103 protein-coding genes and 3 tRNA genes (1 of these 106 cut by a window edge) are annotated in these 110,126 nt (G+C 70.1%); 42 read left to right on the plus strand and 64 right to left on the minus strand.

The features are described 5' to 3' along the window. The 5 genes from ACFWRO_RS01585 to pdhA all read right to left on the minus strand — a co-directional run. On the minus strand, positions 1-154 hold the 5' end (the start) of the coding sequence (locus ACFWRO_RS01585) for a molybdopterin molybdotransferase MoeA (RefSeq protein ID WP_384503264.1). Its footprint begins 1,211 nt before the window's first position; the window shows 154 of its 1,365 coding nt (coding positions 1-154); the start codon lies at positions 152-154; its stop codon lies beyond the left edge, outside the window. After that, the gene (locus ACFWRO_RS01590; protein ID WP_384503266.1) at positions 151-1,218 is read right to left on the minus strand and encodes a DUF6457 domain-containing protein; all 1,068 of its coding nucleotides are present in this window, start codon (positions 1,216-1,218) and stop codon (positions 151-153) included. The genes ACFWRO_RS01585 and ACFWRO_RS01590 overlap by 4 nt, the downstream gene beginning before the upstream one ends. 70 nt (positions 1,219-1,288) lie before the next feature. Beyond that, the gene (locus ACFWRO_RS01595; RefSeq protein WP_384503268.1) at positions 1,289-2,680 is read right to left on the minus strand and encodes a dihydrolipoamide acetyltransferase family protein; all 1,392 of its coding nucleotides are present in this window, start codon (positions 2,678-2,680) and stop codon (positions 1,289-1,291) included. Then, the gene (locus tag ACFWRO_RS01600) at positions 2,680-3,708 is read right to left on the minus strand and encodes an alpha-ketoacid dehydrogenase subunit beta (protein WP_384503270.1); all 1,029 of its coding nucleotides are present in this window, start codon (positions 3,706-3,708) and stop codon (positions 2,680-2,682) included. Before ACFWRO_RS01600 ends, ACFWRO_RS01595 begins: the two co-directional genes overlap by 1 nt. Then, positions 3,708-4,868, minus strand: a complete 1,161-nt coding sequence (pdhA, locus tag ACFWRO_RS01605) for a pyruvate dehydrogenase (acetyl-transferring) E1 component subunit alpha (protein ID WP_384503272.1) — start codon at positions 4,866-4,868, stop codon at positions 3,708-3,710. The genes ACFWRO_RS01600 and pdhA overlap by 1 nt, the downstream gene beginning before the upstream one ends. Before the next feature lie 192 nt (positions 4,869-5,060). Here pdhA and ACFWRO_RS01610 point away from each other — a divergent pair, with 192 nt between their 5' ends. Then, entirely contained in the window at positions 5,061-5,570 is a 510-nt protein-coding gene (locus ACFWRO_RS01610; protein ID WP_362006132.1) for an Lrp/AsnC family transcriptional regulator, read from the plus strand. 59 nt (positions 5,571-5,629) lie between these two features. On the opposite strand, the gene ACFWRO_RS01615 is transcribed toward ACFWRO_RS01610, so the two are convergent. Both ACFWRO_RS01615 and ACFWRO_RS01620 read right to left on the minus strand, forming a co-directional pair. Then, complete coding sequence (locus ACFWRO_RS01615) at positions 5,630-6,223, minus strand: TetR/AcrR family transcriptional regulator (protein WP_384503273.1); 594 nt, start codon at positions 6,221-6,223, stop codon at positions 5,630-5,632. Beyond that, the gene (locus ACFWRO_RS01620; RefSeq protein ID WP_384503275.1) at positions 6,220-7,869 is read right to left on the minus strand and encodes a 3-hydroxyacyl-CoA dehydrogenase; all 1,650 of its coding nucleotides are present in this window, start codon (positions 7,867-7,869) and stop codon (positions 6,220-6,222) included. Before ACFWRO_RS01620 ends, ACFWRO_RS01615 begins: the two co-directional genes overlap by 4 nt. A 189-nt stretch (positions 7,870-8,058) precedes the next feature. Between ACFWRO_RS01620 and paaN the strand changes: the two genes are divergently transcribed. Further along, positions 8,059-9,753 carry a phenylacetic acid degradation protein PaaN gene (paaN, locus tag ACFWRO_RS01625; RefSeq protein ID WP_384503276.1) on the plus strand — a complete coding sequence of 565 codons (1,695 nt, stop codon included), beginning with the start codon at positions 8,059-8,061 and terminating at the stop codon, positions 9,751-9,753. Positions 9,754-9,807: 54 nt separating this feature from the next. Here paaN and ACFWRO_RS01630 read toward each other — a convergent pair whose 3' ends face one another. Genes ACFWRO_RS01630 through ACFWRO_RS01640 form a run of 3 tightly spaced genes read right to left on the minus strand, consistent with a single transcriptional unit; the run spans position 9,808 to position 12,502 of the window. After that, positions 9,808-10,470, minus strand: coding sequence for a TrmH family RNA methyltransferase (locus ACFWRO_RS01630; protein ID WP_384503278.1), 663 nt, complete (start codon positions 10,468-10,470; stop codon positions 9,808-9,810). Further along, on the minus strand, positions 10,467-11,720 hold the full coding sequence (locus tag ACFWRO_RS01635) for an HTTM domain-containing protein (protein WP_384503280.1): 1,254 nt from the start codon (positions 11,718-11,720) through the stop codon (positions 10,467-10,469). Before ACFWRO_RS01635 ends, ACFWRO_RS01630 begins: the two co-directional genes overlap by 4 nt. Then, on the minus strand, positions 11,717-12,502 hold the full coding sequence (locus ACFWRO_RS01640; protein ID WP_384503282.1) for a DUF5819 family protein: 786 nt from the start codon (positions 12,500-12,502) through the stop codon (positions 11,717-11,719). Before ACFWRO_RS01640 ends, ACFWRO_RS01635 begins: the two co-directional genes overlap by 4 nt. 78 nt (positions 12,503-12,580) lie before the next feature. Between ACFWRO_RS01640 and paaA the strand changes: the two genes are divergently transcribed. From paaA to ACFWRO_RS01670, 6 genes are all read left to right on the plus strand, one after another. Next, entirely contained in the window at positions 12,581-13,624 is a 1,044-nt protein-coding gene (paaA, locus tag ACFWRO_RS01645) for a 1,2-phenylacetyl-CoA epoxidase subunit PaaA (protein WP_384503284.1), read from the plus strand. Continuing rightward, positions 13,621-13,908, plus strand: a complete 288-nt coding sequence (gene paaB / locus ACFWRO_RS01650) for a 1,2-phenylacetyl-CoA epoxidase subunit PaaB (protein ID WP_362005482.1) — start codon at positions 13,621-13,623, stop codon at positions 13,906-13,908. The genes paaA and paaB overlap by 4 nt, the downstream gene beginning before the upstream one ends. Next, complete coding sequence (gene paaC / locus ACFWRO_RS01655; protein ID WP_384503286.1) at positions 13,905-14,645, plus strand: 1,2-phenylacetyl-CoA epoxidase subunit PaaC; 741 nt, start codon at positions 13,905-13,907, stop codon at positions 14,643-14,645. The genes paaB and paaC overlap by 4 nt, the downstream gene beginning before the upstream one ends. Positions 14,646-14,740: 95 nt before the next feature. Then, positions 14,741-15,229 carry a 1,2-phenylacetyl-CoA epoxidase subunit PaaD gene (paaD, locus tag ACFWRO_RS01660; protein WP_384503710.1) on the plus strand — a complete coding sequence of 163 codons (489 nt, stop codon included), beginning with the start codon at positions 14,741-14,743 and terminating at the stop codon, positions 15,227-15,229. After that, a complete protein-coding gene (locus tag ACFWRO_RS01665; RefSeq protein ID WP_384503287.1) occupies positions 15,230-16,318 on the plus strand; it encodes a 2Fe-2S iron-sulfur cluster-binding protein in 1,089 nt (362 codons plus the stop codon). A gap of 83 nt (positions 16,319-16,401) precedes the next feature. Continuing rightward, the gene (locus ACFWRO_RS01670; RefSeq protein WP_384503712.1) at positions 16,402-17,535 is read left to right on the plus strand and encodes an acyl-CoA dehydrogenase family protein; all 1,134 of its coding nucleotides are present in this window, start codon (positions 16,402-16,404) and stop codon (positions 17,533-17,535) included. Between the two features lie 40 nt (positions 17,536-17,575). Here the strand turns inward: ACFWRO_RS01670 and ACFWRO_RS01675 are convergent, their stop codons facing one another. From ACFWRO_RS01675 to ACFWRO_RS01690, 4 genes are all read right to left on the minus strand, one after another. Then, the gene (locus ACFWRO_RS01675) at positions 17,576-17,920 is read right to left on the minus strand and encodes a rhodanese-like domain-containing protein (protein WP_384503288.1); all 345 of its coding nucleotides are present in this window, start codon (positions 17,918-17,920) and stop codon (positions 17,576-17,578) included. A gap of 54 nt (positions 17,921-17,974) precedes the next feature. Next, the gene (locus ACFWRO_RS01680; RefSeq protein WP_384503714.1) at positions 17,975-18,814 is read right to left on the minus strand and encodes a hypothetical protein; all 840 of its coding nucleotides are present in this window, start codon (positions 18,812-18,814) and stop codon (positions 17,975-17,977) included. 316 nt (positions 18,815-19,130) lie between these two features. Continuing rightward, positions 19,131-20,579: a DUF2252 domain-containing protein gene (locus tag ACFWRO_RS01685; protein ID WP_384503289.1), complete on the minus strand. Its 1,449-nt coding sequence runs from the start codon at positions 20,577-20,579 to the stop codon at positions 19,131-19,133. Positions 20,580-20,747: 168 nt separating this feature from the next. Beyond that, the gene (locus ACFWRO_RS01690) at positions 20,748-21,719 is read right to left on the minus strand and encodes a hypothetical protein (RefSeq protein WP_384503715.1); all 972 of its coding nucleotides are present in this window, start codon (positions 21,717-21,719) and stop codon (positions 20,748-20,750) included. 228 nt (positions 21,720-21,947) lie between these two features. Here ACFWRO_RS01690 and ACFWRO_RS01695 point away from each other — a divergent pair, with 228 nt between their 5' ends. Next, on the plus strand, positions 21,948-22,394 hold the full coding sequence (locus ACFWRO_RS01695; RefSeq protein WP_384503291.1) for a MarR family winged helix-turn-helix transcriptional regulator: 447 nt from the start codon (positions 21,948-21,950) through the stop codon (positions 22,392-22,394). Between the two features lie 33 nt (positions 22,395-22,427). Here the strand turns inward: ACFWRO_RS01695 and ACFWRO_RS01700 are convergent, their stop codons facing one another. From ACFWRO_RS01700 to ACFWRO_RS01710, 3 genes are all read right to left on the minus strand, one after another. Then, positions 22,428-23,087: a response regulator gene (locus ACFWRO_RS01700; RefSeq protein ID WP_384503293.1), complete on the minus strand. Its 660-nt coding sequence runs from the start codon at positions 23,085-23,087 to the stop codon at positions 22,428-22,430. Positions 23,088-23,127: 40 nt separating this feature from the next. Further along, positions 23,128-24,810, minus strand: coding sequence for a sensor histidine kinase (locus tag ACFWRO_RS01705; protein WP_384503717.1), 1,683 nt, complete (start codon positions 24,808-24,810; stop codon positions 23,128-23,130). A gap of 216 nt (positions 24,811-25,026) precedes the next feature. Further along, positions 25,027-25,113 (minus strand) — tRNA-Leu (locus tag ACFWRO_RS01710). A 553-nt stretch (positions 25,114-25,666) separates the two neighbouring features. On the opposite strand from ACFWRO_RS01710, the gene ACFWRO_RS01715 reads away from it, so the two are divergent. The 6 genes from ACFWRO_RS01715 (at position 25,667) to pknB (ending at position 33,803) form a co-directional block, all read left to right on the plus strand. Then, positions 25,667-26,569, plus strand: coding sequence for an FhaA domain-containing protein (locus tag ACFWRO_RS01715; RefSeq protein ID WP_384503295.1), 903 nt, complete (start codon positions 25,667-25,669; stop codon positions 26,567-26,569). A 10-nt stretch (positions 26,570-26,579) separates the two neighbouring features. Then, entirely contained in the window at positions 26,580-27,101 is a 522-nt protein-coding gene (locus tag ACFWRO_RS01720; protein ID WP_384503296.1) for an FHA domain-containing protein, read from the plus strand. A gap of 155 nt (positions 27,102-27,256) precedes the next feature. Next, positions 27,257-28,753, plus strand: coding sequence for a Stp1/IreP family PP2C-type Ser/Thr phosphatase (locus ACFWRO_RS01725; RefSeq protein WP_384503297.1), 1,497 nt, complete (start codon positions 27,257-27,259; stop codon positions 28,751-28,753). Positions 28,754-28,779: 26 nt separating this feature from the next. Further along, positions 28,780-30,189, plus strand: coding sequence for an FtsW/RodA/SpoVE family cell cycle protein (locus tag ACFWRO_RS01730; protein ID WP_384503298.1), 1,410 nt, complete (start codon positions 28,780-28,782; stop codon positions 30,187-30,189). Beyond that, positions 30,186-31,655, plus strand: coding sequence for a peptidoglycan D,D-transpeptidase FtsI family protein (locus ACFWRO_RS01735; protein ID WP_384503300.1), 1,470 nt, complete (start codon positions 30,186-30,188; stop codon positions 31,653-31,655). Before ACFWRO_RS01730 ends, ACFWRO_RS01735 begins: the two co-directional genes overlap by 4 nt. A 153-nt stretch (positions 31,656-31,808) precedes the next feature. Then, positions 31,809-33,803: a Stk1 family PASTA domain-containing Ser/Thr kinase gene (pknB, locus tag ACFWRO_RS01740; RefSeq protein ID WP_384503301.1), complete on the plus strand. Its 1,995-nt coding sequence runs from the start codon at positions 31,809-31,811 to the stop codon at positions 33,801-33,803. 114 nt (positions 33,804-33,917) lie between these two features. Here pknB and ACFWRO_RS01745 read toward each other — a convergent pair whose 3' ends face one another. The 6 genes from ACFWRO_RS01745 to ACFWRO_RS01770 form a co-directional block, all read right to left on the minus strand. Then, entirely contained in the window at positions 33,918-34,592 is a 675-nt protein-coding gene (locus tag ACFWRO_RS01745; protein WP_384503303.1) for a class E sortase, read from the minus strand. Between the two features lie 45 nt (positions 34,593-34,637). After that, positions 34,638-35,789 (minus strand): class E sortase, encoded by a 1,152-nt coding sequence (locus ACFWRO_RS01750; RefSeq protein WP_384503305.1) that lies wholly within the window; start codon positions 35,787-35,789, stop codon positions 34,638-34,640. After that, positions 35,786-36,424 carry an aminodeoxychorismate/anthranilate synthase component II gene (locus tag ACFWRO_RS01755; protein ID WP_384503307.1) on the minus strand — a complete coding sequence of 213 codons (639 nt, stop codon included), beginning with the start codon at positions 36,422-36,424 and terminating at the stop codon, positions 35,786-35,788. The genes ACFWRO_RS01750 and ACFWRO_RS01755 overlap by 4 nt, the downstream gene beginning before the upstream one ends. Further along, positions 36,421-36,582: a hypothetical protein gene (locus tag ACFWRO_RS01760; protein WP_362005436.1), complete on the minus strand. Its 162-nt coding sequence runs from the start codon at positions 36,580-36,582 to the stop codon at positions 36,421-36,423. Before ACFWRO_RS01760 ends, ACFWRO_RS01755 begins: the two co-directional genes overlap by 4 nt. 64 nt (positions 36,583-36,646) lie before the next feature. After that, complete coding sequence (locus ACFWRO_RS01765; protein ID WP_384503309.1) at positions 36,647-37,324, minus strand: class E sortase; 678 nt, start codon at positions 37,322-37,324, stop codon at positions 36,647-36,649. A 19-nt stretch (positions 37,325-37,343) separates the two neighbouring features. Next, entirely contained in the window at positions 37,344-38,111 is a 768-nt protein-coding gene (locus ACFWRO_RS01770; protein ID WP_384503311.1) for a DUF881 domain-containing protein, read from the minus strand. A gap of 151 nt (positions 38,112-38,262) precedes the next feature. On the opposite strand from ACFWRO_RS01770, the gene crgA reads away from it, so the two are divergent. After that, positions 38,263-38,517 carry a cell division protein CrgA gene (gene crgA / locus ACFWRO_RS01775; protein WP_384503313.1) on the plus strand — a complete coding sequence of 85 codons (255 nt, stop codon included), beginning with the start codon at positions 38,263-38,265 and terminating at the stop codon, positions 38,515-38,517. Between the two features lie 283 nt (positions 38,518-38,800). Here crgA and ACFWRO_RS01780 read toward each other — a convergent pair whose 3' ends face one another. Then, positions 38,801-39,667: a rhomboid family intramembrane serine protease gene (locus ACFWRO_RS01780; protein WP_384503315.1), complete on the minus strand. Its 867-nt coding sequence runs from the start codon at positions 39,665-39,667 to the stop codon at positions 38,801-38,803. A gap of 150 nt (positions 39,668-39,817) precedes the next feature. Next, positions 39,818-40,345: a peptidylprolyl isomerase gene (locus ACFWRO_RS01785; protein ID WP_384503317.1), complete on the minus strand. Its 528-nt coding sequence runs from the start codon at positions 40,343-40,345 to the stop codon at positions 39,818-39,820. 190 nt (positions 40,346-40,535) lie between these two features. Here ACFWRO_RS01785 and ACFWRO_RS01790 point away from each other — a divergent pair, with 190 nt between their 5' ends. Continuing rightward, entirely contained in the window at positions 40,536-41,288 is a 753-nt protein-coding gene (locus ACFWRO_RS01790) for a DUF5324 family protein (RefSeq protein ID WP_384503319.1), read from the plus strand. Positions 41,289-41,417: 129 nt separating this feature from the next. Here the strand turns inward: ACFWRO_RS01790 and ACFWRO_RS01795 are convergent, their stop codons facing one another. The 4 genes from ACFWRO_RS01795 to ACFWRO_RS01810 all read right to left on the minus strand — a co-directional run bounded on the left by ACFWRO_RS01795 (position 41,418) and on the right by ACFWRO_RS01810 (position 44,010). Then, on the minus strand, positions 41,418-41,795 hold the full coding sequence (locus ACFWRO_RS01795) for a DUF6344 domain-containing protein (RefSeq protein WP_384503321.1): 378 nt from the start codon (positions 41,793-41,795) through the stop codon (positions 41,418-41,420). Between the two features lie 203 nt (positions 41,796-41,998). Beyond that, positions 41,999-42,742 (minus strand): MgtC/SapB family protein, encoded by a 744-nt coding sequence (locus tag ACFWRO_RS01800; protein WP_384503323.1) that lies wholly within the window; start codon positions 42,740-42,742, stop codon positions 41,999-42,001. A 113-nt stretch (positions 42,743-42,855) separates the two neighbouring features. Continuing rightward, positions 42,856-43,776, minus strand: coding sequence for a CorA family divalent cation transporter (locus ACFWRO_RS01805; protein WP_384503325.1), 921 nt, complete (start codon positions 43,774-43,776; stop codon positions 42,856-42,858). Positions 43,777-43,824: 48 nt separating this feature from the next. After that, positions 43,825-44,010, minus strand: a complete 186-nt coding sequence (locus ACFWRO_RS01810; protein ID WP_384503327.1) for a hypothetical protein — start codon at positions 44,008-44,010, stop codon at positions 43,825-43,827. 647 nt (positions 44,011-44,657) lie between these two features. Here ACFWRO_RS01810 and ACFWRO_RS01815 point away from each other — a divergent pair. Beyond that, on the plus strand, positions 44,658-46,412 hold the full coding sequence (locus ACFWRO_RS01815; RefSeq protein WP_384503329.1) for an ABC transporter permease: 1,755 nt from the start codon (positions 44,658-44,660) through the stop codon (positions 46,410-46,412). Between the two features lie 79 nt (positions 46,413-46,491). Then, positions 46,492-47,910, plus strand: coding sequence for a nitrate/sulfonate/bicarbonate ABC transporter ATP-binding protein (locus ACFWRO_RS01820; protein ID WP_384503331.1), 1,419 nt, complete (start codon positions 46,492-46,494; stop codon positions 47,908-47,910). A gap of 4 nt (positions 47,911-47,914) precedes the next feature. Here the strand turns inward: ACFWRO_RS01820 and ACFWRO_RS01825 are convergent, their stop codons facing one another. Together ACFWRO_RS01825 and ACFWRO_RS01830 are read right to left on the minus strand one after the other, a co-directional pair. Further along, entirely contained in the window at positions 47,915-48,334 is a 420-nt protein-coding gene (locus ACFWRO_RS01825; RefSeq protein ID WP_384503333.1) for an ArsR/SmtB family transcription factor, read from the minus strand. A 76-nt stretch (positions 48,335-48,410) separates the two neighbouring features. Next, positions 48,411-48,483 (minus strand) — tRNA-Ala (locus ACFWRO_RS01830). A gap of 128 nt (positions 48,484-48,611) precedes the next feature. On the opposite strand from ACFWRO_RS01830, the gene ACFWRO_RS01835 reads away from it, so the two are divergent. Together ACFWRO_RS01835 and ACFWRO_RS01840 are read left to right on the plus strand one after the other, a co-directional pair. Beyond that, positions 48,612-49,160 (plus strand): helix-turn-helix domain-containing protein, encoded by a 549-nt coding sequence (locus tag ACFWRO_RS01835; protein ID WP_384503335.1) that lies wholly within the window; start codon positions 48,612-48,614, stop codon positions 49,158-49,160. Between the two features lie 67 nt (positions 49,161-49,227). Beyond that, on the plus strand, positions 49,228-50,583 hold the full coding sequence (locus tag ACFWRO_RS01840) for a serine/threonine-protein kinase (RefSeq protein WP_384503337.1): 1,356 nt from the start codon (positions 49,228-49,230) through the stop codon (positions 50,581-50,583). Positions 50,584-50,597: 14 nt separating this feature from the next. On the opposite strand, the gene ACFWRO_RS01845 is transcribed toward ACFWRO_RS01840, so the two are convergent. The 12 genes from ACFWRO_RS01845 to dnaA all read right to left on the minus strand — a co-directional run bounded on the left by ACFWRO_RS01845 (position 50,598) and on the right by dnaA (position 66,979). Beyond that, positions 50,598-51,968, minus strand: coding sequence for a hypothetical protein (locus ACFWRO_RS01845; RefSeq protein WP_384503339.1), 1,371 nt, complete (start codon positions 51,966-51,968; stop codon positions 50,598-50,600). Beyond that, positions 51,965-53,896: a VWA domain-containing protein gene (locus tag ACFWRO_RS01850; protein ID WP_384503341.1), complete on the minus strand. Its 1,932-nt coding sequence runs from the start codon at positions 53,894-53,896 to the stop codon at positions 51,965-51,967. Before ACFWRO_RS01850 ends, ACFWRO_RS01845 begins: the two co-directional genes overlap by 4 nt. A gap of 187 nt (positions 53,897-54,083) precedes the next feature. Next, positions 54,084-54,218, minus strand: a complete 135-nt coding sequence (locus ACFWRO_RS01855; RefSeq protein WP_003958712.1) for a DLW-39 family protein — start codon at positions 54,216-54,218, stop codon at positions 54,084-54,086. A gap of 145 nt (positions 54,219-54,363) precedes the next feature. Next, a tRNA-Ile gene (locus ACFWRO_RS01860) sits at positions 54,364-54,437 on the minus strand. A gap of 131 nt (positions 54,438-54,568) precedes the next feature. Beyond that, positions 54,569-55,225 (minus strand): DUF3566 domain-containing protein, encoded by a 657-nt coding sequence (locus ACFWRO_RS01865; protein ID WP_384503343.1) that lies wholly within the window; start codon positions 55,223-55,225, stop codon positions 54,569-54,571. 105 nt (positions 55,226-55,330) lie between these two features. Then, positions 55,331-57,949, minus strand: coding sequence for a DNA gyrase subunit A (gene gyrA / locus ACFWRO_RS01870; protein ID WP_384503345.1), 2,619 nt, complete (start codon positions 57,947-57,949; stop codon positions 55,331-55,333). A 41-nt stretch (positions 57,950-57,990) separates the two neighbouring features. After that, on the minus strand, positions 57,991-60,036 hold the full coding sequence (gene gyrB / locus ACFWRO_RS01875) for a DNA topoisomerase (ATP-hydrolyzing) subunit B (protein ID WP_384503347.1): 2,046 nt from the start codon (positions 60,034-60,036) through the stop codon (positions 57,991-57,993). A 381-nt stretch (positions 60,037-60,417) separates the two neighbouring features. Continuing rightward, entirely contained in the window at positions 60,418-60,987 is a 570-nt protein-coding gene (locus ACFWRO_RS01880) for a DUF721 domain-containing protein (protein ID WP_384503349.1), read from the minus strand. Positions 60,988-61,008: 21 nt separating this feature from the next. Beyond that, positions 61,009-62,130, minus strand: a complete 1,122-nt coding sequence (recF, locus tag ACFWRO_RS01885; protein WP_384503351.1) for a DNA replication/repair protein RecF — start codon at positions 62,128-62,130, stop codon at positions 61,009-61,011. A 56-nt stretch (positions 62,131-62,186) separates the two neighbouring features. Further along, a complete protein-coding gene (gene gnd / locus ACFWRO_RS01890; protein WP_384503353.1) occupies positions 62,187-63,065 on the minus strand; it encodes a phosphogluconate dehydrogenase (NAD(+)-dependent, decarboxylating) in 879 nt (292 codons plus the stop codon). Between the two features lie 143 nt (positions 63,066-63,208). Then, on the minus strand, positions 63,209-64,339 hold the full coding sequence (dnaN, locus tag ACFWRO_RS01895; protein WP_362527142.1) for a DNA polymerase III subunit beta: 1,131 nt from the start codon (positions 64,337-64,339) through the stop codon (positions 63,209-63,211). Positions 64,340-65,167: 828 nt separating this feature from the next. Beyond that, positions 65,168-66,979, minus strand: coding sequence for a chromosomal replication initiator protein DnaA (dnaA, locus tag ACFWRO_RS01900; protein ID WP_384503356.1), 1,812 nt, complete (start codon positions 66,977-66,979; stop codon positions 65,168-65,170). A 381-nt stretch (positions 66,980-67,360) separates the two neighbouring features. On the opposite strand from dnaA, the gene rpmH reads away from it, so the two are divergent. The 9 genes from rpmH to ACFWRO_RS01945 all read left to right on the plus strand — a co-directional run bounded on the left by rpmH (position 67,361) and on the right by ACFWRO_RS01945 (position 74,150). Further along, positions 67,361-67,498 carry a 50S ribosomal protein L34 gene (gene rpmH, locus ACFWRO_RS01905; protein ID WP_060891143.1) on the plus strand — a complete coding sequence of 46 codons (138 nt, stop codon included), beginning with the start codon at positions 67,361-67,363 and terminating at the stop codon, positions 67,496-67,498. 21 nt (positions 67,499-67,519) lie between these two features. Further along, positions 67,520-67,891: a ribonuclease P protein component gene (gene rnpA / locus ACFWRO_RS01910; protein WP_384503358.1), complete on the plus strand. Its 372-nt coding sequence runs from the start codon at positions 67,520-67,522 to the stop codon at positions 67,889-67,891. Then, entirely contained in the window at positions 67,888-68,214 is a 327-nt protein-coding gene (gene yidD / locus ACFWRO_RS01915) for a membrane protein insertion efficiency factor YidD (RefSeq protein ID WP_315893804.1), read from the plus strand. Before rnpA ends, yidD begins: the two co-directional genes overlap by 4 nt. A gap of 3 nt (positions 68,215-68,217) precedes the next feature. Next, entirely contained in the window at positions 68,218-69,543 is a 1,326-nt protein-coding gene (gene yidC, locus ACFWRO_RS01920) for a membrane protein insertase YidC (RefSeq protein WP_384503360.1), read from the plus strand. Positions 69,544-69,556: 13 nt separating this feature from the next. Continuing rightward, entirely contained in the window at positions 69,557-70,066 is a 510-nt protein-coding gene (locus ACFWRO_RS01925) for a protein jag (RefSeq protein WP_384503362.1), read from the plus strand. Between the two features lie 115 nt (positions 70,067-70,181). Beyond that, the gene (rsmG, locus tag ACFWRO_RS01930) at positions 70,182-70,898 is read left to right on the plus strand and encodes a 16S rRNA (guanine(527)-N(7))-methyltransferase RsmG (protein WP_384503364.1); all 717 of its coding nucleotides are present in this window, start codon (positions 70,182-70,184) and stop codon (positions 70,896-70,898) included. A 289-nt stretch (positions 70,899-71,187) separates the two neighbouring features. Further along, complete coding sequence (locus ACFWRO_RS01935) at positions 71,188-72,264, plus strand: ParA family protein (protein WP_384503366.1); 1,077 nt, start codon at positions 71,188-71,190, stop codon at positions 72,262-72,264. Continuing rightward, positions 72,261-73,367 carry a ParB/RepB/Spo0J family partition protein gene (locus ACFWRO_RS01940; RefSeq protein ID WP_384503368.1) on the plus strand — a complete coding sequence of 369 codons (1,107 nt, stop codon included), beginning with the start codon at positions 72,261-72,263 and terminating at the stop codon, positions 73,365-73,367. The genes ACFWRO_RS01935 and ACFWRO_RS01940 overlap by 4 nt, the downstream gene beginning before the upstream one ends. Positions 73,368-73,532: 165 nt before the next feature. Further along, the gene (locus ACFWRO_RS01945; RefSeq protein ID WP_362005366.1) at positions 73,533-74,150 is read left to right on the plus strand and encodes a GNAT family N-acetyltransferase; all 618 of its coding nucleotides are present in this window, start codon (positions 73,533-73,535) and stop codon (positions 74,148-74,150) included. Positions 74,151-74,230: 80 nt separating this feature from the next. On the opposite strand, the gene trxA is transcribed toward ACFWRO_RS01945, so the two are convergent. The 7 genes from trxA to ACFWRO_RS01980 all read right to left on the minus strand — a co-directional run bounded on the left by trxA (position 74,231) and on the right by ACFWRO_RS01980 (position 83,710). Continuing rightward, positions 74,231-74,566, minus strand: a complete 336-nt coding sequence (gene trxA / locus ACFWRO_RS01950) for a thioredoxin (protein WP_384503370.1) — start codon at positions 74,564-74,566, stop codon at positions 74,231-74,233. 39 nt (positions 74,567-74,605) lie between these two features. Then, positions 74,606-75,571 carry a thioredoxin-disulfide reductase gene (gene trxB, locus ACFWRO_RS01955; RefSeq protein WP_384503372.1) on the minus strand — a complete coding sequence of 322 codons (966 nt, stop codon included), beginning with the start codon at positions 75,569-75,571 and terminating at the stop codon, positions 74,606-74,608. Positions 75,572-75,696: 125 nt separating this feature from the next. Further along, on the minus strand, positions 75,697-76,611 hold the full coding sequence (locus ACFWRO_RS01960; protein WP_384503374.1) for a hypothetical protein: 915 nt from the start codon (positions 76,609-76,611) through the stop codon (positions 75,697-75,699). Next, positions 76,608-77,312, minus strand: a complete 705-nt coding sequence (sigM, locus tag ACFWRO_RS01965; RefSeq protein ID WP_384503376.1) for an RNA polymerase sigma factor SigM — start codon at positions 77,310-77,312, stop codon at positions 76,608-76,610. Before sigM ends, ACFWRO_RS01960 begins: the two co-directional genes overlap by 4 nt. Before the next feature lie 25 nt (positions 77,313-77,337). Continuing rightward, positions 77,338-79,044: a protein kinase family protein gene (locus ACFWRO_RS01970; protein WP_384503378.1), complete on the minus strand. Its 1,707-nt coding sequence runs from the start codon at positions 79,042-79,044 to the stop codon at positions 77,338-77,340. 118 nt (positions 79,045-79,162) lie between these two features. Next, positions 79,163-81,376: a murein biosynthesis integral membrane protein MurJ gene (murJ, locus tag ACFWRO_RS01975; protein WP_384503380.1), complete on the minus strand. Its 2,214-nt coding sequence runs from the start codon at positions 81,374-81,376 to the stop codon at positions 79,163-79,165. Between the two features lie 45 nt (positions 81,377-81,421). Continuing rightward, on the minus strand, positions 81,422-83,710 hold the full coding sequence (locus ACFWRO_RS01980; RefSeq protein ID WP_384503382.1) for a DUF6049 family protein: 2,289 nt from the start codon (positions 83,708-83,710) through the stop codon (positions 81,422-81,424). A gap of 180 nt (positions 83,711-83,890) precedes the next feature. On the opposite strand from ACFWRO_RS01980, the gene ACFWRO_RS01985 reads away from it, so the two are divergent. Continuing rightward, positions 83,891-85,333: a CCA tRNA nucleotidyltransferase gene (locus ACFWRO_RS01985; protein ID WP_384503384.1), complete on the plus strand. Its 1,443-nt coding sequence runs from the start codon at positions 83,891-83,893 to the stop codon at positions 85,331-85,333. A 73-nt stretch (positions 85,334-85,406) separates the two neighbouring features. Here ACFWRO_RS01985 and ACFWRO_RS01990 read toward each other — a convergent pair whose 3' ends face one another. The 3 genes from ACFWRO_RS01990 to ACFWRO_RS02000 form a co-directional block, all read right to left on the minus strand. Beyond that, positions 85,407-86,666, minus strand: a complete 1,260-nt coding sequence (locus ACFWRO_RS01990; protein ID WP_384503386.1) for an MFS transporter — start codon at positions 86,664-86,666, stop codon at positions 85,407-85,409. A gap of 77 nt (positions 86,667-86,743) precedes the next feature. After that, a complete protein-coding gene (locus ACFWRO_RS01995; protein ID WP_384503388.1) occupies positions 86,744-87,826 on the minus strand; it encodes an inositol-3-phosphate synthase in 1,083 nt (360 codons plus the stop codon). A 48-nt stretch (positions 87,827-87,874) separates the two neighbouring features. Beyond that, positions 87,875-88,555 carry a helix-turn-helix transcriptional regulator gene (locus ACFWRO_RS02000; RefSeq protein ID WP_362005335.1) on the minus strand — a complete coding sequence of 227 codons (681 nt, stop codon included), beginning with the start codon at positions 88,553-88,555 and terminating at the stop codon, positions 87,875-87,877. Between the two features lie 534 nt (positions 88,556-89,089). Here ACFWRO_RS02000 and ACFWRO_RS02005 point away from each other — a divergent pair. The 3 genes from ACFWRO_RS02005 (at position 89,090) to ACFWRO_RS02015 (ending at position 93,285) form a co-directional block, all read left to right on the plus strand. After that, complete coding sequence (locus ACFWRO_RS02005; RefSeq protein WP_384503756.1) at positions 89,090-89,269, plus strand: hypothetical protein; 180 nt, start codon at positions 89,090-89,092, stop codon at positions 89,267-89,269. Further along, positions 89,266-91,638, plus strand: coding sequence for a transglycosylase domain-containing protein (locus ACFWRO_RS02010; protein WP_384503719.1), 2,373 nt, complete (start codon positions 89,266-89,268; stop codon positions 91,636-91,638). Before ACFWRO_RS02005 ends, ACFWRO_RS02010 begins: the two co-directional genes overlap by 4 nt. Before the next feature lie 123 nt (positions 91,639-91,761). Next, positions 91,762-93,285 (plus strand): glycosyltransferase family 87 protein, encoded by a 1,524-nt coding sequence (locus tag ACFWRO_RS02015; protein ID WP_384503390.1) that lies wholly within the window; start codon positions 91,762-91,764, stop codon positions 93,283-93,285. Here the strand turns inward: ACFWRO_RS02015 and ACFWRO_RS02020 are convergent. From ACFWRO_RS02020 to ACFWRO_RS02030, 3 genes are all read right to left on the minus strand, one after another. Beyond that, positions 93,282-94,313 (minus strand): alanine racemase, encoded by a 1,032-nt coding sequence (locus ACFWRO_RS02020; RefSeq protein ID WP_260228467.1) that lies wholly within the window; start codon positions 94,311-94,313, stop codon positions 93,282-93,284. The genes ACFWRO_RS02015 and ACFWRO_RS02020 overlap by 4 nt on opposite strands. A 97-nt stretch (positions 94,314-94,410) precedes the next feature. Next, entirely contained in the window at positions 94,411-95,529 is a 1,119-nt protein-coding gene (locus ACFWRO_RS02025; RefSeq protein ID WP_362005329.1) for a peptidoglycan bridge formation glycyltransferase FemA/FemB family protein, read from the minus strand. A 128-nt stretch (positions 95,530-95,657) separates the two neighbouring features. Beyond that, positions 95,658-95,957, minus strand: coding sequence for a hypothetical protein (locus tag ACFWRO_RS02030; RefSeq protein WP_362005326.1), 300 nt, complete (start codon positions 95,955-95,957; stop codon positions 95,658-95,660). 284 nt (positions 95,958-96,241) lie between these two features. On the opposite strand from ACFWRO_RS02030, the gene rpsF reads away from it, so the two are divergent. From rpsF to rplI, 4 genes are all read left to right on the plus strand, one after another. Beyond that, positions 96,242-96,532 (plus strand): 30S ribosomal protein S6, encoded by a 291-nt coding sequence (rpsF, locus tag ACFWRO_RS02035; protein WP_100108075.1) that lies wholly within the window; start codon positions 96,242-96,244, stop codon positions 96,530-96,532. Positions 96,533-96,606: 74 nt separating this feature from the next. Further along, on the plus strand, positions 96,607-97,194 hold the full coding sequence (locus ACFWRO_RS02040) for a single-stranded DNA-binding protein (RefSeq protein ID WP_384503392.1): 588 nt from the start codon (positions 96,607-96,609) through the stop codon (positions 97,192-97,194). 58 nt (positions 97,195-97,252) lie between these two features. Then, positions 97,253-97,489, plus strand: a complete 237-nt coding sequence (gene rpsR / locus ACFWRO_RS02045; protein ID WP_003956534.1) for a 30S ribosomal protein S18 — start codon at positions 97,253-97,255, stop codon at positions 97,487-97,489. Between the two features lie 18 nt (positions 97,490-97,507). Beyond that, complete coding sequence (gene rplI / locus ACFWRO_RS02050) at positions 97,508-97,954, plus strand: 50S ribosomal protein L9 (RefSeq protein WP_361960248.1); 447 nt, start codon at positions 97,508-97,510, stop codon at positions 97,952-97,954. Positions 97,955-98,077: 123 nt separating this feature from the next. Here rplI and ACFWRO_RS02055 read toward each other — a convergent pair whose 3' ends face one another. Beyond that, positions 98,078-99,415, minus strand: coding sequence for an MATE family efflux transporter (locus ACFWRO_RS02055; protein ID WP_384503394.1), 1,338 nt, complete (start codon positions 99,413-99,415; stop codon positions 98,078-98,080). A gap of 424 nt (positions 99,416-99,839) precedes the next feature. Here ACFWRO_RS02055 and dnaB point away from each other — a divergent pair, with 424 nt between their 5' ends. After that, on the plus strand, positions 99,840-101,327 hold the full coding sequence (dnaB, locus tag ACFWRO_RS02060) for a replicative DNA helicase (RefSeq protein WP_384503396.1): 1,488 nt from the start codon (positions 99,840-99,842) through the stop codon (positions 101,325-101,327). Between the two features lie 232 nt (positions 101,328-101,559). Here the strand turns inward: dnaB and ACFWRO_RS02065 are convergent, their stop codons facing one another. Then, the gene (locus tag ACFWRO_RS02065) at positions 101,560-102,225 is read right to left on the minus strand and encodes a DUF4232 domain-containing protein (RefSeq protein WP_384503397.1); all 666 of its coding nucleotides are present in this window, start codon (positions 102,223-102,225) and stop codon (positions 101,560-101,562) included. 265 nt (positions 102,226-102,490) lie between these two features. Between ACFWRO_RS02065 and ACFWRO_RS02070 the strand changes: the two genes are divergently transcribed. Beyond that, on the plus strand, positions 102,491-103,873 hold the full coding sequence (locus ACFWRO_RS02070; RefSeq protein ID WP_384503398.1) for a serine hydrolase domain-containing protein: 1,383 nt from the start codon (positions 102,491-102,493) through the stop codon (positions 103,871-103,873). A gap of 80 nt (positions 103,874-103,953) precedes the next feature. Here ACFWRO_RS02070 and ACFWRO_RS02075 read toward each other — a convergent pair whose 3' ends face one another. From ACFWRO_RS02075 to ACFWRO_RS02090, 4 genes are all read right to left on the minus strand, one after another. Continuing rightward, a complete protein-coding gene (locus ACFWRO_RS02075) occupies positions 103,954-104,406 on the minus strand; it encodes a GNAT family N-acetyltransferase (protein ID WP_384503400.1) in 453 nt (150 codons plus the stop codon). Positions 104,407-104,467: 61 nt separating this feature from the next. Next, on the minus strand, positions 104,468-104,926 hold the full coding sequence (locus ACFWRO_RS02080) for a MarR family transcriptional regulator (RefSeq protein WP_362005305.1): 459 nt from the start codon (positions 104,924-104,926) through the stop codon (positions 104,468-104,470). Between the two features lie 134 nt (positions 104,927-105,060). Further along, positions 105,061-105,924, minus strand: coding sequence for a GNAT family N-acetyltransferase (locus ACFWRO_RS02085; RefSeq protein ID WP_384503402.1), 864 nt, complete (start codon positions 105,922-105,924; stop codon positions 105,061-105,063). Between the two features lie 5 nt (positions 105,925-105,929). Then, positions 105,930-106,457: a DUF2269 domain-containing protein gene (locus tag ACFWRO_RS02090; RefSeq protein ID WP_384503403.1), complete on the minus strand. Its 528-nt coding sequence runs from the start codon at positions 106,455-106,457 to the stop codon at positions 105,930-105,932. Between the two features lie 77 nt (positions 106,458-106,534). On the opposite strand from ACFWRO_RS02090, the gene ACFWRO_RS02095 reads away from it, so the two are divergent. After that, positions 106,535-107,188, plus strand: a complete 654-nt coding sequence (locus tag ACFWRO_RS02095) for an HAD family hydrolase (protein ID WP_384503404.1) — start codon at positions 106,535-106,537, stop codon at positions 107,186-107,188. A gap of 107 nt (positions 107,189-107,295) precedes the next feature. Next, positions 107,296-108,450, plus strand: a complete 1,155-nt coding sequence (locus tag ACFWRO_RS02100; RefSeq protein ID WP_384503406.1) for a globin domain-containing protein — start codon at positions 107,296-107,298, stop codon at positions 108,448-108,450. A 26-nt stretch (positions 108,451-108,476) separates the two neighbouring features. Here the strand turns inward: ACFWRO_RS02100 and ACFWRO_RS02105 are convergent, their stop codons facing one another. Both ACFWRO_RS02105 and ACFWRO_RS02110 read right to left on the minus strand, forming a co-directional pair. Then, complete coding sequence (locus ACFWRO_RS02105) at positions 108,477-108,956, minus strand: NUDIX domain-containing protein (RefSeq protein WP_384503409.1); 480 nt, start codon at positions 108,954-108,956, stop codon at positions 108,477-108,479. Positions 108,957-108,991: 35 nt separating this feature from the next. After that, positions 108,992-109,888 (minus strand): LysR family transcriptional regulator, encoded by an 897-nt coding sequence (locus ACFWRO_RS02110; protein WP_384503411.1) that lies wholly within the window; start codon positions 109,886-109,888, stop codon positions 108,992-108,994. Positions 109,889-110,126: the final 238 nt, after the last annotated feature.

Here is a 110,126-nt window from a genome sequence, read left to right on the forward strand (position 1 = left end):
CGCGGGCGGCGACGGCGCGCGCGGCGGGCCAGGCGGTGGCGTGGTGGGGGTCGTCGGGGGCGGGGGCGGGCCGCCGCTCGGCGCCGCGCTGCGAAGCGACGAGGGCGAGGACCTCATCGACGCCGTCGTCGTCGCCTTCGTCGGGGTGCGTCATCCGGCCGTGTCCCGCTCCGCTTCGGCGTCCCGCTCCGCTTCGGCGGCCCAGCGGTTGGCGAGGGCGGCGGCCTTGCGGGACGCCTCCGCGACGGCATCCGGGCCGGCGGCGGCGCCCTCGGCGGCTGCCTTCGCCGCCGCGTACCCGACCAGGAAGGTGGTCAGCGGCGCGGCGGGGCGGGCGACCCCGTGGGCGGCGTCCCGGGCCAGATCGAGCAGGACGCCGGTGTCGACGTCGATCTCGATGCCCAGTTCGGCCTTGACTGCGGTGATCCATTCGTCCAGCACGTTCCCATGCTCCCTGATCCTGGCCCGGGCCGCGGCGATGTCCTCCCAGGTGTCGCAGTCGAAGGAGGCGAGGGGGCCCGCGGCGACCCGGACGATCCGCAGTCCCTTGGTGAGCAGACGCAGCGGGAGCCCGGAGAGGCTGCCGTGCTCGGCGGTGAGGAGAGCAAGCTCACGGCGGAGGGCGTCGGTGCGGTACGCGGCGACGAGCGGCTGGTCGCGGCCGTCGGCGTCGACGAGGAGCGCCGCGTCGGCTGCGGGCGGGCTGACCTCGGGGGCGGCGGATGCGTGCGCGGGCGCCTCGGGTGGGTCGGCTTCGGGCGCGGCGGATGCGGGCGCGGCTGCCTCAGGCATGCCGGCTTCAGGCGCGCCACCTCCAGGCGCGCCGGCCAGGGCGGCCAGGAGCCGTCGGCCGGTCCCCTCGTCGAGGAACGGCAGGTCGGCGGAGAGGACGAGCACGGCGTCGGCCTCAACCTCGCGCACCCCGGCGTCGAGCGCGGCCAGCGGTCCCCCGCCGGGCGGCTCCTCCCTGGCCCACACCACGGGCCGCACGGTCGGCCGCCGGTCTCCGACGACGACGGTGCGCCCGGCGCCCCGGCAGCCGGCGAGCACGCGGTCGAGCAGGGCCCGTCCGCCGACCCGCACACCGGGCTTGTCCACACCACCCAGCCGCTTGGCCGCCCCGCCCGCGAGCACGACGGCGTCATACAAGGTCGTCACCCCAGCAGTATGAGCCGCACCCACCCCAAGAGCCCCCGGCCGTCCCGGGGAAGAGGACATCGTGACGGCGGCCGGGGGCTCCTGGGGGCAGAGCACGGGTCAGGCGGCCCGGCAGGCGCGGGCGCCCGGGTCAGAGCGTGCGCAGCAGGACCGCGGGGTGCTCGACGCAGTCCGCGACGTAGCGGAGGAAGCCGCCCGCCGTGCCTCCGTCGCAGACCCGGTGGTCGAAGGTCAGCGACAGCTGGACGACCTGGCGGACCGCCAGCTCGCCGTCGTGGACCCACGGCTTGGGGATGATCCGGCCCACCCCGAGCATCGCCGCCTCCGGGTGGTTGATGATCGGCGTGGAGCCGTCGACCCCGAACACCCCGTAGTTGTTCAGCGTGAACGTCCCGCCGGTCAGGTCCGCCGGTGTCAGCGTCCCCTTCCGCGCCGACTCCGTCAGCCGCGCGAACTCCTCCGTCAGCGACTCCGCCGTCCGCGTGCCCGCGTCCCGGACCACCGGAACGACCAGACCGCGCTCGGTCTGCGCCGCGAACCCGAGGTGCACGGACGGCAGCCGGACGATCTCCCGCGCCGCCATGTCCACCGTGGAGTTCAGCTCCGGGTGGCGGGCGAGCGCGTGGGTGCAGATGCGGGCAAGCAGCGCGAGGAGGGAGATCTTCGGGCCACCGGCCGCGTTCATCGCGGCCCGCGCGGCCATGAGCTCGGTCGCGTCCGCGTCCACCCAGCAGGTCGCGTCCGGGATCTCCGTACGGCTGCGGGAGAGCTTGTCGGCGACGGCGCCCCGGACCCCGCGCAGCGGCACCCGCTCGCCGACGACCGCGCCGGCCGACCCGGCCACGACCGGAGCGGGACGCGCGGCTGCCGTCTCGGCGGCGGCCAGGACTGACTCCACGTCGGCCCGCAGGATCAGCCCGGCCGGGCCCGACCCCCGTACCTCCCGCAGATCGAGCCCCTTGTCCCGGGCCAGCTTCCGCACGAGCGGCGAGATCACCGGCACGGGCCCGTCGGAGACCACCGGGGCCGAAGCCGGAGCCGCGGCCGCAGCCGGAACCGACACCGGGACCCGGACCGGAGCGACGGCCGGAGCCGCGGCCGCGGGAGCCGCCGGGCTCTCGTGCCGCACCCGGCGACGCCTGGCCGCCGGTCCCGCCGTGCCGTACCCGACGAGCACGTTGCCGGAGTACTCCGAGGACTCGGCCGAGGCGGCCGCCTCCGCCGAGGGACCGCCCGCGACCGTCGCGGACGGCGCCGTCGACACCTCGCCCGGCGTTCCGCCGACCGCGACCGTCAGCAGCGGCGCGCCGACCGGCAGCTCCGTGCCCTCCTCGCCGAAGCGGGCGGTCACCACACCGCCGTACGGGCACGGCACCTCGACCATGGCCTTGGCGGTCTCGACCTCCACGACCGGCTGGTCGATGGCGACGACGTCGCCGACGTTGACCAGCCAGCGCACGATCTCCGCCTCGGTCAGCCCTTCACCGAGGTCGGGCAGCTTGAACTCGAGGACCTGGGCCATCAGTTTCCCGCCTCCCACTGCAGCCGCGCCACCGCGTCGAGGACCCGGTCCACGCCCGGCAGGTGGTGCCGCTCCAGCATCGGCGGCGGGTAGGGGATGTCGAACCCGGCGACCCGCAGGACCGGGGCCTCCAGGTGGTGGAAGCAGCGCTCGCTCACGCGCGCAGCGATCTCCCCGCCCGGTCCGCCGAATCCGGCGGACTCGTGCACGACGACCGCCCGTCCGGTGCGCCGCACCGACGCGCAGACGGTCTCCTCGTCGAACGGCACCAGCGATCGCAGATCGACCACCTCCAGGTCCCAGCCCTCGGCCTGGGCCGCCTCAGCGGCCTCCAGGCAGACCGGCACGGACGGCCCGTAGGTGATCAGCGTGGCGCTGCGGCCGGCGCGCCGCACCACGGCCTTGCCGATCGGCTCCACCGGCGTCGGCGCCTCGGGGCGCCAGTCGGACTTCGACCAGTAGAGCCGCTTGGGCTCCAGGAAGACGACCGGGTCGTCGGAGGCGATCGCCGCCCGCAGCAGCCCGTACGCGTCCTCGACCGTGGCCGGGGTGACCACATGGAGCCCGGGCGTCGCCATGTAGTACGCCTCGGAGGAGTCGCTGTGGTGCTCCACACCGCCGATCCCGCCGCCGTACGGCACCCGGATCACCAGCGGCATCGGCATCGCGCCCCGCGTGCGGTTCCGCATCCGGGAGACATGGCTGATCAGCTGCTCGAACGCCGGGTAGGCGAAGGCGTCGAACTGCATCTCGACGACCGGCCGCAGTCCGTACATCGCCATGCCGACGGCCGTGCCGAGGATGCCGGCCTCGGCCAGCGGGGTGTCCGTGCAGCGGTCCTCGCCGAACTCCTTGGCGAGCCCGTCGGTGACCCGGAAGACGCCGCCGAGCGTGCCGACGTCCTCGCCCATGACATGGACGGTCGGGTCCTCGGCCATCGCGTCGCGCATCGCCCGCTGGAGCGCCTGCGCCATGGTGGCGGGCTTGGCCGCCGCCTTCTTCTCCGGCGCCTTCTGCGCGGTGGTCATCACGCCTCGCTCTCGGCGTCGAGCTCGGCCCGCAGCTGCGCCGCCTGCTCGCGCAGTTGTTCCGTCTGCTCGGCGTAGACGTGCGCGAACAGATCCATCGGGTCCAGGACCGGCTCGGCGTTCATCCGCTCGCGCAGCGACGCCGCCATCGTCTCGGCGGCCTCGGCCGCCGCCCGTCGGCCGTCCTCGTCGAGCAGGCCCCGCTCCGTCAGCTCCCGCTCCAGGAGCAGGATCGGGTCGTGCGCCCGCCAGGCCTCGACCTCGCTGTCCCCGCGGTAGCGGGTCGCGTCGTCGGCGTTGGTGTGGGCGTCGATGCGGTACGTCACGGCCTCGACCAGCGTCGGTCCGCCGCCCCGACGCGCGCGTGTCACGGCCTCGGTCAGCACCTGGTGGACGGCGACCGCGTCGTTGCCGTCGACGAGCCGGCCCGGCATGCCGTACCCGACGGCCTTGTGGGCCAGCGAGGGGGCCGCCGTCTGCTTGGCGAGGGGCACGGAGATCGCGAAGCCGTTGTTCTGCACGAGGAAGACCACCGGGGCCTGCCAGACGGCCGCGAAGTTCAGCGCCTCGTGGAAGTCGCCCTCGCTGGTGCCGCCGTCGCCGACCATGGCGAGGGCAACCACGTCGTCGCCCTTGAGGCGGGCCGCGTGGGCAAGCCCCACCGCGTGCGGGAGCTGGGTGGCGAGCGGCGTGGACAGGGGCGCGACGCGGTGCTCACGCGGGTCGTACCCGGTGTGCCAGTCGCCGCGCAGCAGCGTCAGCGCCTGGACCGGGTCCAGGCCGCGGGCGACGGCGGCGAGGGTGTCGCGGTACGACGGGAAGAGCCAGTCCCGGTCCTCCAGGGACAGCGCGGCCGCGACCTCGGCGGCCTCCTGCCCGGTGGTCGACGGGTAGACGGCCAGTCGGCCCTGCTTGGTGAGCGCCGTGGCCTGCGTGTTGTACCGGCGGCCGCGGACCAGCTCCGCGTAGAGCCGCCGCAGCAGCTCGGGGTCGGCCTGGGCGGCCGCGTCCGTGCCGAGGACCCGGTAGGGCTCGGCGTCGGGCAGCAGCGGGGCGGGGTCGGTACGCGGCTTCCACGCCGGGGGCGGGGTGGGCCGGTAGGCGGTCGTGGCACCGGGCGGCTCTTGGACTGTCGAACTGCGCTGTTGCAACGAGTCCACCTCCTCGTGGGAGCGGGCATAAGACCCGAAGGCGGGTGGCGCGAATGTGGCGCGCCTCACCTACCGATTGTTCGGTCGTGGATCCATTTTGGCTACAGGCGCCCTCAGCCTGTGGACAATCGGTTCTCCACAGCCTGGGATGGAGACATGTCGTCCATGGATGAGAGGTGGGGGGACGTGGCGGATGAACAAATGGCCGACGGCTGGGAGCAGGCCCTGCCCCCGAGCCCGGCCGGAGTGCCGCAGGGCCCGCCGGCCCGCCCGCTCGACGCGATCGACCGGGACATCCTGCGCATCCTGCAGACGGACGGTCGCGCGTCGATACGCTCCGTGGCCGAACGGGTCCATGTGTCCCGGGCCAACGCCTACGCGCGGATCAACCGGCTGATCGACGACGGTGTGATCCGCGGCTTCAGCGCGCGGGTCAACCACGAGCGCGCGGGCCACGGCGCCTCGGCGTACATCACGCTGAGAATCGTCCAGAACTCCTGGCGCACCGTGCGCGAGCAGCTCCAGGCGCTGCCGGGTGCCGCGCACATCGCCCTGGTCAGCGGGGACTTCGACGTCCTGCTGCTCGTGCACACGCCGGACAACCGGACGCTGCGCGAGCTGGTGCTGACCAGGCTCCAGGCGATCCCGGAGGTGCTCTCCACGCGCACGCTGCTGGTCTTCGAGGAGACGGACCTCGATCCGGACCACTGAGGGCCCGGACCGGCCGGTACGGGCCGAGACCGGACCGCGAGAGTGCCCTGGGACGGGCCTCAGCGGGCCGTCCGCAGCCCGTCGAAGGCCAGGTGCACGACGGTGTCGGCGAGCTGGTCCCGCTCGGCGTGGGCGCCCGGCAGCGGCCGGTACCACTCCACCAGCGAGTTGATCATGCCGAAGAGCAGCCGGGTGGCGAGCTTGATGTCCACATCGGCCCGCAGGTCCCCGTCGGCCACCGCCGCCTTCAGCAGGTCGGCCACCTTGTGGTCGAACTCCCTGCGCCGTTCCATCGCCCAGCGCTCGGTGTCGGTGTTGCCCCTGACCCGCAGCAGCAGCGTCACGTACGGCAGCTCGGCTATCAGCACCTCGACGGTGCGCCGGGTGACGTACTCGACCCGCTCGATCGCCCGTCCGCGCCCCGAGCCCGGCTCGGCGAGGATCCCGAAGAGCCCGTCGAGCGCACGGCTGACGGCCCTGCGCAGCAGCTCCTCCTTGCCCGCGACATGGTGGTAGATCGAGGACTTGGAGATCCCCGCGGCCTTGGAGAGGTGCTCCATGGACGTGCCGTCGTAGCCGCGCTCGTTGAAGACCTGTACGGCCACGGAGAGCAGCGTCTCGGGGGTGTAGGTGTCCCGCTTCGCGGTCGTCATGCCGTGGCCTCCTCGGCGGCCGTGTCGGCCGCGCGCTCGGCGGCCGCCTGTTCGTCCGCCGCGCGGTCCGCGGCCGCCTGCTCCGCGGCGACGCGGCGGCGCAGCGCCTGTGAGGGGGCGTAGCGGCCCGTCGGGTACTCCTCGTGGAGGTTGGAGAGCGTCTCCAGGACCCAGCCCGCGCCCAGCTCCTCGGCCCAGGCGAGGGGCCCGCGCGGGTAGTTCACGCCGAGCCGCATCGCGGTGTCGATGTCGTCTGGGTCCGCCACCGCGCGCGTGGCGGCGTCGTAGGCGAAGTCGGCGAGCATCGCGACCGTACGGGCGACGATCAGGCCGGGGACGTCACCGATGACGCTGACCTTCTTGCCGGCCGCCTGGAAGAGACCGATCGCCTCCTGGAGGGAGGCGTCGTCCACGGTCGCCGCGGGCGCGAGGACGATCCGCTCGCAGGTGGCGAAGTCCAGGGCCAGGTCGATGTGGATGACCGGCACCTCGGCGTCGTCGGCGGCGGTGCCGTCGGCGAGGAAGAGCCGGGTCCCGCTGGGCAGTTCGATCCAGCCCGGGTAGCCGGGCACGGCGTCGTCGGCGCGCTCGACCGTGATCCCGGACTCCTCGAAAAGACCCACCAGCGCCCGTGCCTGGTACAGGTCCCCCTGGACCGTGACCGAGGCCGGCGGGGCGGCGGGCGGCGCGGTGTGCGGCGCGGGGGCCGTCGCGCCGTCGCCGTACGGGAACCAGCCGTGCCCGGACTTGCGGCCGAGCCGCGCCGATTCGACCAGGCGCCGCTGGGCGAGCGAGGGCGTGAACTTGGGGTCCTGGAAGAAGGAGTCCCAGACGGACCGGGTGACGGCCTCGTTGACGTCCTGGCCGATGAGGTCGGTCAGCTCGAAGGGGCCCATCCGGAAGCCACCGCTCTCGCGCAGGGCCGCGTCGATGGTGGCGGGGTCGGCCGCGCCCTCCTCGTACACCCGCAGGGCCTCGGCGTAGAAGGGCCGGGCGATCCGGTTGACGATGAAGCCGGGGGTGTCGGCGCAGCGCACCGGGGTCTTGCCCCAGCTCTTGGCGGTCTCGTACGCGCGCGTGGCGGCCGCGGCGTCGGTGGCGAAGCCGCTGACGACCTCGACGAGCGGCAACAGCGGCGCCGGGTTGAAGAAGTGCAGTCCGACGAACCGGCCGGGCAGCCGCAGCCCTCCCGCGATCGCGGTGACGGAGAGGGAGGAGGTGTTGGTGGCGAGGAGGGTGTCGTCGCCGACGATCTTCTCCAGGTCGGCGAAGAGCCGCTGCTTGACCGGGAGGTGCTCGACGATCGCCTCGACGACGAGCGCCGCGTCGGCCAGCTCCGTCAGCTCGGCCGCGGCGTGCAGCCGGGCCACGGCGGCGTCGCGTCCGGCCTTGTCCAGGTGCCCCTTCTCGACCAGCCGGTCCAGGCGGGCGGCGAGCGCGGTCACGGCCTCCTCGGCCCGGCCGGGGGCGCTGTCGTAGAGCCGTACGGGATGCCCGGCGACCAGGGCGACCTGCGCGATGCCCTGGCCCATGGTCCCCGTGCCCACGACGGCGACGGTACGGCTCCGGTCGAGGGCTACGGCAGCGGAATCCGGGGCCGTGGCCGGGGCGGCGTCCGGCGCCGAGTCGCTCACATTGGCGGTCATACGGCTGATCCTCCCCGATGGGTTGTCCACAGCTTCGACAGACCCCCTTGTCCCGACCGATCGTTCGGTTACTCTAACTCTGTCCGTTCGTCCCTGCCCACCCGTCTTCCACGACCACCCGTCGCGGAGGGCACGCGCAGGCGTCACACGCGCCGAACCGATCTAGCTCGACGAGGAGTTGGTCCCGCAATGGCCGCCGCTCAGCTGACCACCGACGCTCTGGCCCAGAAGCACCGGTCCACACTCGACCAGGCACTGGACACCATCCGCACCCGTGCCTACTGGTCACCGCACCCCGAGCACCCCAAGGCCTACGGCGAGAACGGCTCGCTGGACGCCGCCGGCGGTCTCGAGGCGTACAAGGCCCTGCTGAACACCCGCTTCGAGCTGGACCAGCCCGGCACGGACGACTGGACCGGCGCCGAGACCTCGCCGTACGGCCCGGCGCTCGGCATCGAGTACCCGCACGCCGACATCGACGTCCTGCTGCCCGCGATGCGCGCCGGCATGGCCGCCTGGCGCGAGGCCGGCGCCGAGGTCCGCGCTCTGGTCTGTGTGGAGATCCTCGCCCGGATCTCCGCCCGCACCCACGAGTTCGCGCACGCCGTCATGCACACCAGCGGCCAGGCCTTCATGATGGCGTTCCAGGCCGGCGGCCCGCACGCCCAGGACCGCGGCCTGGAGGCCGTGGCCTACGCGTACGCGGAGCAGACCCGCACCCCCGGCGACGCCGACTGGTCCAAGCCGCAGGGCAAGCGGGACCCGCTGGAGCTGAGCAAGGCGTTCACGCCCGTCGCGCGCGGCATCGCGCTCGTCATCGGCTGCAACACCTTCCCCACCTGGAACGGCTACCCGGGCCTCTTCGCCTCGCTGGCCACCGGCAACCCGGTCCTGGTCAAGCCGCACCCGCGCGCCGTCCTCCCGCTGGCGCTGACCGTCCGCGTCGCCCGCGAGGTCCTCGCCGAGGCCGGTTTCGACCCGAACCTGGTCGCGCTGGCCGTCGAGCGGCCGGGCGAGGGCATCGCCAAGACCCTGGCGGTCCGCCCCGAGATCCGGATCATCGACTACACCGGCTCCACCGCCTTCGGCGACTGGCTGGAGGCCAACGCCCGCCAGGCGCAGGTCTACACGGAGAAGGCCGGCGTCAACACGGTCGTCGTCGACTCCACCGCCGACTACAAGGGGATGCTCTCCAACCTGGCGTTCTCCCTGTCCCTGTACAGCGGCCAGATGTGCACCACCCCGCAGAACCTGCTGATCCCCCGCGACGGCATCACCACCGACGCAGGACCCAAGTCGTACGACGAGGTCGTCGCCGACCTCTCGGCGGCCGTCGGCGGTCTCCTCGGCGACGACGCCCGGGCGAACGCCCTGCTCGGCGCCCTGGTCAACCCGGACGTCAAGGCGCGTCTGGAGGCCGCCGCGGGCCTCGGCGAGGTCGCGCTGGCCTCCCGCGAGGTGGCGAACCCGGACTTCCCCGACGCCGTCGTCCGTACGCCGGTCATCGTCAAGCTGGACGGCTCGAAGCCCGACCCGGAGGCGGCCTACTTCTCCGAGTGCTTCGGCCCGGTCTCCTTCGCCGTCTCCGTCGACTCGACGGCCGACGCGCTGGAGCTGCTGCGGCGCACGGTCCGCGAGAAGGGCGCGATGACGGTCGGGGCGTACACGACGTCGCCGGAGACCGAGCGCGCGATCGAGGAGGTCTGCCTGGAGGAGGCGGCGCAGCTCTCCCTGAACCTGACGGGCGGGGTGTACGTCAACCAGACGGCGGCGTTCTCCGACTTCCACGGCTCGGGCGGAAACCCGGCGGCGAACGCGGCCCTGTGCGACGGAGCGTTCGTCGCCAACCGCTTCCGCGTGGTGGAGGTCCGCCGCCAGGCGTGACCCACAGGGGCGGGCCGGGGAGCCACGGACCCCCGGCCGGCCTCCAACGGCTGGTCAGGCGCCCGGGGTGATCTCCGCGTACCGCTGCACCCACGCGTGCATCGCGATCGCCGCGGCGGCGCCCGCGTTGATCGACCGGGTCGAACCGAACTGGGCGATCGAGCAGACCATCTCCGCGTGGTTCCGGGCCTCCTCGGTGAGGCCCGGACCCTCCTGCCCGAAGAGCAGCACACAGCGCCGCGGCAGCACGGTCCGCTCCAGCGGGACCGCGCCCGGCAGATTGTCGATGCCGATGATCGGCACGCCCTCCGCCGCCGCCCACGCCGTCAGCGACTCGGTGTCCGGGTGGTGGCGGACGTGCTGGTAGCGGTCGGTGACCATCGCCCCGCGCCGGTTCCAGCGCCGCCGGCCGACGATGTGGATCTCCTTCGCCAGGAAGGCGTTGGCGGTCCGCACCACCGACCCGATGTTGAAGTCGTGGCCCCAGTTCTCGACCGCGACGTGGAAGTCGTGCCGCCGGGTGTCCAGGTCGGCGACGATCGCCTCCCGCGTCCAGTACCGGTACCGGTCGACGACATTGCGCCGGTCCCCGCCGGCCAGCAGCTCCGGGTCGTAGCGCTCGCCGTCCGGCCAGGGCTGCGGATGCGGCCCCACGCCGACCTCGGGGGCGTACCCGTCGTCGTACTGGATCGGCTCGGACTGTTCAGCGGTGCTCACCCCACGAGGGTACGGGGGGCGGCCTCCTCGCCCGGACGGCGCTGGTCGGGCACCGCGCCGCGCGGCCGGGACAACAGCCGGTCCCTGCCGCGCCCCGCCCGCGCGCCCAGCCAGACCAGGAACGCCGTCGGCAGGAACACCGCGTCCGCCGAGATCATCGCCAGCGAGAAGAGCGGGAGCCCGAGGAGCACGGCGATGCCCGCGTGCTCCAGCATCATCGCGACCAGCAGGACGTTCTTGACCTTGCGGTTGAACAGGGCGAAGGGGAACGCGACCTGGATCAGCACGGTGCCGTAGGTCAGCACCATCACCATCACGCCGCTGGCTCCGAGCAGATCGGACAGGAGGGGCCAGGGCGAGAAGTAGTCCAACTGGAGCGGGTAGTAGAGCGCGGTGCCGTCCTGCCAGCGCGAACCCTGGATCTTGTACCAGCCGGCCGTCGCGTAGATCAGACAGACCTCGGCCATGATCACGACGAGAGCCGCGTTGTGCGTGAGGTTGGCGAGGACGTCGAGCAGGGTGCGCGGCTCGCCCGGGGCGTAGCGGCACACCACCCACCACAGCGCCTGCCCGAGCCACAGCACCCACAGCAGCACCAGCAGCCAGGCCGAGCCGTTGGTGTCGGAGTAGTAGGTGGTGGCGAGCAGAAGGCCGCCGAGCACCGTCCACAGCAGCGGCCCGACGACATCGCGCCGGGGCGCCTTGCCCGCCTCCGCCTCACGGGCCTCGCGAGCGGCCCGGCGGGCATCGAGAGACCAGACCTGGCCACAGCGGGTCAGGACGAGGTAGATCGCGGTGAGGTGGACGACGTTGTCCCCGCCGTCGCCGACGAAGACGGAGCGATTCTGCAGGGACAGCACTCCGACCATGAAGACCACCGACATGGCGCGGGTGCGCCAGCCGAGCAGCATCAGAAGGGCGGAGAGGACGGCGAGCACGTAGACGGTCTCGAACCAGAGCGTGTTGTCCGACCACATGAGCACCGTGAACGCTTCGTTCATGGAGATCAGTCGGCGGCCCATGTCCCAGGCCCAGGGGCCGTCGGGGCCGTAGAGCTCATGGCGGTGGGGCAGTTCGCGCAGCAGGAAGAGCAGCCAGGTGAGCGAGATGCCGATGCGGACGATCGCGGTCTGGTACGGGCCGAGGGCCGAGGCCGTGACCCGCTGGATGCCCCGCGCGAGACGCCGGTCGAACGGCTCGCGGGTCGCGGTGGCCTTCACGGTGTCCGGAGGTGTGGATGATCGATTCACCGGCCCGCCTCCGTACGGTCGTCCCGTGCCCCGCCCGGCAGATCGGCGGCGGTCACCTTCCACCACGGGAACTCCCTGTGGGAGGGGTCCGTGTTCGTCTTCTCGGTGCTCCACGCCGGGGCGGGCACGACGCGCGTCACGGAGCGGAGCTGGATCCGCTCCACCGTGCCGCCGAGCTTCTCCCCGTCGAGCCGGAGCATGACGATCCGGCGGACGTACTCCTCGGAGAGCCGGCCGCGCAGACCGTTGGGCCGGTGGTCGTCGCCGTGGGTGTTCGTATAGAAGTCCCACGCCCGGCGCAGCTCGTTCTGCTCGGTGTGGCTGGGGACGAGGCTGCCCCGGATCGCCTCCGCGTCCTGCGCGGTCAGATCGATCCAGCCGGTGGTGCGCGGTGCGCCGTCGGCGCCCTCGACCTCGGCACGGACCTCGACCGACACGTTCTGCTGGAGCGGATTGGGGGCGAAGAGCTTCCAGTTCTGCTCGAACTCGGGGTATATCCACTCGTCGACCGCGTCACCGTGCTGCTTGGTCAGCGTGTTCGACGGCGCGACGTGCAGGAACACCATCGCGAGGTGGACAGCGGCGAAGACCGCGACACCGGCGAGCGCGACGGCCGCGACCACCTGGTACGGGAGCGAGAGCGAGGCGATTCCGACGCCCTGGCCGCGCCCCTCCGGCGACCCCGGTCCGGACGGTGGCTGCTCCTCTTGTACGCCCGCGTCCTCCGCGTCGACCCGCGCTTCCATCCCCGCCCCGATCCCGATCCGTCCACCCTCGGTCATCCACAGGGTTGACACCATACGGGCCGCCGACCGACCATTGAAGTCATTCAACCGAACGATCGGTCGGTAGGGGGTCCGATGACCGCAGGGACGGCAGCGACCGCAGTGACCGCGGACGCACAGAAGACACGGGCGGCCGCGCAGGGCGCGCCGGACACGGCCTCGGACACGGCCGCGTCAGAGGCAGCGGCGCAGGCGGCCTACGAGGCGGTGTTCGACGCCACCGTCGCCGCCGACGAGCGCATCGAGCCGCGCGACTGGATGCCGGACGCCTATCGGGCGTCCCTCGTCCGCCAGATGGCCCAGCACGCCCACTCCGAGATCATCGGCATGCAGCCGGAGGCCAACTGGATCACCCGCGCGCCCTCGCTGCGCCGCAAGGCGATCCTCATGGCCAAGGTCCAGGACGAGGCCGGCCACGGCCTGTACCTGTACAGCGCGGCGGAGACCCTCGGCACCAGCCGCGACGAGCTCCTCGACAAGCTCCACGCCGGCCGCCAGAAGTACTCCTCGATCTTCAACTACCCGACGCTGACCTGGGCCGACGTCGGCGCCATCGGCTGGCTCGTGGACGGCGCCGCGATCACCAACCAGGTCCCGCTCTGCCGCTGCTCGTACGGCCCGTACGCCCGCGCGATGGTCCGTGTCTGCAAGGAGGAGTCCTTCCACCAGCGGCAGGGGTACGAAGCCCTCCTCGCCCTCTCCCGGGGCACCGAGGCCCAGCACGCCATGGCGCAGGACGCGGTGGACCGCTGGTGGTGGCCCTCGCTGATGATGTTCGGCCCGCCGGACGACGCATCCGCGCACTCCGCCCAGTCCATGGCCTGGAAGATCAAGCGGCACTCCAACGACGAGCTGCGCCAGCGGTTCGTGGACATCGCCGTCCCCCAGGCCGAGGCCCTCGGACTCACCCTCCCGGACCCGGAACTGCGGTGGAACGAGGAGCGCGGGCACTACGACTTCGGCCCCATCGACTGGGCCGAGTTCCAGGACGTCCTCAAGGGCAACGGCCCCTGCAACGATCAGCGGCTCGACCGGCGCCGCCGGGCCCACGAGGACGGGGCCTGGGTCAGAGAAGCAGCGGCGGCATACGCCGGAAAGCACGGGGAGGCACGGGCATGACCACCGACGGATGGCCCCTGTGGGAGGTGTTCGTGCGCTCGCGCCGCGGACTGTCCCACACCCACGCCGGCAGCCTGCACGCGCCGGACGCCGAGATGGCGCTGCGCAACGCCCGCGACCTGTACACGCGCCGCAGCGAAGGCGTATCGATCTGGGTGGTGCCCTCCACCGCGATCACCGCCTCCTCGCCCGACGAGAAGGACCCCTTCTTCGAACCGTCGGCGGACAAGCCCTACCGCCACCCGACCTTCTACGAGATCCCCGAGGGGGTGAAGCACCTGTGAGCGAGACCACCGGCACCACCGACACCGCCGCGATCGCCGAGGCCGCCCTGGCCCTCGGCGACGACGCCCTGGTGCTCTCCCACCGACTGGGGGAGTGGGCGGGCGACGCACCCGTCCTGGAGGAAGAGGTCGCCCTCGCGAACATCGCGCTCGACCTGCTCGGCCAGGCACGCGTCCTGCTCTCCCTCGTCGGGGACGAGGACGAACTCGCCTACCTCCGCGAAGAACGCGCCTTCACCAACACCCAGCTCGTCGAGCAGCCCAACGGCGACTTCGCGCACACCATCGCCCGCCAGCTGTACTTCTCCACCTACCAGCGGCTCCTCTACGGCCGGTTGGCGGCCGGCGACGGCCCCCTGAGCGGGCTCGCCGCGAAGGCCGTCAAGGAAGTCGCGTACCACCAGGACCACGCCGAGCACTGGACCCTCCGCCTCGGCGACGGCACCCCCGAGAGCCACGACCGCATGCAGCGCGCCTGCGACGCCCTCTGGCGCTACACCGGCGAACTGTTCCAGCCCGTCCCCGGCCTCGACGTGGACCACGAGGCCCTGCGGGCCGCCTGGCTGGACTCCGTCACCGCCGTCCTCACCAAGGCCACGCTCACCGTCCCGACCGGCCCCGACACCGGCGGCTGGCGCGCGGGAGCCGGCCGCCAGGGCCTGCACACCGAGCCCTTCGGCCGGATGCTCGCCGAGATGCAGCACCTGCACCGCAGCCACCCGGGGGCGACATGGTGACCACCATGACCGGCCCGGAGGCGACGGCCACGGAGACGACCGGCGCGGAAGCGACCGGGTCGGAGGCGACGGGCCCGGTCACGACCGGCCCGGAGATGACCGACCTGGAGCGGGAGCTGAGCCGGATCGCCGGCTCCGTCCTCGACCCCGAACTGCCCGTCCTCACCCTCGGAGAGCTCGGCGTCCTGCGCGGCGTCCAGATCCTCGGCCCCGGCCGCGTCGAGGTCGAGCTGACCCCGACGTACACCGGCTGCCCCGCCATCGAGGCGATGTCCTCCGACATCGAGCACGCCCTGCACGAGCACGGCATCCCCGAAGTCTCCGTCGTCACCGTCCTCGCACCCGCCTGGTCCACCGACGACATCAGCGACGAAGGACGGCGCAAGCTCGCCGAGTTCGGCATCGCCCCGCCCCGCCCCCAGGGCCCGGCCGGCGGCCCCGTGCCGCTGACCCTGGCGATCCGCTGCCCGCACTGCGGCTCCACCGAGACCGAACTGCTCAGCCGCTTCTCCTCCACCGCGTGCAAGGCGCTGCGCCGCTGCACGGCCTGCCGCGAACCGTTCGACCACTTCAAGGAGTTGTAGATGGTGTCCTCAGGGGCCGGACGGGCCGCGTTCCACCCGCTCCGGGTGAGCGAGGTCGAGCAGCTCACGGACGACTCCGTGGCCGTCACCTTCGCCGTCCCGGCCGAGCTGCGCGACGCCTACCGCCACACCCCCGGCCAGCACCTCGCCCTACGCCGCACCGCGCGCGACGGCGAGGAGATCCGCCGTACGTACTCGATCTGCGCGCCCGCGGCCCCCACCGGGCAGGACCCCGTCCTGCGCGTCGGCATCCGGCTCGTCGACGGCGGAGAATTCTCCACCTACGCCCTGAAGGAACTGGCCGTCGGTGACACCGTCGACGTCATGGAGCCCATGGGCCGCTTCACCCTCGCGCCCCGCCCCGGCCACTTCGTGGCCGTCGTCGGCGGCAGCGGCATCACCCCGGTCCTGTCGATGGCGGCCACGCTCCTCGCCCAGCAGCCGGACGCCCGGTTCTGCCTCGTCCGGAGCGACCGCACCGCCTCCTCCACGATGTTCCTCGACGAGGTCGCCGACCTCAAGGACCGCTTCCCCGACCGCTTCCAGCTAGTCACCGTCCTCTCCCGCGAGGAACAGCAGGCGGGCCTCCCGTCCGGGCGCCTCGACCAGGAGCGGCTGAGCGGCCTGCTCCCCGCGCTGCTGCCCGTCGACGAGATCGACGGCTGGTTCCTGTGCGGCCCCTTCGGCCTCGTCACGGCCACCGAAGGCGCCCTGCGCGGACTCGGCGTCGAACGCTCCCGGATCCACCAGGAGATCTTCCACGTCGACGACGGTTCGGCCCCCGCCCCGGCCCCCACCAGCGCAGCGCCCGTCCACGCCACGCTGACGGCCACCCTGCACGGCCGGTCCGGCAACTGGCCCGTCCAGGAAGGCGAGACGCTCCTCGAAACGGTGCTCCGCGCCCGCGCCGACGCCCCGTACGCCTGCAAGGGCGGCGTGTGCGGCACCTGCCGCGCCTTCCTCGTCGAAGGCGAGGTCCGTATGGACCGCAACTTCGCGCTGGAACCGGAAGAGACCGAAGCCGGATACGTCCTGGCCTGCCAGTCCCACCCGGCCACCGCCGAAGTGGAGCTGGACTTCGACCGCTGACCGACCCCGCGCGCCCATTCCCTTCCCCTAGAACCTGTTCTATCTTGACGATCCGTCAGAGCAGGCAACGGGAGGGCATGGCCGTGGACTTCACCTTCACCGAGGAACAGCAGGCGGCCGTCGAGGCGGCCAAAGCGGTCTTCTCCGGCGTCAGCCCCGACGCCGTACCGAGCCCCGCGCTCACCCCAGGAGCCGTAGCCGACGACTTCGACCGGCCGCTCTGGTCCCGCCTCGCCGCAGCCGACCTGCTCAGCCTCACCCTCGCCCCCGAACACGACGGCGCGGGCCTCGACACCATCGCCCTCTGCCTCGTCCTGCGCGAATCGGCCCGCGTCCTCGCCCGCGTCCCCCTCCTGGAGACCAGCGCGGTCGCCATGACCGTCGAACGCTACGCAGACCCGCGCACCGCCGCCGCACTCCTCCCCCGCGTCGGCCGCGGCGAACTCGTCCTCACCGCCGCCTCCAACGGGCACACCGGCCACGACCCCGCCGAACTCGCCGTCACCGCCCGCCGCGACGGCACCGACTGGATCCTCGACGGCCTCCAGAGCGCCGTCCCCTGGGCCCACGGCGCCGACCGCATCGCCGTCCCCGCCCACACCACCGAAGGACAGACCGTCCTCGCCCTGGTCCCCCGCACCCAGCCCGGCCTCACCCTGGCCGCACAGTTCTCGACCAGCGGCGAACTCCTCGCCGAACTACACCTGGACTCCGTACGCCTCGACAGCGCCGACGTCATCGACACCGCCGGCGCCTGGGACTGGCTCCGCGGCGTCCTCGCCACCGGCACCTGCGCCCTCGCCCTCGGTCTCGGCGAGAACGTCCTCACGATGACGAGCCAATACACCGGCAAGCGCGAACAGTTCGGCCACCCCGTGGCCACCTTCCAGGCCGTGGCCGTCCAGGCCGCCGACCGCTACATCGACCTGCGCGCCATGGAAGTCACGCTCTGGCAGGCCGCCTGGCGCATCAGCAGCGGAGCGGGCGGCCCGCTGCCGGCCGCCGCGGACATCGCCGTCGCCAAGATCTGGGCCTCGGAAGGCGTACGCCGCGTGGTGCAGACCGCCCAGCACCTCCACGGCGGCTTCGGCGCCGACACCGACTACCCGCTGCACCGCTACCACGCCTGGGCCAAACAGCTCGAACTCGCCCTAGGCCCGGCCGCCGCACACGAAGAGGCCCTGGGCGACCTCCTGGCCGCCCACCCTCTCGGCTGACCGAACCAGGACGCCCACCCCGGGCCGGGAAGAACAGAGATCAGGCCACGAAGCCCAGGGCGCCGTCCTTCGCCACGACCGGCCGACCGGCCTCGTCCCAGGCGATCATGCCGCCGTCGACGTTGACCGCGTCGATCCCCTGCTGCACCAGGTACTGCGTGACCTGCGCCGACCGGCCACCCACCCGGCACATCACATAGGCCCGACGCCCGTCCGCCACGGCCTCGGTCACCTCGCCGAAGCGAGCCACGAAGTCGCTCATCGGCACATGCAGGGCACCCTCGGCATGACCGGCCACCCACTCGTCGTCCTCACGGACGTCCAGCACCAGGGCGTCGGCCGGCACGGAAGCCACGTCCACCGAGGGGAGCGGGGCGAAATTCATGGGACAGGCCTTCTCTCGTACGAACGGCTCGAAGGGATCGAGCCCGGTGGAAACCTACTGCACCTGCCGCACCAACGCGGCAAGCTCGCCCTCCCGCGCGGAGACCTGCGCCAACAGCTGGTCGGCGATCTCCTCGAGGAGCTGATCGGGGTCGTCGGGCGCCATCCGCAGCATCGCGCCGATCGCGCTGTCCTCCAGCTCCCGGGCGACCAGGGTCAGCAGCTCCTTGCGGTGCGACAGCCACTCGAGGCGCGCGTACAGCTCCTCGCTCTCGCTGAGCTGCTCCGGCTCGGGCACCGGACCGGCCGCCCACTCGGCGGACAGCTCGCGCAGCAGCGCGACGTCACCGCGCGCGTAGGCCGCGTTGACCCGGGTGATGAACTCCTCACGCCGCCGGCGCTCGTCCTCCTCACGCGCCAGGTCCGGGTGGGCCTGCCGGGCCAGCTCGCGATACAGCTTCCGGGCCTCCTCACCGGGCCGGACCCGCTTGGGCGGCTGCACGGGCTGCTCGGTCAGCATCGCGGCGGCCTCGGGGGAGAGCCCCTCGGAGTCGATCCAGTCGTGGAAGAGCTCCTCGACACCGGGCATCGGCATGACGACGGCCCGCGCCTCCTGCGCCCGCCGCAGATCCTCGGGATCCCCGGTCTGCGCCGCGCGCGCCTCGGCGATCTGCGCGTCCAGCTCGTCGAGCCGCGTGTACATCGGCCCAAGCTTCTGGTGGTGCAGCCGGGAAAAATTGTCGACCTCGACGCGGAAGGTCTCCACCGCGATCTCGAACTCGATCAACGCCTGCTCAGCCACCCGAACAGCCTTCGCCAACCGAGCCTCAGGCCGCTCGTCCCCAGCCCCTCCACCAGCACCGGACCCCAAGCCTTCACCCGCACCGGCACCCAAGCCCTCGCCCGCACCGGCATCCGAGCCCGAGCCCTCGCCCACACCGGCGCCCAGGTCCGCGCCTTCGCCCACACCGGCACCAGCACCCGGGTCCGAGCCTTCACCCGTACCGGCGCCCGCGCCCAGGTCCGAGCCCTCGCCCGTACCCGCGCCTGCGGCCGGATCCACGTTCTGGTCCACGCCCACGTCCTCGCTCCGGTCCGTCACCCCACCAGCCTACGATCCCCGGGGGCCCCTCCCCCCTCCCTCCCCCCGCCCCCGTCCCCCTGGTCCTCCGTGGCCCGTGGCAGCCCGGGTTTCGGGCAGGTCTGGGCCGTCACACTCCGAGTTCGGCCGCTATCCGGCCGTCGCGTACCGCCGTCACCAGGTCGGTGTGGTCCGCCGTGGTGCGGTCGGCGTAGGCGACGGCGAAGGACGCGACGGACTCGTCGAGCTCCTCGCTCTTGCCGCAGTAGCCGGCTATCAGGCGCGGGTCGGCGCTGTGGGCGTGGGCGCGGGCCAGGAGCGCGCCGGTCATGCGGCCGTAGTCGTCGACCTGGTCGGGGGTGAGCGCGGCCGGGTCGACGCTGCCCTTGCGGTTGCGGAACTGGCGCACCTGGAACGGTCGCCCCTGCACCGTGGTCCAGCCGAGCAGGATGTCGCTGACCACCTGCATCCGCTTCTGTCCGAGCACCACGCGCCGGCCTTCGTGCCCCGCGTCCGGGACGGTGAAGCCGACGGCCGGAAGGTGCGGGAGCAGCGCGGACGGCCGGGCCTCCTTCACCTGGAGGACGAGCGGCTCGCCCCGGTGGTCGAGCAGCAGCACCACGTAGGAGCGGGTGCCGACGCTGCCGGTGCCGACGACGCGGAAGGCGACGTCGTGGACGGCGTACCGGGCGAGCAGGGGGAGCCGGTCCTCGGAGACGGTGTCCAGGTAGGAGCCGAGCGCGGCGGCGACGGCAGCCGCCTCCTCGTCCGGGACCCGGCGCAGTACGGGCAGGGCCTCGACGAACCGGCGGCCTCCGCCGTCGGCGTCGGTCACGGACTCGGTCGACTTGGCGGCGAAGCGTGCGCTGGTGTTGTTGCGGGCCTTGGCCGAGACGCGTTCGAGGGTGCCGACCAGGTCGCGGGCGTCGGTGTGGGAGACGAGTTCCTCGTCGGCGATGGCATTCCAGGCGTCGAGGGCGGGGAGCTTGGCCAGCAGGCGCATCGTCCGCCGGTAGGCGCCGACGGTGTCGAACGCGGCGGCGCGGCAGGTGTCCTCGCTCGCGCCCACTTCCCGTCCGGCGAGCACCAGGGAGGTGGCCAGTCGCTTGAGGTCCCATTCCCAGGGGCCGACGACGGTCTCGTCGAAGTCGTTGAGGTCGATGACGAGGCGGCCGCGGGCGTCGCCGTAGAGGCCGAAGTTGGCCGCGTGCGCGTCGCCGCAGATCTGGGCGGCGACTCCGGTGACGGGGGAGCCGGCCAGGTCGTGGGCCATGAGTCCGGCGGAGCCGCGCAGGAACGCGAACGGGCTGGCGGCCATGCGGCCGACGCGTATGGGTGCCAGTTCCGGCACGCGGTCGCGGCTGGAGTCCTCGACGGCGCGGACGGCGTCGGGCCGGTCGGCGGAGAGGACGAACGTGTCGTGGCTGGTGCGGGGGACGCGTGTGCGCAGGGCCTTGCCCTGTTCCTTCGGGGAGTCGGTGACTCCCGCGGCGGCTCGCAGGGCGAACCCGGGCACGTGCGGAACGCGCCCGCCGTCCGTGTCTCGCTGTCCCGGTACCGCTGCCCGGATCTCGCCCATGGGACGTCCTCCCCCGACTTTCGTGCTGTCCTTGCTGTTCAACATCAACGGGATGACGGTACCGCCGGGTTCGACGAACCGTCTTCCCCTGTGGACAACGGCCTGTGGACAACCGATCACCTGGACGTCTTCGGGTCCGTAGACCGTACTCAGACGCCGACGGCCTGCTCAGACCCCGACGGCCTCCTCCATCTCCTCCTCCGCCACGGCGGGTGACGTAGGCGCGGCGGCCGCGACCGGGCGGCGGTGCGCCTCCGCCAGGCCCGCGCACACCAGGACGGCGACTCCGGCGAGGAGCCAGAGCGCGAGGGTCAGGAGGTGTCCGCCCAGGGCGTGGCCGTCGAAGTAGACGTGGCTGCGGACTCCCTCGACGAAGCCGGCGCCGTTCCAGAAGGCGTGCAGGGCGCCGAAGAATCCGGGCTGCAGCTCGGGGCGGTAGATCCCTCCGGAGCTGGTGAAGTTGAGCATGACGAACAGGACCATCACGCCGAGGGTGGTCCAGCGGCGCAGGAAGGTGTGGAGTCCGACGCCGATCAGCAGGATGCCGGCCGAGTACAGCCAGGCCATCGCCCAGACTCCGCCGAGGCCGCGGTCGACGAGGTGGAACATCGGTCCGGCGAAGACCGTGCCGACGAGGCTGACAATGAGGGACATTCCGGCGGCGAGCAGGGCGCGGACGCGCAGGGGCAGTACGGCTCCGGCGCCGCCGATGACGGCGACGGAGGCGTACGAGCCGATGCTGAGCGCGACCAGGAGGAAGAAGACGCCCTGTCCGGTGGGGTCGCCGTCGGAGACGGGGGCGACGTCGGTGACCTTCAGGGGCGCGTCCTGCCCGGCGGCGACGTTGGTGAAGACCTTCTCGACGGCCATGGCGCTGGTGTCGGAGGCGGCGGAGGCGACGAGCAGTTCGGGGCGGGGGCCGGGGAGGTAGGCGCCGAAGGAGGTCTGCTCGCGCAGTGCGGTGACGGCGGTCTCCCGGTCGGGGACGGTACGGACGTCGAGGGCGCCGTCGCCCTTGTCGTGGAGGGTCTGGGCGAGGACCTGGGCGCTGGGCCCTGATCCGACGACGTCGACGCGCAGGTCGTGGGGGTGCGGGGCGTGGAAGGCGCCGAGGTAGGCGAGGCCCATGCCGACGCACATCAGCAGCGGGGTGAGCAGATGTCCGAGCACATGGCGCAGCGCACCCGTCGACGCCGGTCCCGAGGACGCGGGCACGGCCCCAGACGCGGGTGGGAGTCCTGCGGACACCGAGCACCTCCATGGTTGGCTTTTACAACTGAATACACATGCACCATACACCTAAATGACGGTTGTACTCTACAACTGAACCCGACGTGCAGAAGCTGTGAACGATCCCCGGAGCGCACCATGACCGACGGCGACGACCCGCGCGAGGCCTCCGTCGACACCATCCAGCGTGAGCTGACGGCCTTCGCCCGCCGCGCCCGCGCCACGGCCGCCCGGCTCCACCCGGATCTGCCGCTCGTCTCGTACACCCTGCTCGCCCACATCGACGACCAGCAGGGCTGCCGAGCCACCGACCTCGCCGCCCACTACCTTCTGGACAAGTCGACGGTCAGCCGCCAGATCGGCGCCCTGGAGAAGCTCGGCCTGGTCGAGCGCCGGCCGGACCCTGACGACCACCGGGTCCAGGTCCTGCATCCCACCGAGGCGGGCAGCCGCGTCCTGGCCGCCACCCAGGCGAGCCGGCTCGCCGCCTACCAGGAGCGCCTGAAGGACTGGTCGGCCGACGACCTCGCCCGCTTCGCCACCTACCTGCTCCGCTACAACGCAGCCGGCACCGCAGGCGCCTAAAGCCCGGAGTCAGAGCCCGGCCCCTGAAGCCCCCTAAAGCCCGGCGTCGCGCGCCAGCAGTGCCGCCTGTACGCGGTTGTCGCAGCCCAGCTTCGCCAGGATCCGGCTGACGTACGTCTTCACGGTGGCCTCGCTCATGTGCAGGCGCCGCCCCGCGTCCGCGTTGGACAGCCCCTCGCCGAGGAGCGCGAGGACCTCGCGCTCCTTCTCGCTCAGCGCCGCCACCCGCCCCCTTGCCTGCTCCGCGCGCGCCACCTCACGGCCCGAGGCCAGCTGCTCCACCACGTGCCGGGTGGCGGCGGGCGAGAGATACGCGTCCCCCGCCGCCGCGGCCCGCACCGCGCGGATCAGCTCGGCCGGTGCCGTGTCCTTGAGCAGGAACCCGGCGCCCCCGTGCTCCAGGGCCCGCAGCACGTTCTCCCGCTCGCCGAAGGTCGTCAGCACGATCACCCGCGTCGAGGGCGCGACCCGGCGCAGCTCCGGCAGCGCGGACAGTCCGTCGAGGACCGGCATCTGGATGTCGAGCAGCACCACGTCGGCGGCGTGCGCGCGCACGTGCTCGATGGCCTCCCGGCCGTTCGCCGCCTCCGCGACCACCTCGATGTCCTCGTCCGAGGTGAGGATCATCCTGATCCCGGCCCTGATCAGCGGCTCGTCGTCGGCGACCACGACCCTGATGCGCTGCCCTGCCACAGCTACTCCCCAACGGCTACCGGTTCGGGCGGGGTCAGCGCTAGCGCTTGACCTCGTACGACTTCTTCTCGATCAGCTTGCCGTCCTTGAAGCAGAACCGGAAAACCGGCTCGGTCTCCACCTCTTTCCCCACCTCGGACGACATGAGCACCAGGCACTTCGATCCCTCGGGCTCCTCGGGCCCCTTGCCGTGCAGTCCGGTGGTCGTGATGGTGTCGCCGGACGGCAGCTGGTCGCGAACCTCCTTCTCTGCCGCCCCGACCTTTATCGCGTCGTACTCGACCGGGTCGATCATGCCCTTCTCCAGCGATCCGACCAGGAAGTAGAGGCCGAAGCCGCCCGCGACGAGCAGCAGCACCAGGGCCGCGAACGCGATGCCGCATCCCAGCGCGATCCCGCTGCCCGTGCTCCTGTTCCTGCCCCCGTGCACCGCCATCGCCAGCTCCCGTTCCGTGAAGGTCCAGTCGGCCTGTCCGACCTGGACCGCACCACGGTGACCCACACGGAGATACGGCGACTGCTGCCGGAAGTCGTCGGCCGCATCGACCAAAGGCGCTGCCTCCACCACCCCGTAGGGCAGCATCCCTGCGACCCGGAACCCCCCGCCGTCCGCCGGCCCCGCGTGGACGATGCCGCCGACGAGCCGGGCACGCTCGTGCAGCCCGGTCAGCCCCTGGCCGCCGCTGACCACGTCCTCCGGGGCCTTCTCGGCCGACTCGTTGACGATCTCCACGACCAGGGAGTCCGGCTCGTACCGCAGTTCCACGTCGATGAGCGCGCCCGGCGCGTGCTTGTAGGCGTTGGTCAGCGCCTCCTGCACGATCCGGTACGCGGCGTGGTCGGCGGCCGGCGGCAGCGGCCGGTGGTCCCCGGTCCACCGCAGCTCCACCCGGTTCCCCGTGGCCCGGGCCGCCTCGACGAGCCCCTCGATACCGGCGGTCCCCCGCGCCGCCCGTCCCGAGGTGTCGCCCGCCCCCGCGGGCAGGACCGCGGTCTCCGCGCCCGCGTGGACGCCGTCGCGCAGGATGCCGACGACCTCACGCAGCTCGTGCATCGCGGTCACCGACGCGTTGCGCAGCACCCCCACGGCCTCCCGCTGGCGGTCGGTCAGCTCCCGGTCGACCTCCAGGGCGCCGGTGTGGACCGCGATCAGCGCGAGCTGGTGCCCGAGGCTGTCGTGCATGTCCTGGGCGATCCGCTGCCGTTCGAGGAGCCGTGCCTGCCCGACCACCATCGCGCGCTCGCGCAGCAGCTGGGCGTTGCCCTCCTGCAGGGCGTGCAGCAGGGTCCTGCGCTGCGTCCAGTACCGGTTGGCGAGGCCGGGCGCCAGGGTCGTCGCGAGGAAGTAGAGCGTCGACATGAAGACGACGGTCAGCGTCCGGTGCAGGTCCCAGATGTCGATCAGGCTCGTCGAGATGTTCAGCACGTACGCGACGGTGTAAGCGATCAGTGCCCGCCCGGCCCCGGCGATGTACCGGCCCGAGGACCAGCCGACGAGGATCAGCAGGACGAGGTAGCCGGGCACGAGGGGTGCGCTCGCCGCCGTGACGATGAGCACAGTCCCTGGCAGCCGCCGGCGCAGCAGTGACAGCGCGGCGGCCCCCAGGCCCACCCACGCGAGCCGCCACCCCTCGCCGCCCAGCAGTTCCTCGGTCCCGGCGGCGAGCAGCCCCATCACGACGGCGAGCACCACCTCGCCGGCGGTCCTGCGCCTCGACCACATCCCGGGCGCCGCGAACCAGTCCCACGCGGCGCCGGCCCCTGCCCTGGTCTTCGCCCTGATCTTCGAAGTCGCGTCCACGCTCGCACCTTAGGCAGCGCCCCGTCCCGGTCGCGGCCCTCTTTCGTCTCGCCCCGCAGCGACGAACGTCGCATTCCTCACACCGTCACGCGACAACGCGGAAGCCCCGTAGGTCGATGACCTACGGGGCTTCCGTACTGGTGCGCGAGGGGGGAGTTGAACCCCCACGCCCTTTCGGGCACTGGAACCTGAATCCAGCGCGTCTGCCTATTCCGCCACCCGCGCATTGGGTGTGCTCCGGGCTTCCTCACCGCGTTTTCCGGTGCGATCGCCTGGCGACATCTGAAGATTAGCACGTGGCGGACGGTGGATTCACATCCGTTGTTTGACCCCCCGCCCGAGCGAACAGGGACAGTGGGGAGCGGGCCGAGGGAGCCCGCGGGAGGCCCGGCAGGGAGACCGACGGGGAGACCTGCGAGCCGAGCCGGCGGGGAGACCGACGCGCAAAACCGGCAGGGTAGATGGGCAGGTGGACCGGCAGGCAGACCAGCAGGAGAACGAGGAAGCGACGGGCGGCCCAGGGCGAGGAGAAGAAGAGACGAAGAGTGGACGGGTAACGGGAGGAACGGGACGGACCGCCCCCACCGCGCGGCCCCACTCCTCCTGCTCGCTCGCCGGGTGCGGGACACTGTCCAGGGGCCGCCTCTACGATCCGTGGGGAAGGCCTGTGAGAGGTGACACTCGTCCACAGGGCAGAGAAGGGGAACCAGCCGATTTCCCGACGCGTGGATACGATCAGTAAGCAGTACCAGGACGACAACGACGGAGGAGGTGCCCCATGGGAGTCATGAAGCGTTTCGAACAGCGGCTCGAAGGCCTGGTCAACGGCACCTTCGCCAAGGTCTTCAAGTCCGAGGTCCAGCCCGTCGAGATCGCGGGCGCTCTCCAGCGCGAGTGCGACAACAACGCGACGATCTGGAACCGCGAGCGGACCGTCGTCCCCAACGACTTCATCGTCGAGCTGAGCACGCCCGACTTCGAGCGCCTCAGCCCGTACTCGGGCCAGCTCGGCGACGAGCTCGCCGGCCTGGTCCGCGACTACGCCAAGCAGCAGCGGTACACCTTCATGGGCCCGATCAAGGTCCACCTGGAGAAGGCCGAGGACCTCGACACCGGTCTGTACCGCGTGCGCAGCCGCACACTCGCGTCGAGTTCGTCACAGCAGCAGGCGCCCGCCGCCGGCCCCCCTCAGGGCGGCCAGGCACCGGGCGGCTACGGCTACCCCCCGGTCGGCGCTCCGCCGATGCCCGCGGCCCCGCCGCCGGGCGCGGGCGGCGCCCAGCGGCCCGGCCACACGCCGGGCGGGCCCGGCCACGCGCCGGGTCACGCACCCGGCCAGGCGCCCGCCGCCGGCCGTCCCACAGCCGGTGGCCCCGGCCCCATGCCCTCCTCCGGCGCCCAGGTGCGCCGGTGGATCGAGATCAACGGCACCCGCCATCAGATCTCCCGCCCGACTCTGGTCCTTGGCCGCAGCACCGACGCGGACGTGAGGATCGACGATCCCGGCGTCTCCCGCCGGCACTGCGAGATCCGGACCGGAACGCCCTCGACGATCCAGGATCTCGGATCCACCAACGGCATCGTGGTGGACGGGCAGCACACCACCCGCGCTACGCTCCGCGACGGCTCGCGGATCGTCGTGGGCAGCACCACCATCGTTTACCGGCAAGCCGAAGGGTGAAGCGGGGGCAATGTCAGAGCTGACCCTGACGGTCATGCGGCTGGGTTTCCTAGCCGTTCTGTGGCTGTTCGTGATCGTGGCCGTCCAGGTCATTCGAAGCGACCTGTTCGGCACGCGTGTCACGCAGCGCGGTTCGCGCCGCCAGGACGCACGTCCGCAGCAGAACACGCGCCAGGCGGCCCAGCCGCCGCAGCAGCGTGGACAGCAGAACGGGGGCGGCGGCCGCCAGCGCCGCGGCGCCCCGACCAAACTCGTCGTCTCCGAGGGGACGCTGACCGGCACGACGGTCGCCCTGCAGGGGCAGACCGTCACGCTGGGCCGCGCCCACGACTCGACGATCGTGCTGGACGACGACTACGCCTCCAGCAGGCACGCGAGGATCTACCCGGACCGGGACGGCCAGTGGATCGTCGAGGATCTCGGGTCCACCAACGGCACGTATCTCGACCGGACCCGGCTCACCACCGCCACGCCGATTCCGCTGGGCGCGCCGATCCGCATCGGCAAGACCGTCATCGAGCTGCGGAAGTAGTGCTACGTCATGTATGAGTGCGAGCGGAGCGAGCGGGCCGAGGCGGTCCCCACGACGGGCCGCGCCGCGTACCGGCACGGGCTCCCGACCGGAGGGTGGGCAGTGTGGCTCGAGACCGGCTGTACCCCGAGGCGACGTCGTCAGGGCAGGTGCGCATGAGCCTGTCACTGCGTTTCGCCGCCGGGTCGCACAAGGGCATGATCCGCGAGGGCAACGAGGACTCCGGCTACGCCGGTCCCCGGCTCCTCGCCATCGCCGACGGCATGGGCGGCCAGGCCGCCGGTGAGGTCGCCTCCTCCGAGGTGATCTCGACGCTGGTCACCCTCGACGACGACGTCCCGAGCTCCGACATCCTCACGTCGCTCGGCGCCGCGGTGCAGCGCGCCAACGACCAGCTGCGGATGATGGTCGAGGAGGACCCCCAGCTGGAGGGCATGGGCACCACGCTCACCGCCCTGCTGTGGACGGGCCAGCGCCTCGGCCTGGTGCACGTCGGCGACTCCCGGGCGTACCTGCTGCGGGACGGGGTGCTCACGCAGATCACCCAGGACCACACGTGGGTGCAGCGGCTCGTCGACGAGGGCCGGATCACCGAGGAAGAGGCCACGACCCACCCTCAGCGCTCGCTCCTGATGCGGGCGCTCGGCAGCGGTGACCATGTCGAGCCGGATCTGTCGATCCGTGAGGTCCGGGCCGGCGACCGCTATCTGATCTGTTCCGACGGGCTGTCCGGAGTCGTCTCGCACCAGACGATGGAGGACACCCTCGCCAGCTACCAGGGCCCGCAGGAGACCGTGCAGGAGCTGATCCAGCTCGCGCTGCGCGGCGGCGGCCCCGACAACATCACCGTGATCGTCGCCGACGTCCTCGACGTCGACGGCGGCGACACCCTCGCCGGTCAGCTCAGCGACACCCCGGTCATCGTCGGCGCGGTCGCCGAGAACCAGGTGCAGCAGGCCGACGGCGGGGCGATGCAGACCCCGGCCGGCCGGGCCTCCGGCCTGGGCCGCACGGGGCCGCACCAGCAGCCCTCCGGCGGGCAGCCGCCCCAGGGCTTCGGCCCGCCCGGCAGCGGCGACGACCACGGCTACGGCGGGATGCCGCCGCAGGGCTCGTTCGGGACTTACACGGACGAGGACTTCGAGAAGTTCGAGAAGCCGCGGACCGGCCTGAAGTGGCTGAAGCGGATCTTCTTCCTGGGCCTCGCCGTCGGCGTCGTCGGCGGCGGTCTGTACGGCGGCTGGCGCTGGACGCAGACGCAGTACTACGTCGGCTCCAAGGACCAGCACGTCGCGCTGTACCAGGGCATCAGCCAGGACCTGGCGTGGGTCTCGCTCTCGGACGTGGAGAAGGACCACCCCGAGATCGAACTCAAGTACCTGCCGGAGTACCAGCGCAAGCAGGTCGAGGAGACCATCGCCGGCGGCAGCCTCGGCAAGGCCGAGACGAAGATCGCGGAGCTCGCCGCGCAGGCTTCGGCGTGCAAGAAGACCGAGCAGCGCCGTGAGGCCGCCGAGAAGGCGGCCGACCAGGCGAGCAAGCCGCCCGCCGACGGCTCGACCGACTCCAAGCCCAGCACAGCCGCTCCCTCCCCGGGCCCCACCCTCACGGCGGACGAGCAGAAGCTGGCCTCGAACTGCGGCAAGCAGTAAGCACCCGTAGGGGGCCTGTCACCACCATGAGCGTTGTCACCAACACGACCACCATCGGCGCGATCGAGGCGCCGAGCCGCCGGAACACCGAGCTCGCGTTGCTCGCGTTCGCCGTCGTCATCCCGGTCTTCGCGTACCTCAACGTCGGTCTGGCGATCGACGGCGAGGTGCCGTCCGGCATGCTCGGCTACGGCCTCGGCCTCGGCCTGCTCGCCACCGTCGCGCACCTCGTGGTGCGCAAGTTCGCGCCGTACGCGGACCCGCTGCTGCTGCCGCTCGCGACGCTGCTGAACGGCATGGGCCTGGTGCTGATCTGGCGGCTGGACCAGTCGCCGCGCATCATCGCCCGGTACAAGACGTTCAGCCCGGACGCCCCGAACCAGATGCTGTACTCGGCGATCGCCATCGCGATGTTCGTGGGCGTGCTGCTGCTCCTGAAGGACCACCGGGTCCTGCAGCGCTACACGTACATCTCGATGGTCGCGGCGCTCGTGCTGCTGCTGCTGCCGCTGGTCCCGGGCCTCGGCGCGGACGTCTTCGGCGCCAAGATCTGGATCAGGGTCGGCGGTTTCTCCATCCAGCCCGGTGAGTTCGCCAAGATCGTCCTGGCGGTGTTCTTCTCCGGCTATCTCATGGTGAAACGCGATGCGCTGGCCCTGGCCAGCCGCCGCTTCATGGGCCTCTACCTGCCCCGCGGCCGTGACCTCGGCCCGATCCTGACGATCTGGGCGGTCAGCCTCCTCATCCTGATCTTCGAGAACGACCTCGGTACGTCGCTGCTGTTCTTCGGCATGTTCGTGATCATGCTGTACGTGGCGACGGAGCGGACCAGCTGGATCGTCATGGGTCTGATGATGTCCGTCGCCGGCGCCGTCGGTGTGGCCTCGTTCGCCGGGCACGTGCAGGCCCGTGTGGACGCCTGGGCGGACCCGTTCGCCTGCGCCCAGGAGGTCGCCGCCTGTGACCAGATGTCGCAGGTGCTGATGTCCTTCGGCTCCGGCGGCATCCTCGGCACCGGCCTCGGCCAGGGCAACTCCGACCTCATCGGCTTCGCCGCCAACTCCGACTTCATCTTCGCCACCGTCGGCGAAGAGCTCGGCCTGACCGGCGTGATGGTCTTCCTGCTCTTCTACGGCCTGATCATCGAGCGCGGTGTCCGCACCGCCCTCGCGGCCCGGGACCCGTTCGGCAAGCTGCTGGCGATGGGCCTCTCCGGCGCGTTCGCGCTGCAGATCTTCGTCGTCGCCGGCGGTGTGATGGGGCTCATCCCGCTGACCGGTATGACGATGCCGTTCCTCGCGTACGGCGGTTCCTCCGTGATCGCCAACTGGGCCCTGATCGGCATCCTGATCCGGATCAGCGACACCGCGCGCCGCCCGGCGCCCGCCCCCGCACCGTCCCCCGACGCCGAGATGACCCAGGTGGTCCGTCCGTGAACAAGCCCCTGCGCCGGGTCGCGATCTTCTGCGGCCTGCTGGTCCTCGCCCTGCTGATCCGGGACAACTGGCTGCAGTACGTCCGCGCCGACGAGCTGAACGCGCACCCGCGCAACAAGCGGGTGCAGATCGAGCGGTACGCCAACGAGCGCGGCAACATCATCGTGGACGGCAAGCCGATCACGGGTTCGGCCGACTCCCAGGACCCGTACTACAAGTTCAAGCGCACCTACACCGACGGCCCGATGTGGGCGCCGGTGACCGGCTACGCCTCGCAGGCGTACGACGCCAACCAGATCGAGAAGATCGAGGACGGCATCCTCACCGGCAACGACGACCGGCTCTTCTTCGACCGCACCATGTCGATGTTCACGGGTGACAAGAAGAAGGGCGGCAACGTCGTCACGACGCTGAGCGGTGCCGCTCAGAAGGCCGCCTTCGAGGGCCTCGGCAACAACACGGGCGCCGTCGTCGCGATCGAGCCGAAGACCGGCAAGATCCTCGCGCTCGCCTCCACCCCCTCGTACGACCCCTCGTCCTTCGCCGGCTACTCCGCGAAGGACGAGAAGGCCTGGGTCGCGCTGGAGGAGGACAAGAAGAACAAGCCGAAGCTGAACCGCGCGCTGCGCGAGATCTACCCGCCCGGCTCCGTCTTCAAGGTCGTGACGGCGGCCGCGGCGCTGGAGAACGGCAAGGTCACGGACATCGACGCCCCGACGGACACGCCGGAGCCGTACAACCTGCCGACCACCCGCGTGCCGATGAAGAACCACGCACGCGGGTGTGAGAACGCCAGCTTGAACCAGGCCATGAAGGTCTCCTGCAACTCGGTCTTCGCGAAGCTCGGCGACGAGGTGGGCCGGGACAAGATGGTCGAGATGGCCGAGAAGTTCGGTTTCAACGCCGAGCAGTTCACCCCGGTCCGCTCGGCCGCCTCCGTCTACGACAAGAAGGCCGACCGTCCCGGTAACGCGCTGTCCTCCATCGGCCAGTTCAACACCGCGACCTCGCCGCTCCAGATGGCCATGGTGACGGCCGCGATCGCCAACGACGGCAAGCTGATGAAGCCGTACATGATCGACAAGCTGGAGTCCCCGAACGTCGACGTCATCAAGCAGAACGAGCCGGAGGAGATGAGCCGCCCGGTCTCCGCGGAGACCGCGCAGAAGCTCCAGCAGATGATGGAGACCGTCGTCAGCGAGGGCACCGGCACCAAGGCCGACGTCAAGATGGACGGCGTGAAGGTCGGCGGCAAGACGGGTACGGCCCAGCACGGCGAGAAGAACGCCAAGCGCCCTTACGCCTGGTTCATCTCCTACGCCAAGACCGACCAGGGCTCCCCGGTCGCGGTCGCCGTCATCGTCGAGGACTCCGAGGGCACGAACCGCGAGGACATCTCCGGTGGCGGTCTCGCCGGCCCGATCGCCAGGGACGTGATGAAGGCGGTACTGAAGAGCAGGAGCTGACCTTGCGGCCTGGCACCGGCCAGGTACCGGTCAGGTATCAGGATGCGGCCACGGGCGGATCCCCTTCCCGTGGCCGGTAGCCTTTGCGCGAACAGCACACCGCCGGACCACACACGGGTGCGGTCGGGACAGACGGAGAGGGCTGGATCAGTTATGGAAGAGCCGCGTCGCCTCGGCGGCCGGTACGAGCTGGGCTCGGTGCTCGGCCGTGGTGGCATGGCAGAGGTCTACCTCGCCCACGACACCCGGCTCGGCCGCACCGTCGCCGTGAAGACGCTGCGGGCCGACCTCGCCCGCGACCCGTCCTTCCAGGCCCGGTTCCGCCGTGAGGCCCAGTCGGCCGCCTCGCTCAACCACCCGGCGATCGTCGCGGTCTACGACACCGGCGAGGACTACGTCGACGGGGTCTCCATCCCGTACATCGTGATGGAGTACGTCGACGGCTCGACCCTCCGCGAGCTGCTGCACTCCGGGCGCAAGCTGCTGCCCGAACGCACGCTCGAGATGACGGTCGGCATCCTCCAGGCGCTGGAGTACTCGCACCGCGCGGGCATCGTGCACCGTGACATCAAGCCGGCGAACGTCATGCTGACGCGCACCGGCCAGGTCAAGGTCATGGACTTCGGCATCGCGCGTGCCATGGGCGACGCGGGCATGACCATGACGCAGACCGCCGCGGTCATCGGCACGGCCCAGTACCTCTCCCCGGAGCAGGCCAAGGGCGAGCAGGTCGACGCCCGCTCCGACCTGTACTCCACCGGCTGCCTGCTGTACGAGCTGCTGACCGTCCGGCCGCCGTTCATCGGCGACTCCCCGGTCGCGGTCGCCTACCAGCACGTACGGGAAGAGCCGCAGGCGCCGAGCAACTTCGACCCCGAAATCACGCCCAACATGGACGCCATCGTCCTGAAGGCGCTGGTCAAGGACCCCGACTACCGCTACCAGTCCGCCGACGAGATGCGCGCCGACATCGAGGCCTGCCTCGACGGCCAGCCCGTCGCGGCTGCGGCGGCGATGGGTGCGGCGGCGTACGGCGGCGGTTACGGCAACGGCTACGGCGGCTACGCCCCGGACGACCAGCCGACGACCGCCCTGCGCCAGACCGACCCGCAGACCTCCATGCTTCCGCCGATGAACCCGGACGACGGCGGCTACGGCTACGACGACCGCCCGGACCGGCGTCGCCAGAAGAAGTCGAACACCTCGACGATCCTGCTGGTGCTCGCGGGCATCCTGGTGCTGGTCGGCGCGATCCTCATCGGTCGCTCGATCTTCGACACCAAGGAAGATCCGCAGCAGGTGACGATCCCGTCGCTGGTCGGCCACACGCTCAAGGAAGCCGAGGGCTCGGCGAAGAACGCCCAGGTCAAGGTCGCCCAGTCGGGCTCCGAGCGGTGTGAGCAGCCGAAGGGCAAGATCTGCAGCCAGACGCCCGCGGCGGACGGCACGGCGAAGATGACCGTCGGCGAGACGATCTCGGTCGTCGTCTCCGAGGGCGCGCCGCAGATCGAGGTCCCGGACGTCCTCGAGAAGTCCCAGGAGAGCGCTGAGCAGCTCCTGAAGGACAAGGGCTTCAAGGTCGTCGTCAAGCAGGAGGAGTCCTCCGAGGACCCGGGCAAGGTCCTGAAGCAGAGCCCGGACGGCGGCGCCAAGGCGGAGCAGAACTCCGAGGTCACGATCACGGTGGCGAAGCAGGAGAAGTCGCAGCTGCCGGACGTCACGGGCCGGAGCTACGACCAGGCCGTCCAGGACCTCAAGACGCTCGGCTTCGAGAACATCGCCCGCCAGGACGAGGACTCGCAGCAGCCGGCCGGCACGGTCACCGGGATGACCCCGAGCGGCAACACGGACCAGCCGAAGAACGTCCAGATCACGCTGAAGGTCTCCAAGGGCCCGCAGCAGACGCCGACGACGATCCCGACGGGTCTGACGGGCAAGACGTACGACGAAGTCAAGGCGCAGCTGGAGGCCCTCGGCCTCGTCGTGCAGCAGCAGGGCTCGAACAACGGCGACGCCAGGGTCTTCGGCACGAACCCGCCGGAGGGCAGCCAGGTGACCACCGGCCAGACGATCACCGTCTTCTCGACGGGCGGCGGCAACGGCGGTAACAACAACGGTGGCAACAACGGCGGCGGCTTCTTCGACTAGCGGCCGCACCGACGCACCACCACGGAAGAGCCCCGGCATCCAGAAGGATGGCGGGGCTCTTCGCGTACCCGGTGTGTACCTGGGTACGTACTCGGTACGTACCCGGTCCGGCTGTTACCGCAGCTCCGCCGGCGGTGTCCGCTCCGCGTCGACCTTCTCCGTGCGGACCAGTTCGCCCCAGACGATGTAGCGGAAGTCCGAGGTGTACATCGGGGTGCACGTCGTCAGCGTGATGAAGCGGCCCGGCTTCGACCTGCCCGATTCCTTCGGGACCGGCTGGAGGACCTTCACGTTGTACTTGGTCGTCTCCGGCAGGCTCTTGTAGACCTTGTAGACGAACCAGGTGTCCTTGGACTCGAAGACGATCGAGTCGCCGTTCTTCAACTTGTGGATGTTGTGGAACTTCGCCCCGTGCCCGTCGCGGTGCGCGGCCAGCGTGAAGTTGCCCTGCTTGTCCTGCGGGAGGGCCGACTTCACGGGGTCGGTGTAATACCCGGCGACACCGTTGTTCAGCGTCTTGCTGTCGGTGCCCTTCTTCACGAGTATCTCGCCGCCGCCCATCTTCGGGACGTGCAGGAAGCCGATGCCGTCCTTGGTGTCCAGGGCGCCGGGGCCGGTCGCCCAGTTGTCGCGGACCTGGTTGCCGTCCTTGTCGGCGGCGCGGTCGGCGAGGACGTTCGTCCACCACAGCGAGTAGACGACGAAGAGACCGAGCACCAGGCCCGCGGTGATGAGGAGTTCACCGAAGACACTGATGGCTCCGGCGATCCGGTTGCGCGCACGTGACACTGCGTCGTCCCGTCCTGAGGTGTGGGGTCGTGAGGCCGTCGGCTCTCAGCCTAGGAGCGCGTCCGGCTTTCCCTTGCTGCGCGGGCGTTCCTCGACCATCTTGCCCCACACGATCATCCGGTACGTACTGGTGAATTCGGGCGTACAGGTCGTCAGCGTGATGTAGCGACCGGGCTGCTTGAACCCCGCCTGCTTCGGCACCGGATCGATCACCGAGACGTTCGACGGGGCCGTCTGCGGCAGGATGCTCGCCATCTCGTACGTGTAGTACGCGTCCTGCGTCTCCACGACGATCGGGTCCCCGGGCTCCAACTGGTTGATGTACCGGAAGGGTTCGCCGTGGGTGTTGCGGTGCCCCGCCACCGCGAAGTTGCCCTGCTTGTCGCCGGGCATCGCCGTCTTCAGGGTGCCCTCGCTGTAGTGGCCGACCATGCCCCGGTCCAGGACCTTGGGCTTGCTGATGCCCTCGGCGACGGGGACGACCACGTCCAGCTTGGGGATGTACATGATGGCGAAGCCCTGTCCGGGCTCGAAGGCGCCCGGCGCCCTGCCCTTGGACCAGGCGTCCTCGATCTGCCCCTTGGCCTGGTTCGCCTGCTGATCGGCCCGCACGTTCGTCCACCACAGCTGGTACGTGACGAACAGCAGCATCACGACGCCGAAGGTGATGAACACCTCGCCCACGACCCGGCTGGCGACGACGCCGACGCTGTCCTTCGCCGCTCGCGCCGCGCGCCGGGCCTCGACGCGGGACATCGGAGCGGCGGGTGCGTCGGGAGTCTCGGAGTCCGGCGCGGGCGCGGGAAGGCCGCCCTTGCGGCCCTTGCCCTTGGCCGCGCGCCTGCGCTCCGCCCTGCCGGGGCCGGCGAGCGGCGTCACGGCCGTCTCAGGCGTCCCGGCGGGCTCCACGGTCCGCAGACCCATCGTCTCGTCCCGGGGCTCGTACGCGGCCTCGTAGGGCTCCTGCGGTGCCTCGTACGGACTCTCCGCGACGGGGTCCGGGCTCGGCGCGGGCTCCGGTATCGGCTCGTACGCGTACGGCTGCTGGTCCGGGTACTCCTGCGGGTACGCGTACTCCTGCTCGTACGGGTACGCCGTCTGCTCGTACCCGGGTATTGCCTCTGGTTGCGCCGGCACGGCCTGCGGCTCGTCCTCCGGCACGTTCGTCGCCCGGAACCACGGCGACCCCGTCGTCACGCGACGGCCTTGCCCACCACCGGCGCGAGCCCCGCCGAGCGGCCCACCGCCCCCTTGTCGCCGCACCGCTCCAGCCAGTTGGCGAGCATCAGGTGGCCGTGCTCCGTGAGCACCGACTCGGGGTGGAACTGGACGCCCTCGACGTCCCGTTCGCGGTGGCGCAGGCCCATGATGATGCCGTCCTCCGTGCGGGCCGTGACCTCGAGCTCGGCCGGCAGCGCCGCGGGCTCGGCGGCCAGCGAGTGGTAGCGGGTCGCCGTGAACGGCGACGGCAGGCCCGCGAAGACGCCCTGGCCCTCGTGCGTGACGAGCGAGGTCTTGCCGTGCAGCAGCTCGGGGGCGCGGTCCACGACGCCGCCGTACGCCACGGCCATCGACTGCATGCCCAGGCAGACGCCGAAGACGGGCACCCCGGTCTCGGCGCAGTGGCGCACCATGTCGACGCAGACACCGGCCTGTTCGGGCGCGCCGGGGCCGGGCGAGAGCAGGACGCCGTCGAAGCCGTCCTGGGCGTGGCTCAGCTCGACCTCGTCGTTGCGCAGCACTTCGCACTCGGCGCCGAGCTGGTACAGGTACTGGACGAGGTTGAAGACGAAGCTGTCGTAGTTGTCGACGACGAGAATCCGCGCGCTCACTGGCCGTCCACCGTCACATCGTTGAACGGAAGCAGAGGCTCCGCCCAGGGGAACACGTACTGGAAGAGGGCGTACACGACCCCCAGGACGAGAACGAGTGAGATGAGGGCCCGTACCCACGCGTTGCCCGGCAGATGCCGCCAGATCCAGCCGTACATGACGTCCGCTGCCCCTTCCGTTCGTTACGGGCACCAGAGTACGGGGCGATGGATCGTTGAGGGGTCAGCCCGCCAAAGCCGGTGGCTCGCCCTGCGTCACAGGCTGGGTGGCGTCCAGGTGCGCCCAGGCGATCAGCCGGTGGCTGCTGCCCCATTCCGGCTCGCAGGTGGTGAGGGTGAGGTAGCGACCTGGACCGTCGAAGCCGGAACTGCGCGGCACGGGGTCGATCACGCCGATGTCGGTGGGGACGGTCCGGTACGGGGCGCGTCCGATCCGGTACGTGTACCAGGTGGTGCCGTCGGTGAGGACGACCGCGTCACCCGGCCGCAGCCGGGGGAAGTCCTTGAACGGATCTCCGTACGTGCGCCGGTGGCCCGCCACGGAGAAGTTGCCGGTCGCGCCGAGGCGGGCGGTGGCGGCGTAGTGGCCGAGGCCCTTCTTGAGGACGCCGGGGGAGGTGCCCTCCAGGACGGGCCACTCCCAGTTCTTGCCGAGCCGCGGGACGTACATGACGGCGATGCCCCGGCCGGCGCGGTACGGCTCGGGGGGCGGCGCTGCGGTGACGGCCTCGGTGACGGGACGGTCCACCCACTCCCGCTCCAGGGTGTCGATCTGCCCGGCCGTCGCGCTCTGGGCCTGTACGCCGGTCCAGAACATGACGTACACCACGAAGAGGACGATCACGGTCCCGACGGTGAGGCACAGCTCGCTGAACGTCCGGACGATCAGTCGAAGCGCCACCGGCCGGGCCTCCCCGCTGTCAGCTCACAGGCTTCGCGTAGTGGAGATCCACTGTGCCCGAGTAGCCGGGAAGAGTCACCGCCTTGTGCTCGTCCACTTTCCAGCCGAGCCCGTAGGCCTTCACGTACAGCCGGTAGTTCTGCACGGCCGGCGAATCGGCGAGCGCCTTCGACAGCTTTCCGCGGTCACCCACTGCGGTGATCTTGTACGGGGGTGAGTAGACCCGGCCCTGGAGGATCAGGGTGTTGCCCACGCAGCGGACGGCGCTGGTGGAGATGAGCCGCTGGTCCATGACCTTGATGCCCTGGGCGCCGCCCTGCCAGAGCGCGTTCACGACCGCCTGGAGGTCCTGCTGGTGGATGACGAGGTCGTTGGCGCCCGGCTCGGGGTAGCCGGGAGCGGCCTGGGCGTTCGGCGGGGCGTCGTCCAGGGTGACGGTGAGGCCGGGGCCCGAGGTCTCGGTGGTCCCCGCGGCGTTCTCCAGGGCGCGCAGGCGCGCGTCCTCGGCGCTCGTGGAGCCGTCGTCGCGGGCGACGAGGGAGTCGACCTGGTCGCGCAGGGCGGCGGTGGACTCGTCCAGGCCGGCGTTCTTGTGGCTGCGTTCCTGGATCAGGTCGGAGAGCCTGAGGAGCGACGCGTCCGTCCGGATGTTCGTACCCTTGGCAGTGTTGAAGCTGGTCACGAAGATCAGCCCGGCCAGGGCGAAGACGGCAGCGGTCAGCACCCGGACGGGGCGCCACCTGGTGGGTCGGCCCGGCCCGGAGGAAGAGTCGGCAGAATTGCTCAACGTACCCTGATCCCCTTCGGTGCCGTGGAAGCACTACGCTAACGGACGCCCGGGGGACGCAGTGGTCCTCCTACGTCACCCAGCCGTCCCACCCCGGCGCCAGCCACAGTTCCCTGCGCGGTCACGCAGCGCATCGACAGGAGAGTTCCTCGTGCCGAAGTCACGTATCCGCAAGAAGGCCGACTTCACGCCCCCGCCCGCCAAGCAGGCCACCAACATCAAGCTGACCAACCGCAGCTGGGTGGCACCGGTGATGCTGGCGATGTTCCTGATCGGGCTCGTGTGGATCGTCGTCTTCTACGTCACCGACGGCACGCTGCCGGTGAAGTCCCTCAACAACTGGAACATCGTGGTGGGCTTCGGCTTCATCGCGGCCGGGTTCGGCGTCTCCACGCAGTGGAAGTAGCGGGCGCCCGACACGCCCGTCAAGCCTTGCCCTGAACTTATCCACAGCGTTGTGCACAGCACTGGATAACTTACGAAGATCTGTGGATAACTCAGGCCGGGTTGACGCCGGTGTGACTGCGGCAGCGCCGCCCCGCACCTGACACGCCCCTCGCTCCCGCTGGAAAAGACCAGCTCAGGAGCAGGGGGCGCGGTCGTTCTCCACGAGGTGCACAAGATCCACCACGCACTGTGGATAACTCTGGGGAAAGCTTTGCGAGAAGCTCGTCCACAGCCCTCGTCGCTCAGGTGAGCACGGCCGAGCGGACCAGGACCATGCCGAGATCGATCGCGAGCACCAGTCCACAGGCCCCGTACTGCACAAGCTTGCGCCGGTCCCTGGGCGCGTGCAGCAGACCGTAGGTCACGAGCGCGCCGCCGACGAGGCCGCCGATGTGCGCCTCCCAAGAGATGCCGGGGCGAGTGAAGGTGAGCAGCAGCGAGAGGGCGACGAAGAGGGCCACCGGCCGCATGTCGTACCGCTGCCGCCGGGTGAGCACCGCCCAGGCGCCGATCAGACCGAAGACGATGCCGGAGGCGCCCAGGGAGGGCTGGTTCGACGGCGCGATCACATAGGCGAGGGCGGAGCCGGAGAGTCCGGAGAGCAGACAGAGCGCGGTGTAGCGGATCCGGCCGAGCTCCGGTTCGACGATGCCGCCGATCACCCAGAGGCCCAGCATGTTGAAGACGAAGTGCGCGACCTCCTGGTGGAGGAAGGTCGAGGTCAGCAGCCGGTACCACTCGCCGTCCGCGACCCCGACCACCTCGGCGAGCGGCGGGCTGTAGGCGTAGCCGATCAGCGCAAGCTCGTCCACGACCCGGTCGCCGGCCACCTGGACGGCGATGAAGAGGGCCAGGTTGATCGCGATGAGGATCTTGGTGACGAGGCGCCCGTCCGAGGCCACCCGGCCGCCGGCGAGCGTACGGGGCCGGTTGGCGTCGGGCGCGTGGCCCGTGCCGGAGCCGTTCCGCACACAGTCCGGGCACTGGAAGCCGACGGACGCCGAGACCATGCACTGCGGGCAGATCGGCTTCTCGCAGCGGGTGCAGCGGATGCCTGTCTCGACGTCCGGATGGCGGTAACAGCGCGGCAGGCCGGACTGCGGCTCCATGCAGGTCCCTCCCGAGGAGATGGGGCGGCGAGGCGGCGCCCCGCCTTCCTGATACGGACGGGCGGGGCGGAAAGGTTCCCTGAACCGGGGGTACGCGCGTCAGGGGGGCGCGGTGGGTCAGCGGGTCAGGGGGCCAGGAGGGTCAGGGGGTCAGCGGGTCTCGATGAGGACCGACTCCAGGACCACGTCGTTCAGCGGCCGCCTGGTGTTCGGGTTGACCGGCACCGAGGCGATCACGTCGACGACCTTCCGGCTCTTCGCGCCGACGACCTCGCCGAAGATCGTGCGCTTGCGGTTCAGCCAGGTCGTCGCGCCGACGGTGATGAAGAACTGCGAGCCGTTGGTGCCCGGACCCGCGTTGGCCATGGCCAACAGATAGGGACGGTCGAACCAGAGCTCGGGGTGGAACTCGTCGGCGAACTCGTAGCCAGGACCGCCCGTGCCGTTCCCCAGCGGGTCCCCGCCCTGGATCATGAAACCCTCGATGACCTGGTGGAAGACGGTGCCGTCGTACAGCGGGTCCGCGGCGACCCTGCCCGTCACCGGGTGCGTCCACTCCCGGTCGCCCCGGGCGAGCTCGGTGAAGTTCCTGACCGTGTTGGGGGCGTGCTCCGGCAGCAGCCGGATCTCGATGTCACCCCGGCTGGTCCTCAGAGTGGCGTAGAGCTGCTCGGCCACGGTCCGCCTTCCGGTAAGTCTGCCCACTTGACGCGCATCGCATCCTCGCACGGAAGCACGGAAGCGTCGTGGGTCGTCGGGGGTATGCCCCGGATGCCAGCCCCACATGCCGGACCGCGATCGGGCAGGCATGATTTCGAAAAGGGTGGAAAGGCGAAAAACCGACACCACCACCGAGTAGGAGGATCCCGTGACCCGGATGGACAGCGTGCGCGCCGCGGCCGATTCGGCCAAGGAAAGCTACCTGCACGCCGCGGAAGTCGTGGCGCCCTATGCGGAGTCGGCCAAGGAGCAGGCCGCTCAGTACGCCGGCACGGCCAAGGACCAGGCCGCGCGCTATGCGCACGACGCACGTGTCCGGCTCGCGCCGAAAGTCTCGAAGGCCGCATCGCAGGCCCGCGTACAAGCTCGTGTGCAGTACGACTCCCATGTCGCACCGCATGTACCGCCTCGGGTCGACGACGCCGCGCAACGCGCCGCGCTGGTGACCCGCAAGGCCGCCCGTCAGGCGGCCGACTACACCAAACCACGTGTGGAACACGCGGTCGCCGTTACCGGTCCCGTCCTCGACGAGGCCGGATCGCGCTCGGTGGCCGCCTGGGCCGCGCTACGCGGTCAGGTGACACCGAAGGAGATCGAGAGGCTCGTGCGCAAGCACGAGCGCCGTGCCAGGGCCGGACGTCTCGCCAAGGGACTGGTTGTCCTGGGCGTGGTGGCCGCCGGCGTCTTCTGTGCGTGGAAGTGGTGGGACAAGCAGGCCAACCCGGACTGGCTGGTCGAACCGCCCGCTCCTACCGAGGTCGATGAGGCTGTCACGGAACCGTCGTCCCGAGGAGCTCTCGATCCTGAGGTGGAGGCCAAGGAGGCCGAAGCACAGGCCGAAACCGAAGCCGAAGCCGAGACCGAGGTGGAGGGGGACACGGAGCGCGACGAGCGTCGCTGACCGTGGGGTGCCTCCGCGTTCGGAGCGTTCGGGTCCTCGGAGCCTTCGGAGCGCTCGTGACCTTCGGGGCGCTCGGGTGGCGTGCGGCGGTGGACGTGGGGAGGAGCGAACCACTCGACTCCCCGCGCCCTACGCCGCCGCGGCGAGCGCCAGGCCCGACAGCTCCGTCTGGTCGGCGAGCGTCGTGTCGGTCGGGGCGTCGCCGCGAAGGTGGCGTACGGAGGGCGAGGAGTTGTGGGCCTCGGCGCCGATGCGCTGCTTGATCGTGGGCGGCAGCGAGCGCTCGCGGACCGTGGTCGGCCACTGATAGGCCGCCCTCTGCGCCGGTACGGCGACGGTGGTGGTGCGCGCTCCGGCGGGGGCGGGCGCGGCGGCCTTCTCCTCCGGCTGCTGGACGGCGGGGGCCTGCGCGGCGGTGGCGGTGGAAGCCAGGCCGACGGAGGCGAGCAGGGCGAAGAGTACGGAGATGAAGGCGGTCCAGAACTGCTTGACCTTGGCGGTGGCCATGGTCCCTCGCTTTCGTGATGACGACAGGTGGGTCTTCGTCAGGTTCTCGGATGGTTCATTTCGGATTGCGCGCTTTTCGTACATTCCTCATGATGGGGACGCGGCTCCGGATTGCCCGGAACGACGCCGTCGCCGCGCAGTTCTTCGGATGAACACCACACGTCCGGCTCAACGCACGCCGATCAGCGGCAGCCTCAGGTTGCTCAGGTCCGGTCGGCGAGGGCTCGGCCGGAGCGGCCCTCGTCCTCCTGCTCCTCGTCGGCTAGGTGCCAGTGGAGGTCGCGGATACCGGGTTCGAGTGAGAGGTGCGCGACGAGGTGTTCCAGCGCGGTGCCGGGCGGTCCTTCGAGCGTGACGGCGGCTTCCAGGGTGGTGCTGTCGTCCTGGCCGCGCCGGACGTTGACCCCGGTGAGCTGGGGGCCGGTGCTGCTGAGGAGCTGGATGAGGAGGGCCCGGATGTGGGGTTCCTCGCTCCGGTCGCAGCGCACGTGGACCGTGACGTGGCTGACCGTGTCGGTGTTGCTCTGCGGGGCCCGGTCGACCAGTCGGCTGGCCGGGCGCAGCACGACGTGGATGGCCAGGACGCCGAGCGCGCCCAGGACCGCGAGGGCCAGGCGCCCTGAAGCGGCGAGGACACCGACGGCGGCCGAGCACCACAGGGTGGCGGCGGTGTTGAGGCCGCGCACGGAGGCGCCGTCGCGCATGATGACGCCGCCGCCGAGGAAGCCGACGCCGGAGACGACGTAGGAGGCGACCCGGGTGGGGCTGGTCGGGTCGGCCATCGCCTCGCTGTAGAGGACGAAGAGCGTGGCACCGGCGGCGACGAGCGCGTTGGTGCGAAGGCCGGCCATGCGGGCGCGCCACTGGCGTTCCACGCCGATGAGGGCTCCGCAGCCGACGCCGGTGGCGAGGCGGAGGGCGAAGTCGAGGGTGGACAGGTTGCTCATGGGTGGTCACCTCCGTACGGCCGCCCGGGCGATGGCGCCCGGGCGGCCGGTGACTGCGGGCCGGCGGGGTGGCGGACTAGCGGGTGGGGGGCGGACCAGCGGTGGGCGTCGGGCTAGCGGAGCCAGCCACGGCGGTGGATGTACCAGAGCGGGATCAGCGCGGCGACGAAGGTCAGCAGGGTCGTGACCAGGAAGCCGTGGTCCCAGGAGAGTTCGGGCATGTTGGTGAAGTTCATGCCGTAGAAGGTGGCTATCAGGGTCGGCGGCAGGAAGACCGCCGTGATGATCGTGAAGACCTTCACGATCTGGTTCTGCTTCACGTCAAGCGAGGTCATGATCGACTGCTGGAGGTAGCGGACCTTGTCGTGCTCGTAACTGGCGTGGTCCTTGACTCCGTTGATGTCGGCGAGCAGGACGTCGATGAGCGCGGCGAGCTGCGGGTCTCGGGTGCCCGACTCGGCCCGGAGGTGGCGGGCCGCGCGGGCCAGCATCAGCTGGGACTCCTGCGAGCGGGAGACGATCTCCTCGGCCGCGTTCATCCGCTTGATGGTGTCCTGCATGTCGCTGACGCCGATCTCGACGCCGCGCTCGTCGTAGCCGTCCGTGGCGAGCGCGATCTCGTCGCTCATGTGCTCCAGGACGTCGCTGGCGTGGTCGATGACCCGCTCCTGCGCCTCGTTGAGGGCGTACAGCAGCGTGTACATGACGCCTTGTGCGCTCTCAGCCAGGTGCGGAAGGCGGCGCATACGTGCCAGTGCCTTGTCGAACGGGGTGAAGGGGGTGGCGGGCTGGAGCGTGACGAGGACGTCGTCGCCGAGGGCGAAGACCAGTCGCTCGCGCCGGATGGTGTCGCCGTCGCGGACGTTGACGACGACGGGCAGGTGGACGAAGGTGTCCGACTCCCACACCCGGCCGCCGGCCGCCTCGAAGTCGACACCGGTCGCCGCGCGGGCCTTCGCCACGGCCGCGCTGTCGTCGGCGGCGACCTGGATCCAGCGTCCCTTCCACTGTTCTCTCTGCTGGTCTTTCTGCATGTTTTCCCTCCTCGAAGGTGCGTGTGCGCAGGGCCTGTTCGCGGCCTGTTACGGGTTGTACGGAGAGGTGGACGAGGAGCCGGCCGGTGCGGGCGGCGGCTCGGGGGCGCCGTAGTGGACGATCAGCAGTCCGGCGCAGATGACGAGATAGAGCGCGGTGGTGAAGGCGATGGCCTGACGCTCCAGGCTGGGGCGCTTCGCCTTCGAGGGCGCTGCCTTGTTGAGCATGACCATGGGGAACCCCCAGGTGTGAGATGACGATGGAAGGAGCCCGCGGCGGGCACGGCGGAGGAGAGCGGGGCGCGGGGCGCCGCTCGGTTCCACGAGTGGGACGGGAAGGCCGTACGTCCGTACCGGCCTCTGCGGACCTGACGCACATGACGCACATGACGCACATGACGCACCTACGGACATGACGTCGTGCGCCGTCCGGAAACCCATACTTGCACATCGACGCAACAACGAGCAAAGGGAAGGGGTCGCGCCCTCCATATTTGCGTATCGGCGCAATGAGGCGCACACTTCCGAAGGCGCCCCCGCACCGGACCACCGCATTCATCCGCCCGGGGCCGCCACGACAGAGGAACCGCAGGCCGAGCCGGAGGAGGCAGCCATGAGCGCAGAGCCTCCCAGTTCGTACCGCCGCCCCCTCGGCAGCCGCTGACCTTCCGCCCGCTCCCCGTGCTCCCCACGCGGGACAGGCCCGGCGCGCCCGCCCGCGCTCCGCTCATCGCGCAGCAGGCGAGTGCTGTCATGTCCTCGCTCTGCTCACGCCCACGCGCACGCGCCGGGTACCCCCGCCCCTCCCACCTTCCCGCCCTCGCGCGCCGAAGGTCGCCGGACCGGGTGGGGCACCCCGCCGCGTCGCCGGAGGTTCTTCCATGTCGTTCCGGACCAGGCCCGCCCCCGCGCCGGCCTCCCTCGCATCCCGGGTGGCCAACCGGCTGACCGCGCTCACCTGGGTCGACGCGGTGGTCGCCGCCGCCGTCCTCGTCCTGCTCTACGTCACCCTCCGGGTGGGCGAGGGCACCACCGTCAGCTTCTCCACCAGCCAGTCCGTCCAGGTCGACACCGACCCGGCCCGACTGCCCTACGACGCCGCCCGCTCCCTGCTGCGGATGTTCATCGCACTCGCCGCGTCCACCGTCTTCACCCTCGGCTACGCGTACGCCGCCGCCCGCTCCCGCCGCCTGGAGCGGATCCTCATCCCCGCCCTGGACATCCTCCAGTCCGTGCCCGTGCTCGGCTTCCTCACCGTCGCCGTCACCGGCTTCCTCGCCCTCTTCCCCGGCTCCATGTTCGGCCTCGAGTGCGCGGCGATCTTCGCGATCTTCACCTCGCAGGCGTGGAACATGACCTTCGGCTTCTACCAGTCGCTCACCTCCCTCCCCCGCGAACTCGACGAGCTCTCCCGCTCGTTCGGCTTCAGCCGCTGGATGCGGTTCTGGAAGGTCGAGGTGCCGGCCGGGGCGATCGGCCTGGTCTGGAACGGCATGATGAGCTTCGGTGGCGGCTGGTTCTTCCTCGTCGCCGCCGAGGCCATCACCGTCGGCGGCCAGTCGTACGCCCTGCCAGGCGTCGGCTCCTACGCGGGCGCCGCGATCGCCGACGGCGACCTCGGCAAGATCGGCTGGGCCATCCTCACCATGGCCGTCATGGTCACCGGCGTGAACTTCCTCTTCTGGCGACCGCTGACCGCCTGGGCGGAGAAGTTCAAGAACGAGCAGTCCGAGGCGGGCGAGATCCAGCGCTCCTTCGTCCTGGACTTCCTGCGCCGCTCCCACTGGCCCCGGCTGCTCGGCCGGCTGCTGCGCCCGGTCGGCGAGGGCCTGGGCAGGGCGGGCCGCCTCCTCGGCACCGACGACCACGCGCTCTTCGTCGACCGTACGAGGCAGCGCACCGGTGACCTCGTCTTCGCCGTCGTCGCGGGCGCGCTGATCCTGTGGGGTCTGTTCGACCTCGGCCGGTACCTCTACGACGAGACGGGCCTCGGCGTCTTCGCAGAACCGCTTCTCCTCGGCCTCGCCACCCTCGCCCGAGTCGTCGTCCTCGTCATCGGCGCGACCCTGATCTGGGTACCGATCGGCGTGAAGATCGGCTTCTCACCGCGGCTGACCCGGATCGCCCAACCCGTCGTCCAGGTCCTGGCGTCCTTCCCCGCCAACTTCCTCTTCCCGCTCGCCACCTGGTTCTTCCTGAAGACCGGGCTCTCCATCGACATCGGCGGCATCCTGCTGATGGCACTCGGCGCCCAGTGGTACATCCTCTTCAACACCATCGCCGGCGCCATGGCCATCCCGACCGACCTGCGCGAGGCCATGGACGACCTCGGCGTACGCGGATGGCAGCGCTGGAAGCGCCTGATCATCCCGGGGATCTTCCCCTCGTACGTCACCGGCGGCATCACCGCCTCCGGCGGCGCCTGGAACGCCTCGATCGTCTCCGAGGTCGTCACCTTCGGCGGCACCACCCTGACCGCCACCGGCCTCGGCGCGTACATCTACCAGGCCACCGAGCGCGGCGACTACCCGCAGCTGCTCGCCGGGGTGGCCGTGATGAGCGTGTACGTCGTCGCTCTCAACCGGCTCGTCTGGCGCCGTCTCTACCGCCTGGCGGAAGCCCGCTACACCCTCTGACGTCCCCTCAGCACCACTCTCAGCACCACTCTCAGACCTCTCTCAGCACCCCTCTGAGTGCGCCTTACTGGAGCCCCCCATGGTCTTCGCAGCCCTCCGCAACCGCCGCCTCGCCCGCGCCACGGGCGCCGCCCCGGCCCCCGCCCCCGTCGACGGCGAGGTCCTGCTCGAAACGGTCGGCCTGACCAAGTCGTACGCGGGCGCCGACGGCGAACTCCCCGTCCTCGCCGGCATCGACCTGAAGGTCCGGGCCGGCGAGATCGTCGCCCTGCTCGGCAGGTCCGGCTCCGGCAAGTCCACCCTGCTGCGCTGCCTCGCCGGCCTCGTCCCGCCCAGCTCGGGAACCGTCACCTACCGGGGCGAGAACCTGACCGGCGCCAACCCCGGCACCGCCATGGTCTTCCAGACCTTCGCCCTGCTGCCCTGGCTGACCGTCCAGCAGAACGTCGAACTCGGCCTGGAGGCCAAGGGGATGCCCGCTGACGAGCGGGCCGAGGCCGCCCTGCAGGCCATCGACCTCATCGGCCTCGACGGCTTCGAGTCCGCCTACCCCAAGGAGCTGTCCGGCGGCATGCGCCAGCGCGTCGGCTTCGCCCGCGCGCTCGTCGTCGAGCCGGACGTGCTGATGATGGACGAGCCGTTCTCCGCGCTCGACGTGCTGACCGCCGAGAACCTGCGCGGCGAGCTGATGGAGCTGTGGGAGTCGGGCCAGTTCCCCACCCGCGCGGTCGTCCTGGTCACCCACAACATCGAGGAGGCCGTCCTGATGGCCGACCGGATCGTGGTCCTCGGCTCCCGCCCGTACGGCACGATCCGGGAGACCATCGAGATCGGCCTGGACCGGCCCCGCGACCGGAACGCGCCCGAGTTCGAGGAGCTCATCGACCGCGTCTACCGGATCATGACCGGCCGCCCGAAGGAGACCCGCACCCCGAGCCGTACGGAGACCCCCGCAGCCGAGAAGCGGAGCCTCGCCAACACTCCGCTGCCCACGGCCACCGTCGACGGCCTCTCCGGTCTCGCCGAGATCGTCGCCCACCGCGACGGCACGGCCGACCTCGCCGACCTCGCGGACGGCCTGGGCCTCGACGTCGACGACGTCCTTCCGCTGGTCGACGCCCTCGACCTCCTCGGCCTCGCCGAGATCCACGGCGACGACCTTCGGCTGACCGACCGGGGCGTCTCTTTCGCCGGCGCCGACGTCCAGACATCGAAGCGGATCTTCGCCGAAGCGGCCCGGGATCTCCCTCTCGTACGGACGATCCTCACCAGCCTCCGCCAGAGCCGCGACGGCACCCTGCGCGCGGGCTTCTTCCGCGACGTCCTCGCCCACCACTACACCAGCGAGCAGCTCACCCGGCAGCTGGACACCGCCACCGACTGGGGCCGCTACGCCGAGCTCTACTCCTACGCCGCCGAACCGGAGGAGTACCGCCTCGACGAGCAGGGCCTCGATGTCCAGGGCCTGGGCGGGCCGGGCCTCGGCGGGCAGGTCTGAGGGGTCAGCCCGTCGCGGGCCGGCGACGGGCGGCCCGTACCGCCCCGGCCGGGGCCGTCCGCTCCTGAGCGGCGGGGGCGGCGGCGGCCTCGGCCGAGTCGCCGTGCCCGCCCGCCTCGGCGGAGTCCCCGGCCGCCAGCGTCGCCCCCTCCAGCAGCCCCCGCACGTGCTCGCTCGGCGCCCGGTAGTAGATCCGCGTCCCCTCCCGCCGGGACGTGACGAGCCCCGCCGCCCGCAGCTTCGCCAGATGCTGCGAGGTCGCCGCGACATGCGCCCCCAACAGCTCCGCGAGCGCGCTCACCGGCAGCTCCTCCCGGCTCAGCGCCCACAGCAGCCGGAACCGCGACGGGTCCGCCACCGCCTTGAGCACCGCCACCGCGCGGTCGGCACCGTCGGAATCCCACACCTGATGTTGCACACCCATGCAAGTAGGGTACGCGGCCGCACGCAAAACACCCCTCCAGGCCTGCGTTTCCGCAGGTCAGGAGGGGTGCGAGAAGTGGAGCCTAGGGGAGTCGAACCCCTGACATCTGCCATGCAAAGACAGCGCTCTACCAACTGAGCTAAGGCCCCGGAACGAGAACAGAGTACCGGGTCACCCCCTCATTCCCGCAAAAGGATTGGGACTCCCGGTCGGCGACCACGCTCCGTAAGATGCTGATCGAGGTTCGCAGTGGCGAACTAAGGGATGGGGAGAAGTAATGGACGCAGCGCAGCAAGAAGCCACGGCTAGAGCCCGCGAGCTTCAGCGCAGTTGGTACGGAGAGCCACTGGGGGCGCTCTTCCGTCGACTGATCGACGACCTCGGCCTCAATCAGGCCCGACTCGCGGCTGTGCTCGGCCTCTCGGCACCCATGCTCTCCCAACTCATGAGCGGCCAGCGCGCCAAGATCGGCAACCCGGCCGTCGTCCAGCGCGTCCAGGCCCTGCAGGAGCTCGCCGGTCTGGTCGCCGACGGCAGCGTCAGCGCGGCCGAGGCCACCGACCGCATGGACGAGATCAAGAAGTCCCAGGGAGGCTCCGTGCTCACCGGCACCAGCCAGACCACGACCAGCTCGGGCGCGCCGACCGTGCGCCGGGTGGTCCGCGAGATCCAGTCGCTGCTGCGCTCGGTCGCGGCGGCCGGCGACATCATCGATGCGGCCGACTCTCTCGCCCCGGCCCACCCCGAACTGGCAGAGTTCCTCCGGGTGTACGGCGCCGGGCGCACCGCCGACGCGGTCGCCCACTACGAGTCGCACCAGAACTGACGCAGAGCAGCCGGTCCGGCAGCTGATACCGGGCCGACGAGGCACGACGGGGAGCGGGCGCAGCGCAATGGGTGAGGTCTTCGCTGGTCGGTACGAACTGGTCGACCCGATCGGACGGGGTGGTGTCGGAGCGGTCTGGCGGGCATGGGACCACCGGCGCCGCCGCTATGTGGCGGCCAAGGTGCTCCAGCAGAGCGACGCCCACACGCTGCTCCGCTTCGTCCGCGAGCAGGCGCTCCGGATCGACCACCCCCATGTCCTCGCCCCGGCCAGCTGGGCCGCCGACGACGACAAGGTGCTGTTCACCATGGACCTGGTGGCCGGCGGGTCTCTGGCCCACGTCATCGGCGACTACGGCCCGCTGCCGCCGCGCTTCGTCTGCACCCTGCTGGACCAGCTGCTCGCCGGACTTGCCGCGGTGCACGCGGAGGGGGTCGTGCACCGCGACATCAAGCCGGCGAACATCCTGCTCGACGTCACCGGAACCGGGCGGCCGCACCTGCGGCTGTCCGACTTCGGCATCTCGATGCGCAAGGGCGAGCCCCGCCTCACGGAGACCAACTACGTGGTGGGGACGCCCGGTTACTTCGCGCCCGAGCAGATGCTCGGCGCCGAGCCGGACTTCCCGGCCGACCTCTTCGCCGTCGGCCTGGTCGCGCTCTATCTGCTCCAGGGCCAGAAGCCGGACTCCCGCGCCCTGATCGAGTACTTCATGGCGCACGGGACACCGGGAGCCCCGGAGGGGATCCCCGAGCCGCTGTGGCAGGTCCTGGCCGGCCTGCTCCAGCCGGACCCGCAGGCCCGCTTCAAGACGGCCACGGGCGTGCGCAAGGCGCTGACCACGGCCGTCGAGATGCTGCCCGACGCCCGCCCGGACGAGGAGCCCGTCGAGGTCTTCGACCAGATCGGCCCGCTGCCCACCGGCTTCGCCCCCAACGGCCCCGAGGCCCAGGCCGCCCAGACCCCGGCCGCCCAGACTCAAGCCGCACAGACCCCGGCCGCCCCCGTGGACGTACCGCCACAGCCGCAGCCACACCTCCAGGACCAGGCGCAGCATTCTCAGCCGCAGCCGCCCCTGCCGAGCCCCTCCGAGACGGGCAGCTTCCATCTGCCCCCGCCGCCCCCACAGCCGGCCCCCACGTCCTCCGCGCACGCGGCCTCCCCCCTTCCCGCCGCCGCCCCGGACTTCGTCCAGACCCCGACGGCCGCAGTGCCGTTCCCCCACGCTTCTACACTTCAATACACCGCTCAGGCCGGACAGGTTCCCACCCAGGTTCCGTCCGTCCCGACGCCGTCCTCCGCCCCTGCCCCGGTCCGTCTCCCGGCAAAGCGACCGGGACCGCCCCCGAAGGTCGCGGTCCCGGTGCTGTTCCTCGCGCTGATCTGCTTCGCCGTCGGTATCTGGGCGCTCACCCAGGCCTGACCGCCCCGCCCGCCCTACCAGGCCGGGGGCGGCCCGAACTGCGGCGGACCGCCCGGCGGACCACCCTGCCCCGCCGCGTCCCTCGCCGCCCGGCGCCGCCCGGCGAGGGTCCACACGCCGAGCCCGACGAGCAGCACCGTGCCGGCGCCGAGCCCGGCCGCCGCGACCAGGACCATGCTCTCGTCCCGCTGCGCCTCGGCCCCGCTCGCGCCGTTGGCGGCCGCGTCCCGGTCGTCGTCGGTGACCTTGAAGGGCCCGGCGTCCCCGTCGTACGCGGGGCCCGCCTTCGCCGTGCCGGTGACGTTCACCCGCAGGGTCAGCGGCACCGGCTTGTCCCCGTACTCCTTGACGATCTCCGGGGAGAGCGTGACCGTCAGGTAGTACCAGCCCGCGAAGCGCAGGGCGTTGGTGTAGCTGTTGGAGGAGTAGCGGTTCTCGAAGGCGACCGGCCGGTGCGCGTCGAGCGCCACCGTCGCCGGCTTGCCGTCGTAGCTGACGGTGTCCTGGTCGACATGGCCGCGCGCCGGGTTGTCGAGCGAGAGCACCAGCGCGTTGGGGACGTACCCGGTGGCGCCGGTCGGGCTGCTGCCCAGCTCCGCGCTGCCGAAGACCTGCTGCCCCCAGTCGACGGGCACCCGGTAGAACAGCGTCTGCCCGGGCTTGATGTCGGCGCGCCACTCGCCCTGCCGCAGCGAGGTGGCGCCGTGGAAGCCCGCCCCGCCCTGCCGCTTCTGCGGCCCGCCGGCCGGCGGCGCGGGCGTGGAGGAGGGCCAGTTCTCGGGCAGTTCGGTGGGGCCGGTCTGCTTCACGCCCGGCTCGGGGACGTACCGGATCTCCAGTACCCAGTCGTCGGGCGTGGAGACGGCCTTCGAGGTCCGCTCGACCAGCACGTAGTAGGCGCCCGCCTGCTGGCAGGTGGAGCTGTCGGCCTCGATCGTGCGGTGGGCGTACGCGGTGATGGGCCTGGGGAACGCGGCCGACTCGAACGACGAGTCCTGGTAGCCGCACTGCGCGCCGGAGCCGTCCTGCAGGGTCACCTTGACCCCGTCGCCGTACTCCGCCTTGCCGCCGAGCTTGGGCACCGCGACCACCGAGACGTACGCGTTCTTCTTGTCGTCGAGGTCGACCCGGTAGTAGAGCTTGCCGTCCTTCTTGATGGTGTCCTGGTAGCTCTGGCCCGCCTTCAACTGCCGTGCGTCCAGGCTGGAAGCGGCGCCCTTGATCGGCTGGGCACCGCCGTCGAAGCCGTACGGGCTGTCCCCCGCCGCCCACGCCGTGCCCGAGGGCAGCACCGCCGCCGTGAACACGGCCGCGCACACCGCCCCCACCAGGCCCCGGCCCGCACCCACCCTCACGCGCTGCGTACCCACGCGCTGCGTCTTCACGCGCCTCTCCTCGTGTCCGTGGCTGTCCCGCTCCCGCCGCCCCGTACGCGCCTGACGAGGAACACGACCCCCGCGATCAGGACGACGGCCGCGCCGCCCGCCGCGGCGGCCCGGGTGACGGTCCATCCTGCCCCGCCCGTCCCTCCGCTGTCTGCGTGCGCGGAGCTTTCGCCCCGCTTGTCGGGCTTTCCCGCCGCGGCCACCGGCGCCGCGCCGTGTTCGGGCCCCGACAACTCCGCGCCGAGGACCGCGATCCGCAGGACCATCGCGATCCGCGGGTTCTCGGCGATCTCCGCCGCCCGCGCGCCCAGGGTGACGGCGATGTAGAAGCCGCCCGTGGTGTGCACGGGAACGACGTTGGGATGGTGCTCGTACCGGTTCGTCCAGGCGACCGGCACCGTACCCATGCCGAGCGCGGCGGGACGACCGTTGTACGTGGTCCGGGAGCTGAACTCGCCCGTACCGCCGCCGACCGGGTGCCGGGCCGGAGTGTAGACCTCCGTGCCACCGTACGAGTTGACCGACGAAGCCCCGTCGACGGTCGGTTCGTTGGCGAACTCGACGCCGTAACGGAGCTGTTGTCCCCAGCCCACCGGCACCTTGTACCAGAGCGTCTGGGAGGGCAGCAGACGGTCCCGCCACACGCCCCGCCCCAGCTCACGGGCGTCGTTGAAGCCGGTGCCGCCCCTGACCTCACGGGGGTCGCCGGTGGGCAGGACGGCGTCCTCGCCCCCGCTTCCGTAGTCCGGCCTGGACTGCGCCGGGACCGTCCCGGCGGGCAGCGGCGCCTCGACGCCGAGGACCAGCTCCAGCGGCCAGCGGGCCGCGCCCGAGGCGGACTTGCTCCGGCGCTCGACCACGAACCAGTAGCGACCCACCTTGTCGCAGGTCGAGTACCGCTTCTCGGTCGGTACGCGGGCGACGGCCGAGGTCAGCGGTACTGCGCCCTCGTTCTGCTGGAACATCTCGGTGTTGGTCGCGCAGGTGCCCTCGCCACTGACGGAGGCGTACGCGAGGCTGGTGGCCAGCGCGTCGACCGTGTCCACCGCCGCGCCCGCCTGCGGCACGGCCGTCGCCGAGAAGTCCACCGTGGACACGTCGTCCAGGTCGGCCGCGTAGTACCGCTTCTCACCCGGCCCGATGGTGTCCAGGTACTGCCCCGGTACGAGAGCGGGCGCCCGGTCGCTCGTCGGCGTGCCGGTGATGCGCTCGCCGCGCAGCCGGTAGCCGTCGGCCGAGAACTGCGCGGCCCGCTGGAGCTGCCGGGCCAGCGCGTCGGCGTCGGGCGCGTCGTAGTAACGGCCGTTGCCCGCCTCGGCGATGCACTCCAGCTGCTCGCGCGCCGCGCCCTTCACCTGGAAGCCGACGGTGTCGATCCGCAGCCCGATCCCGACCTTGGCGAGCTGCGCGGCCACCGTGCAGGGCGCGGGGTCGCCGCAGTTGTCCTCACCGTCGGAGATCAGCAGGATCGTGCGGGAGGCCCCTACGGCGCCGGAGGCGGGCCGGGGCAGGTCCTGGGCGGCCTTCTGGAGGGAGAGCCCGATGGGCGTGTCCCCGGTGGGCTTCAGGCCCGCGACGGCGGCCTTGAGCCCGGCCCGGTCCAGCGGTGCGACCGGGCGGACGAGCCGGGTGTCCGTGCAGCCCCGGGGCCGGTCGGCGCCGTAGACCCGCAGGCCGGTGGGGTGGCCGTCGGGGAGGCCGTCGACGACGGTGCCGACGGCCGTGCGGGCCGCCTCCATTCGCGTACGTCCGGAGCCGTCGTCGTCGCCCATGGAGCCCGAGGAGTCCAGCACCATCACGAGGCTCCCGGCCCCGCCCGCCTCCCCGTCGGCCGCGGCCGCCCCAGGCGCCGGCGCGAGCAGCAGGGCGAGCAACGCCCCCACCACCCAGCCGACCGCCACAGTCCCTCGCACGCTCAGCGCTCTCACGCCATCCCCCCTTGACCGCGATCACTCAACTTTGCTCTCGCAACTTAGTGATTTGCTCAGGTGAACTCAAGGGAGGTGGCGTCACGGTCCTGAAACAGCGCGCCGGCGCTGTCGGCAGCGCCCGAAACAGCGCGAAGCCCCGGCCGCTCGAACGCGGCCGGGGCTTCACCCTCAGACTGTGTGCGACTCAGACACCCGAACCCGCGGGCACGGAGTCGGTCGCCTCCGTCCACAGATCCTGCTCGGCGCGATCCGCCTGGATCTGGCGGTACACGAGGAGCCCGCCGATGGCGGCCAGTGCGACCAGGAGAAGCTTCTTCACCGCGCGACCTCGTCTTTCGTTGACGTAGGAGACTTCTGACGCCCACTCTACACACCGACCGATACCGATCGGTGACCTCGGCCGGGCACGTCTCGGCAAAAGCAATCGGCCCGAACGGGTGAACCGTCCGGGCCGATCGTCACTGTGGGGCTAACAGGATTTGAACCTGTGGCCTCATCCTTATCAGGGATGCGCTCTAACCAACTGAGCTATAGCCCCGCCGCGCTCTGCGGGATGTCCCGCGCGCTGACTCCTGAAGATTAGCGCACGTGGCGGCCAGTCCCAAAATCGCCCGGGGCCGGAGGCCCCTGATGGGTACAGCGGCCGGCCCCCCGCAGGTCACTCGTCGGTCACTCGTCCTCCGCCAGCGTGAGCTCGACACCGCCCACGAATCCGGCCGACAGGTTGTAGATGAACGCGCCCAGCGTCGCCAGGGCGGTCATCAGGACCACGTCGATCACGGCGATGACCGAGGTGAACATCAGCACGCGCGGCAGCGACAGGAACGACTGCAGGTCGAAGCCGTTGGACTCGTTCGAGCCCGTCGCCTCGCTGATCGTGCCGCCGACGGTCGAGAAGACGCCCATGGCGTCCATGACCATCCACAGCACCGACGCGGCCACGACCGTGCAGACGCCGAGCGCGATGGAGAGCAGGAAGCTCACCTTCATCACCGACCACGGGTCGGCCTTGGCCACCCGCAGCCGCGCCTTGCGCGTACGGGGCGTCGTACGCGCCCCCGTGCGCGGCCGGCGCACGGCGCCCGTGTTCTGACCGCCCACACCGCCCGACACGCCGCCGATCACGCCGCCTGCCACCCCGCCTCCCGTGCCACCGTCTGCCACGCCGGCCGTCGCCGTACCGCCACCGCCGGTGCCCGGCGCCTGAGCGCCGTACGCCTGCGGCGGGTGGTACGGCCCGCTCGGCTGCTGCGCGCCCGCGCGCTCGCCGGGCAACGGCCCGTTGTACGTCTCGTACGAGGGCTTGGGCCCTCGGGTGTCCGTCACCGCAACCCCCTGGGAGTCCGTGGCGGAGCCACGGGCACCGTTCGCTCCGGCCCCAGCAGAAGCTCCGGCAGCCGCCGAACCGGCGCCCGTGGCTCCACTCACGCTCTACTCCTCGTGCTCCCCGGCCGAGGACTCATTGCCCTCGGCTGCCTCGGCCTCGGCCGCGGTCGCGGCCTCGACGCCTTCGCCGATCTCGGCCTCGGCATCGACCTCGTCGACCTCATCGGCCTCGCTGCCCGCCTCGGCGTTGCGCGCGATGCCGACGACGGCATCCCGCTTGCCCAGGTTGATCAGCTGGACGCCCATGGTGTCACGGCCGGTCTCCCTGACTTCGTTGACTCGCGTACGAATCACACCGCCGGACAGCGTGATGGCGAGGATCTCATCCGTCTCCTCGACCACCAGCGCGCCCACGAGCGAACCACGGTCCTCCACGATCTTGGCGGCCTTGATACCGAGGCCACCACGACCCTGAACGCGGTATTCGTCCACGTTGGTCCGCTTCGCGTACCCACCATCGGTGGCGGTGAAGACGAACGTACCGGGCCGGACGACATTCATCGAGAGCAGCTCGTCGCCCTCGCGGAAACTCATCCCCTTGACGCCCGAGGTGGCACGTCCCATCGGGCGCAGCGCGTCGTCGGTCGCGGTGAACCGGATCGACTGCGCCTTCTTGCTGATGAGCAGCAGATCGTCCTCCGCCGAGACCAGCTCGGCGCCGATCAGCTCGTCGTCGCTGCCGTCCTCCGCCTCACGGAGGTTGATCGCGATGACACCGCCCGCGCGCGGGGAGTCGTAGTCCTTCAGCGCGGTCTTCTTCACCAGACCGGCCTTCGTGGCGAGCACCAGGTACGGCGCCGCCTCGTAGTCGCGGATCGCGAGGATCTCGGCGATCTGCTCGTCCGGCTGGAAGGCCAGCAGGTTGGCGACGTGCTGGCCGCGCGCGTCCCGGCCGGCGTCCGGGAGCTCGTAGGCCTTCGCCCGGTAGACCCGGCCCTTGTTGGTGAAGAAGAGCAGCCAGTGGTGGGTCGTGGAGACGAAGAAGTGGTCGACGATGTCGTCCTGCTTCAGCTTCGTACCGCGCACGCCCTTGCCGCCGCGCTTCTGCGAGCGGTAGTCCTCGGTCTTCGTCCGCTTCACATAGCCGCCACGCGTGATGGTGACGACGATGTCCTCCTCGGCGATCAGGTCCTCGATGGACATGTCACCGTCGAAGGGCACCAGCTTGGAGCGGCGGTCGTCGCCGAACTTCTCGACGAGCAGCGCCAGCTCCTCGCTGACGATCTGACGCTGACGCGCCTCGGAGGCGAGGATCGCGTTGTACTCGTTGATCTTCACCTGGAGCTCGTCGTGCTCGGCGACGATCTTCTGGCGCTCCAGGGCGGCGAGCCGGCGCAGCTGCATCTCGAGGATGGCGTTGGCCTGGATCTCGTCGATCTGCAGCAGGCCCATCAGGCCCTCGCGCGCGACCTCGACGGTGTCGCTGCGCCGGATGAGCGCGATGACCTCGTCGATCGCGTCCAGCGCCTTGAGCAGACCGCGCAGGATGTGGGCGCGCTCCTCGGCCTTGCGCAGCCGGAAGCGGGTCCGGCGCACGATGACCTCGATCTGGTGCGTCACCCAGTGGCGGATGAACGCGTCGAGCGAGAGCGTGCGCGGCACACCGTCGACGAGCGCCAGCATGTTCGCGCCGAAGTTCGTCTGCAGGTCGGTGTGCTTGTAGAGGTTGTTGAGCACGACCTTGGCGACGGCGTCGCGCTTGAGCACGATGACGAGGCGCTGGCCGGTACGGGACGAGGTCTCGTCGCGGACGTCGGCGATGCCGCCGACCTTTCCGTCCTTGACCAGGTCGGCGATCTTCTGCGCGAGGTTGTCCGGGTTGGTCTGGTACGGAAGCTCCGTGACCACCAGGCACTGGCGGTTCTGGATCTCCTCGACCTCGACGACCGCGCGCATCGTGATGGAGCCACGACCGGTGCGGTACGCCTCCTCGATGCCCTTGCGGCCCACGACCAGCGCGCCGGTCGGGAAGTCCGGGCCCTTGATGCGCTCGATGAGCGCGTCGAGGAGCTCCTCGTGGGTGGCCTCGGGGTGCTCGAGCGCCCACTGGGCGCCGGCCGCGACCTCGCGCAGGTTGTGCGGCGGGATGTTGGTCGCCATGCCGACCGCGATGCCCGCGGAGCCGTTGACCAGCAGGTTCGGGAAGCGCGCCGGCAGGACCGTCGGCTCCTGGTTGCGGCCGTCGTAGTTGTCCTGGAAGTCGACGGTCTCCTCGTCGATGTCCCGGAGCATCTCCATGGCCAGCGGCATCATCTTGCACTCGGTGTACCGCATGGCGGCGGCCGGGTCGTTGCCCGGAGAGCCGAAGTTGCCGTTGGAGTCCACCAGCGGCATCCGCATCGACCAGGGCTGGGCGAGGCGGACGAGCGCGTCGTAGATGGAGGAGTCGCCGTGCGGGTGGTACGTACCCATGACGTCACCGACGACGCGGGCGCACTTGTAGAAGCCCTTCTCGGGCCGGTAGCCGCCGTCGTACATCGCGTACAGCACGCGACGGTGGACCGGCTTGAGGCCGTCCCGGACGTCGGGCAGCGCACGCGAGACGATGACGGACATCGCGTAGTCGAGGTACGAGCGCTGCATCTCGGTCTCGAGCCCGACGGGCTCGATGCGGAGGACCGGCTCTTCTTCTTCGGTGGTCACAGGGGGGTTCTCGTCGGCCATTGCTGGTCGTCAGTCCTTTCGTACGGTCAGCTGAGACCGACTCAGATGTCGAGGAAGCGAACGTCCTTGGCGTTGCGCTGGATGAACGAGCGCCGGGCCTCGACGTCCTCACCCATCAGCACCGAGAACAGGTCGTCCGCCTGGGCCGCGTCGTCCAGGGTCACCTGGCCGAGGACACGGTGGTCCTGGTCCATCGTGGTGACGCGCAGCTCCTCGGCGTTCATCTCGCCCAGACCCTTGAAGCGCTGGATCGAGTCTTCCCTGATCCGCTTGCCGTTCTGCTTGCCCAGCTCGACGAGCGCGTCCCGCTCACGGTCCGAGTACGCGTACTCGAAGTCCTCCCGGCCCCACTTGATCTTGTAGAGCGGGGGGCGGGAGAGGTAGACGTGACCGGCCTCGACCAGCGGACGCATGAAGCGGAAGAGGAAGGTCAGCAGCAGGGTGTTGATGTGCTGGCCGTCGACGTCGGCGTCCGCCATCAGAATGATCTTGTGATAGCGGAGCTTCTCGATGTCGAAGTCCTCGTGGACTCCGGTGCCGAAGGCCGAGATCAGCGCCTGGACCTCGGTGTTCTGCAGGATCTTGTCGATCCGCGCCTTCTCGACGTTCAGGATCTTGCCGCGGATCGGCAGGATGGCCTGGTACATCGGGTTACGGCCGGACTTGGCCGAGCCGCCGGCGGAGTCACCCTCGACGATGAAGATCTCGCACTTGGTGGGGTCGTTCGACTGGCAGTCGCTCAGCTTGCCCGGAAGGGACGCCGACTCCAGCAGGCCCTTGCGACGCGTCAGGTCACGCGCCTTGCGGGCCGCCACGCGCGCGGTGGCCGCCTGGATCGACTTGCGGATGATGTCCGCGGCCTCGACCGGGTTCCGGTCGAACCAGTCGTTGAGGTGCTCGTGGACGATCTTCTGGACGAAGGTCTTGGCCTCCGTGTTGCCCAGCTTGGTCTTCGTCTGGCCCTCGAACTGCGGCTCGCCCAGCTTGACCGAGATGATCGCCGTCAGACCCTCGCGGATGTCCTCACCCGTGAGGTTGTCGTCCTTCTCGCGCAGCAGCTTCTTCTCGCGCGCGTACCGGTTCACGAGGCCCGTCAGCGCGGCGCGGAAGCCCTCTTCGTGCGTACCGCCCTCATGCGTGTGGATCGTGTTGGCGAAGGAGTACACACCCTCGCTGTACTGCGAGTTCCACTGCATCGCGATCTCGACCGAGAGCATGCGCTCCTTGTCCTCGGCCTCGACGTCGATGACGGTCGGGTGGATCAGCTCGCCCTTGCGCGAGTTGAGGTACTTCACGAAGTCGACGATGCCGCCCTCGTAGTGGTACGTCACCGTGCGCGCGGTCGGCTCGGCGGCCTCGGCGTCCGGGTCGTCGGCGCCGACGGTGGCCTTCGCGGACTCGCGCTCGTCCGTCAGATTCAGGGTGAGGCCCTTGTTGAGGAAGGCCATCTCCTGGAAGCGGCGCGCGAGGGTCTCGAAGGAGTACTCGGTGGTCTCGAAGACGTCCGGGTCGGCCCAGAACGTCACGGTCGTGCCGGAGTCCGAGACCTGCTCGTGCTTGGCCAGGGGCGCGGTGGGCACACCGAGCTTGTAGTCCTGCGTCCAGCGGTAGCCGTCCCGCTTGATGTCCACGGAGACCTTGGTGGACAGCGCGTTGACCACGGACACACCGACACCGTGGAGACCGCCGGACACGGCGTAGCCACCGCCGCCGAACTTGCCGCCCGCGTGCAGGACCGTCAGCACGACCTCGACGGCCGGCTTCTTCTCCACAGGGTGCATGTCGACCGGGATACCGCGGCCGTTGTCGACGACGCGCACGCCGCCGTCGGCCAGGATCGTGACGTCGATCGTGTCCGCGTGCCCGGCGAGGGCCTCGTCGACGGAGTTGTCGACGACCTCCTGCACGAGGTGGTGGAGTCCGCGCTCACCGGTCGAGCCGATGTACATGCCGGGTCGCTTGCGGACCGCGTCCAGACCCTCGAGGACGGTGATCGCGCTGGCGTCGTACGACGCAGCGGTGGCGGACGGAGTGTTCTCGTTGGGGTTGCCGGAATCGGCCACGAAGCGCCCTTTCTGGCACAGCACAAGCCGTTCTCCGGGCATACGGGAGCGGCTGCGTCGTTCGACTTGTTCCGCAGGGTGGCGGGATTGTCCACCAGTCTACCGGTAGCGCCGACATGAATGGGGGTTTGCCGGTACCTGAGTCCGCATGTGCCGCCCTGCGCGGGAGCGAGACGACTCCCCATATCCGGGGAGGGGCTCCAAAGGGCTCTGACGGCCACCTAGCGCTTCGAGCGGTGACCGGGTGTGGACATGGCCGTGGAGACCCGCTGTGGGCGGTGATGCGCGCCGCTGTGGGCAATCGTTCCGCAGGGCGGAACGGGTGGGCACAGCCCACGGACGCGCTCACCGCGCCAGGGCCCGCACCACGGGGCACCTGCGGGGCACCCGCGCCCACAGGCAACGTCAGCCGTACGTGTCCCCAGGCCCCACGGACCCGGGCGCCCGCAACGGCCCGTACCCCCTGCGCGGCCCCGACCCCGGCCCCAAGACCTTGATCACCCGTACCGTCCCGTGCCCCAGGTCCTCGTTCAGCCGCGCCACCAGCCTCGGCGCCAGCAGCCGCAGCTGCGTCGCCCACGCCGTCGAGTCGCACTGAACGGTCAGCACCCGCTCCTGCGGGTCGTCGTCGTACCGCAGCGGCACACAGTGCTTCGCCAGGTCCTCGCCGACGATCTGCGGCCAGCGCCCCATGACGCCGCCCACCGCCGCCGGCGTCTCCCAGCCGCGCTCGGTGATGAGCCGGTTGATCGCGGCGCCCAGGCCGACCGGATCCCGCCCGTCGGCGTGCGCGCCCGAGCGCAGCCCGCCACCGCGCCGCGCCTGCTTCTTCTGCTGGGCAGCGGCGCCCCGCGCCTTCGCCTGCTCCTTGGCGGCACGCAGCGCGACCCGGGCGAGGTCGACACCCGAGGACTCGGGGGCCGCCTTGGCGGCCTGGGGGTCCTGACCGCCCTGGGGAAGCTGGTTCTCGCTCACGACCTCACGCCCTCACAACCCTCACAGCCTGTCCACCGAACCCCCCGCGACCCCGTACCGAACCCCCGCGAGGACGCCCGGCACGTCGTCGTCCACCGCCGCCGTGACCAGCACCTGCTCGCCCGGGGCCACCAGCTCGGCCAGCCGCTCCCTGCGCCGCGCGTCCAGCTCGGCGAAGACGTCGTCGAGGACCAGGACCGGCTCGTTGCCCTCCGCCCGCAGCAGGTCGTACGAGGCGAGCCGCAGCGCCAGCGCGAACGACCAGGACTCCCCGTGGCTCGCGTACCCCTTCGCCGGCAGGTCGCCCAGCTTGAGCAGCAGCTCGTCCCGGTGCGGCCCGACCAGCGTCACCCCGCGCTCGATCTCCTGCTTGCGGACCTCCGCGAGCGCGGCGATCACCTGCTCGTAGAGCTCCTCGCGGGTCTGCCCGGGGCCCGGCGCGGACGGCCGGTACTCCAGCAGAATCGGTCCGCCGCCCGGTGCCAGCTGCTCGTACGCCTTGTCGGCGAGCGGCTGCAGGACACCGATCAGATCCAGCCGCTGCGCGAGCAGCTCGGCGCCGGCCCGCGCCAGATGCTGGTCCCACACGTCGAGCGTCGACAGGTCCATGCCACGGCCGCCGTGCCGGCGCGCCATGGCCGCGGACTTCAGCAGGGTGTTGCGCTGCTTGAGCACCCGCTCGTAGTCGGAGCGCACGCCCGCCATGCGCGGCGCGCGCGCCGTGATCAGCTCGTCGAGGAAGCGCCGGCGCTCGCCGGGATCGCCCTTCACCAGGGCCAGGTCCTCCGGCGCGAAGAGCACGGTCCGTACGATCCCCAGGACGTCACGCGGTCTGACCTGCGAGGACCTGTTGATACGGGCGCGGTTCGCGCGCCCCGGGTTCAGCTCCAGCTCGACCAGCTGGGAGCGCTCGCCCTGGGTGACCGCGGCGCGGATGATCGCCCGGTCCGCCCCCATCCGTACGAGCGGCGCGTCGGAGGCGACGCGGTGGCTGCCGAGGGTGGCGAGATAGCCGACGGCCTCGACCAGGTTGGTCTTGCCCTGGCCGTTGGCGCCCACGAAAGCGGTGACGCCCGGATCGAGCGGGACCTCGACCCGGGCGTAGGAGCGGAAGTCGGCCAGCGACAGATGCGTGACATGCATGGTGTGCGCCGACCTTCCCCCGGCTGCTGTGCACCGAGGGGTGCACAGCCTGTGGATTACTTCTTGGACTCGACCGCGTGGCCACCGAACTGGTTGCGCAGCGCGGCGATCATCTTCATCTGCGGGGAGTCGTCCTGACGGGACGCGAACCGCGCGAACAGCGACGCGGTGATCGCGGGCAGCGGCACCGCGTTGTCGATCGCGGCCTCCACCGTCCAGCGGCCCTCGCCGGAGTCCTGCGCGAAGCCCCGGAGCTGGTCCAGGTGCTCGTCCTCGTCCAGCGCGTTGACCGCGAGGTCGAGCAGCCAGGAACGGATGACCGTGCCCTCCTGCCAGGAGCGGAAGACCTCGCGCACGTCGGTGACGGAGTCGACCTTCTCCAGGAGCTCCCAGCCCTCGGCGTACGCCTGCATCATCGCGTACTCGATGCCGTTGTGGACCATCTTCGCGAAGTGGCCGGCGCCGACCTTGCCCGCGTGGACCGAGCCGAACTCGCCCTCGGGCTTCAGCGCGTCGAAGATCGGCTGGACCTTCGCCACGTCCTCGGCGGAGCCGCCGTACATCAGCGCGTAGCCGTTCTCCAGGCCCCACACACCGCCGGAGACGCCGCAGTCGACGAACCCGATGCCCTTGGCGGCGAGCTCCTCGGCGTGCTTCTCGTCGTCGGTCCAGCGGGAGTTTCCGCCGTCCACGACGATGTCGCCGGGGGAGAGCAGGTTCGCCAGCTCGTCGACGGTGGACTGGGTCGCGGCACCGGCCGGGACCATGACCCACACGACGCGCGGACCCTTCAGCTTGCCCACAAGCTCTTCGAGGCTGTGGACATCGGCGAGGTCCGGGTTGCGGTCGTATCCGATGACGGTGTGACTTGCGCGGCGGATGCGCTCACGCATGTTGCCGCCCATCTTGCCGAGACCGACGAGACCGAGCTCCATCAGAGATTCCTTAAGCGTCGTGTGCGGTTTACCCGGATCCGAGCCTACGCCCGGACCCGGGTGCACACCTGTGGGGTCAGCCGCTCAGTCGACAGCCGTCCCCAAGGGTCATCCGGAGAGCCGCACCGGCAGAACCGCAGGTGTCAGCCGCTGAGCCGCACCGGCATGATCAGGTACTTGTACGCCTCGTCCGCCTCCGCGTCCACGGCCGGCTTGCCGCTCAGCAGCGCGGGCTTGGTGGAGGTGGTGAAGGAGAGCTGGGCGACCGGGGAGTCGATCGCGCTCAGACCGTCCAGCAGGAAGGTCGGGTTGAAGGCGATCGAGATGTCGTCGCCGTCGAGCTGCGCGTCCACGCGCTCCACAGCCTGTGCGTCGTCGCTGGAGCCGGCCTCCAGGATCAGCACGCCCTGCTCGAAGCTGAGGCGGACCGGGGTGTTGCGCTCGGCCACCAGGGCCACACGCTTGACGGCCTCGACGAACGGCGCGGTCTCGATCACCGCGATCGAGTTGAACTCGGTGGGGAAGAGCGTCCGGTACTTCGGCAGGTCGCCTTCGAGCAGCCGGGTCGTGGTGCGGCGGCCGGCACCCTCGAAGCCGATCAGGCCCTCGCCCTTGCCGGAGCCAGAGAGCGCCAGGGTGACGGTGTCGCCGCTGGTGAGCGCCTTGGCGGTGTCCAGGAGGGTCTTCGCGGGCACCAGGGCGACCGCGGAGGCGTCGGGGGACTCCGGCTTCCACAGGAACTCGCGGACCGCGAAGCGGTAGCGGTCGGTGGAGGCCAGGGTGACCGTGTCGCCCTCGATCTCGATGCGCACACCGGTGAGCACGGGCAGCGTGTCGTCGCGGCCGGCGGCGATGGCGACCTGCGCGGCGGCGGAGGCGAAGACCTCGCCGGGCACGGTGCCGGTCGCGGTGGGCATCTCCGGCAGGGCCGGGTACTCCTCCACAGGCAGGGTGTGGAGGGTGAAGCGGGAGGAGCCGCAGACCACGGTCGCCCGTACACCGTCTGTGGAGATCTCGACGGGACGGTTGGGCAGGGCGCGGCAGATGTCGGCGAGCAGTCGGCCGGAGACCAGGACGGTGCCGTCCTCCTCGACCTCGGCCTCGACGGAGACACGGGCCGAGACCTCGTAGTCGAAGCTCGAGAAGCTCAGCGCGCCGTCCTCGGCCTTCAGCAGAAGGCCCGCGAGCACCGGCGCCGGCGGACGGGCCGGAAGGCTGCGGGCCACCCAGGCCACCGCCTCCGCGAGTACATCGCGCTCCACCCGGATCTTCACCGGAACCGCCTCCTGCTGTTGCTGGCTCTTCGTCGACTGCGGGACCCAGTCTGACGTACGCCGCCGACACTCGGTGCGGCTCGGGGTCAAGTCGCGACAAGAGGTCGAGGAGGCTCCGGCGCCGAGTTGTGCACAGGACCCACTTCGAAGCGGATTCCGGGCTAACTCTAGGGGGCAGTAGTAGTAGGTCCTGTGGAAACCGTGGATAACGTCGTCTTCGCAGGTCAGCTGCGGTTTTTTGTCCACTGCCCCTGTGGGTGGAGCCGGTGGAAAACCGGGGTCTTCTGTGGACACCCAAAAGTTCTGCACACCCGGTACACAGGCCACGGGGACTTCTCCCCAGCGCTGTCCCCAGCTTTACCCACGTTCCCCACAGCCCAACCGTCCCCCTTGATGTGACGGCTTTCACTCGACGCGGTGACGTCGGGCGTTTCGTTGCCGAACAGTGGACAGCGGTGTGGAGAACCTGTGGGCAATGGACCTGACCCTGTGGGTTGCCCGTGGACAACCGACGAGAGGCCCTGTGGACGAAAAATTCATCCACAAGCTGTGGATCAAGGTTGCCAACAAATCCACAGCCTTCTGACCTGGTCTGTTGTCCAGTCGGCCGACGTGCCTGTGGACGCGATCCGGATAACTCCTGAGTCCCCACCCTGTGGATGGAAGATCATCCCGCAATCTGTGGAGAACGCGCCACCGCTACGACGGAATCGAACAGCCCGGCCTTGCACAGGCGTGTGGACGAGGGGCCGGACCGTCCCCGGAGACGCCGAAGGGCGCCCCGGGAAGCGTTCCCGGGGCGCCCTTCGAGGCTGCGGAGCGTCTCTCTCAGCCGTTCTTGATGCGGTTGGTGAGCTCGGTGACCTGGTTGTAGATGGAGCGGCGCTCGGCCATCAGCGCGCGGATCTTCCGGTCCGCGTGCATCACGGTCGTGTGGTCGCGGCCGCCGAACTGCGCGCCGATCTTCGGCAGGGACAGGTCGGTCAGCTCGCGGCACAGGTACATGGCGATCTGCCGGGCCGTCACCAGGACGCGGCTGCGCGAGGATCCGCACAGGTCTTCGACCGTGAGACCGAAGTAGTCGGCCGTGGCCGCCATGATCGCGCCGGCCGTGATCTCGGGCGCCGAGTCCTCGCCGCCGGGGATCAGGTCCTTGAGCACGATCTCGGTGAGCCCGAGGTCCACCGGCTGCCGGTTGAGGCTCGCGAAGGCCGTCACCCGGATCAGCGCGCCCTCCAGCTCGCGGATGTTCCTCGAGATCCGGGAGGCGATGAACTCCAGCACCTCCGGCGGGGCGTTGAGCTGCTCCTGCACCGCCTTCTTACGGAGGATCGCGATCCGCGTCTCCAGCTCGGGCGGCTGCACATCGGTCGTCAGGCCCCACTCGAAGCGGTTGCGGAGCCGGTCCTCCAGGGTCATCAGCTGCTTGGGCGGCCGGTCCGAGGAGAGCACGATCTGCTTGTTCGCGTTGTGGAGCGTGTTGAAGGTGTGGAAGAACTCCTCCTGCGTCGACTCCTTGCTCGCGAGGAACTGGATGTCGTCGACGAGCAGGATGTCCACGTCGCGGTAGCGCTTGCGGAAGGTGTCGCCCTTGCCGTCGCGGATCGAGTTGATGAACTCGTTGGTGAACTCCTCCGAGCTCACGTACCGCACGCGCGTGCCGGGGTAGAGGCTCCGCGCGTAGTGCCCGATGGCGTGCAGCAGGTGGGTCTTGCCGAGGCCCGACTCCCCGTAGATGAAGAGCGGGTTGTAGGCCTTCGCCGGCGCCTCGGCCACCGCGACCGCGGCGGCGTGCGCGAAGCGGTTCGAGGAACCGATGACGAAGGTGTCGAAGAGGTACTTCGGGTTCAGCCGCGCGTGCTGCTCGCCGGGCGCGCCGGAGCCGGAGCCCTGACCGGGGGCCGAGCCGGTGCCGCCGCCCGTGTGGCCGGCCATCGGACCGCCATGCCCGCCGGGGCCACCATGCCCACCGGGGCCACCCGGGCGCGGCCCGTGGCCGGTACCCGGCCGCGGTGTGTCGGGCAGCTCGGCCCGTTCGGGCCGCTGCGGCTGGTCGTAGGCGGACGGCCGCTCGTCGTAGCGGGGCTGCTGCGGCTGCTGCGGGCGCGGGCCGGTGTACGGGTCGCGCTCCTGGTAGCCGCCGAGGCGCTGCTGCTGCCAGGAGAGGTCGTCCTGGGTGCGCGGCCAGGCGCCCGGGTCGGGGCGCTGCTGCTGGTAGTCCGGGTAGGCCGGGCGGGCGGTGGGCAGCCCGTCGTCCGGCATGGGGCGGTGCCCGTAGCCGTCGTACTTGTCGTACGAGTCCGTCGGCGGCCGCTCGTCGTAGCGCGGCTGCTGCTGGACCGGGGGCGCGAGCGGGGTCGGCTCGCCGACCGAGTCGTCGACCGTGATCGCGATCCGGATCGGGCGGCCGCACTCACGGCTGAGGGTCTCGCTGATGAGCGGAGCCAGGCGTCCTTCGAGGACTCGCTTGCCCCATTCGTTGGGGACGGCGAGCAGTGCGGTGTCGGCCACCAGTGCGAGAGGCTGGCAGCGCTCGATCCACTGCTTGTCCTTGGGCTCGATGCCCTGCTGGCCTTCGCCGAGGAGTTGCTCGAGCACGCGTGGCCACACTGCGGCAAGATCGGCAGGTACGTCAGCCACAGGGCACGCTTCCTCGCAGGTCCCACGAATGTGTGGTTCTCGGGACGGTGGGTCGAAGTCCTTCTGGACAGGTAAGGACAGAACGGAAAAAGTTTTAGGAGTCCAGCCACGGTAGTCGCGGCGGCTGACCTCGTTCAAGTCGTTGTCCACAGCCTGTGCACAATGGACCCCGGTGATCGGCCGGTTTGACCGGATGGCGTAGCCGCGCGTACCGTAACGTGGTCGAGTTGTCGATGGCTGCTGCCGCCTGCCTCCGATGGGCAAAGATCACGGTCTGTGATCGTGAAGCGGTGCACTCGGGCGTATTGCGAGCTACTCGTGGGCGCACGGTGACAGCCAGGCGATGTCCCGCCATCAACGAATCATTTCTGGAGCCCCCGAGTGAGCAAGCGCACCTTCCAGCCGAACAACCGTCGTCGCGCCAAGACCCACGGCTTCCGCCTGCGGATGCGTACGCGCGCCGGTCGCGCCATCCTGGCGAACCGCCGTTCCAAGGGTCGCTCGAGCCTGTCCGCCTGATCCGCTTAAACGGGTCATGACGTGCTGCCTACCGAGAATCGGCTGAGGCGGCGCGAGGACTTCGCAACCGCGGTACGCCGAGGGCGCCGGGCCGGTCGCCCGCTCCTCGTCGTCCACCTGCACAGCGGTGCAACGAACCCGCACGCGCCTGGGGAGAGCGCTTCCCAGGCACGTGCGGGTTTCGTCGTGAGCAAGGCCGTGGGCGGTGCTGTCGTACGCAACCAGGTGAGGCGACGCCTGCGCCATCTCGTCCGCGAACGACTGTCCGAGCTGCCCCCCGGTAGCCTGGTGGTCGTACGGGCGTTGCCCGGAGCCGGTGACGCCGATCACGCACAGCTGGCCCGAGACCTTGACGCCGCTCTTCAGCGGCTCCTGGGAGGGGGCGCGCGATGAAGTACCCGCTGCTGGCTCTCATCAAGCTGTACCAGTGGACGATCAGCCCGCTTCTCGGGCCCGTCTGCCGGTACTACCCGTCGTGTTCCCACTATGGATTCACGGCCATCGACCGGCATGGCGCGATCAAGGGCACTGCCCTGACCGCCTGGCGCATTCTGCGGTGCAACCCGTGGTCGCCCGGCGGCGTGGACCACGTACCCCCGCGCAAGCGTCCGCGCTGGCACGAACTGCTGCGGAACGCACTGCGTGGAGACAAGGGCGGGTCCCCCGCCGAGACGAGCCCGGCCGCAGAGACCCCGCCCAATGCTCAAGGAGCCTGATTAGTGGACACGATTGCCAATTTTTTCAGCTTCATCACCACCCCTGTCTCATGGGTGATCGTCCAGTTCCACAAGCTGTACGGGGCGATCTTCGGTCCTGACACGGGCTGGGCCTGGGGCCTGTCGATCGTGTCCCTCGTGGTGCTGATCCGTATCTGTCTGATCCCGCTCTTCGTGAAGCAGATCAAGTCGACGCGGAACATGCAGGCGCTCCAGCCGAAGATGAAGGCGATCCAGGAGCGCTACAAGAGCGACAAGCAGCGTCAGTCCGAAGAGATGATGAAGCTGTACAAGGAGACGGGTACCAACCCGCTCTCCTCGTGCCTTCCCATCCTGGCGCAGTCGCCGTTCTTCTTCGCTCTGTACGCGGTGCTCTCGCACATCGCCGAGGGCAAGACCATCGGTGTCATCAACCAGTCGCTGCTCGACAGCGCGCGGCAGGCGCACATCTTCGGCGCCCCGCTGGCGTCCACCTTCACGGACAGCGCCGCCGAAGTCGCCGCTCTCGACGCCTCGCTGACCTCGGTCCGTATCGTCACCGCGATCATGATCGTCATGATGTCGGCCTCGCAGTTCTACACGCAGCGTCAGCTGATGATGAAGAACGTCGACCTCTCGGTGAAGACGCCGTACATGCAGCAGCAGAAGATGCTCATGTACATCTTCCCGCTGATCTTCGCCGTCATGGGCATCAACTTCCCCGTCGGTGTCCTCGTCTACTGGCTGACCACCAACGTGTGGACCATGGGCCAGCAGATGTACGTGATCAACCAGAACCCCACCCCGGGCAGCAAGGCCCAGGACTCCTACCTGCAGCGCCTGCTGAAGAGCGTCGGGTCGCACGGTGAGGTTCGCGGTCGTCGCCGGAAGAACGTGGTCAAGGCCATCGTCGCCAAGGGCGCGGATCGCAATGAGAACGAGCGCCGCTTCTTCTCCGGTCTGGCCAAGGCCGGCTTCGCCGCCCAGGCCGACGGCACCGTGATCAAGAGCGACACCGTCGCCGCCGAGGCGGAGGGCGGTACGGCGGCCAAGCGTCAGCAGCCCAAGCGTCAGACCAAGGCGAAGCGGCAGGCCGCGGCCCAGCACGCCACGGCCAAGGACGCCGAGGACACCGCTGAGTCCGAGGCGTCGGACGAGAAGCCCAAGCCTTCGCTGGAGAAGAAGCCGCAGGATGAGGTCAAGGACGCGTCCCAGGACGTGACCAAGGACTCGGAGCAGGGCGACAAGCCCGGGCGCCCGAGCCGGGCCAACTCCGGGAGTTCCCGTCAGGCCAAGTCCGGTCAGCGCAAGGGCCAGCAGCGCCCGAAGCACCCGTCGTCCAAGAAGTAGAAGGAGTCCATCCGTGACGGAAGACACCATCTCCGCCGCCGAGGGTGGCGACACCCTGACCCGCCTGGAGCAGGAGGGTGAGATCGCGGCCGACTACCTCGAGGGTCTGCTCGACATCGCCGACCTGGACGGCGACATCGACATGGACGTCGAGGCGGACCGGGCAGCTGTCTCGATCGTCAGCGACTCGAGCGGCCGTGATCTGCAGAAGCTCGTCGGCCGCGACGGCGAGGTGCTGGAGGCGCTCCAGGAGCTGACCCGGCTGGCCGTGCACCGGGAGACCGGTGACCGCAGCCGCCTGATGCTCGACATCGCCGGGTTCCGCGCCCAGAAGCGCGCCGAGCTCGCCGAGATCGGCGCCAAGGCCGCGTCCGAGGTGAAGTCGACCGGGGCCCCGGTCAAGCTGGACCCGATGACGCCGTTCGAGCGCAAGGTCGTGCACGACGCGGTCGCCGCCGCCGGTCTGCGCAGCGAGTCCGAGGGCGAGGAGCCGCAGCGCTTCGTCGTCGTACTCCCTGCCTGATCCCTCTCGCAGTGTCGGCCCCGTCTGCTCGCAGGCGGGGCCGATCTTGTCAGCCTGATAGTCAGCCACCACAGTGCGCGCGCACCCATGGGTGCGGTGCGGAAGGACGGTTCCCGTGACGGAGGCAGCGGAGCTCCCCCCTGCGCCCGAACAGGCGCGGACGGTATTCGGCGAGTACTTCCCGGAGGCTGTCCGGTACGCGGAGCTTCTCGCGGACGCCGGCGTCAAGCGTGGGCTGATCGGCCCCCGTGAGGTTCCCCGTCTGTGGGAGCGGCACCTGCTGAACTGCGCGGTGCTCTCCGAGGTGGTGCCCGAGGGCGTCACCGTCTGCGATGTCGGCTCGGGGGCCGGGCTGCCGGGCATCCCCCTCGCCCTGGTGCGTCCGGACCTGAAAATCACGCTCCTGGAGCCGCTGCTCCGGCGTACCAACTTCCTGCAGGAGGTCGTGGAGCTACTGGGTCTGGACCATGTGACCGTGGTCCGGGGCCGTGCCGAGGAGATGCTCGGCGACCTCCCTCCGGTGCACGTGGTGACGGCCCGCGCCGTGGCGCCGCTGGACCGGCTGGCCGGCTGGGGCGTCCCGCTGCTCCGTCCGTACGGGGAGATGCTGGCTCTCAAGGGCGACACGGCCGAGGAGGAGATCGACGGCGCCCGAGCCGCGCTCTCCAAGCTCGGTGTGGTGGCCACCTCGGTGCTCCAGGTCGGTGAGGGCATCGTGGACCCGCTGTCGACCGTCGTGCGGGTGGAGGTCGGCGAGAGCCCGGGCGGTGTGAGGTTCGCCGCCAAGCGCGCCAAGGCCGCCCGTCCGAGCAGGACCCGTCGCCGCCGCTGAGTCGTCAACGCGGCGGATATGAGTCGTCAACGCCGCGCAATTGATCCGTACAAGCTGCCATACGTACGTATTTCGGAGTGTCGAGCGGTCCTGCGTCGGTAGCGAGTGCATCGTGTTTCACGTGAAACGTCGCTCACTGCTGCAGGGGATCATCAGCCGCGGCCGCGCGGCTGCCACGCCCCGGGACCGCAAACCCCTCGCGAAACCCCTCGCGAGGGGGACGGGATTGTCCACAGAGGTGGATTCATCCACAGAACCACGGGCCTCGCTGGTTCACGACCCCGAAAGCATGGCAGGCTCTGTTCATCGCGAGCCTGAAGCCGAGGAGAGTGAATCCTTGCGGTCCAACGCCAACATCGCGGGACCGATGACCGATCCGGTCCCCGGTCCCCGAACCGAATCGGCGGGGGAGGATGTTTCACGTGAAACACCGCCCCCGATGGACGACACCCCCATTGGTCGTGCTGCCCAACTGGCAGTAGAGGCGCTCGGGCGTGCCGGTGAGGGTCTTCCCCGGCCTGCCCAGACACGCGTGATGGTGGTGGCGAACCAGAAGGGCGGAGTGGGCAAGACGACCACGACGGTCAACCTTGCCGCTTCCCTGGCGCTCCACGGCGCCCGGGTCCTGGTCATCGACCTGGACCCGCAGGGCAATGCCTCGACGGCCCTGGGCATCGACCACCACGCAGAAGTTCCCTCGATCTATGACGTCCTCGTGGAGAGCAAGCCGCTCTCGGACGTGGTCCAGCCCGTCCAGGACGTCGAAGGCCTCTTCTGCGCGCCGGCCACCATCGATCTCGCCGGTGCGGAGATCGAGCTCGTGTCGCTGGTGGCTCGGGAGAGCCGGCTTCAGCGAGCGATCCAGGCTTATGAGCAGCCGCTGGACTACATCCTGATCGACTGCCCGCCCTCGCTGGGTCTGCTCACGGTCAACGCCATGGTGGCGGGTGCCGAGGTGCTGATCCCGATCCAGTGCGAGTACTACGCGCTGGAGGGCCTGGGGCAGCTCCTGCGGAACGTCGACCTGGTGCGCGGGCACCTCAACCCCGCGCTGCATGTCTCGACGATCCTGCTCACCATGTACGACGGCCGGACCCGGCTTGCCTCCCAGGTCGCCGACGAGGTGCGCAGCCACTTCGCTGAGGAGGTGCTGCGGACCAGCATCCCGAGGTCCGTGCGGATCTCGGAGGCGCCGAGCTACGGCCAGACGGTCCTCACGTACGATCCGGGCTCCAGCGGTTCGCTCTCCTATCTGGAGGCGGCCCGTGAGATCGCACTGAGGGGCGTCGGTATCCACTACGACCCGCAGCACGCCCCTGTGGGCCTTCAGAACAACCAGCACAGCATGTCGGAGGGGATCCAGTGAGCGATCGACGTAGGGGGTTGGGGCGTGGGCTCGGTGCGCTGATCCCTGCTGCTCCCCAGGAGAGGCAGGCACCCGCTGTCGGCGTGGGGGCGGGGTCCGCCTCGCCCGGCACCATCCCGGCCATGTCCTCGGACCGGGGAGTGGCCGCTGCGAAGGTGACGACCCTTCCGCAGAGCCCGCAGTCCCCGGACTCCGTGGTGCCGGCGCCCGAGGTCGATGTGGTGGTGGAGCCGGAGTCCCCCGCCGGTGCGCACTTCGCCGAGCTGCCGCTGGACTTCATCACGCCCAACCCGAAGCAGCCGCGTGAGGTCTTCGACGAGGACGCGCTCGCGGAGCTGGTCACCTCCATCAAGGAGGTCGGTCTGCTGCAGCCGGTCGTCGTACGGCAGCTGGGTGCCGAGCGCTACGAGCTCATCATGGGTGAGCGTCGTTGGAGGGCCTGCCGTGAGGCCGGTCTGGAGCGGATCCCCGCCATCGTCCGGGCCACGGAGGACGACAAGCTCCTCCTGGACGCGCTCCTGGAGAACCTTCACCGGGCGCAGCTGAACCCGCTGGAAGAGGCCGCCGCCTACGACCAGCTGCTCAAGGACTTCAACTGCACCCACGACCAGCTGGCGGATCGCATCGGGCGTTCGCGCCCGCAGGTCTCCAACACGCTGCGTCTGCTGCGTCTGTCGCCGCCGGTCCAGCGTCGTGTCGCCGCCGGTGTGCTCTCCGCCGGCCATGCGCGTGCCCTGCTCTCCGTGGAGGACCCGGAGGTACAGGACAAGCTGGCGTACCGGATCGTGGCCGAGGGGCTCTCGGTGCGTGCGATCGAGGAGATCGTGACGCTCATGGGCTCGGAGCCCAGCTCCACGGTCAAGCCGAAGGGGCCGCGGGCCGGTGCACGCGTCTCGCCGGCGCTCACGGACCTGGCCTCGCGGCTCTCGGACCGCTTCGAGACCCGGGTGAAGGTCGACCTGGGGCAGAAGAAGGGCAAGATCGTCGTCGAGTTCGCCTCGATGGAGGATCTGGACCGGATCCTCGGGACCCTGGCACCCGGTGAGGGACGCGTGATGGATCAGGCGACCTCCGAGCAGGGCGAGGACGACAGCGAGAGCTGACCCTCGGGCGGTGTCTCCGCGACTTCAGGGCGGGCCGTGATCCGGTGAGAACCGGGACACGGCCCGCCCTTTGCCTGCGAGCGGTATCGCCCTGATCGCCCCATCGATACGATTCTGGGAGCGCGTATCCGTGCTGCGATGGCCGTGGGAAGCGAGGCAACAGCCGTGGGGCGTCGGCTTGTACCGCTCACTCTGGACAACCTTCCTGACCTCCCCAAGCGATGTCGCTCCTGCGTGTTCTGGGAGCTCGACCCGGTGAGCGGCGAGGCCGCGGTGAAGGCCGGCCGCCCGGAGCTGGAGAAAGAGGCGTGGATCTCCGCGGTTCTGCTCGAGTGGGGATCCTGCGGGCGCGTGGTCTATGTCGACGAGGTGCCCGTTGGCTTCGTTCTCTACGCGCCGCCGGCGTATGTGCCGCGCTCCATGGCCTTTCCCACGAGCCCGGTCTCCGCAGACTCGGTTCAGTTGATGACGGCCTGGATCATGCCGGGCTATCAGGGGCAGGGGCTCGGCCGGATGATGGTGCAGACCGTCGCCAAGGATCTCCTGCGGCGCGGCTTCCGGGCGATCGAGGCTTTCGGGGACGCTCGCTGGAAGGAGCCGGCCTGTGTGCTGCCGGCCGACCATCTCACGGCGGTGGGCTTCAAGACCGTACGGCCGCATCCCACGCATCCACGGCTGAGGCTGGAGCTCCGGACGACGCTGTCGTGGAAGGAAGACGTGGAGCTGGCACTGGACCGGCTTCTGGGTGCCGTCCAGAAGGAGCCGGCGCTGCGGCCCCTGTAGTTCTGTTGTGGTGCACGACGAACGGCCCGCCTCCGAAGTCCGGAGGCGGGCCGTTCGTGTTTCACGTGAAACAGGGGGTGTCAGGCAGTGGCCTCGACGAAGTCCGAGAGGTCGCGGAGGATCGCGGCCTTCGGCTTCGCGCCGACGATCGTCTTCACGACCTCGCCGCCCTGGTAGACGTTGAGCGTCGGGATGGACATGACGCCGTACTTGGCGGCCGTACCCGGGTTCTCGTCGATGTTGAGCTTGACGATCTCGATCTCACCGTGCTCGGCCGCGATGGCCTCCAGCGCCGGGGCGATCTGGCGGCACGGGCCGCACCACTCGGCCCAGAAGTCCACCAGGACAGGCTTCTCGCTCTTGAGGACGACCTCGTCGAAGTCGTCGTCGGTTACGTGCTTCAGGGTGCCGGCCACGGCAACCTCCCTTAACTATGCGGGGTGTGAGTGGTGGGGTCAGACCGCAGGGGTCTCGGCGAGCTTCTCGCTGTCGGCGAGGGCCGCGAGGAAACGCTCGGCGTCGAGCGCGGCGGAGCAACCGGTGCCGGCGGCGGTGATCGCCTGGCGGTAGGTGTGGTCGACGACGTCACCGGCTCCGAAGACACCGGAGAGGTTCGTCCGCGTCGACGGGGCGTCGACCTTGAGGTAGCCCTCCGCGTCCAGCTCCAGCTGGCCCTTGAAGAGCTCCGTACGGGGGTCGTGGCCCACGGCGATGAACAGACCGGTGGCCGCCAGCTCGCTGGTCTCGCCCGTCTTGGTGTTGCGCAGGGTCAGACCGGCGAGCTTCTGGTCGCCGTGGATCTCGGCGACCTCGCTGTCCCAGGCGAACTTGATCTTCGGGTCGGCGAACGCACGCTCCTGCATCGCCTTGGAGGCGCGCAGGGAATCCCGGCGGTGGACGATCGTGACGGACTTGGCGAAGCGCGACAGGAAGGTGGCCTCCTCCATCGCGGTGTCACCGCCACCGACGACGGCGATGTCCTGGTCCTTGAAGAAGAACCCGTCGCAGGTCGCGCACCACGAGACGCCGCGGCCGGAGAGCACGTCCTCCCGGGGGAGACCGAGCTTGCGGTGCTGGGAGCCGGTCGTGACGATGACGGCCTTCGCGCGGTGCACGGTGCCGGCGGTGTCGGTGACGGTCTTGATCTCGCCGGTCAGGTCCACGGCGACGATGTCGTCCGGGACCAGCTCCGCGCCGAAGCGCTCGGCCTGGGCGCGCATGTTGTCCATCAGGTCGGGGCCCATGATGCCGTCACGGAAGCCGGGGAAGTTCTCCACGTCGGTCGTGTTCATCAGGGCGCCACCAGCGGTGACGGCACCCTCGAAGACGAGCGGCTTCAGCGACGCACGCGCCGTGTAGAGCGCAGCGGTGTAACCCGCGGGCCCGGAGCCGATGATGATCACGTTACGGACGTCGCTCACGGGTTTCTTCCTCGTCTCTGCAGACTGCCTACTGCTACGGGGCGGCCATGTCGGTGACTCTCACCCCACCCAACGGATCCTACGGGGCCAGCATTCCCGAGATGGCCGCGCGGCGCGGCGAGGAGTCAGGAGCGCGGGTAGGTGTTCGTCAGCAGAACCTCGGCCTTGCCCTGTCCGCCACTGTCGGCGCAGGAGGCATCGAGGACGTAGGCCTGCACGTGAGTGCCGTCGGTTCCCTGTGGCAGCAGCAGGAGATAGGCCGGCGTTCCCTTGTAGTCACCGCGCTGGAAGGCGAGCACGGAGTCGGGGCGGCTTGTGCCCGCCTTGACGCACTCGGGCAGGGGCTCGGCCATGTTCCGTTGCTGAGGGGTGTCACCGCCCTCGGCGGAGAGCGATTCCGGCTGGGTCTCCCCGGGAGCCTTGAGGGTGTCCGGCCGGAGCAGTTCCTGAACCTGGGCTTCCACCGGACGACCGTCGAAGCGTTCGGAGGCCACACCGCTCGCGGCGGAACTGGTCTTGTCGGCGGCGTCTTCCCCGCTGAGCGTCTGCATGCCTCCTTGGATGAAGAAGAGGCTCATGCCGAGCGCTGCGGCGCCGAGGACGGCACCGAGCGCCGCGATCCGGCGACGCCGGGGCCGCGGGCGGCCGGGACCGGTGGTGGCGCGAGGGTGGCCGACAGGACGCCCTGCGGCCGGCGTGGGCTCCGTGGAGGGAGGGGCTGCGGAATGGCCGCGCGCTGTTTCACGTGAAACATGCGGGCCGATATCGGGGGTGGTGGCGTTCAGCAGCGCCTCGGCGGCCAGGGCGGCATCGATACGACCGGCGATGTCCGAGGGCATCCGGGGCGGGCCGGGAAGGGTTCCGAGCAGCCCGCGGATTTCCGCCAAGGAGGTCCGGACGTCCGCGCAGAGGGAGCAGCCCTCGATGTGCCGACGGACAGCTGCCGTACGGGACGGGGAGAGCAGTCCCTCGGCCAGGTCGGAGATCTCCGAGACGTCCGGGTGCTGTGTTGTGTCGGCCTTGCCGGTCGTGGCAGTCACGCGCGCCCACCTCCGCCCTTCACAGCAGCCGGCCCATTGGGTCCGGTATCCGATGGCCCCGACACCGGTGGGACGGATGTCCCCGGCGTCCGGTTCCTTCCCCGGTCGGGGCCCTCGTTACCCACGGTGTCGGCGCGCAGATGGCTGAGCATCGGGAGCAGCCTGGCCCGTCCGCGTGAACAGCGGCTCTTCACCGTCCCGGTGGGGACGTCCAGGATGCGGGCGGCTTCCGCCACCGGATAGCCCTGCATGTCCACGAGGACCAGGGCGGCCCGTTGGTCCGCGGGGAGTGTGGCGAGGGCGGCCAGCAGCTCTCGGTGGAGGTCCTGGCGCTCGGCGGGAGCCTCGGCCGACTCGGAGGGTTCGAGGAGCTGCTCGAAGCGCGCGGTGTCGTCCATCGGGGAGGTCTTGCGGGAGGCGGCCTTGCGGGCGCGGTCGAGGCAGGCGTTCACCGTGATCCGGTGCAGCCAGGTCGTCACGGCCGACTGCCCCCGGAAGGTATGGGCGGCCCGGAAGGCCGACACAAAGGCGTCCTGGAGGGCGTCAGCGGCCTCCTCGCGGTCCCCCAGCGTCCGCAGGGCCACCGCCCACAACCGATCGCGGTGGCGCCGTACGAGCTCACCGAAGGCGTCGGGATCGCCGGAGACATGGCGGGCCAGGAGATCCTGGTCGCTGATGCCGCCGCCTATGGCTTCTTCCAACGGTGAGCCCCCTCCCCCAATGCCGTCAGCTGGTGATCTTGATGTCCGAGATCTTGCCGCGGTAGCCCTGGCCGCTGCTGGGCAGGTCGGTCAGCCAGACCAGAACGTAGCGCGTCTTCACGGGCTTGTCGGCCGTGAGTGCGACCTGCTCACCGGAGCCGGTGGTCACGGTCTTGAAGGCCTCGGCCGACGTGGGCCGGGACGAGGCGTTCTCGGGCGCTGTCCGCAGCTCGACGGAGGTCTTCCCCTGGAAGGTCACCTCCACCTTGGAGATCTCCTGGACCGTACCGAGGTCCAGGACGAGGCCCACGCCTTCCTTCAGCCTGCCGAAGTTCGAGTACCCGTAGTAGATGGACGTCTGCCAGGACGTGGTGGGGCTGCCGTCGAAGGCATTCCCTATCTCCGACGGGGTCTCGCTGCCGTCGCCCTGCGGGTCGAAGTCGCTCGCACCGGCGATCGTGACCGGCTTGCCCGTCTCGGGCTGCTTCTCGTCCTCGGTGTCCTGCGGCTGAGTGGTCTGCGGGGTCTCCTTGTCGTTCTTGCCCTGGTCGAGCAGCCGGTCCGCGATCTGCCAGCTGCCCAGGCCCAGGGCGGCGATCAGGAGCGCCGACACGGCCCACTTCAGGGCCCGGCCGGTGCGGCTCTCCAGCGGGGCCGGAGGAGCCATCACAGGCTGCGTCGGGGCGCCCGGTCGGGTCTGCGGGCGGCCGTAGGTGCCCTGCTGGTAGGTGGTGCGCTGGTAGTCGGGCGGGGTGGGGAACGCGGGCTCCGGCGGGCGGATGCGGGGCATCGCCGCCACGGCCTTGGCGAGCTCGTCCGGGGTGGTGCAGGGCGGCTCCTGCCGCGAGGCGGTGGCGCCGTCGTTGGCCAGGGCGCGCATCGCGATCTCGGACAGACCACGGTGGACCCCGGCCCGCACCTGGTCGGGAGCGAGCAGTCCGACCCCCTTGGGGAGCCCGGAGAGGCCGTAGGCGTCGCTGTCGTACGGCCAGCGCTGGGTCAGCGCCGCGTAGAGCAGGGCGCCGATCGCCTCGGTGTCCGTGCGCTGAGGGCGCTCGGCGCTGATGCCCCGCAGCGCGGCGTTCACGGCCAGGCCGCGAATCCGGTACTGGCCCGTGGAACTGCGCAGGACGGCGCTGGGCGTCAGGCGGAGATGGGCCAGGCCTTCGCGGTGCGCGGCGGCCATGGCCTGGGAGACCTGGCTGACGAGCTGGTACGCGTCGTGCGGCTCCAGCGGGCCGGCGGCGAGCAGCGTCGTCAGCTCGGTGGAGTCGGGAAGCCACTCGTGCACCACGTACACGAGGTCGTTCTCCTCGACGGCGTCGAGGACCTGGACGAACCGGGGGTCGCCGAGCAGCGCCGCCGAACGGGCCGCCGCGAGGACCGAACGGGCCCGGGGGTGGTCGGCCGGCAGCAGGTGGACGCCGACGGCACGCCGAAGCTTCTCGTCGACGGCACGCCAACTGCTGAAACCGTCCAGACGAGTGACGCACTCCTCCAGGCGGTAGCGCCTGGCCAGCTTGTGCCCGCTGTGCAGTTCGGGAGTCTCGATGGAGGGCTGTTCGCCGTTCTGCCGCTTCGCGGCCTTGTCCTCTGCGACCTCGGCGGACTGCTCCGCCGTGTCCTGCTCTTCCGCCACCCCGTCGGTCGCGGCCGTGTCCGCCTTGGCGGTCAGCGGGTTGTCACCGCTGTTGTCGGCCACGTCGACGGCAGCCGTGCTACGTTCCGCCACCGTCGCTCCTGCCTCCCCATCCGTTGCGCCACATCCAGCAGCCATGCCAATTGTGCCCACAGTCGGCCGCTATGCACGACACGCGGCGGCCGACGATGGTTGTGCGGGGGACGGTTTCCTACCGTCCCAGGCGCCCACGGACCATACCGACCATGGAGTTCAGCTCCGCGATCCGCATGCGCTTGGCGGCCACGAAGAAGACGCCGAGCAGGACGGCGCCGCCGACGAGCAGGGCCACGAGCGAGCCGAGAGCACCCTCGCCGAGGAGCTTCAACAGACCGAAACCGACGGCGCCGGCCACGACCGCGGCGGGCAGCGAGGCAAGGCAGAGACGGGCGTAGGTACGCATGATGTGGGCGCCGTCCAGGTCGCCGCCGAGCCGGTTGCGCAGCCGACGCCAGGCGATGCCGACACCGACCGCGTAGGCCAGACCGTAGGAGGCGGCCATGCCGACGACGGCCCACTGGGCCGGGAGCACGAAGTAACAGGCCGCCGAGGCAGCCGCGTTGACGGCGGCGACGATGACCGTGTTGTAGAACGGCGTCCGGGTGTCCTCGTAGGCGTAGAAGCCGCGCAGGACGACGTACTGGACCGAGTACGGGATGAGGCCGAGGCCGAAGGCCATCAGGATGAAGCCCATGCCCTGGGCGGCCTGGACGCCGCTGGAGGCGTAGAGCAGGGTGCACATCGGCACGCCGAGCGCCAGGAACGCGAAGGAGACCGGGACGATCGCGACGGCGGAGTTCCGCAGACCCTGCGAGATGTCGTCGCGCACGGCGCCGAGGTCGTTGTCGTGTGCTGCGCGGGAGATGCGGGGCAGCAGGGCGGCCATGACCGAGACGGTGATGATGGCCTGCGGCATGCCCCAGATCAGCTGGGCGTTGGAGTACGCGAGGAAGCCGGCGCCGTTCTTGCCGGACGCCTCACCGGCGGCCGTCGCGAGCTGGGTGACGACCAGGACACCCGCCTGGTTGGCCAGGACGAACAGCACGGTCCACTTGGCGAGTTTGACCGTCTTGCCGAGGCCGTGGCCCTTCCAGTCGAAGCGGGGGCGGAAGCGGAAGCCCGTCTCGCGGAGGTAGGGGATCATCGCCAGGGACTGGACGACCAGGCCGAGCAGGGTGCCGATGCCGAGCAGACGGATGCCGTCGTCCGGGATGGTCTGCACACCCATGTGGGATTCGGCGGAGGTGCCGTAGACCCAGATGAACAGGCCGAACGTGACGATCATGACGATGTTGTTGAGGACCGGGGTCCACATCATCGCGCCGAACTTGCCGCGGGCGTTGAGGATCTGACCCATCACCACGTGCACGCCCATGAAGAAGATCGTGGGCAGGCAGTAGCGGGCGAAGGTCACCGCGACGCTGTTGGCCGCGGCGTCGTCGGCGATGGTGTTCGACATCAGCCGGATCAACAGCGGGGCGGCGAAGACCGCGACGATCACGATCGCGCCGAGCGCCACCATGACCAGGGTCAGCAGCCGGTTGGCGTAGGCCTCGCCGCCGTCCTCGTCGTTCTTCATCGAGCGGACGAGCTGCGGGACAAAGACCGAGTTGAGGCCGCCGCCGACCGTGAGGATGTAGATCATCGTCGGCAGGGTGTAGGCGATGGTGAAGGTGTCACCGAGCAGCGCGGCGCCGAGCGCGCCGGTGATGACCAGGCTGCGGACGAAGCCGGTGAGGCGGGAGACGAGGGTGCCGGCCGCCATCACCGCGCTGGACTTCAGCAGCCCGGAGGCACGGCCTGACTTCTTCGGGGCGGGGGCGGGGGCGGGCATCGGGTTCGGCTCCGGAGCAGGCGGGGGAACCTGGCCGGGCGTCTGCTGGTCCCGGTAGAGGTGGGCGAAAGCGTCCGGTTCGGGCTTGTCGTCGCCGGCCCGGGTCACGAGGTCGTCCACGCCGGTGAACTGGACCGTGCGGGCGTCGTCGCCGTAGGGCAGATGACGCGACGGGCCGTCCGGCTCGGGGGCCGGGGTCTGCGCCCACACCCGGGGGTCCGGGGCGTGCTGGGGCGCCGCGGGTTGCTGGTAGAGCGGCTGCGGCTCCTGGTAGGTGCCCGGCGGGGGCGGCGGGTGCGCGGCGCGGTCGTAGAGCGCCTCGGTCACCGGGTCCTGTGCCGACAGATCCCGCGCCTGAAACGGATCATGGGCGTAGGCGTCCTGGACGTAGGGATCCTGGGCGTACGGGTTCTGGGCATGCGGGTCGGAGGCGGGCTGCTGCGGTGGCGGAACCGGCGTCTGGCCGGGTCCCGGGGCCGCCGCGGGCGTTCCACCGGACGGCTCGGTGCCACCCAGGCCCTGCCCGCGGTCACCGTCGTACGGCGCGTTCATGGTTACCCCACCTCATCGTCCCCGGCCGACCGGCCACGACATCGCTCAACGGTCCACTTTCTCACCCGGGCCGGACGGGTCGCCGCTTTCGTGGGCGGTGTCCGGCGTCGGGTCACTCGGCTGCCCGGGATCGTCCTCCTCCGCGGCCTCCGCTTCGGTGTTCTTGGCGGCCGCGCGCTTGCGCTGGGTGTACATCCGGGCTCCGGCGAGGACCAGGAGCAGCACTCCGCCGGCGATGACGAGCATCACGGTCGGGGTGATCTCGGAGACCTTCACGGTGAACCGCATGGGCTGGCCGTACGGCGTGCCGTCCTTGGTGAACAGCTGGGCCGTCATGGGCACCGGCCCGTTGGCGTTGGCCGAGGCGTCGAACTTCACGGACTGGCTGTGCCCGGCGCCGATCTTGACCGGGAGTTCGGCGACCTCTTCACCGCCTTCGAACTTCAGGCGGGCCTTGTTCTCGGACGTCAGCCTCAGCACGAGGTCGTCCACGTCCTGCAGCAGCTTGTTCCGGACGGTCACCGGGATGGTGGCGCTGCGGCCGGAGAGCGTGAGATCCGACTTCTCGACCAGCTGCACCTCGCGGGTGAGGCTCTTGAGGTACTCGTGCACCCTGATCCGGTACAGCGAGGCCGCGGGGGCCTGGCCACGCCAGGAGGTGGACATCTCGCGGCTGATCGCGTTGCCGAAGGGGGTCACCACGCGGTCGGGCTGGGTGAGGATGACCTTGAAGTCGTCCAGATCCGCCCGGGTGTCCTTCATGTCCCGGAAGGCCTCGACCGGAAGCTCCTGCTTCCGCAGCTGCTGCGGATAGCGGGACGTGCTCGGCACCCTGGTGCTGGCATCGGGGTCCGGCTTGACCGCGGCGGCCGCGATCAGATCGAGGGGCTCTGTCCAGCGCTTGGCCGACAGCCCGCGCAGCGCGGTCGCCATGGTCTGCGCCTGCGACGTGGTCGGGATCCGCTGAGGAGCGACCACGATGCTGCGCTGCTGATCGGGCTGTTCCAGGGTGACCGCGAGCGACTGGGCGAGGAACTCCTGCACGGCGAGGGTGGCGTTCCCGGCGGGGAGCATGTCGCCCTCGAAGGCCGTCGAGAGGTAGGCGTCGCTGACGACCGCCGTGGTGCCGCCGCCGATGGGGCGAGCCGCCGTCGGCGTGTACGGGAGGTCGTCCCGGAAGCTGTCGCTGCGGGCGATCACCTTGTGGGCGCCTGCCGAGGTCGCGACATCCATGATCGAAGGGTCGACGGCCCCGTTCACGGGCCACGAGAAGTCGGTGGACGGCTTGACGTGGAGGATGGTCTCCACCGTCGACCCGGCCAGCTCCGTCGCCGGCTGGAGGTGGCTCAGCGAGCCGGGGACGTCCTTGCCGCGGTGTGCGAGCGAGGCGATGTCCGGGTCGGCGAACGGCAGGGCGACGACCTTGCGTCCCACCACGGCCTTCTGCAGCGCGTCCAGCCACCGCTCGGCGACGGCCTGGTTCTTGCCGGGCACCGTGCCCGTGCCGTTCTTGACCTGGTAGCTCTTCGTCATGGCGTCCACGGTCGCCAGCAGGTCCGGGTCGATCACCCAGGTCACGGGGAGTTCCTTGCCCAGCGTGACCATGTGGTCCAGGCGTCCACCGGGGGCCAGCTCGGCGGCCAGATCGTCGTTCTCGAAGACCGGCGTCTGCTGGTCGTCGGTGCCGGTCTCGGCCGACACATGGGCCGAGGAGATCAGCGGCCAGAGGTAGGTGAGCTGGGTCTTCTTCTCCGTGGCCTCTGGCTGGTAGGGCAGGAAGGTGCGCTCGATCCCGAGCACGTGCTTCCCGAGCTGCGGGGAGGTCTGACCCGAGAGGGAGACGCCCAGCTGGTAGACGCCCTCGTCGTCAAGGCCGAGCTTGTCGACGGGGACGGAGAGCTTGAACTCCGTGCTGAGCCCGGCCGCCAGCCGGGGGATCTTGACCGTGTAGGCACCGCCGAGGGCGGCGGGGTCGCTCCCGGGCCGGTAGCCGGTACGGCCGGAGACCTGCTCGATCTCGCTTCGGCTCGTCATCCGGGGGCCGACCCGCACATCCACCGTGGCGTCGGTCACGGTCTGCTTGCCCTCGTTGGTGACCGTCCCGGAGAGCGTGACCGTGTCACCCTCCACCGGTGCGCTCGGCGAGAGCGTGTCGAGAGACACATCGACGGTTCGTGAGCCGGTGGCGTCCTCGGCGGCGACGGCCGGCGGTGCCACGGCGCCCTGAAGGAGCCCGGCGAGCAGCGGTGCCCCGGCAAGGAGGGACGCCGTCCGCCGCAGCCACCGACGGGCAGGTGAGGGAAGGGTCCCCTGGATGTCTGCCGCCTCGGCCACGCGTTCGCCGTCCTCGTCGTATCAGTGGTGTCGGTGGTTCCCCGTTGCTGTGTCCAGGCATGGTAACGAGACACGCCGGGGGCAAGTGCCGGGGACTGCTCCAGCCGATGGGGACAAGGCGGTCGGTCCGTGGGAAAACGGGGACGCTGCGCTGGGCCGGGGCACGTACCCTTTTCTGTTGTGCCGAACGCCAACGAAGACACCCCGACTGCACTGAGCCAGGTGCAACGCCGCGCGGTCAGCGAACTGCTGCGCGTCTCCCCTGTCGCCGACGACCTCGCCGTCCGATTCCAGGAGGCAGGGTTCAGCCTCGCGCTGGTCGGCGGCTCGGTACGGGACGCGTTGCTCGGACGGCTCGGCAACGATCTCGACTTCACGACGGACGCCCGGCCGGAGGACGTCCTCAAGATCGTCCGCCCCTGGGCCGACGCGGTCTGGGAGGTCGGGATCGCCTTCGGCACGGTCGGCTGCCAGAAGAGCGGCTACCAGATCGAGGTGACGACGTACCGCTCGGAGGCGTACGACCGCACCTCGCGCAAGCCCGAGGTCTCCTACGGCGACTCCATCGAGGAAGACCTCGTCCGGCGTGACTTCACCGTCAACGCCATGGCCGTGGCCCTGCCGGAGAAGGACTTCATCGACCCGCACGGCGGCCTCGACGACCTCGCCGCACGGGTCCTGCGTACCCCCGGCACGCCTGAGGAGTCGTTCTCGGACGACCCGCTGCGCATGATGCGCGCCGCCCGCTTCGCGGCCCAGCTCGACTTCGAGGTGGCCCCGGAGGTCGTCACCGCGATGACGGAGATGGCGGGCCGCCTGGAGATCGTCTCTGCGGAGCGGATCCGTGAGGAGCTCAACAAGCTGCTGCTCTCCGCCCACCCCCGCAAGGGACTGGGCCTGCTTGTCGACACCGGTCTCGCTGCCTACGTGCTGCCGGAACTGCCGGGGCTGCGGCTCGAGAGTGACGAGCACCACCGGCACAAGGACGTCTACGAGCACTCCCTGACCGTCCTCGACCAGGCGATCGACCTGGAGGAGGACGGCCCGGACCTGGTGCTGCGCCTCGCCGCGCTCCTGCACGACATCGGCAAGCCGCGCACCCGTCGCTTCGAGAAGGACGGCCGTGTCTCGTTCCACCACCATGAGGTGGTCGGCGCGAAGATGACAAAGAAGCGCATGACGGCCCTGAAGTACTCGAACGAGATGATCAAGGACGTTTCGCGCCTGGTGGAGCTGCACCTGCGCTTCCACGGATATGGGACCGGTGAGTGGACCGACTCCGCCGTCCGCCGCTATGTGCGTGACGCCGGCCCTCAGCTCTCGCGTCTCCACAAGCTGACCCGCTCGGACTGCACCACGCGGAACAAGCGCAAGGCCGGTGCGCTCTCGCGCGCCTATGACGGACTGGAAGAGCGGATCGGGCAGCTCCAGGAGCAGGAGGAGCTGGACTCGATCCGGCCCGACCTGGACGGCAACCAGATCCAGGAGGTCCTCGGTATCCGTCCCGGCCCGGCTGTCGGGCAGGCGTACAAGTTCCTGCTGGAGCTGCGGCTGGAGAACGGGCCGATGGAGCACGAGGCGGCCGTCGCGGCGCTCAAGGAGTGGTGGGCGGCTCAGGGCTGAGCCGTGCCGTCGATGTTTCACGTGAAACATCGACGAGACCGCGCGAGGAAGGGGTGATGTTTCACGTGAAACATCACCCCTTCTGCAGTCGGCGGCCCAGCATCAGTGCGATCGAGGCATACACCACGGCGACCATCACGACCACGGGGACGGACCGGCCGTCGGGCGGCAGCATGAGTGCCGCGACGGCGGCCGCGCCCACGAAGGCGACGTTGAAGAGCGTGTCGTAGAGAGCGAAGACCCGGCCGCGGTAGGCGTCGTCCACGGACATCTGGACGACCGTGTCCGTGGCGATCTTCGCGCCTTGGGTGACGAGTCCGAGAAGGAAGGCCGCGATCATGAGAGGGGTCTGCGCGAACGGCAGCCCCAACGCCGGTTCCAGAACGGCTGCCGAGGCCGCGCATGCGGTCATCCAGCCGAAGGGGCCCAGCCGTCCGATCGCCCAGGGTGAGACGAGGGCGGCCACGAAGAATCCGGCTCCGGAGGTGGCCACGGCGAGCCCCAACAGTGCGAGTCCTTCGGACTCCGTGGAGCTCCAGGCGTAGCGGCAGAGCATGAGCACGGTCACCGTGAGGGCCCCGTAGCAGAAGCGCATCAGCGTCACCGCTGCCAGCGCACGGGCAGCGGGTCGCCGCTCGGCCAGATGGCGCAGCCCGTCCACGAGCCCACGGGCGGTCGAGGCGAGGGCGGCGCCCAGTCGGGGCTGGACCACCTCGGGGTCGGGGCCCAGGAGCTCGCGGGGCATCCGTAGGGAGGCCAGCGCGGAGCAGAGGTAGAGGAGAGCGCCGAACAGGACGACCGCGGAGTCGGAGTCCTCGGAGAGGAGTCGGATCCCGAAGGCGAGACCACCGCCCACGGTCGCGGCCACGGTGCCGGCGGTCGGGGAGAGGGAATTGGCGACGACCAGCCGCTCGTCGTCCACGACCCGTGGCAGCGCCGCCGAGAGCCCGGAGAGGACGAAGCGGTTGACGGCCGTCACCGACAGGGCGGAGGCGTAGAAGAGCCAGTCGGGCACGGAGGCCAGCATCAGTACGGCTGTACTGCAGGCGAGGAGCGTCCGAAGGAGGTTTCCGTACAGGAAGACCTGGCGTCGCTGCCAGCGGTCCAGGAGGACGCCGGCGAAGGGGCCGACGAGGGAGTACGGCAGGAGCAGTACGGCCATGGCGGAGGCGATGGCAGTGGGGGAGGTCTCCTTCTCGGGGGAGAAGACGACGTACGTGGCCAGCGCCACCTGGTAGACGCCGTCGGCGCACTGGGAGAGCAGGCGGACGGCGAGGAGACGGCGGAAGTTCGTCAGGCGCAGGAGTACGCGCAGATCACGTACGACGGGCATGGCAGCAAGACTCACATACGAAGAGGGCCCCCGGGCGAATGACCGGGGACCCTCGTTCGACGAAGTGGATCAGCGCTTTAGCGCTCGACCTCGCCCTTGATGAACTTCTCGACGTTGGCGAAGGCCTCGTCGTCGAAGTACTGCACCGGCGGGGACTTCATGAAGTACGAGGACGCGGAGAGGATCGGGCCACCGATGCCCCGGTCCTTGGCGATCTTCGCGGCGCGCAGCGCGTCGATGATGACACCGGCCGAGTTCGGGGAGTCCCAGACCTCGAGCTTGTACTCCAGGTTCAGCGGAACGTCACCGAAGGCGCGGCCCTCGAGGCGGACGTACGCCCACTTGCGGTCGTCCAGCCAGGCCACGTAGTCCGACGGGCCGATGTGGACGTTCTTCTCGCCCAGCTCGCGGTCGGGGATCTGCGAGGTCACGGCCTGGGTCTTCGAGATCTTCTTCGACTCGAGGCGGTCGCGCTCGAGCATGTTCTTGAAGTCCATGTTGCCGCCGACGTTGAGCTGCATGGTGCGCTCAAGACGGACACCGCGGTCCTCGAACAGCTTCGCCATCACGCGGTGCGTGATGGTGGCGCCGACCTGGGACTTGATGTCGTCACCGACGATCGGGACACCGGCCGCGGTGAACTTGTCCGCCCACTCCTTGGTGCCGGCGATGAAGACCGGGAGGGCGTTGACGAAGCCGACCTTGGCGTCGATGGCGCACTGCGCGTAGAACTTCGCGGCGTCCTCGGAACCCACGGGCAGGTAGCAGACGAGCACGTCGACCTGCTTGTCCTTGAGGACCTGCACGATGTCGACGGGGGCCTCGGCGGACTCCTCGATCGTCATGCGGTAGTACTTGCCGAGCCCGTCCAGGGTGTGGCCGCGCTGGACCGTGACGCCCGTGTTCGGGACGTCGCAGATCTTGATGGTGTTGTTCTCGCTGGCGCCGATGGCGTCGGAGAGGTCGAGACCGACCTTCTTGGCGTCGACGTCGAAGGCGGCGACGAACTCGACGTCACCGACGTGGTAGTCGCCGAACTGGACGTGCATCAGGCCGGGCACCTTGGCCGCCGGGTCGGCGTCCTTGTAGTACTCGACGCCCTGAACCAGCGAGGCGGCGCAGTTGCCCACGCCTACGATGGCTACGCGAACCGAACCCATTCCGGTTGCTCCCTGTGTGATCGTGGAAGCCCTGCGGGATGCAGGGATTCACTTGGCGGTGTCGTCGGACGGATCCGGCCGGGTACTGCCCCCGTGCCGGGGCAGGCCGCCCGTTTCTCCAGATTCGTTGCCGTGCTGAGCGGGGGCGTCGGGGCCGGATCGCTGATCCCGTCCCGCCCGCTCGCTCTCGATGAGCTCGTTCAGCCAGCGCACTTCGCGCTCCACGGACTCCATTCCGTGGCGCTGCAGCTCAAGTGTGTAGTCGTCGAGGCGTTCGCGCGTGCGGGCCAGAGAGGCGCGCATCTTCTCCAGGCGCTCCTCCAGCCGACTGCGGCGGCCTTCCAGTACTCGCATCCGCACCTCGCGTTCGGTCTGACCGAAGAAGGCGAAGCGGGCGGCGAAGTGTTCGTCCTCCCAGGTGTCCGGGCCGGTGTGGGAGAGGAGCTCCTCGAAGTGCTCCTTACCTTCGGCCGTCAACCGGTAGACGATCTTGGCGCGGCGTCCTGCGAGTGAAGCGGCGAGAGCGTCCTCGGGGGCGCTTCCCGGCTCTTCGATCAACCAGCCGCTGGCGACCAGCGTCTTGAGGCAGGGATAGAGGGTCCCGTAGCTGAAGGCCCGGAAGATGCCCAGCGAGGTGTTGAGCCGCTTCCGCAGCTCGTACCCGTGCATCGGCGCTTCACGGAGCAGGCCGAGGACGGCGAACTCGAGGATTCCCGAGCGTCTGCTCATCCGTCGCCCTCCTCTGCTCGCGGGTGCCTTATGCCGTGCTGATGTATCGACTCGATACATCCAGACGATAGAACGGCCGAACTGCTGCGACAAGTGGGGCCACGGTGACCGGCATCACATCGTCAATTCACAGCAATCGACTTGCCTGATTTGGGGTGAACTTCGGCCCTAGGAGGGTTTTGGCCGTGCGTACTCTTGCGGCATGCAGACCACCGGGAACCGCGCGACGCCGCAGGGCGTCAGTGCTCTGGGTGATCGGCTGCGGTACGGAGGGGCCTCCGATGAGGTCCGGCCGTGCGCATTTCGGGGGGACCGGAACTCAACTGCCGCTTCCAGGCGTACGCGCCTGCCCGAGGAGTAGTCGTTCGATGAGCGAGCATCGTCGCAAAATGCCGCAGTCGCAGCCGCCGAGTGGCGGCCGCGCGGCGGCCCGGCGCGCCGCCCAGCAGCCCACGGGCCGCAGGTCGGCCCAGGGACGGGACGTCAGCACCGGTTCCCCTTCGTCGGGGTACGGAGAAGAGGAGCGCCCCTACGGTGGGCGTGCCGAGGCTCGTCGCGCTGCCCAGCGCGGCGGCCGACGACGTGCACCCGACGGCGACGCGGGCGGTCACGGCGGTCACGGTGGTGGCCGGCGCGGTGGCGGTGGCGGCGGACAGGGCGGTGGCCCGGGTCGCGGCCGTGGGGGCGGCCGTCCGCCCGGCAAGAAGCGGCTGATCGACTACCCGCGCCACAACAAGTACGGCTGGCGCCGCTGGGTGCCCTCGTGGAAGCTCGTCTCGGGCCTCTGCCTGGCGTTCCTCGGCCTCCTGATGGGCGCGGCGACTTTCGCGTACTCCCAGGTGGCGATCCCGAAGGTGGATGAGGCGGCCACGGCGCAGAACAACGTCTACTACTGGTCCGACGGCTCGCAGATGGCCGCCACCGGTGGCGAGGTCAACCGGCAGATCGTCGGGATCGGCGAGATCCCGATGGACATGCAGAACGCCGTGATCTCGGCGGAGAACAAGACGTTCCGCGACGACTCCGGCATCGACCCGATGGGTATCGGCCGTGCCGTGTGGAACATGGCCAAGGGCGGGCAGACGCAGGGTGGATCGACCATCACCCAGCAGTACGTGAAGAACAGCCTGCTCAACGACCAGTCGCAGACGCTCTCCCGGAAGGTCAAGGAGCTCTTCATCTCCATCAAGGTCGGTACGGAGATGGAGAAGCCCGACATCATGGAGGGCTACCTGAACACCGCGTACTACGGACGCGGTGCCTACGGCATCCAGGCCGCGGCGCGGACGTACTTCGGGAAGAACGCCAAGGAGCTCAACGCGAGCGAGTGCGCCTTCCTCGCCTCGCTCCTCAAGGGCGCGACCTACTACGACCCCGCCGGCTCCACCGAGATCGACCCCAAGGCGACGCCCGGGGCGAACCTGAAGCGGGCCACTGAGCGCTGGCAGTGGATCCTCGGCGAGATGGTCAAGGACGGCCACCTCACGCAGGCGGACGTGGCGAAGTTCCCGGCCTTCCCCAAGGTGCAGCCTCCGAAGAAGAACGCCCAGCTGACCGGCCAGATCGGCTATCTGGTGAGCACGGCCAAGGCCAACTTCATCAACAACCACCCGGGGATGGACGAGAAGGAGCTCGCCCGGGGCGGCTACGAGATCTACACGACCTTCGACAAGAAGAAGGTCAAGGCGCTCGAGGACTCCATCAAGAAGGTCTACGACGAGCACATCGACCCCAAGAAGCGGCCGAAGACGGACACACACGTCCAGTTCGGCGGTGCCTCGGTCGACCCGAAGACCGGTGCGATCGTCGCCATCTACGGCGGTGCGGACGCCACCAAGCACTTCACCAACAACGCCGACCAGACCGGTGCGCAGGTCGGATCGACGTTCAAGCCGTTCGTCCTGGCCGCGGCCATGCAATACGGCGTGCGGGATCCGAAGCTCGACATCAGCCAGGACGCATCCACCCGCACGATCGTCGACCCGAACAAGAGCCGCTACTCCGGCAAGAACAAGCTGAAGATCAAGAACTACGACGGCACCGTCTGGCACAACGAGAACGGCGAGGAGTGGCTGCAGGTCAACGACGATGACGCGAACTACGGCCCCATGAGCCTGCGCGAGGCGATGATCCGCTCCGCCAACTCGCCTTACGTGCAGCTCGGCATGGACGTGGGCATCGACCAGGTCCGCGAAACGGCCGTCAAGGCCGGTCTGCGTGAGTCCTCCCTGGTCAAGGCCAACGTGCCGTCGTTCTCGCTCGGCATCTCCGACCCGAGCGCGATCCGGATGGCCGGCGCGTACGCGACCTTCGCGAACAACGGTGAGCGCAACGATCCGTTCTCCGTGAAGGAGGTGAAGGAGAAGGGCCGGGTCATCTACACGCACGACGCGAAGCCCGACCGGGCCTTCTCCTCGGCGATCGCCAGCAACGTGACCGACGTCCTGCGTGATGTCGTCGAGAACCCGAAGGGCACCGGCCGGAAGGCTGCCATCCCGGGCCGCGACGTGGCCGGCAAGACCGGTACCACCGACGGCAACAACTCCGCCTGGTTCGTGGGATACACGCCGAACCTGTCGACCGCGATCGACATGTACCGCTTCGACGACGACGAGACCAAGCAGGGTCGCAAGTTCGAGTCGATGTTCGGCACCGGCGCCCAGCCCAAGATCCACGGTTCGTCCTTCCCCTCGCAGATCTGGAAGGACTACATGACCGACGCGCTGGAGGGCATGGACAAGGAGTCCTTCCCGGACCCGGAGGACCTCGACGCGGAGCCCGTCTTCGGTGGTGGCGCCGTCAGCCCGACCCCGACGCCGACCGAGACCCCGTCTCAGACCCCGTCGCCGACCATCACTCCCTCGCAGACGCCGTCGCAGACGCCCAGCAGCACCCCGGACCCGGGCAAGACCTGTGACGTGTGGGACTGGCCGTGCAACGACAACGGCGGGCAGAACGGTGGCAGCGACGGAGGCCCGACGGGGACACCGTCGACGCCGACGACACCGACGTCACCGACACCGACTGACACCGCCACCGGCAGACCCAATGGCGGCGGAAACGGCTGGCTGGGCAACGACTGACCCGGCGGCCGGAACCCGCCCGGTAAGGCCCTGAGGGCCGTCGTATCCGACCCGTACACACACGTACGGCGCCGGGTACGGCGGCCCTCACCGTTTCTCAGGGACGTACGGCAGGATGTCCCCATGCCGAGCCTCCACAAGACGAGTCCGCAGCAGGACCGGCCGCAGGACCCCGCGCTGGTGTGCCCCACCCGTCGTGACGAGGTCGCCGCGGCGGGCAGCGCACTGATCGGCGGGCCCATCGGCCGCCGGGCCCTGCTCGGCAGCGGGGCGCTCACTCCGGTGCGGGTGATCGCACTGGTGGCCATCGGGATGTTTGCGCTCGGCATGGTGCAGAAGGTCCCCTGTTACGACTGGGCCTGGTTCCGGGGCACGACGTCCCAGTACACCCACGCCTGCTACTCCGACATCCCGCACCTCTTCGTCGGACGCGGGTTCTCCGAGGGCCTGGTGCCGTACTTCGACCGGCTGCGCGGCGACATAGAGTTCCTGGAGTACCCGGTCCTGACCGGGCTGTTCATGCAGGTCGCGGCCTGGCTCACGCCCGGTGGCGGCGACCTGGTGCACCGCGAGCAGATCTACTGGATGGTCAACGCGGGCATGCTGATGGTCTGCGCGGCCGTCATGGCCGTCGCCGTGGCCCGTACGCACCGCCGGCGGCCCTGGGACGCCCTCCTGGTGGCCCTGGCCCCCGCGTTCGCGCTCACGGCCACCGTCAACTGGGACCTGCTGGCCGTCGCGCTGACGTCCGTGGCAGTGCTCATGTGGTCACGCGGCCGCCCGCTCGCCTTCGGTGTGCTGCTCGGCCTCGCGATCGCCGCCAAGTTCTATCCGTTCCTGATCCTCTGGCCGGTGCTCCTGCTGTGCTGGCGCGCGGGGCGGTGGCGGGAGTTCGGCACGGCGCTGATCGGCGTGGCCGGCGCGTGGCTCGTGGTGAACCTGCCGGTCATGCTGCTGGCGCCCGAGGGATGGAAGCAGTTCTACACGTTCAACGAAGAGCGGAACGTCGACTTCGGCTCCCTCTGGCTGCTGATCAGCCAGCGCTCCGGCGAGCAGATCACGCCCGGCAGCGCGAACACGTACACGATGCTGCTGATGGCGCTCGTCGGCGTGGGACTCGCCGTCCTGGCGCTGACGGCACCCCGCAGGCCCCGGTTCGTGCAGCTCGCGTTCCTGATCGTGGCCGCGTTCGTGCTGACCAACAAGGTGTACTCGCCGCAGTACGTGCTGTGGCTCATCCCCCTCGCGGCCCTCGCGCGGCCGCGCTGGCGGGACTTCCTGATCTGGCAGGCGTGCGAGGTCATGTACTTCCTCGGCATCTGGATGTACCTGGCCTTCACGACCAGCGGCAACAAGCAGGGACTGCCGACGGACGGCTACCACTTCGCGATCGTCCTGCACCTGCTCGGCACGCTGTACCTGTGCGCCATGGTCGTACGCGACATCCTGGCGCCCGAACGGGACGTGGTCCGGCAGGACGGCTCGGACGACCCCTCCGGGGGCGTCCTGGACGGCGCCGAGGACGTCTTCGTACGTGGCAGGGCGGCCCACCCCGCCCGGCACGCGGCCGCCCCGGCAATGGAGGGGCCGCGCGTGGAGTGGGGCGTACCCCAGGGGGAGGGCCAGGGGCCGTCCGGCAGGCCTTAGCGCTCGACGAGGCGGTCGAACTGCGTGGTGGTGTGCCGCAGGTGGGCCACCAGTTCGTCGCCGACCTTCGGCTCCTGGGCGTCGGACGGCACGAACAGGATCGACACCTGCATGTGCGGGGGCTCGGCGAACCAGCGCTGCTTGCCGGCCCAGACGAACGGAGAAAGGTTCCGGTTCACGGTCGCCAGGCCGGCGCGGGCGACACCCTTGGCGCGCGGCATGACGCCGTGCATCGCCTTGGGGGCCTCAAGGCCCACACCGTGCGACGTACCGCCCGCGACGACCACCAGCCAGCCGTCGGAGGCCGCCTTCTGCTGGCGGTAGCCGAAGCGGTCGCCCTTGGCGACGCGGGTGACGTCCAGGACGGAGCCCCGGTACTCGGTGGCCTCGTGGTCGCCCAGCCAGAGCCGGGTGCCGATCCGGGCGCGGAACCGGGTCTGCGGGAACTGCTGCTGGAGCCGGGCCTGCTCCTGCGCCCGCAGGTGGCTGACGAACATGGTGTGCAGCGGCAGGCGGGCGGCCCGCAGCCGGTCCATCCAGCCGATGACCTCCTCGACCGCGTCCGTGCCGTCGGTGCGGTCCAGGGGCAGGTGGAGGGCGAAGCCCTCGAGCCGGACGTCCTCGATGGCCGCGTGCAGCCGTCCCAGGTCCTCCTCGAGGATGCCGTGGCGCTTCATCGAGCTCATGCACTCGATGACCACACGCGCCCCCACGAGGGCGTGCACGCCGTCCACGGACGACACGGAGCGGATCACGCGGTCCGGCAGAGGCACCGGCTCCTCGCCCCGCCGGAACGGCGTGAGGACGAGCAGGTCACCGCCGAACCAGTCCTTGATCTTCGCGGCTTCGTACGTGGTGCCCACGGCCAGCATGTCCGAGCCGAACCGGGTGACTTCGTCGGCCAGCCGCTCGTGGCCGAAGCCGTAGCCATTGCCCTTGCAGACCGGGATCAGGCCGGGGAACTGGTCGATCACGGACTTCTGGTGCGCCCGCCAACGAGCGGTGTCGACGTAGAGGGAGAGCGCCATGGCCGGCCCGGAACCTTTCTGGTGGCTGCGGTGTATCAAAGGTATGTACGAGACCTACGAGATTACGTCCGACTTTACGGGCGGGACGCCCGGGCCGTCAGCGGCGCGACATGTAGATGTCGAGCGCCTTGTGCAGGAGCTTGTTGAGCGGGAAGTCCCACTCGCCGACGTACTCCACGGCCTCGCCGCCCGTGCCGACCTTGAACTGGATGAGGCCGAAGAGGTGATCGGTCTCGTCGAGCGAGTCGGAGATGCCGCGGAGGTCGTAGACGGTGGCGCCCATCGCGTAGGCGTCGCGCAGCATCCGCCACTGCATCGCGTTCGAGGGCCGGACCTCACGGCCGATGTTGTCGGAGGCGCCGTAGGAGTACCAGACGTGTCCGCCGACGACGAGCATGGTCGCGGCGGAGAGGTTCACGCCGTCGTGGCGGGCGAAGTACAGCCGCATGCGGTTGGGGTCCTCGTTGTTGAGGACGGTCCACATGCGCTGGAAGTACGAGAGCGGGCGCGGGCGGAAGTGGTCGCGGACGGCCGTGATCTCGTACAGGCGCTGCCACTCGGCGAGGTCCTCGTAGCCGCCCTGGACGACCTCGACGCCGGCCTTGTCGGCCTTCTTGATGTTGCGGCGCCACAGCTGGTTGAAGCCCTTGAGGACGTCGTCGAGCGAACGGTTCGCCAGCGGTACCTGGAAGACATAGCGGGGCTGGACGTCACCGAAGCCGGCGCCGCCGTCCTCGGCCTGCTGCCAGCCCATCTTCCGCAGCCGGTCGGCGACTTCGAAGGCACGCGGCTCGATGTGCGTGGCCTCGACGTCCTTCAGGCGCTTCACGTCCGGGTCCTGGATGCCGGACTTGATGGCGGCGGAGTCCCAGCGCCGGATGACGACCGGCGGGCCCATCTTCACGGAGAAGGCGCCCTGCTGCTTGAGATGCGCGAGCATCGGCTGCAGCCAGTCGTCGAGGTTCGGGGCGTACCAGTTGATGACCGGGCCCTCGGGGAGATAAGCCAGGTAGCGCTTGATCTTCGGCAGTTGGCGGTAGAGGACCAGGCCCGTGCCGACGAGTTCGCCGGACTTGTCGAACCAGCCCAGGTTCTCCGAGCGCCACTCGGTCTTCACATCAGCCCACGCCGGGACCTGGCAGTGGCTCGCCGCGGGCTGGCTCTGGATGAATGCCAGATGCTGCTCACGGCTGATGGTCCTCAGGGTCAGGCTCATGCGGGGCGCTCCTCGGCAGGTGTGTCCCCATCGGTCAGGGGCTCCGGCTCTCGCGCCGAAGCCTACTGTGACCGGGGAGCGCCCCGATGGGACGTGTGTCCCTCGGGCCGGCGTGCGAGCCGGACGCCTCAGACGAGGCCCCCGAAGAACATGCCGAGGTAGAAGCCCACCGCCGAGGCGCCGAGCCCGACGATCAGCGCGAAGCGCTCCCTGGTCGTCACGGAGATGAACTGCCCGAAGGCACCCGTGAGGATCCCGAGCAGCCCTGCCCAGGAGCTCAGCACGTGCAAGTGGTGGAACATCGCGGTGATGAAGGCCACCGCGCCGAGCACGAGCGTCACGGCCACCAGGGTGTCCTGGAGGACGTGCGGCTTGCCGTCGGTGGCGAGGAGGGAGTGTCCGGGGTCGGGTTGCATTGCCTGTGCCATGGGGCACCTCCTGGCGTGCCTGCCGGACGGCGGCGCATCGTAGCGCCGCCGACATCCGTTGTGTACAGATTGCGTCCCCTCACCAGTGGATTTCAACCGGAAGCCGGTGTGCGGGTACTCTGTACGGTCTGCACCGGTGTCTGCCCAGGTCCCTCCCGGACCTAGACGGTCCCCTCGCTCGTCGAGGGTGATTGTCAGTGGTGGCCGATACCGTTGTTTACGCATCACGACCCTCCTGCCACGGAACGACCGTGGCCGCTGAGTCCAAAGGAGGTGGGTTCCACATGCGTCACTACGAGGTGATGGTCATCCTCGACCCCGATCTCGAGGAGCGCGCTGTCTCCCCGCTGATCGAGAACTTCCTTTCTGTTGTCCGTGAGGGCAGCGGAAAGGTCGAGAAGGTCGACACCTGGGGCCGTCGTCGTCTCGCCTACGAGATCAAGAAGAAGCCCGAGGGCATCTACTCGGTCATCGACCTGCAGGCCGAGCCTGCGGTCGTCAAGGAGCTCGACCGACAGATGAACCTGAACGAGTCGGTCCTCCGGACCAAGGTCCTCCGTCCCGAGACCCACTGAGCATCTAGCTCAGAAGTCATCGGGTTCGAGTAGCAGCAAGCAGCCAGAAGCAATCCCGCCGAGAGGTTCATCCAATGGCAGGCGAGACCGTCATCACGGTCGTCGGCAATCTTGTCGACGACCCCGAGCTGCGCTTCACCCCGTCGGGTGCGGCGGTCGCGAAGTTCCGTATCGCGTCCACCCCCCGCACCTTCGACCGTCAGACCAATGAGTGGAAGGACGGCGAGAGCCTGTTCCTGACCTGCTCGGTCTGGCGTCAGGCGGCGGAGAACGTCGCCGAGTCCCTTCAGCGCGGCATGCGTGTCGTCGTGCAGGGACGTCTGAAGCAGCGGTCCTATGAGGACCGCGAGGGCGTCAAGCGCACGGTCTACGAGCTGGACGTCGAGGAAGTCGGCCCCAGCCTCAAGAACGCCACGGCCAAGGTCACCAAGACCACCGGTCGCGGTGGCCAGGGTGGCTACGGCGGCGGTCAGCCGCAGGGCGGCAGCGGTGGTAGCTGGGGTGGAAACTCCGGCGGTGCCCAGCAGGGTGGTGGCGGTGCCCCCGCCGACGACCCGTGGGCGACCAGCGCGCCGGCCGGCGGCGGCCAGCAGCAGGGCAGCGGAGGCAGCTGGGGTGGAAACTCCAGCGGCGGCGGCTACTCGGACGAGCCCCCCTTCTAGGGCACTCCCCTCGAAGGCAGCTCGTACCCAAACTTCTTGATCACACAGGAGAAACACCATGGCGAAGCCGCCTGTGCGCAAGCCTAAGAAGAAGGTCTGCGCGTTCTGCAAGGACAAGACCGTGTACGTGGACTACAAGGACACGAACATGCTGCGGAAGTTCATTTCCGACCGCGGCAAGATCCGTGCCCGCCGCGTTACCGGCAACTGCACGCAGCACCAGCGTGACGTCGCCACGGCCGTGAAGAACAGCCGTGAGATGGCGCTGCTGCCCTACACGTCCACCGCGCGATAAGGGAAGGGTGACCGAAAGATGAAGATCATCCTGACCCACGAGGTCTCTGGCCTCGGCACCGCCGGCGATGTCGTCGACGTCAAGGACGGTTACGCTCGCAACTACCTGGTCCCGCGTGGTTTCGCGATCCGCTGGACCAAGGGTGGCGAGAAGGACGTGGCGCAGATCCGCCGCGCCCGCAAGATCCACGAGATCGCGACCATCGAGCAGGCCAACGAGATCAAGGCCAAGCTCGAGGGCGTGAAGGTGCGTCTGGCCGTTCGCTCCGGCGACGCCGGCCGCCTCTTCGGCTCCGTGACCCCGGCCGACATCGCCACGGCGATCAAGTCCGCGGGTGGCCCCGACGTCGACAAGCGTCGCGTCGAGCTCGGTTCGCCGATCAAGACCCTGGGCTCGCACCAGGTGTCCGTGCGTCTGCACCCCGAGGTTGCCGCGAAGCTCGGCGTCGAGGTCGTCGCCGCGTAACGCTGCTCTCAGCAGTACGGAAGGGCCGCACCCCTCGGGGTGCGGCCCTTCCGCCGTTTCACGTGAAACACGGCGTTTCACAGACCTGGCGACTCACAAGCCTGGGCGTTTCACGTGAAACATTCACCGCGTGGCACCGGTGACGATCCAGCGGCCGGAACGCGAGCGCACCCAGAGGGTCACCAGGCGGACGGTCATCATCAGCGTCATCGCCCACCAGAGCGCCGTCAGCCCGCCGCCGAGGGCGGGGACGAGGAGTGCGACCGGAGCGAAGGCGGCCAGGGTGAGCAGCATGGCCCAGGCCAGGTAGGGACCGTCGCCCGCGCCCATCAGGACGCCGTCCAGGACGAACACCACACCGGCGATCGGCTGGGAGACCGCGACGACGAGCAGGGCCGGGAGCAGGGTGTCCTGGACCGTCGTATCGCCGGTGAAGAGCGGGATGAACAGCGGGCGGGCCAGGACGAGGAGTGCGCCCAGGACGACGCCGGAGATCGCACCCCACTGGACCATGCGGCGGCAGACCTGTCTGGCACCGTCGGCGTCATCGGCGCCGAGATACCGGCCGATGATGGCCTGGCCGGCGATGGCGATCGCGTCCAGCGCGAAGGCCATCAGGCTCCACAGGGACAGGATGATCTGGTGAGCGGCGACCTCGGCATCGCCCATGCGGGCTGCGACGGCGGTGGCGATCATCAGGACCGCGCGCAGGGAGAGCGTACGGACGAGAAGAGGGACGCCCGCCTGGGCACTGGCACGTATGCCGGCCGCGTCGGGGCGCAGGGAGGCGCCGTGGCGTCGTGCTCCCCTGACGACCACGACGAGGTACACGGCGGCCATGGCGAACTGGGCGATGACCGTGCCCCAGGCCGAGCCGGCGATCCCCATCCCGGCGCCGTACACGAGGCCCACATTGAGCAGCGCGTTGGCGGTGAAGCCGCCGATGGCCACGTACAGCGGTGTACGGGTGTCCTGGAGGCCGCGCAGGACACCGGTGGCTGCCAGGACCACGAGCATGGCGGGGATGCCCAGGATGGAGATCCGCAGGTACGTGGTGGCGTAGGGGGCGGCCGTGTCGGAGGCGCCGAAGATGTCGATCAGCCAGGGGGCCGTGGGCAGCGTGGCGGCGACGACTGCGGCTCCGAGAAGGAGTGCGAGCCAGATGCCGTCCATGCCCTGCCGGATGGCCGCCTTGAGGTCACCGGCTCCTACGCGGCGGGCGACAGCGGCCGTGGTCGCGTAGGCGAGGAAGACGAATACGCTGACGGCGGTGGTGAGCAGCGCGGCGGCGATGGCGAGACCGGCGAGTTGGGGAGTGCCGAGGTGGCCGACAATGGCACTGTCGACCATCAGGAACAGCGGCTCGGCGACGAGTGCGCCGAAGGCCGGCAGCGCGAGGGTGACGATCTCACGGTCGTGCTGCCGACGGACGGCTTTGGGGGTCGGGGGAGCCTGGGTCATGGACCAAATCTAATCTTCCACAGGTAAGAGATGCAATGCAGTTCTGATCCTTACCTCGGTGTGGTGTGGAGCCTTGGGTGTGCGCCGTTTGTTCTGATCTTGGTCCGGAAGGAAAAGTTTTTCTCCCCCACAGCCCGTGGATGGAAAACGTCCAGGTCAGGGCGGTGCTGCGGGGTGCGCTATGAGTTTGTCCACATGACTGTCCCCCGGTCCGTGCACAGGTTCGGCGGGGTTCTCCACAGCATCTGGTCGTTCACCCACAGGCCCTGTGGATAACCAGATTGGCTGACGGTGCCCGCGGGCCTACCGTGGTCCGGCGCCCGACGCGCCAGAAGCGGAGTCAAAGCCTCTTGTTTGTCAGAGCCGTGGCGTAAGAAAGAGTGGCACGGCGAGGTCCGCGGAGCGGACGGGAAGAGGTGGCTGGGTGAGCATTCCCGAGCCCTTGGACGACCCCTGGGCAGCCGACAGCGGACCGAGTGAGCGACTCCCTGTCGCCCGCCCCCGCGGCGAGGGCCGTGGGCGTGGACGGGGCCGTGACGACCAGCACGACCGGGGCAGCGACAGCGGCCCGTGGGACGGCGGCCTGACCGGCTTCGAGCGGGTCCCTCCGCAGGACCTCGACGCCGAGCAGTCCGTCCTCGGCGGCATGCTGCTCTCCAAGGACGCCATCGCGGACGTCGTGGAGATCATCAAGGGCCACGACTTCTACAAGCCCGCCCACGAGACGGTCTACGCGGCGATCCTCGACCTGTACGCGAAGGGCGAGCCGGCCGACCCGATCACGGTCGGCGCGGAGCTCACCAAGCGCGGCGAGATCACCCGGGTCGGCGGTGCTTCGTATCTGCACACGCTCGTCCAGTCGGTACCGACCGCGGCCAACGCGGCGTACTACGCGGAGATCGTGCATGAGCGCGCCGTGCTGCGCCGTCTCGTGGAGGCCGGCACCAAGATCACGCAGATGGGATACGCGGCCGACGGCGATGTCGACGAGATCGTGAACTCGGCGCAGGCCGAGATCTACGCGGTCACCGAGCAGCGCACGACCGAGGACTATCTGCCGCTCGGCGACATCATGGAGGGCGCGCTCGACGAGATCGAGGCGATCGGCTCGCGCAGCGGCGAGATGACCGGTGTGCCGACCGGCTTCACCGATCTCGACCAGCTCACCAACGGGCTGCACCCGGGCCAGATGATCATCATCGCGGCCCGACCCGCCATGGGTAAGTCGACGCTCGCGCTGGACTTCGCGCGGGCCTGCTCCATCAAGCACAACCTCCCCAGCGTCATCTTCTCCCTCGAAATGGGCCGGAACGAGATCGCGATGCGCCTGCTCTCGGCGGAGGCCCGGGTCGCCCTGCACCACATGCGCTCCGGCACCATGACCGACGAGGACTGGACCCGGCTTGCGCGCCGCATGCCGGACGTCTCGCAGGCCCCGCTGTACATCGACGACTCCCCGAACCTGTCGATGATGGAGATCCGCGCGAAGTGCCGTCGGCTCAAGCAGCGCGCCGGGCTCAAGCTCGTGGTCATCGACTATCTGCAGCTGATGCAGTCCGGCGGCAAGCGCTCCGAGAGCCGGCAGCAGGAAGTCTCGGACATGTCGCGAAACCTCAAGCTCCTGGCCAAGGAGCTCGAACTGCCGGTGATCGCGCTCTCCCAGCTGAACCGTGGCCCCGAGCAGCGCACCGACAAGAAGCCGATGGTCTCCGACCTCCGTGAATCCGGCTCGATCGAGCAGGACGCGGACATGGTCATCCTCCTGCACCGCGAGGACGCCTACGAGAAGGAGTCACCGCGCGCGGGCGAGGCGGACATCATCGTCGGCAAGCACCGAAACGGCCCGACAGCGACGATCACGGTGGCCTTCCAGGGCCACTACTCCCGCTTCGTGGACATGGCGCAGACGTGACGGTTCCCTGTGTAGGGCCTTGCACCCGGTGACTACCCTGGCGTGGTGACCCCTGCCAACGTGCTGTCGATTGCCATGGACGACACCCAGGCGCCGCGACTGCAGCCACTGCCCGGGTCGGTCGCCGACCTGCTGCGAGGCCCTGCACGTCGGTGAGCTGACACGCTGTGGGGCCGGAGTGCCACAGCCCCCTGTAACCGGCGTCACCGGCCGCAGGGGGTGCGTGGAGGGGTTAGCCGACCTTGCCGAGGGGCGTGATCTGGAGGGTGTGGTTCGGGGCGTCGTGGTTGTCCACCGGGAGGGTGCCCGCGGGCCAGTCGAGGGTGATGGTCTTCGTCTCGTTCGGGGGCGTGACCAGGAGCTTCGACAGGCGGATGCCAGAGCCGCCGCTGGTGTTGACCGGGAACGTGATGTTGAAGGCGGCGGACTCGCCGTTCTTGAGGACCTCCGAGCGGGGCTTGTCGCCGTTGCGGGGCACGGACACTGTGTCGCCCGCCGCCGTCCTGAGGTCGACACCGGCGAAGCCCTTGATGGTGCAGTCGCGGCCGCCGCCGTTCTTGAACTGCACGGTGACGACGCCCTCCTCGTCCTTGCCGATCGTGTTGTCGACAGCGGTGACCTCCAGCTCGTCGCTTCGGCAGATCCCGGCAGAGTTCCCGGTCGAACCGGTGCCCGCGGTGGTGCCGCCCTTGCCCTTCCCGTCGGTGCTGCTGCCCGAATCCGTGGTGGTGGGTGAGGGCTTGGCCGAGTCGCCCGTGGGGCTTGCCGAGGTGCTGGAGGAGGGGGTCGAGGGGGTCGCCTTCGTGGGGGTGGTGTCGCCGTTGCAGGCGGTCAGGGAGAGCGTGCTGACCAGCGTGAGGCCGGCGAGGAGGGTCTTGGTGGCGTGCGTGAGCTTCATGGGTTCCCCCGTACTGAGACTGGTGTGATCCGCGGCCGGTCGGCATTCCCGTCCGGCTCGGCAACAGACAATCCGTTCCAGGAAGGTGGGGGCAAGCGGTGGCGCGGCATCAGGGACGCTGGGATGCCAAGGAGGGTCTGACCTGCGGGGATGCCGTTGCCTGGGACGTGGTGGTGGGATGCGGCGGAGCACCTCCCGGCGATGAGATCTGCATGCGACGGGAAATGTTGTCGACTCTCGACCGCTCTCGGCGTTGGATCGGTTCATGACCTCACCCTTCGAAGCTCTGCTTCCCAGTACCGAACGCGCTCTGTTGCACCGCGTCGCTGTCGCCCAGTCAGAGGGGCGCGCGCCCTCGTTCGTCGGGGCCGTCGCCCGTGACGGGAAGATGGTGTGGAGCGGAGCCCGCAGCTGCGTCGACGGGCACGACCCGGACGCCGACACGCAGTACCGGATCGGCTCCCTCACCAAGGTGTTCACCGCCGTCCTGGTGATGCGCCTCCGCGACGAGGGGCTGCTCGACCTGAACGACCCGCTGGAGAAGCACCTTTCGGGAACGGGCGTCGGCGAGGTGACCATCGCCCAGCTCCTCGGGCACAGCGCCGGGCTCGCGGCGGAGGCCCCCGGGCCGTGGTGGGAGCGGACGCCGGGGACGGTACGGCCCGAGTTGGCCGATGTCCTCGGTGAGGAGGCGTTCCGCCACCCGGTGGGCCGGCACTTCCACTACTCCAACCCCGGGTACACGCTGCTCGGTTCGCTGGTCGAGACGGTGCGGGGGGTCTCCTGGGAGGAGGCGCTGCGCGGCGAGATCCTGGAGCCGCTGGGCCTGACCCGGACGAGCGTCCAGCCGGTCGCCCCGCACGCCGGTGGCTGGGCCGTGCACCCGTGGGCCGACGTGATGCTCCCCGAGCCCTCCGAGGACCTCGGGCTGATGGCGCCCGCCGGCCAGCTCTGGTCGACGGCCGAGGACCTCTGCCGTTTCGCCGGGTTCCTCGCCCAGGGCGACGACCGGGTCCTCGGCGCCGCCTCGGTCGCGGAGATGCGTACGCCGGCGGTGGCACCGGGGGCCGGGGACAAGGAGGGGGGTTACGGTCTGGGCGTCCAACTGCTGCGCTGGGACGACCGGATGCTGGTCGGCCACACCGGATCACTGCCGGGCTTCGTCGCGTGCCTCTGGGTGAGTGTCGAGGACGGGATCGCGGCGGTCACGCTCGCCAACGCCACGTCCGGGCCGTCGATGGCGGCCGTGGCCGGCGAACTCGTACAGATCGTGGCGGAGGCCGAGCCCCGCTTCCCCGAGCCCTGGCGGCCGCTCCCCGAGGCAGAGGTGGACCGGGAGCTGCTGGAGCTGACAGGGCCCTGGTATTGGGGGACCCAGGTGTTCGGGCTGCGTCTCGGGCCGGATCGGAGTGTGACCCTCGAACCACTGCGCGGCCCTGGGAGGCGCGCGACCTTCCGGGCCCTGCCCGAGGGTGGCTGGGTCGGCCTCAACGGTTACTACCTGGGCGAGACCCTCCGGGCGGTGCGGCGATCGGACGGCTCGGTGAGCCATCTCGATCTGGGGTCCTTCGTCTTCACGCGCGAGCCGTACGAGCAGAGCGACGCCGTGCCGGGGGGAGTGGATGAAGCGGGGTGGCGCGGCCTCTGAGTCGGATGTTTCACGTGAAACACCGAGGCCGACGACCGCCTCGTCGGTAACAGTGGCGGCCCGACCACGGCCCTCCCAGGTCAGAGGTTCATCTTGAAGCCCAGATGGGTGGCCTCGAACCCGAGCCGCTCGTAGAAGCGGTGGGCGTCCGTGCGCGTGGTGTCGGAGGTCAGCTGGACGAGTTGGCAGTCCTGGCGGCGGGACTCCTCGATGGCCCACTCGATGAGCCGCGTTCCCAGGCCGCTGCCCCGCTCCTGTGCGTGGATCCGCACGCCTTCGATGATCGACCGTGTGGATCCACGGCGGGAGAGCCCGGGGATGACGGTGAGCTGGAGGGTGCCAACCACCATGCCGCCGCGCACGGCCACCACCACGTGCTGGTGGGGGTCCTGGGCCAGCCGCTGGAAGGCGGCGGTGTACGGAGTGAGGTCCTCGGGGGACTCCCGCTGGGCGCCCAGCGGGTCGTCGGCGAGCATCGCGACGATGGCCGGCAGGTCGCCCGTGGTGGCGGGCCGTATCTCAAGATCGCTCATGAGGCGCAGCGTACGCCTCGCCGCCCGTCGGGCCGGCGGAAGAGCGCCGGTCGGGCGCGGCTCAGGCGGGAACGTGAAGGCCTTCGACGACGCGGACCAGGGGGGCCAGCTCCGGGTTCTTCGCCGCTTCGTCGAGGGCCTCGCGCAGGGCTCCGTCGTTGGTGGGACGGGCCTCCGCGAGCAGCTTCATGCCGGACTCGGTGACATCGGTGTAGATGCCGCGCCGGTCCGTGGCACACAGGTAGCGGGTGAGGAGGCCTCGGTCCTCCAGGCGGGTCACCAGGCGCGTGGTGGCGCTCTGGCTGAGGACGACGGCGTCCGCGACCTGCTTCATCTGGAGGTGGCCGCCCGGACCGCTGTGCTGGCGGCTGAGGACATCGAGCAGCGAGTACTCGCGCACGCTCAGCCCGTGCCCGGACTCCAGTGCGCGCTCGATGTGGGACTCGATCCTGCCGTGCAGCAGAGAGAGAGCACACCAGCCCTGGGAGAGGGCGGTGAGAGCAGGGTCGGTCGCGGTCATGGTCTCTCCTCGGTCCGGAGCGGCTTCTCCCAGAGTAGACGAAGAATGCAAAAGCCCGCGTGTGCAATTACCCCGGCTTTATCTCGGCTCCGGCCCCGGGTTCGGACGGGCTCCCTCCGGGGTCTGTCCCGGGCCTATCCCGCCGCGACGCTGAGCGGGGCGAACCTGCGGCGCCAGTCACCCGGCAGGTCGGGCAGGGAGCGCACCATGACCGCGTTGAACGCGACCGGGGCGAGCCCGTTCGCCTTGAGCCAGCTCACCAAGGCCTCGTGGCGTACGTCGATGTCCGTGCGGAAGGGGCGGTCCGTGGCAGCGGCCAGGGAGGCGACGAGGGCCTGGGCGGTGGCCGTGTCCCGGGCGATCAGGGGGCCGATGACATGGGTGTCCATGTTCGGCCAGGCCGCCGCGAAGCCGGTGATCTCACCGCCCTCGTCAGCGACGCGGAGCTGGTCCGCGAAGGCCGGCAGACGGGTGAGCATATGCGTGCGGTCCAGGCCGAAGACCTCGGTGTCCAGGCGGAGGATTGTCTGGAGGTCCTCGGCGGTGGCGGCCCGGGTCGAGACTTCCGGGGCCGGCTCCACCGCCGTGAAGTGGCCTCGGAGCATTTCGGCGCGGCCGGTCTGGACGAAACCCAGCTGCTCGTAGAGCGGCTGCCCGTTCGGCGTCGCGTGGAGCGTGAGCGGGGTGTCTCCGGCCCCCGCGATCACGTGCTCCATCATCCGGCGCCCCACACCCCGGCGGGCGTACCGCTCGGCGACCAGCACCATGCCGATCGCGGCGAGCCCGGGCCCGTACGAGGTGACCACGCCGGCCGCCACGAGCCCCTTGCCGTCGGGGTCGTCGATGCCGTAGCCGGTCCCCGCGGTCAGCAGGAGGTTCCACTTGTGTTCCTCGCGAGGCCACCCCCGGTCCTCGGAGAGGTCGGCGCAGACGGTGACGTCTTCGGGGGTGAGGATCCGGATGGGGAGCTGGTCGAGCGGGGCGGGCGACATCGGCATGACACTCAGGCTGTCCGACCCAGTGATCGTCCGTCCACCGTTTTACGGGAAGTGACCGATACCCGGAGGCGGCGGCCTCGGCGGGTCAGCCCCCAGGGCTTCAGCACCGAGATCGCGGTCATGAAGAGATAGGCCGCCGTCGAGACCGTCGGCGCCGCCACGAGACTGGGGTCGCGCACGCCGGCCGTCGCCGCGTGCACGATCTCCGGCCGCAGGGCGAAGACGGTCGCGGCCGCAGTAGCCAGGGTGATCCAGAACTTGATCCAGACCCAGTGGTGCCGGGCCAGGCCCCAGGGAGTACCCAAGGAGAGCACCAGTCCGCTCACCAGGGTCGCCACGGCGATCGGAGCGAGCAACCAGTCCGCGAACACCTTCATCGCACGGTAGGCCGCTTCGGTGAGCGAGGGGTCGCCCGTGGCGTAGGCCGCGATGCCGAGCGTCAGCAGTCCCACGCTGAGCCCGAGCCACGCCACGGAGACGGAGACATGGACGACGAGGAGAGCCCGCCGAGCGGGCCGCTGGAGATGTTTCACGTGAAACACCGTGCCGCCCCGCCCCGTCGTCCCGCGTCTGACGACGGGAGTAACCGCACGTACTAGCCTCGGCGTACATGACGCGTTCCATGGGCCGAGGCAGGCTGCATCTCTTCGATCTCGACGGCACACTGATCCGCGGGTCGGCGGCCGCCGTGGAGATCTCACGCCAGCTCGGACTGACCGAGGAGATCGCCGCCTTGGAGCGGGGGTTCCTGGTGAACGGGATGACACCCGACGAATTCGCGGTCCAGGCTCACGCGCTCTGGTCCGCCCTCACGCCGGAGCAGGTCACGGCCGCTTTCGAGGGAGCCCCCTGGCTGGCCGGCATTCGCGAGGTCTGGGCGGAGATCCACGCCGAAGGCGGGCGTTGCGCCGTCATCTCGCTGTCGCCGGACTTCTTCGTCGAGCGACTCCTCGACTGGGGGGCCGATGCGGCCCATGGCTCCCGTTGGCCGTCGGTGCCGTTCACCGAGCCCATCCACCGGCCGGGCATCCTCGACGCGGCCGCGAAGGTGAGCATCGCGCGCCATCTCTGTGCGGAGTACGGACTAGGTCTGGCCGACTGTGTGGCCTACGGCGACTCGATGTCCGACGCGCAGCTCTTCGCCGCCGTGCCGGTCACCGTGGCCGTCAACGCCGACCACCACCTGGCCGGTCTGTCGCGCCATGCCTACGCGGGGAGCGATCTGCGAGAGGCGTACGACCTGGTCCGAAAGGGCGCAGCCTAGCCGTAGTCGCGGGGCTAATGCCCGAGAATTCCACTTTCTGTCCGAACCGGTGGCCGAAGCTGTCAAGCTGCGACGACAAGAGCCGCAGGCGCGAGGCGAGGCACACGATGGAAGAGGCCGTGCACGACGACGGCGAGGCACCGCCCCGGATAGCCCCGGGACCCTCCCCCGACGCGATCCTCATTCGCCGCACCCTGGCCGAGATCGCGCCCGTCGCCGACAAGGTGACCTCCTACTTCTACGCGTTGCTCTTCGTCCGCCACCCCGAGCTGCGCGCGATGTTCCCCGTGGCCATGAACACCCAGCGCGATCGCCTGCTCAAGGCGCTGCTGACGGCGGCCGAGCACATGGACAACGCCCCCGTCCTCACCGAGTACCTCCAGAACCTGGGCCGTGGGCACCGCAAGTACGGGACCCGCTCGACCCACTATCCGGCCGTCGGCGAGGCGCTGATCGGCGCGCTGGTCCGGTACGCCACCCTCACCTGGAACGCGGAGACCGAAGCCGCCTGGGTGCGGACGTACACCACGATCTCGCAGATCATGATCGACGCGGCGGCCGAGAACGAGCTCCATGCGCCTGCCTGGTGGCACGCCGAGGTCGTCTCGCACGATCTGCGCACGCCGGACATCGCGGTGATCACACTCCGCCCCGACCAGCCGTACTCCTTCCTGGCCGGGCAGTACACGACGCTGGAGACCCCCTGGTGGCCGCGCATTTGGCGGCACTACTCCTTCGCCTCGGCGCCCCGACCCGACGGGCTGCTCTCGCTCCACGTCAAGGCGGTGCCGGCGGGCTGGGTCTCCAACGCCCTGGTGCACCACGCGCGACCCGGCGACGTCCTGCGTCTCGGCCCGCCCGCCGGATCGATGACCGTCGACCACTCCACGGACAACGGCCTGCTCTGTCTGGGCGGCGGCACCGGCATAGCCCCCATCAAGGCGCTGGTCGAGGACGTCGCCGAACACGGGGACCGGCGCCCCGTGGAGGTGTTCTACGGAGCGCGCAGCGACCACGACCTGTACGACATCGACACGATGATGCGGCTCCAGAAGACGTTCCCCTGGCTGTCGGTGCGGCCGATCACCGAGGACCAGGGACAACTGCCGGACGCCGTGCGCCGGTACGGCCCGTGGAACGAGTACGAGGCCTATCTGTCGGGCCCGCCCGGCATGGTCCGGCGCGGGGTGGACACCCTGCGGGGGATCGGCATCCCGGCGGAGCGGATCCGCCACGACTTCCTGGCGGATCTCGCCTCCTAGCCCAGGCTCTCGAACAGGCCGCCGGCCTACCCCAGATCCGGCGCGTGCATCGCGCGCACGCCCTCGATGTTGCCGTCCAGGTAGTGACGCAGGGAGAGCGGCACGAGGTGGACGGCCGCGATGCCGATCCGGGTGAACGGCACCCGGACGATCTCGTACTCGCCCACCGGCTCGTCGATCTCGGGCCCGTGCCGCAGCGAGGGGTCCATGGATTCGAGCCGGCAGACGAAGAAGTGCTGGACCTTCACTCCCGAGACACCGCCGTCGACGATGTGCTCGACGGTGTCGACGAAGCAGGGGACCACATCGGTGATCTTGGCGCCGAGTTCTTCGTGCACCTCGCGGTGCAGGGCCTCGACGACGGTGGTGTCGGAGGATTCGACTCCGCCACCCGGCGTCAGCCAGTAGGGATCGACCCCAGGCTTCGTGCGCTTGATGAGGATGAGGTCGTTTCCATCGAGCAGGATGGCGCGTGCGGTGCGCTTGACCACAGGACGTTCGGTCATGGGGAGAAAATGGCCCGCCGCAGGTGTCTTGAAACTCACCAGGCTCCGGAAGCCCGCAGGAGCCACTCGTGGGCCCTCGCGAGATGCGGCAGCGCGAGCGTTCCGGCGCGGACGACCAGGAAGTAGGTCCGCAGCGGAGGTACCGGCGGATCGAGCAGCGCCACGAGGCGGCCCTGCTCCAACGCCTCCTCGCAGAGATAGCGCGGCAGGACCGCCAGGCCCGCCCCGGCGGCGGCCGATTCCAGGACGGCCCGCAGGTCGGGAGCCACGACGGTGGCGGCCGCGGCCGGTTTGGTCTCGAAGACGGCCGCCCAGTAGCGGGACACGAAGGGCAGCGACTCGTGCACCTCCACCACCGGCAGCTGTTCCAGGACCACGGCGTCCTTGCGCAGCAGCATGTCGGGCGCCAGCCGGGCGGCCCAGCGCGGCGCGGCGACCAGTACGTGTTCCTCGTCGCAGAGCGGCGTGGAGCCGAAGAGCCCACCGCGCGGGCGGGCCGTGGCGATGGCGAGATCGTGATGGCCGGCCGCGAGCCCGTCCAGGATCTCCTCCGTCGTGGCGGGGAAGGCGGCCCGCACGGCGAGCCCCTGGGAGACCAGCGGGGTGAGGGCAGGCAGGGCGCGCGCCGAGGTGAACTCGGGAGGCCCGGCGAGATGGAGGGTGCGGACCCCGTTCTGCTCGTCCAGACCGGTCTCGGCGATCTCCACGAGCGCGTCCAGGTGCGGTGCGGCGCGGTGGGCGAGCTCGTCGCCGATGGTGGTGGGGGTGACCCCACGGGCCTGTCTGAGGAAGAGCGGCCGGCCCAGCTGCCGCTCCAGGGTGCGGATCTGGCTGGTCACCGCGGGCTGGGAGAGCCCGAGGAGCGCTGCCGCGCGGGTGAAGGAGCCGGCCCGGTGCACCGCGACGAAGGTGCGCAGCAGGGCGAGATCCATGTCCGCCCCCTCCCGGCCGGTGCGGCCGTTCGACTCAGGCGGTCGGCTGACGGCGCCTCAGGACCGTCCAACTATAAATAAGTCGATAGGTCTCTGTCGCTACCGTGATTGGACACTGACGCAGAGTCAACTAGCCTTGGTCAGGCGGTTCTCCGCGCAAATGAGTCGGGGGGGGGGGGGGCGGGGGGGGGGGGGGGGGGGGCGCCCCCCCGCCCCGGGCGCCCCCGCCGCGCCCCCC

Origin of the sequence: Streptomyces sp. NPDC058579 (genome assembly GCF_042718575.1) — a bacterium.
Taxonomy (GTDB): domain Bacteria; phylum Actinomycetota; class Actinomycetes; order Streptomycetales; family Streptomycetaceae; genus Streptomyces.

Excerpts from the sequence above, each read along its gene's own strand:
- ACFWRO_RS01760 (WP_362005436.1), bottom strand. The coding sequence starts at position 36,582 with ATGTACGGCTGGATCTGGCGGCATCTGCCGGGCAACGCGTGGGTACGG.
- paaN (WP_384503276.1), top strand. The coding sequence starts at position 8,059 with ATGGCCGCCGCTCAGCTGACCACCGACGCTCTGGCCCAGAAGCACCGG.
- ACFWRO_RS01595 (WP_384503268.1), bottom strand. The coding sequence starts at position 2,680 with ATGGCCCAGGTCCTCGAGTTCAAGCTGCCCGACCTCGGTGAAGGGCTG.
- ACFWRO_RS01840 (WP_384503337.1), top strand. The coding sequence starts at position 49,228 with ATGGGTGAGGTCTTCGCTGGTCGGTACGAACTGGTCGACCCGATCGGA.
- ACFWRO_RS01835 (WP_384503335.1), top strand. The coding sequence starts at position 48,612 with ATGGACGCAGCGCAGCAAGAAGCCACGGCTAGAGCCCGCGAGCTTCAG.
- ACFWRO_RS01715 (WP_384503295.1), top strand. The coding sequence starts at position 25,667 with ATGGGAGTCATGAAGCGTTTCGAACAGCGGCTCGAAGGCCTGGTCAAC.
- ACFWRO_RS02055 (WP_384503394.1), bottom strand. The coding sequence starts at position 99,415 with ATGACCCAGGCTCCCCCGACCCCCAAAGCCGTCCGTCGGCAGCACGAC.
- ACFWRO_RS02065 (WP_384503397.1), bottom strand. The coding sequence starts at position 102,225 with ATGAAGCTCACGCACGCCACCAAGACCCTCCTCGCCGGCCTCACGCTG.
- ACFWRO_RS01730 (WP_384503298.1), top strand. The coding sequence starts at position 28,780 with ATGAGCGTTGTCACCAACACGACCACCATCGGCGCGATCGAGGCGCCG.
- ACFWRO_RS01695 (WP_384503291.1), top strand. The coding sequence starts at position 21,948 with ATGACCGACGGCGACGACCCGCGCGAGGCCTCCGTCGACACCATCCAG.
- ACFWRO_RS02070 (WP_384503398.1), top strand. The coding sequence starts at position 102,491 with ATGACCTCACCCTTCGAAGCTCTGCTTCCCAGTACCGAACGCGCTCTG.
- ACFWRO_RS01990 (WP_384503386.1), bottom strand. The coding sequence starts at position 86,666 with ATGCCCGTCGTACGTGATCTGCGCGTACTCCTGCGCCTGACGAACTTC.
- ACFWRO_RS02075 (WP_384503400.1), bottom strand. The coding sequence starts at position 104,406 with ATGAGCGATCTTGAGATACGGCCCGCCACCACGGGCGACCTGCCGGCC.
- ACFWRO_RS02000 (WP_362005335.1), bottom strand. The coding sequence starts at position 88,555 with ATGAGCAGACGCTCGGGAATCCTCGAGTTCGCCGTCCTCGGCCTGCTC.
- pknB (WP_384503301.1), top strand. The coding sequence starts at position 31,809 with ATGGAAGAGCCGCGTCGCCTCGGCGGCCGGTACGAGCTGGGCTCGGTG.
- ACFWRO_RS01795 (WP_384503321.1), bottom strand. The coding sequence starts at position 41,795 with ATGGCCACCGCCAAGGTCAAGCAGTTCTGGACCGCCTTCATCTCCGTA.
- ACFWRO_RS02025 (WP_362005329.1), bottom strand. The coding sequence starts at position 95,529 with ATGAGCCTGACCCTGAGGACCATCAGCCGTGAGCAGCATCTGGCATTC.
- gnd (WP_384503353.1), bottom strand. The coding sequence starts at position 63,065 with ATGGAGCTCGGTCTCGTCGGTCTCGGCAAGATGGGCGGCAACATGCGT.
- ACFWRO_RS01665 (WP_384503287.1), top strand. The coding sequence starts at position 15,230 with ATGGTGTCCTCAGGGGCCGGACGGGCCGCGTTCCACCCGCTCCGGGTG.
- ACFWRO_RS02080 (WP_362005305.1), bottom strand. The coding sequence starts at position 104,926 with ATGACCGCGACCGACCCTGCTCTCACCGCCCTCTCCCAGGGCTGGTGT.
- ACFWRO_RS01685 (WP_384503289.1), bottom strand. The coding sequence starts at position 20,579 with ATGGGCGAGATCCGGGCAGCGGTACCGGGACAGCGAGACACGGACGGC.
- ACFWRO_RS01935 (WP_384503366.1), top strand. The coding sequence starts at position 71,188 with ATGGCAGGCTCTGTTCATCGCGAGCCTGAAGCCGAGGAGAGTGAATCC.
- ACFWRO_RS01820 (WP_384503331.1), top strand. The coding sequence starts at position 46,492 with ATGGTCTTCGCAGCCCTCCGCAACCGCCGCCTCGCCCGCGCCACGGGC.
- rpsR (WP_003956534.1), top strand. The coding sequence starts at position 97,253 with ATGGCGAAGCCGCCTGTGCGCAAGCCTAAGAAGAAGGTCTGCGCGTTC.
- ACFWRO_RS02110 (WP_384503411.1), bottom strand. The coding sequence starts at position 109,888 with ATGGATCTCGCCCTGCTGCGCACCTTCGTCGCGGTGCACCGGGCCGGC.
- ACFWRO_RS01725 (WP_384503297.1), top strand. The coding sequence starts at position 27,257 with ATGAGCCTGTCACTGCGTTTCGCCGCCGGGTCGCACAAGGGCATGATC.
- ACFWRO_RS02085 (WP_384503402.1), bottom strand. The coding sequence starts at position 105,924 with ATGCCGATGTCGCCCGCCCCGCTCGACCAGCTCCCCATCCGGATCCTC.
- ACFWRO_RS01800 (WP_384503323.1), bottom strand. The coding sequence starts at position 42,742 with ATGAGCAACCTGTCCACCCTCGACTTCGCCCTCCGCCTCGCCACCGGC.
- rpsF (WP_100108075.1), top strand. The coding sequence starts at position 96,242 with ATGCGTCACTACGAGGTGATGGTCATCCTCGACCCCGATCTCGAGGAG.
- ACFWRO_RS01675 (WP_384503288.1), bottom strand. The coding sequence starts at position 17,920 with ATGAATTTCGCCCCGCTCCCCTCGGTGGACGTGGCTTCCGTGCCGGCC.
- ACFWRO_RS01720 (WP_384503296.1), top strand. The coding sequence starts at position 26,580 with ATGTCAGAGCTGACCCTGACGGTCATGCGGCTGGGTTTCCTAGCCGTT.
- yidD (WP_315893804.1), top strand. The coding sequence starts at position 67,888 with ATGAAGTACCCGCTGCTGGCTCTCATCAAGCTGTACCAGTGGACGATC.
- rplI (WP_361960248.1), top strand. The coding sequence starts at position 97,508 with ATGAAGATCATCCTGACCCACGAGGTCTCTGGCCTCGGCACCGCCGGC.
- ACFWRO_RS01640 (WP_384503282.1), bottom strand. The coding sequence starts at position 12,502 with ATGACCGAGGGTGGACGGATCGGGATCGGGGCGGGGATGGAAGCGCGG.
- ACFWRO_RS01620 (WP_384503275.1), bottom strand. The coding sequence starts at position 7,869 with ATGACCGCCAATGTGAGCGACTCGGCGCCGGACGCCGCCCCGGCCACG.
- ACFWRO_RS02040 (WP_384503392.1), top strand. The coding sequence starts at position 96,607 with ATGGCAGGCGAGACCGTCATCACGGTCGTCGGCAATCTTGTCGACGAC.
- ACFWRO_RS01805 (WP_384503325.1), bottom strand. The coding sequence starts at position 43,776 with ATGCAGAAAGACCAGCAGAGAGAACAGTGGAAGGGACGCTGGATCCAG.
- ACFWRO_RS01705 (WP_384503717.1), bottom strand. The coding sequence starts at position 24,810 with ATGTGGTCGAGGCGCAGGACCGCCGGCGAGGTGGTGCTCGCCGTCGTG.
- ACFWRO_RS02095 (WP_384503404.1), top strand. The coding sequence starts at position 106,535 with ATGACGCGTTCCATGGGCCGAGGCAGGCTGCATCTCTTCGATCTCGAC.
- ACFWRO_RS01810 (WP_384503327.1), bottom strand. The coding sequence starts at position 44,010 with ATGGTCATGCTCAACAAGGCAGCGCCCTCGAAGGCGAAGCGCCCCAGC.
- paaA (WP_384503284.1), top strand. The coding sequence starts at position 12,581 with ATGACCGCAGGGACGGCAGCGACCGCAGTGACCGCGGACGCACAGAAG.
- ACFWRO_RS02100 (WP_384503406.1), top strand. The coding sequence starts at position 107,296 with ATGGAAGAGGCCGTGCACGACGACGGCGAGGCACCGCCCCGGATAGCC.
- ACFWRO_RS01825 (WP_384503333.1), bottom strand. The coding sequence starts at position 48,334 with ATGGGTGTGCAACATCAGGTGTGGGATTCCGACGGTGCCGACCGCGCG.
- ACFWRO_RS01815 (WP_384503329.1), top strand. The coding sequence starts at position 44,658 with ATGTCGTTCCGGACCAGGCCCGCCCCCGCGCCGGCCTCCCTCGCATCC.
- recF (WP_384503351.1), bottom strand. The coding sequence starts at position 62,130 with ATGCATGTCACGCATCTGTCGCTGGCCGACTTCCGCTCCTACGCCCGG.
- ACFWRO_RS01600 (WP_384503270.1), bottom strand. The coding sequence starts at position 3,708 with ATGACCACCGCGCAGAAGGCGCCGGAGAAGAAGGCGGCGGCCAAGCCC.
- ACFWRO_RS01590 (WP_384503266.1), bottom strand. The coding sequence starts at position 1,218 with ATGTCCTCTTCCCCGGGACGGCCGGGGGCTCTTGGGGTGGGTGCGGCT.
- ACFWRO_RS02015 (WP_384503390.1), top strand. The coding sequence starts at position 91,762 with ATGCCGAGCCTCCACAAGACGAGTCCGCAGCAGGACCGGCCGCAGGAC.
- ACFWRO_RS02020 (WP_260228467.1), bottom strand. The coding sequence starts at position 94,313 with ATGGCGCTCTCCCTCTACGTCGACACCGCTCGTTGGCGGGCGCACCAG.
- ACFWRO_RS02105 (WP_384503409.1), bottom strand. The coding sequence starts at position 108,956 with ATGACCGAACGTCCTGTGGTCAAGCGCACCGCACGCGCCATCCTGCTC.
- ACFWRO_RS02030 (WP_362005326.1), bottom strand. The coding sequence starts at position 95,957 with ATGGCACAGGCAATGCAACCCGACCCCGGACACTCCCTCCTCGCCACC.
- murJ (WP_384503380.1), bottom strand. The coding sequence starts at position 81,376 with ATGAACGCGCCGTACGACGGTGACCGCGGGCAGGGCCTGGGTGGCACC.
- gyrA (WP_384503345.1), bottom strand. The coding sequence starts at position 57,949 with ATGGCCGACGAGAACCCCCCTGTGACCACCGAAGAAGAAGAGCCGGTC.
- paaD (WP_384503710.1), top strand. The coding sequence starts at position 14,741 with ATGACCGACCTGGAGCGGGAGCTGAGCCGGATCGCCGGCTCCGTCCTC.
- paaB (WP_362005482.1), top strand. The coding sequence starts at position 13,621 with ATGACCACCGACGGATGGCCCCTGTGGGAGGTGTTCGTGCGCTCGCGC.
- ACFWRO_RS01610 (WP_362006132.1), top strand. The coding sequence starts at position 5,061 with ATGGCCGACGGCTGGGAGCAGGCCCTGCCCCCGAGCCCGGCCGGAGTG.
- ACFWRO_RS01690 (WP_384503715.1), bottom strand. The coding sequence starts at position 21,719 with ATGTGCGTCGGCATGGGCCTCGCCTACCTCGGCGCCTTCCACGCCCCG.
- ACFWRO_RS01615 (WP_384503273.1), bottom strand. The coding sequence starts at position 6,223 with ATGACGACCGCGAAGCGGGACACCTACACCCCCGAGACGCTGCTCTCC.
- ACFWRO_RS01780 (WP_384503315.1), bottom strand. The coding sequence starts at position 39,667 with ATGGAGCCGCAGTCCGGCCTGCCGCGCTGTTACCGCCATCCGGACGTC.
- ACFWRO_RS01995 (WP_384503388.1), bottom strand. The coding sequence starts at position 87,826 with ATGGGTTCGGTTCGCGTAGCCATCGTAGGCGTGGGCAACTGCGCCGCC.